97 protein-coding genes and 2 tRNA genes (2 of these 99 cut by a window edge) are annotated in these 113,171 nt (G+C 73.2%); 36 read left to right on the top strand and 63 right to left on the bottom strand.

The genetic code is table 11. From position 1 onward, the window contains the following. Positions 1–136, bottom strand: the beginning of a protein-coding gene (locus tag ACQ614_RS21080; RefSeq protein WP_431680051.1) for a MarR family winged helix-turn-helix transcriptional regulator. Its footprint begins 377 nt before the window's first position; only the first 136 of its 513 coding nucleotides appear in the window; it begins with the start codon at positions 134–136; its stop codon lies beyond the left edge, outside the window. A 138-nt stretch (positions 137–274) separates the two neighbouring features. Between ACQ614_RS21080 and ACQ614_RS21075 the strand changes: the two genes are divergently transcribed. The 4 genes from ACQ614_RS21075 (at position 275) to ACQ614_RS21060 (ending at position 3,762) form a co-directional block, all read left to right on the top strand. Then, positions 275–1,525 (top strand): MFS transporter, encoded by a 1,251-nt coding sequence (locus tag ACQ614_RS21075; RefSeq protein ID WP_431680050.1) that lies wholly within the window; start codon positions 275–277, stop codon positions 1,523–1,525. 72 nt (positions 1,526–1,597) lie between these two features. Beyond that, positions 1,598–2,008 carry a GlcG/HbpS family heme-binding protein gene (locus ACQ614_RS21070; protein ID WP_431680049.1) on the top strand — a complete coding sequence of 137 codons (411 nt, stop codon included), beginning with the start codon at positions 1,598–1,600 and terminating at the stop codon, positions 2,006–2,008. 129 nt (positions 2,009–2,137) lie between these two features. Then, entirely contained in the window at positions 2,138–2,647 is a 510-nt protein-coding gene (locus ACQ614_RS21065) for a DUF4240 domain-containing protein (protein ID WP_431680048.1), read from the top strand. 128 nt (positions 2,648–2,775) lie between these two features. Beyond that, a complete protein-coding gene (locus ACQ614_RS21060; RefSeq protein WP_431680047.1) occupies positions 2,776–3,762 on the top strand; it encodes an aldo/keto reductase in 987 nt (328 codons plus the stop codon). Between the two features lie 143 nt (positions 3,763–3,905). On the opposite strand, the gene ACQ614_RS21055 is transcribed toward ACQ614_RS21060, so the two are convergent. From ACQ614_RS21055 to ACQ614_RS21020, 8 genes are all read right to left on the bottom strand, one after another. Beyond that, positions 3,906–3,979, bottom strand: a tRNA-Ala gene (locus tag ACQ614_RS21055). Between the two features lie 99 nt (positions 3,980–4,078). After that, positions 4,079–5,182 carry a divisome protein SepX/GlpR gene (gene sepX, locus ACQ614_RS21050; RefSeq protein WP_431680046.1) on the bottom strand — a complete coding sequence of 368 codons (1,104 nt, stop codon included), beginning with the start codon at positions 5,180–5,182 and terminating at the stop codon, positions 4,079–4,081. Between the two features lie 151 nt (positions 5,183–5,333). Next, positions 5,334–5,960, bottom strand: coding sequence for a GNAT family N-acetyltransferase (locus ACQ614_RS21045; protein ID WP_431683980.1), 627 nt, complete (start codon positions 5,958–5,960; stop codon positions 5,334–5,336). Further along, positions 5,957–6,472 (bottom strand): MogA/MoaB family molybdenum cofactor biosynthesis protein, encoded by a 516-nt coding sequence (locus tag ACQ614_RS21040; protein ID WP_431680045.1) that lies wholly within the window; start codon positions 6,470–6,472, stop codon positions 5,957–5,959. The genes ACQ614_RS21045 and ACQ614_RS21040 overlap by 4 nt, the downstream gene beginning before the upstream one ends. Beyond that, on the bottom strand, positions 6,469–6,906 hold the full coding sequence (gene moaC, locus ACQ614_RS21035) for a cyclic pyranopterin monophosphate synthase MoaC (protein ID WP_431683979.1): 438 nt from the start codon (positions 6,904–6,906) through the stop codon (positions 6,469–6,471). The genes ACQ614_RS21040 and moaC overlap by 4 nt, the downstream gene beginning before the upstream one ends. A gap of 115 nt (positions 6,907–7,021) precedes the next feature. Continuing rightward, complete coding sequence (glp, locus tag ACQ614_RS21030; protein WP_431683978.1) at positions 7,022–8,272, bottom strand: molybdotransferase-like divisome protein Glp; 1,251 nt, start codon at positions 8,270–8,272, stop codon at positions 7,022–7,024. 95 nt (positions 8,273–8,367) lie between these two features. Beyond that, entirely contained in the window at positions 8,368–9,288 is a 921-nt protein-coding gene (galU, locus tag ACQ614_RS21025) for a UTP--glucose-1-phosphate uridylyltransferase GalU (protein WP_363496802.1), read from the bottom strand. 56 nt (positions 9,289–9,344) lie between these two features. Further along, a complete protein-coding gene (locus ACQ614_RS21020; protein ID WP_431680044.1) occupies positions 9,345–10,301 on the bottom strand; it encodes a GGDEF domain-containing protein in 957 nt (318 codons plus the stop codon). A gap of 74 nt (positions 10,302–10,375) precedes the next feature. Here ACQ614_RS21020 and ACQ614_RS21015 point away from each other — a divergent pair, with 74 nt between their 5' ends. Continuing rightward, on the top strand, positions 10,376–10,963 hold the full coding sequence (locus tag ACQ614_RS21015) for a 5-formyltetrahydrofolate cyclo-ligase (protein WP_431683977.1): 588 nt from the start codon (positions 10,376–10,378) through the stop codon (positions 10,961–10,963). Between the two features lie 19 nt (positions 10,964–10,982). On the opposite strand, the gene ACQ614_RS21010 is transcribed toward ACQ614_RS21015, so the two are convergent. Next, positions 10,983–13,796, bottom strand: a complete 2,814-nt coding sequence (locus ACQ614_RS21010; protein ID WP_431680043.1) for a penicillin acylase family protein — start codon at positions 13,794–13,796, stop codon at positions 10,983–10,985. Between the two features lie 221 nt (positions 13,797–14,017). Here ACQ614_RS21010 and ACQ614_RS21005 point away from each other — a divergent pair, with 221 nt between their 5' ends. From ACQ614_RS21005 to mscL, 5 genes are all read left to right on the top strand, one after another. Further along, complete coding sequence (locus ACQ614_RS21005; protein ID WP_431680042.1) at positions 14,018–15,502, top strand: potassium/proton antiporter; 1,485 nt, start codon at positions 14,018–14,020, stop codon at positions 15,500–15,502. 314 nt (positions 15,503–15,816) lie between these two features. After that, positions 15,817–17,172 carry an MFS transporter gene (locus tag ACQ614_RS21000; RefSeq protein ID WP_431680041.1) on the top strand — a complete coding sequence of 452 codons (1,356 nt, stop codon included), beginning with the start codon at positions 15,817–15,819 and terminating at the stop codon, positions 17,170–17,172. Positions 17,173–17,304: 132 nt separating this feature from the next. Next, complete coding sequence (locus ACQ614_RS20995; protein WP_363496791.1) at positions 17,305–17,598, top strand: FmdB family zinc ribbon protein; 294 nt, start codon at positions 17,305–17,307, stop codon at positions 17,596–17,598. Positions 17,599–17,885: 287 nt separating this feature from the next. Next, on the top strand, positions 17,886–18,182 hold the full coding sequence (locus ACQ614_RS20990) for a hypothetical protein (protein WP_431680040.1): 297 nt from the start codon (positions 17,886–17,888) through the stop codon (positions 18,180–18,182). A gap of 71 nt (positions 18,183–18,253) precedes the next feature. After that, positions 18,254–18,670, top strand: coding sequence for a large conductance mechanosensitive channel protein MscL (gene mscL / locus ACQ614_RS20985; protein WP_431680039.1), 417 nt, complete (start codon positions 18,254–18,256; stop codon positions 18,668–18,670). Between the two features lie 70 nt (positions 18,671–18,740). On the opposite strand, the gene ACQ614_RS20980 is transcribed toward mscL, so the two are convergent. Together ACQ614_RS20980 and ACQ614_RS20975 are read right to left on the bottom strand one after the other, a co-directional pair. After that, positions 18,741–19,013, bottom strand: coding sequence for a hypothetical protein (locus ACQ614_RS20980; protein ID WP_431680038.1), 273 nt, complete (start codon positions 19,011–19,013; stop codon positions 18,741–18,743). Positions 19,014–19,143: 130 nt separating this feature from the next. Further along, a complete protein-coding gene (locus tag ACQ614_RS20975) occupies positions 19,144–20,115 on the bottom strand; it encodes a sigma-70 family RNA polymerase sigma factor (RefSeq protein WP_431680037.1) in 972 nt (323 codons plus the stop codon). Positions 20,116–20,516: 401 nt separating this feature from the next. On the opposite strand from ACQ614_RS20975, the gene ACQ614_RS20970 reads away from it, so the two are divergent. The 3 genes from ACQ614_RS20970 (at position 20,517) to ACQ614_RS20960 (ending at position 27,385) form a co-directional block, all read left to right on the top strand. Beyond that, entirely contained in the window at positions 20,517–21,458 is a 942-nt protein-coding gene (locus tag ACQ614_RS20970; protein WP_431680036.1) for a phosphatase PAP2 family protein, read from the top strand. Positions 21,459–21,759: 301 nt separating this feature from the next. After that, positions 21,760–23,769, top strand: coding sequence for a murein biosynthesis integral membrane protein MurJ (murJ, locus tag ACQ614_RS20965; RefSeq protein ID WP_431680035.1), 2,010 nt, complete (start codon positions 21,760–21,762; stop codon positions 23,767–23,769). Between the two features lie 250 nt (positions 23,770–24,019). After that, positions 24,020–27,385 (top strand): N-acetylmuramoyl-L-alanine amidase, encoded by a 3,366-nt coding sequence (locus ACQ614_RS20960; protein WP_431680034.1) that lies wholly within the window; start codon positions 24,020–24,022, stop codon positions 27,383–27,385. 78 nt (positions 27,386–27,463) lie between these two features. On the opposite strand, the gene ACQ614_RS20955 is transcribed toward ACQ614_RS20960, so the two are convergent. Then, complete coding sequence (locus ACQ614_RS20955; protein ID WP_431680033.1) at positions 27,464–29,779, bottom strand: hypothetical protein; 2,316 nt, start codon at positions 29,777–29,779, stop codon at positions 27,464–27,466. A gap of 505 nt (positions 29,780–30,284) precedes the next feature. After that, positions 30,285–30,357 (bottom strand) — tRNA-Arg (locus ACQ614_RS20950). 378 nt (positions 30,358–30,735) lie between these two features. Between ACQ614_RS20950 and ACQ614_RS20945 the strand changes: the two genes are divergently transcribed. Together ACQ614_RS20945 and ACQ614_RS20940 are read left to right on the top strand one after the other, a co-directional pair. Further along, positions 30,736–31,506, top strand: a complete 771-nt coding sequence (locus ACQ614_RS20945; RefSeq protein ID WP_431680032.1) for a polyprenol monophosphomannose synthase — start codon at positions 30,736–30,738, stop codon at positions 31,504–31,506. An 89-nt stretch (positions 31,507–31,595) separates the two neighbouring features. Then, entirely contained in the window at positions 31,596–32,630 is a 1,035-nt protein-coding gene (locus ACQ614_RS20940; protein ID WP_431680031.1) for a YhjD/YihY/BrkB family envelope integrity protein, read from the top strand. A gap of 108 nt (positions 32,631–32,738) precedes the next feature. Here ACQ614_RS20940 and ACQ614_RS20935 read toward each other — a convergent pair whose 3' ends face one another. Continuing rightward, entirely contained in the window at positions 32,739–35,462 is a 2,724-nt protein-coding gene (locus ACQ614_RS20935; protein ID WP_431680030.1) for a D-alanyl-D-alanine carboxypeptidase family protein, read from the bottom strand. A gap of 322 nt (positions 35,463–35,784) precedes the next feature. On the opposite strand from ACQ614_RS20935, the gene ACQ614_RS20930 reads away from it, so the two are divergent. The 3 genes from ACQ614_RS20930 (at position 35,785) to ACQ614_RS20920 (ending at position 37,949) form a co-directional block, all read left to right on the top strand. Beyond that, entirely contained in the window at positions 35,785–36,528 is a 744-nt protein-coding gene (locus tag ACQ614_RS20930; protein WP_431680029.1) for a GOLPH3/VPS74 family protein, read from the top strand. A gap of 351 nt (positions 36,529–36,879) precedes the next feature. Beyond that, on the top strand, positions 36,880–37,740 hold the full coding sequence (locus tag ACQ614_RS20925; RefSeq protein ID WP_431680028.1) for a helix-turn-helix domain-containing protein: 861 nt from the start codon (positions 36,880–36,882) through the stop codon (positions 37,738–37,740). Beyond that, entirely contained in the window at positions 37,740–37,949 is a 210-nt protein-coding gene (locus ACQ614_RS20920) for a DUF397 domain-containing protein (protein ID WP_363488851.1), read from the top strand. The genes ACQ614_RS20925 and ACQ614_RS20920 overlap by 1 nt, the downstream gene beginning before the upstream one ends. Positions 37,950–37,988: 39 nt before the next feature. Here the strand turns inward: ACQ614_RS20920 and ACQ614_RS20915 are convergent, their stop codons facing one another. Further along, on the bottom strand, positions 37,989–39,086 hold the full coding sequence (locus tag ACQ614_RS20915) for an ADP-ribosylglycohydrolase family protein (RefSeq protein ID WP_431680027.1): 1,098 nt from the start codon (positions 39,084–39,086) through the stop codon (positions 37,989–37,991). 138 nt (positions 39,087–39,224) lie between these two features. Further along, positions 39,225–41,798: a bifunctional FO biosynthesis protein CofGH gene (locus ACQ614_RS20910; protein WP_431680026.1), complete on the bottom strand. Its 2,574-nt coding sequence runs from the start codon at positions 41,796–41,798 to the stop codon at positions 39,225–39,227. A 177-nt stretch (positions 41,799–41,975) separates the two neighbouring features. Between ACQ614_RS20910 and ACQ614_RS20905 the strand changes: the two genes are divergently transcribed. The 3 genes from ACQ614_RS20905 (at position 41,976) to ACQ614_RS20895 (ending at position 45,226) form a co-directional block, all read left to right on the top strand. Further along, entirely contained in the window at positions 41,976–43,163 is a 1,188-nt protein-coding gene (locus ACQ614_RS20905) for a LolA family protein (protein WP_431680025.1), read from the top strand. A gap of 265 nt (positions 43,164–43,428) precedes the next feature. Continuing rightward, entirely contained in the window at positions 43,429–44,355 is a 927-nt protein-coding gene (locus ACQ614_RS20900; RefSeq protein ID WP_431680024.1) for an ABC transporter ATP-binding protein, read from the top strand. After that, entirely contained in the window at positions 44,342–45,226 is an 885-nt protein-coding gene (locus tag ACQ614_RS20895) for an ABC transporter permease (protein WP_431680023.1), read from the top strand. Before ACQ614_RS20900 ends, ACQ614_RS20895 begins: the two co-directional genes overlap by 14 nt. A gap of 36 nt (positions 45,227–45,262) precedes the next feature. On the opposite strand, the gene ACQ614_RS20890 is transcribed toward ACQ614_RS20895, so the two are convergent. From ACQ614_RS20890 to ACQ614_RS20880, 3 genes are all read right to left on the bottom strand, one after another. Next, the gene (locus tag ACQ614_RS20890) at positions 45,263–45,703 is read right to left on the bottom strand and encodes a hypothetical protein (RefSeq protein ID WP_363488839.1); all 441 of its coding nucleotides are present in this window, start codon (positions 45,701–45,703) and stop codon (positions 45,263–45,265) included. Positions 45,704–45,879: 176 nt separating this feature from the next. Beyond that, entirely contained in the window at positions 45,880–46,884 is a 1,005-nt protein-coding gene (rarD, locus tag ACQ614_RS20885; RefSeq protein WP_431680022.1) for an EamA family transporter RarD, read from the bottom strand. Positions 46,885–46,988: 104 nt separating this feature from the next. Continuing rightward, positions 46,989–47,759 (bottom strand): TetR/AcrR family transcriptional regulator C-terminal domain-containing protein, encoded by a 771-nt coding sequence (locus ACQ614_RS20880; protein ID WP_431680021.1) that lies wholly within the window; start codon positions 47,757–47,759, stop codon positions 46,989–46,991. A gap of 69 nt (positions 47,760–47,828) precedes the next feature. Here ACQ614_RS20880 and ACQ614_RS20875 point away from each other — a divergent pair, with 69 nt between their 5' ends. Further along, complete coding sequence (locus tag ACQ614_RS20875) at positions 47,829–48,437, top strand: DUF5701 family protein (protein ID WP_431680020.1); 609 nt, start codon at positions 47,829–47,831, stop codon at positions 48,435–48,437. Positions 48,438–48,515: 78 nt separating this feature from the next. Here ACQ614_RS20875 and ACQ614_RS20870 read toward each other — a convergent pair whose 3' ends face one another. The 18 genes from ACQ614_RS20870 to ACQ614_RS20785 all read right to left on the bottom strand — a co-directional run bounded on the left by ACQ614_RS20870 (position 48,516) and on the right by ACQ614_RS20785 (position 69,539). Next, positions 48,516–49,559: a 2-oxoacid:ferredoxin oxidoreductase subunit beta gene (locus ACQ614_RS20870; protein ID WP_431680019.1), complete on the bottom strand. Its 1,044-nt coding sequence runs from the start codon at positions 49,557–49,559 to the stop codon at positions 48,516–48,518. Continuing rightward, positions 49,556–51,526 (bottom strand): 2-oxoacid:acceptor oxidoreductase subunit alpha, encoded by a 1,971-nt coding sequence (locus ACQ614_RS20865; RefSeq protein WP_431680018.1) that lies wholly within the window; start codon positions 51,524–51,526, stop codon positions 49,556–49,558. Before ACQ614_RS20865 ends, ACQ614_RS20870 begins: the two co-directional genes overlap by 4 nt. Positions 51,527–51,700: 174 nt before the next feature. Next, positions 51,701–52,360, bottom strand: coding sequence for a LuxR C-terminal-related transcriptional regulator (locus ACQ614_RS20860; RefSeq protein ID WP_431683976.1), 660 nt, complete (start codon positions 52,358–52,360; stop codon positions 51,701–51,703). Positions 52,361–52,409: 49 nt separating this feature from the next. Beyond that, on the bottom strand, positions 52,410–53,423 hold the full coding sequence (locus ACQ614_RS20855) for a polyprenyl synthetase family protein (RefSeq protein WP_431680017.1): 1,014 nt from the start codon (positions 53,421–53,423) through the stop codon (positions 52,410–52,412). A 246-nt stretch (positions 53,424–53,669) separates the two neighbouring features. Then, positions 53,670–55,307, bottom strand: a complete 1,638-nt coding sequence (gene nuoN / locus ACQ614_RS20850; RefSeq protein WP_431680016.1) for an NADH-quinone oxidoreductase subunit NuoN — start codon at positions 55,305–55,307, stop codon at positions 53,670–53,672. After that, positions 55,304–56,920 (bottom strand): NADH-quinone oxidoreductase subunit M, encoded by a 1,617-nt coding sequence (locus tag ACQ614_RS20845; RefSeq protein WP_431680015.1) that lies wholly within the window; start codon positions 56,918–56,920, stop codon positions 55,304–55,306. Before ACQ614_RS20845 ends, nuoN begins: the two co-directional genes overlap by 4 nt. Positions 56,921–56,966: 46 nt before the next feature. Further along, the gene (gene nuoL / locus ACQ614_RS20840) at positions 56,967–58,865 is read right to left on the bottom strand and encodes an NADH-quinone oxidoreductase subunit L (protein WP_431680014.1); all 1,899 of its coding nucleotides are present in this window, start codon (positions 58,863–58,865) and stop codon (positions 56,967–56,969) included. A 14-nt stretch (positions 58,866–58,879) separates the two neighbouring features. Next, positions 58,880–59,179 (bottom strand): NADH-quinone oxidoreductase subunit NuoK, encoded by a 300-nt coding sequence (gene nuoK / locus ACQ614_RS20835; protein ID WP_030268988.1) that lies wholly within the window; start codon positions 59,177–59,179, stop codon positions 58,880–58,882. Beyond that, positions 59,176–60,033, bottom strand: coding sequence for an NADH-quinone oxidoreductase subunit J (locus ACQ614_RS20830; protein ID WP_431680013.1), 858 nt, complete (start codon positions 60,031–60,033; stop codon positions 59,176–59,178). Before ACQ614_RS20830 ends, nuoK begins: the two co-directional genes overlap by 4 nt. Continuing rightward, complete coding sequence (gene nuoI / locus ACQ614_RS20825; protein ID WP_431680012.1) at positions 60,030–60,632, bottom strand: NADH-quinone oxidoreductase subunit NuoI; 603 nt, start codon at positions 60,630–60,632, stop codon at positions 60,030–60,032. The genes ACQ614_RS20830 and nuoI overlap by 4 nt, the downstream gene beginning before the upstream one ends. Before the next feature lie 6 nt (positions 60,633–60,638). Further along, positions 60,639–61,985: an NADH-quinone oxidoreductase subunit NuoH gene (gene nuoH, locus ACQ614_RS20820; RefSeq protein WP_431680011.1), complete on the bottom strand. Its 1,347-nt coding sequence runs from the start codon at positions 61,983–61,985 to the stop codon at positions 60,639–60,641. After that, entirely contained in the window at positions 61,985–64,444 is a 2,460-nt protein-coding gene (locus tag ACQ614_RS20815; protein ID WP_431680010.1) for an NADH-quinone oxidoreductase subunit G, read from the bottom strand. The genes nuoH and ACQ614_RS20815 overlap by 1 nt, the downstream gene beginning before the upstream one ends. Then, on the bottom strand, positions 64,441–65,799 hold the full coding sequence (nuoF, locus tag ACQ614_RS20810; protein ID WP_431680009.1) for an NADH-quinone oxidoreductase subunit NuoF: 1,359 nt from the start codon (positions 65,797–65,799) through the stop codon (positions 64,441–64,443). Before nuoF ends, ACQ614_RS20815 begins: the two co-directional genes overlap by 4 nt. Then, complete coding sequence (gene nuoE, locus ACQ614_RS20805; RefSeq protein WP_431680008.1) at positions 65,799–66,539, bottom strand: NADH-quinone oxidoreductase subunit NuoE; 741 nt, start codon at positions 66,537–66,539, stop codon at positions 65,799–65,801. Before nuoE ends, nuoF begins: the two co-directional genes overlap by 1 nt. Further along, complete coding sequence (locus ACQ614_RS20800; protein ID WP_431680007.1) at positions 66,536–67,864, bottom strand: NADH-quinone oxidoreductase subunit D; 1,329 nt, start codon at positions 67,862–67,864, stop codon at positions 66,536–66,538. The genes nuoE and ACQ614_RS20800 overlap by 4 nt, the downstream gene beginning before the upstream one ends. Next, positions 67,864–68,568 (bottom strand): NADH-quinone oxidoreductase subunit C, encoded by a 705-nt coding sequence (locus ACQ614_RS20795; RefSeq protein WP_431680006.1) that lies wholly within the window; start codon positions 68,566–68,568, stop codon positions 67,864–67,866. The genes ACQ614_RS20800 and ACQ614_RS20795 overlap by 1 nt, the downstream gene beginning before the upstream one ends. Beyond that, positions 68,565–69,119, bottom strand: coding sequence for a NuoB/complex I 20 kDa subunit family protein (locus ACQ614_RS20790; protein WP_431680005.1), 555 nt, complete (start codon positions 69,117–69,119; stop codon positions 68,565–68,567). The genes ACQ614_RS20795 and ACQ614_RS20790 overlap by 4 nt, the downstream gene beginning before the upstream one ends. Positions 69,120–69,179: 60 nt before the next feature. Beyond that, complete coding sequence (locus ACQ614_RS20785) at positions 69,180–69,539, bottom strand: NADH-quinone oxidoreductase subunit A (protein WP_014137597.1); 360 nt, start codon at positions 69,537–69,539, stop codon at positions 69,180–69,182. 516 nt (positions 69,540–70,055) lie between these two features. Between ACQ614_RS20785 and ACQ614_RS20780 the strand changes: the two genes are divergently transcribed. After that, positions 70,056–70,775 carry a DUF2278 family protein gene (locus ACQ614_RS20780; RefSeq protein WP_431680004.1) on the top strand — a complete coding sequence of 240 codons (720 nt, stop codon included), beginning with the start codon at positions 70,056–70,058 and terminating at the stop codon, positions 70,773–70,775. Positions 70,776–70,849: 74 nt separating this feature from the next. Beyond that, positions 70,850–71,179: a MazG-like family protein gene (locus tag ACQ614_RS20775; protein WP_431680003.1), complete on the top strand. Its 330-nt coding sequence runs from the start codon at positions 70,850–70,852 to the stop codon at positions 71,177–71,179. A 21-nt stretch (positions 71,180–71,200) separates the two neighbouring features. On the opposite strand, the gene ACQ614_RS20770 is transcribed toward ACQ614_RS20775, so the two are convergent. The 8 genes from ACQ614_RS20770 to ACQ614_RS20735 form a co-directional block, all read right to left on the bottom strand. Then, complete coding sequence (locus ACQ614_RS20770) at positions 71,201–71,749, bottom strand: FHA domain-containing protein (RefSeq protein WP_431680002.1); 549 nt, start codon at positions 71,747–71,749, stop codon at positions 71,201–71,203. 59 nt (positions 71,750–71,808) lie between these two features. Then, positions 71,809–73,089 carry a geranylgeranyl reductase family protein gene (locus ACQ614_RS20765; RefSeq protein WP_431683975.1) on the bottom strand — a complete coding sequence of 427 codons (1,281 nt, stop codon included), beginning with the start codon at positions 73,087–73,089 and terminating at the stop codon, positions 71,809–71,811. Positions 73,090–73,256: 167 nt separating this feature from the next. Further along, positions 73,257–73,949, bottom strand: a complete 693-nt coding sequence (locus ACQ614_RS20760) for a demethylmenaquinone methyltransferase (protein WP_363488798.1) — start codon at positions 73,947–73,949, stop codon at positions 73,257–73,259. 149 nt (positions 73,950–74,098) lie between these two features. Then, positions 74,099–74,671 carry a hypothetical protein gene (locus ACQ614_RS20755; RefSeq protein ID WP_431680001.1) on the bottom strand — a complete coding sequence of 191 codons (573 nt, stop codon included), beginning with the start codon at positions 74,669–74,671 and terminating at the stop codon, positions 74,099–74,101. 205 nt (positions 74,672–74,876) lie between these two features. After that, on the bottom strand, positions 74,877–75,485 hold the full coding sequence (locus tag ACQ614_RS20750; protein WP_431680000.1) for a hypothetical protein: 609 nt from the start codon (positions 75,483–75,485) through the stop codon (positions 74,877–74,879). 10 nt (positions 75,486–75,495) lie between these two features. Then, positions 75,496–76,710 (bottom strand): cyclic dehypoxanthinyl futalosine synthase, encoded by a 1,215-nt coding sequence (gene mqnC, locus ACQ614_RS20745; RefSeq protein ID WP_431679999.1) that lies wholly within the window; start codon positions 76,708–76,710, stop codon positions 75,496–75,498. 119 nt (positions 76,711–76,829) lie between these two features. Continuing rightward, positions 76,830–78,455 carry a serine/threonine-protein kinase gene (locus ACQ614_RS20740; RefSeq protein WP_431679998.1) on the bottom strand — a complete coding sequence of 542 codons (1,626 nt, stop codon included), beginning with the start codon at positions 78,453–78,455 and terminating at the stop codon, positions 76,830–76,832. Between the two features lie 67 nt (positions 78,456–78,522). Further along, entirely contained in the window at positions 78,523–79,407 is an 885-nt protein-coding gene (locus tag ACQ614_RS20735) for a menaquinone biosynthetic enzyme MqnA/MqnD family protein (RefSeq protein WP_431679997.1), read from the bottom strand. Between the two features lie 350 nt (positions 79,408–79,757). On the opposite strand from ACQ614_RS20735, the gene ACQ614_RS20730 reads away from it, so the two are divergent. The 3 genes from ACQ614_RS20730 to ACQ614_RS20720 all read left to right on the top strand — a co-directional run bounded on the left by ACQ614_RS20730 (position 79,758) and on the right by ACQ614_RS20720 (position 82,569). Continuing rightward, on the top strand, positions 79,758–79,961 hold the full coding sequence (locus ACQ614_RS20730) for a cold-shock protein (protein ID WP_095873528.1): 204 nt from the start codon (positions 79,758–79,760) through the stop codon (positions 79,959–79,961). Between the two features lie 209 nt (positions 79,962–80,170). Continuing rightward, on the top strand, positions 80,171–81,214 hold the full coding sequence (locus ACQ614_RS20725; protein WP_431679996.1) for a bile acid:sodium symporter family protein: 1,044 nt from the start codon (positions 80,171–80,173) through the stop codon (positions 81,212–81,214). 152 nt (positions 81,215–81,366) lie between these two features. Further along, positions 81,367–82,569 carry a L,D-transpeptidase gene (locus ACQ614_RS20720; protein ID WP_431679995.1) on the top strand — a complete coding sequence of 401 codons (1,203 nt, stop codon included), beginning with the start codon at positions 81,367–81,369 and terminating at the stop codon, positions 82,567–82,569. A 108-nt stretch (positions 82,570–82,677) separates the two neighbouring features. On the opposite strand, the gene ACQ614_RS20715 is transcribed toward ACQ614_RS20720, so the two are convergent. From ACQ614_RS20715 to ACQ614_RS20705, 3 genes are all read right to left on the bottom strand, one after another. Next, positions 82,678–84,735, bottom strand: coding sequence for a glycosyl hydrolase family 28-related protein (locus tag ACQ614_RS20715; RefSeq protein ID WP_431679994.1), 2,058 nt, complete (start codon positions 84,733–84,735; stop codon positions 82,678–82,680). A gap of 203 nt (positions 84,736–84,938) precedes the next feature. Continuing rightward, positions 84,939–86,258, bottom strand: a complete 1,320-nt coding sequence (locus ACQ614_RS20710) for a dicarboxylate/amino acid:cation symporter (protein ID WP_431679993.1) — start codon at positions 86,256–86,258, stop codon at positions 84,939–84,941. Between the two features lie 92 nt (positions 86,259–86,350). Next, on the bottom strand, positions 86,351–86,488 hold the full coding sequence (locus ACQ614_RS20705) for a hypothetical protein (protein WP_431679992.1): 138 nt from the start codon (positions 86,486–86,488) through the stop codon (positions 86,351–86,353). A 137-nt stretch (positions 86,489–86,625) separates the two neighbouring features. On the opposite strand from ACQ614_RS20705, the gene ACQ614_RS20700 reads away from it, so the two are divergent. Next, a complete protein-coding gene (locus ACQ614_RS20700; RefSeq protein ID WP_431679991.1) occupies positions 86,626–87,837 on the top strand; it encodes an MFS transporter in 1,212 nt (403 codons plus the stop codon). Between the two features lie 58 nt (positions 87,838–87,895). Here the strand turns inward: ACQ614_RS20700 and ACQ614_RS20695 are convergent, their stop codons facing one another. From ACQ614_RS20695 to ACQ614_RS20675, 5 genes are all read right to left on the bottom strand, one after another. Then, positions 87,896–88,894: a LacI family DNA-binding transcriptional regulator gene (locus tag ACQ614_RS20695; RefSeq protein WP_431679990.1), complete on the bottom strand. Its 999-nt coding sequence runs from the start codon at positions 88,892–88,894 to the stop codon at positions 87,896–87,898. Between the two features lie 2 nt (positions 88,895–88,896). Next, positions 88,897–89,229, bottom strand: a complete 333-nt coding sequence (locus ACQ614_RS20690) for a DUF4229 domain-containing protein (protein WP_431679989.1) — start codon at positions 89,227–89,229, stop codon at positions 88,897–88,899. A gap of 177 nt (positions 89,230–89,406) precedes the next feature. Further along, positions 89,407–89,934, bottom strand: a complete 528-nt coding sequence (locus ACQ614_RS20685; RefSeq protein WP_431679988.1) for an N-acetyltransferase family protein — start codon at positions 89,932–89,934, stop codon at positions 89,407–89,409. A gap of 110 nt (positions 89,935–90,044) precedes the next feature. Then, the gene (locus ACQ614_RS20680) at positions 90,045–91,352 is read right to left on the bottom strand and encodes an MFS transporter (protein ID WP_431679987.1); all 1,308 of its coding nucleotides are present in this window, start codon (positions 91,350–91,352) and stop codon (positions 90,045–90,047) included. 96 nt (positions 91,353–91,448) lie between these two features. Further along, positions 91,449–92,723: an MFS transporter gene (locus ACQ614_RS20675; protein ID WP_431679986.1), complete on the bottom strand. Its 1,275-nt coding sequence runs from the start codon at positions 92,721–92,723 to the stop codon at positions 91,449–91,451. An 86-nt stretch (positions 92,724–92,809) separates the two neighbouring features. Here ACQ614_RS20675 and ACQ614_RS20670 point away from each other — a divergent pair, with 86 nt between their 5' ends. Next, positions 92,810–93,883 carry a GlxA family transcriptional regulator gene (locus tag ACQ614_RS20670; protein ID WP_431679985.1) on the top strand — a complete coding sequence of 358 codons (1,074 nt, stop codon included), beginning with the start codon at positions 92,810–92,812 and terminating at the stop codon, positions 93,881–93,883. 354 nt (positions 93,884–94,237) lie between these two features. Here ACQ614_RS20670 and ACQ614_RS20665 read toward each other — a convergent pair whose 3' ends face one another. Then, positions 94,238–94,711 carry an ATP-binding protein gene (locus ACQ614_RS20665; protein ID WP_431679984.1) on the bottom strand — a complete coding sequence of 158 codons (474 nt, stop codon included), beginning with the start codon at positions 94,709–94,711 and terminating at the stop codon, positions 94,238–94,240. A 574-nt stretch (positions 94,712–95,285) separates the two neighbouring features. Between ACQ614_RS20665 and ACQ614_RS20660 the strand changes: the two genes are divergently transcribed. Both ACQ614_RS20660 and ACQ614_RS20655 read left to right on the top strand, forming a co-directional pair. Then, positions 95,286–95,825: a sigma factor gene (locus ACQ614_RS20660; protein ID WP_431679983.1), complete on the top strand. Its 540-nt coding sequence runs from the start codon at positions 95,286–95,288 to the stop codon at positions 95,823–95,825. Further along, on the top strand, positions 95,822–96,940 hold the full coding sequence (locus tag ACQ614_RS20655) for an MDMPI N domain containing protein (RefSeq protein WP_431679982.1): 1,119 nt from the start codon (positions 95,822–95,824) through the stop codon (positions 96,938–96,940). The genes ACQ614_RS20660 and ACQ614_RS20655 overlap by 4 nt, the downstream gene beginning before the upstream one ends. A 57-nt stretch (positions 96,941–96,997) precedes the next feature. On the opposite strand, the gene purU is transcribed toward ACQ614_RS20655, so the two are convergent. Together purU and ACQ614_RS20645 are read right to left on the bottom strand one after the other, a co-directional pair. After that, positions 96,998–97,864, bottom strand: a complete 867-nt coding sequence (purU, locus tag ACQ614_RS20650) for a formyltetrahydrofolate deformylase (RefSeq protein WP_431679981.1) — start codon at positions 97,862–97,864, stop codon at positions 96,998–97,000. A 106-nt stretch (positions 97,865–97,970) separates the two neighbouring features. After that, on the bottom strand, positions 97,971–98,489 hold the full coding sequence (locus ACQ614_RS20645; RefSeq protein WP_363488754.1) for an SCO4402 family protein: 519 nt from the start codon (positions 98,487–98,489) through the stop codon (positions 97,971–97,973). A gap of 172 nt (positions 98,490–98,661) precedes the next feature. Between ACQ614_RS20645 and ACQ614_RS20640 the strand changes: the two genes are divergently transcribed. Beyond that, a complete protein-coding gene (locus tag ACQ614_RS20640) occupies positions 98,662–99,978 on the top strand; it encodes an ABC transporter substrate-binding protein (protein WP_431679980.1) in 1,317 nt (438 codons plus the stop codon). A 69-nt stretch (positions 99,979–100,047) separates the two neighbouring features. On the opposite strand, the gene ACQ614_RS20635 is transcribed toward ACQ614_RS20640, so the two are convergent. After that, positions 100,048–101,175 carry a hypothetical protein gene (locus tag ACQ614_RS20635; RefSeq protein ID WP_431679979.1) on the bottom strand — a complete coding sequence of 376 codons (1,128 nt, stop codon included), beginning with the start codon at positions 101,173–101,175 and terminating at the stop codon, positions 100,048–100,050. 263 nt (positions 101,176–101,438) lie between these two features. Further along, complete coding sequence (locus tag ACQ614_RS20630; protein WP_363488748.1) at positions 101,439–102,815, bottom strand: transcriptional regulator; 1,377 nt, start codon at positions 102,813–102,815, stop codon at positions 101,439–101,441. Positions 102,816–103,127: 312 nt separating this feature from the next. Between ACQ614_RS20630 and ACQ614_RS20625 the strand changes: the two genes are divergently transcribed. Then, on the top strand, positions 103,128–103,829 hold the full coding sequence (locus tag ACQ614_RS20625; RefSeq protein WP_431679978.1) for a bifunctional DNA primase/polymerase: 702 nt from the start codon (positions 103,128–103,130) through the stop codon (positions 103,827–103,829). Positions 103,830–104,323: 494 nt separating this feature from the next. Here the strand turns inward: ACQ614_RS20625 and ACQ614_RS20620 are convergent, their stop codons facing one another. Beyond that, positions 104,324–105,013, bottom strand: coding sequence for a metal-dependent transcriptional regulator (locus ACQ614_RS20620; RefSeq protein WP_431679977.1), 690 nt, complete (start codon positions 105,011–105,013; stop codon positions 104,324–104,326). A 197-nt stretch (positions 105,014–105,210) separates the two neighbouring features. On the opposite strand from ACQ614_RS20620, the gene ACQ614_RS20615 reads away from it, so the two are divergent. From ACQ614_RS20615 to ACQ614_RS20605, 3 genes are all read left to right on the top strand, one after another. Next, the gene (locus ACQ614_RS20615; RefSeq protein WP_431679976.1) at positions 105,211–105,960 is read left to right on the top strand and encodes a sugar isomerase domain-containing protein; all 750 of its coding nucleotides are present in this window, start codon (positions 105,211–105,213) and stop codon (positions 105,958–105,960) included. 178 nt (positions 105,961–106,138) lie between these two features. Continuing rightward, positions 106,139–107,110, top strand: a complete 972-nt coding sequence (locus ACQ614_RS20610; RefSeq protein WP_431679975.1) for a DUF4231 domain-containing protein — start codon at positions 106,139–106,141, stop codon at positions 107,108–107,110. Between the two features lie 14 nt (positions 107,111–107,124). Beyond that, the gene (locus ACQ614_RS20605; protein ID WP_431679974.1) at positions 107,125–107,991 is read left to right on the top strand and encodes an alpha/beta hydrolase; all 867 of its coding nucleotides are present in this window, start codon (positions 107,125–107,127) and stop codon (positions 107,989–107,991) included. On the opposite strand, the gene ACQ614_RS20600 is transcribed toward ACQ614_RS20605, so the two are convergent. The 3 genes from ACQ614_RS20600 to ACQ614_RS20590 form a co-directional block, all read right to left on the bottom strand. Next, positions 107,951–108,949, bottom strand: coding sequence for a 2-hydroxyacid dehydrogenase (locus ACQ614_RS20600; protein ID WP_431679973.1), 999 nt, complete (start codon positions 108,947–108,949; stop codon positions 107,951–107,953). The two genes, ACQ614_RS20605 and ACQ614_RS20600, sit on opposite strands and share 41 nt — an antisense overlap. A gap of 67 nt (positions 108,950–109,016) precedes the next feature. Beyond that, positions 109,017–113,030 carry an FxSxx-COOH system tetratricopeptide repeat protein gene (gene fxsT, locus ACQ614_RS20595; protein WP_431679972.1) on the bottom strand — a complete coding sequence of 1,338 codons (4,014 nt, stop codon included), beginning with the start codon at positions 113,028–113,030 and terminating at the stop codon, positions 109,017–109,019. Continuing rightward, positions 113,027–113,171, bottom strand: partial view of a TIR-like protein FxsC gene (locus ACQ614_RS20590; RefSeq protein WP_431679971.1) — the final stretch only. It continues 1,148 nt past the right edge of the window; only the last 145 of its 1,293 coding nucleotides appear in the window; the start codon falls outside the window, past its right edge; the stop codon is at positions 113,027–113,029. The genes fxsT and ACQ614_RS20590 overlap by 4 nt, the downstream gene beginning before the upstream one ends.

Here is a 113,171-nt window from a genome sequence, read left to right as displayed (position 1 = left end):
CGTCGAGGACGGAGAACTCGCGCACGCTCAGGCCGTGCTCCGCCTGGAGGGCGCGCTCGATGTGCGCCTCGATCCGGCCGTGCAGGGCGGAGAGGGCGCACCAGCCGTGGGCCAGGCCCGGTTCGGGTCGCGTCATGGGGGACCACTGCTCCCTTCGCTGCGGTGTCCCCCCAGGATAGACCGGTTCCGCAATATCCCGCGTTTGCAACTATCAGCGTCTGCAATTAATGTCGGAGCCTGTAAGCCCTGCACGCAAACTTTGGGAAGGCCCTTCATGCCTCTCGCACTCCTGGCGCTGGCCATCGGCGCCTTCGGCATCGGCACCACGGAATTCGTGATCATGGGGCTGCTGCCGCAGGTGGCCGGGGACTTCGGCGTCTCCGTCCCCACCGCCGGCCTGCTCACCACCGGCTACGCCCTCGGCGTCGTCGTCGGCGCCCCGCTGCTCGCCGTCCTCGGCACCCGGATCACCCGCAAGCGGATGCTGATGCTGCTGATGGGGCTGTTCATCGCCGGCAACCTGCTGACCGCCCTCGCCCCCGCCTTCGGCCTGGTCCTCGCCGGGCGGATCACCGCCTCGCTCGCCCACGGCGCGTTCTTCGGCATCGGCTCGATCGTCGCGGCCGACCTGGTGGCGCCGCAGCGCAAGGCCGGCGCGATCGCCATGATGTTCACCGGCCTGACCGTGGCCAACGTGATCGGCGTCCCGCTCGGCACCCTGGTCGGCCAGCAGATCGGCTGGCGGGTCACCTTCCTGCTGGTCGCCGTACTCGGCGTGGCCGGACTGGCCGGCATCGCCGCGCTCGTCCCGGCCGACCACCGCTCGGGCTCCGGCTCGGGCAGCGGCGGCGGGCTGCGGCGCGAGCTGGCCGCCTTCCGCAACGTCCAGGTCGTACTGGCCATGCTGATGACCGTGCTCGGCTTCGGCGGCGTCTTCGCCGCGATCACCTACATCGCGCCGATGATGACCGAGGCCGCCGGCTACGCGGAGTCCTCCGTCACCTGGCTGCTCGTCCTCTTCGGGCTCGGGATGGTGGCCGGCAACCTGGTCGGCGGCCGGTACGCGGACCGGCGGCTGATGCCGATGCTGTTCACCACGCTCGGCGCACTCGCCGTCGTCCTCGCGCTGTTCTCCTTCACCGCCCACGACAAGGTGCTGGCCGCCGTCACCGTGCCGCTGATCGGGGCGCTCGGCTTCGCCACCGTCCCGCCGCTGCAGAAGCGCGTCCTCGACCAGACCGGCGACGCCCCGACCCTCGCCTCCGCCGTGAACATCGGCGCCTTCAACCTCGGCAACGCCCTCGCCGCCTGGCTCGGCGGCGCCGTCCTGACGGCCGGCCTCGGCGCCACCGCCCCCAACTGGGTCGGCGCCCTGATGGCCGCCGCCGCCCTCGCCCTGGCCCTCCTCTCGGCCGCGCTGGAGCGCCGACCGGCCCGTGGGGCCGCTGCCGCCGTCTCCACCCCGGCCTCCGCCTCCGCCTCCGCCTCTGCCTCTGCCCAGCAGCGCGTCCCCGTCAGCCACTGACCGACCCGCCCGCACCGACCACCTGCACGACCGACCGAACCGCGCCCCCGACCAGCACCACCGGAGCACTTCATGAGCCCCCTCACCACCGCCGACGCCGACCTCCTGATCTCCGCCGCCCACCGCGCCGCCGAGGCGCAGGGCGTCCGGATCTCCGCGACCGTCCTGGACGCCGGAGGCCACCTGCTGGCCTTCCGCCGCGACGACCGGGCCGTCCTGATCGCCGGCGAGACCAGCACCCGCAAGGCCTACACGGCGCTGCAGCTGGACACGCCCACGGCCGACCTGGTCGACGCCGTCAAGCCGGGCGCCCCCTTCCACACCCTGCCGACCGCCCTCGACCGCCCGCTGCTGTTCATCGCCGGCGGCATCCCGCTGCACCGCGACGGCCGGCTGGTCGGTGCGCTCGGCATCGGCGGCGGCGCACCCGGGCAGGACCACGGCTTCGCCGTCTCGGCCGCGGCCGAGTCCCGGCTCGCCTGACCATCCCTCAGGGGTGCCGCCGGTCGACGGCGGCACCCCTGAGGCGTGCGCGGCCGGATGTCGGTCCCCTCGGCAACACTGCCGGGCAGCGCGGTGCCCCCGCCCGCGCGGAGAGAGGACCACCGCACCATGACCGCACAGCCCGAACCCGCCGCCCTGCCCTGGGACCGTTTCTGGGAGTTGATCGACACCCTCGGCGGCCCGGCCGGGACATCCCGCTGCGCGGACCTGGAGGACGGCTGCGAGCGGCTCACCGGGCTGCTGGCCGCGGAGCCGGTGGAGGTGATCACCGGCTTCGGCGAGCGGCTCGCCGAGGCCCTGTACCGGCTCGACCTGGAGCAGCTCGGCACCATGCCGGTGCACGGCATGTCCCTCCCCGACGGCAGCCCCTTCCCGCAGTCGGACGACGGCTTCCTCTACTCCCGCGCCGCGGTGGTGGCTGCCGGACGTGCGACGTACACCGCCGTCCTCGCCCGCCCGGAGCTCTTCGCCCCGTTCACCGATGCCCATGCCGAGTGCCTGCTGTACGTGCACGAGGAGGCGTACGAAGAGGCCACCGGCACCGAATGGGACATCGACACCCGCTACGACTACGAGTCGTGCTCCAACGAGGAGGGCTGGCCGGGGCTCGCCCGCTGAGGCCCGTTCGGCAACCGGCACCCGGTGACACCGGGCCAGTGGTCCGGACCAGTTGACTTCGAGTGCACTCCAGCACCCAAACTGCTGACCGCGGACCGCAGTTGGCGGACCGCGGGAGGAGAACTGGCATGCAGTACCGCACGATCGGCACCGACCCGAAGACCAGCCGCGAGGTCAGTGTGCTCAGCCTCGGGGCCATGCTGATGGGAACGCTGACCGACGAGGCCACCTCGTTCGCCGTACTGGACCGCTACGTCGAGGCCGGCGGCACCTTCATCGACACCTCCAACAACTACGCCTACTGGATCGACGGCAGCCAGGGCGGCGCGAGCGAGGAACTCATCGGCCGCTGGCGCCGCAGCCGGGGCATCACCGACGAGGTGGTGATCGCCACCAAGCTCGGCGCCAGACCGCTCGCCCCCGGCACCGGTTACGTGGAGAACGGTGAGGGCCTGTCGGCCGGGACGATCCGGGAGCAGTCCGAGCGGAGCCGGCAGCGGCTCGGTGTCGAGAAGCTCGACCTGCTGTACGCGCACATCGAGGACACCGGGGTGCCGCTGGCCGAGACGGTCGAGGCCTTCGGCGCACTGGTGAACGAGGGGACGGTGGGACTGCTGGGCGTCAGCAACCACTGGACCTGGCGGGTCGAGCGGGCCCGCAACCTCGCGGCGGCGGCCGGACTGCCCGGGTACGAGGTGCTCCAGTACAGCCACAGCTACTTCCGCCGCCGGGCCGACCTGCCGGGCGCGCTCACCGCGGACGGCGACCAGGGCGTGGTCGCGGGCGACCTGCTCGCCTACGTGCGGGAGAACCCCTCGCTCGCCCTGGTGGCGTACTCGCCGCTGCTCGGCGGCGGCTACGTCCGGACGGACAAGCCGCTCGGCCCGGCCTTCGACCACGCGGGCACCCGTGCCCGGCGGGCCGTGCTGGCCGAGGTGGCCGCCGAGACCGGAGCCACCGTCAACCAGGTGGTGCTGGCCTGGCTGATCGGCGGCGAGATCCCGGTCGTCCCGCTGGTCGGCGCCTCCTCGGTGGCCCAACTGGACGAGAGCCTGGCCGCCGTCGACCTCACCCTGACAGCCGACCAGCGGGCCCGGCTCGACGCCGCCCACTGACAGACCGCCCCGTCCGCCCGAGGAAGCCCGGCCGGCGCACCGCCGCCGAAGCGCCCGTGCTTCCGGAGCAGTTGCTGCACTTCTTGCCGCACGAACACTCAAAGGCCCTCCCGGACAATCCCGGAAGGGCCTTTGACATTGGGTGGAGCTGAGGGGATTCGAACCCCTGACCCCCTCGATGCGAACGAGGTGCGCTACCGGACTGCGCCACAGCCCCAACGAGAAAGAACTCTATCACCTCTGCGGACCGGCTCGTGACCAGCGCCGCGAGGCGCGGCGCCCCGCCGTCCGCAGGGGCGGAGGCGGGGCGCCGGGGTCATTCGTTGGCGGCTCGGGCCCTCGGGGCGCAGTCCGCCTCCGGCGGGGGTGCGGCCGCCTCGGCGTACTGGTCGAACAGCGGGGTGCGCCGGGCCTCGGCCGGGCGGCCGGAGTCGCGGACCCCGGGTGCGGCGAGGTCGAGGCCGCGGGTGACCCGGGGGGCGACCGGCGCGGTGACGTAGGTCGGCAGCGGGACGGGCACCGGTTTCCAGGAGTCGGCGCCGGCCGGGCCGCGCTCCCGCATGCCGTCGACCCACTCCTCGTGGTCGGTGGCCTCGGCGACGGCGGTGGCCGGCGAGGCGGCGGGCGCGCCGTGCGCCGGGGCGTCGCCGGCCAGCCGCAGGTGCGGGCGGCCGGGCCCGTCGGCGGCGGGCGCCGCCTCGTGCACCGCGGCCGGGCGGGCCGGCTCCGGCTCGGCGACGGGCTCCGGCTCGCGCTCCCGCTCGCGGGCGCGCAACCGTTCGGCGGCCTGGGCGGCACGGACGCGGTCCAGCTTCACCTCGTAGCGCTGGCGCTCCAGGCGGCGGAGGTGGCCGATGTAGAGGGTGAGCAGGGCGGCGGGGAGTGCGGGCACCCAGATGAAGGCGATGCCGGCGACGGCCGCGACCACTGCGCCCAGGGCGAAGGCCAGGAAGAGCGCGGTGACCATGCGGCGGCGGCGGGCGAGCAGCCGGGCGCGGCGCTCCGGGGTGGGGCGGTGCACGGGGCGGTCGGCGTGCGCGTCGACGCCCGGGGCCTGCGCCTCCGGGAGGCGCGGGCCGTCGGCGGCCTGCGGCTCCGCCGGACGGGCGGCGGTGGGATCGGCCGACGGCCCGTCGGACACCTCCGGCGCCCCGGACGGTTCGGACATGCCGGAGGCCGGCGCGTCGTCGGCACCGGTGGTGCCGTCCGCGCCGGTCCCGCCGTCGGCGGAGTCGTCGGAGAGGGACCTCGATGCACGCCGCTCCAGCGCCGACCGGCCGGCCAGCAGGCGGATCGCGGTACTGAAGCGTTCCGTCGGACGCGACTCGTTGAGCTCGTCCTGCCTGCGGAGCCACATCGGCACCAGATAGGCGGCCCAGGCTCCCACGATGACCGCGTAGATAAGGCCGCTACTGCTCACGATTCACACGGTACGGGGGCATGCTGAGGCCTGGCAGCAATTTGGCGCGGCGTGTCGTGTGATCAAGCTGATTCTCCGACTATTTTGCCGGTGTTTGCCACCACTCGACCCGCGGCCCGATGCCATATCGATATCTATTTCGAACAAATATTCAATTAGTTCTCGGAGGTGCACTCCTGACGGAACGCCAGCGCGCCAGCATGCCCTCCGGCACCTCCTCCGCGGTCAGCGCGTACACCAGGTGGTCGCGCCAGTCGCCGTCGATGTGGAGATAGCGGGGGCGCATTCCCTCCTCGCGGAAGCCGAGTTTCTCGACGACCCGGCGGCTCGGCCGGTTCTCCGGCCGAATGCACACCTCGATGCGGTGCAGTCCGAGCGTGCGGAAACAGTGGTCGACGGCGAGGGCGACGGCGGTCGGCATGATGCCGTGGCCGGCGACCTCCTCGTCGATCCAGTAGCCGACATTGGCGGAGCACATCGAGCCCCAGGTGATGCCGCCGACGGTGAGCTGGCCGACCAGCCGGCCCCGGAACAGCACCACGAAGGGCAGCATCCGCCCCGCCGAGGCCTCGCCGCGCAGGTAGCGGACCATCTGCCGGTAGCTCGGCCGGGCGACCCCGCCACGGCCGGCCTGCGGCGGGGGCACGGTCGCCTCCCAGCGCCGCAGCCAGTCCCGGTTGCGGCGGCTGACCTCCTGCCAGGCCCGCTGGTCGCGGGCCCGGATCGGGCGCAGCACCACGTCGCCCTCGGTCAGCTCGACCGGCCAGCCGGCGCTCAGCTCTCGCTCCGCGCGGTGGCGTCGGGCCGCGGGTGGTCGCCGCCGCGGAGCTGGTCGACGGCGTGCGCGAGGAGCGGCTCCAGGACGGCCAGGCCGTCCCTGACGCCGCCGGTGGAGCCCGGGAGGTTGACGATCAGGGTCCGTCCGGCAAGGCCGGCGAGGCCGCGGGAGAGCGCCGCGGTGGGCACCTTGTCCCGGCCCTGGGCGCGGATCGCCTCGGCGATGCCGGGGATCTGCCGGTCGATCACCCGGGCGGTGGCCTCCGGGGTGAGGTCCATCGGGGAGATGCCGGTGCCGCCGGTGGTGAGGACGACGTCGTAGCCGGCCGCGACGGCCTCGCGGAGCGCCGCCTCGACGGGGTCGCCGTCCGGCACCACGCGCGGGCCGTCGGCGGTGAAGCCCATCCGGCGCAGCCCCTCGACGAGCAGCGGGCCGCCCTTGTCCTCGTACACGCCGGCCGAGGCGCGGTTGGAGACGGTGACGGCGAGCGCGCGCCCGGCGGGGGCGGTCACCGGGCGTCCTCGCGGGCCCAGTCGCCGCTCTTGCCGCCGGTCTTGGTGAGCACCCGGACGTCCTGGATCGCGGCGGCCTTGTCGACCGCCTTGACCATGTCGATGACGGTCAGTCCGGCGACGGCGACGGCGGTGAGCGCCTCCATCTCGACGCCGGTGCGGTCGGCGGTCCGCACCGTGGCGGTGATCTCGACGGCGTCGTCGGTGACGGCCAGGTCCACCTTGACGCCGGAGATGGCGATCGGGTGGCAGAGCGGGATCAGCTCCGGGGTCTTCTTGGCGCCCATGATCCCGGCGATCCGGGCGACGGCGAGGGCGTCCCCCTTGGGCACGCCCTCGCCGCGGAGCAGTGCGACCACCTTGGGGGCGACGGTGACCCGTCCGGCGGCGACCGCGGTGCGGACGGTGGTGGCCTTCTCGGAGACGTCGACCATGCGGGCGGCGCCGGTGTCGTCGACGTGCGTGAGGCGGTCGCCGGGTGGTGTCTCGGTCACGGGGTGCTCCAGTGGCGCGGGTCGAATACCGCGCTACCGTACAACCCCTGCGGCGTCAGTCCGTGAGAAGGACCACGTCCACGCCGCTGCCGGCCGGCAGGACGGTGGTGTCCTCGGGGACGGTGATCAGGCAGTCGGCCAGTGCGAGGGCGCCGACCAGGTGCGATCCCGCGCCGCCGACCGGGGTGACGGTGCCGTCCGCGCCGTACCGGCCGCGCAGGAACTGCCGCCGCCCGGCGGGTGACGCGAGGTCCGCGGTGCAGACCGCCCGGACGACGGTGCGGTGCACGTCGGGGGCGCCGAGCATGGTGCGGATCAGCGGCCGGACGAACAGCTCGAAGGAGATGTAGGCGCTGACCGGGTTGCCGGGCAGGGCGAGCAGCGGGACGCCGTCCTTGCCGATCCGGCCGAAGCCCTGCGGCTTGCCGGGCTGCATGCGCAGCCGCCGGAAGTCGACGCCGCCGAGGTCCTCCCCGCCGTGCAGCGGCTGCAGGGCCTCCTTGACCACGTCGTACGCGCCGACGCTGACGCCGCCGCTGGTGACGATCAGGTCGGCGCGGCCGAGCTGCTCCTGGAGCACCCGGCGGAGCACGGCCGGGTCGTCGGGGACGCCGCCGATCCGGGTCACCTCGGCACCGGCGGCGCGGGCGGCCGCGGTGAGGGTGAAGCTGTTGGAGTCGGAGATCCGGCCGGGGCCGATCGGCTCGCCGGGCTGGACGAGTTCGCTGCCGGTGGAGAGCACGGCGACGCGCGGGCGGGGGTGGACGGCGGCGGTGCCGCGGCCGATCGCGGCGAGCAGGCCGACCTGGGTGGGGCCGAGCAGGGTGCCGGCGGTGAGCACGGTGGTGCCGGCGGAGATGTCGCTGCCGCGGCGCCGGATGTGGGCGCCGGGGGCGACCGGGCGGAGCAGTTCGACCCGCTCGTCGGCGACGGGCGCGGTCATGGCGTCGGCCGGGGTTCCGGTGCCGGTGCCGCCGTCGGTCCACTCGACCGGGGCGACCGCGTCGGCACCGGGCGGCACGGGCGCACCGGTCATGATGCGGGCCGCCCGGCCCGGGCCGACCTCGGGGAGCTCGCCGGCGCTGGCCGCGATGTCGCCGACCACGGCGAGCACGGCCGGGGCACCGTCGGAGGCGCGCACGGCGTAGCCGTCCATCGAGCTGTTGTCGAAGGGCGGCAGGTCGACGGCGGCGGTGACGTCGGTGGCGAGCCGGCAGCCCTGGGCGTCGAGCAGGTCGAGCTCGACGGGCGGCAGGGGTGCGATCCCGGTGAGGACGTCGGCGAGGTGCTCGTCGACGCTCCACATCCTGGGCGGTGCCGGGGCCCCGGCGTCCTCGCAGCAGGGGTCGTTGCTGCCGTGCGCGGGGCCCGCGGTCATCGCCTCACTCGCTTCCTGGTGGGTCAGCCGTTCATCTCGGTGGCGACGAACTGCCGGAGGAAGTCCCGGAACTCGGGGCCGAGGTCCTCGCGCTCGCACGCCAGTCGGACGATAGCGCGAAGGTAGTCGGCGCGGTCGCCGGTGTCGTAGCGGCGGCCCTTGAAGAGCACGCCGTGGACGGGGCCGCCGTCGGCCTCGCCGCGGCCGGCCAGCTCGCGCAGCGCGTCGGTCAGCTGGATCTCGCCGCCGCGGCCGGGCGGGGTCTTGCTGAGCACCTCGAAGACCGTGGGGTCGAGGATGTAGCGGCCGATCACCGCGTAGTTGGACGGGGCGTCCGCGGTGTCGGGCTTCTCGACCAGGTCGGTGATCCGGAAGACGTCGTCGCCGAGGCCGTTCGGCTTGACGGCGGCGCAGCCGTAGAGGTGGATCTGCGAGGGGTCGACCTCCATGAGGGCGACGACGGAGCCGCCGAGCTCCTGCTGGACCTCGATCATGCGGGAGAGCAGCGGGTCGCGCGGGTCGATCAGGTCGTCGCCGAGGAGGACGGCGAAGGGCTGGCCGGCGACGTGCTGCTCGGCGACGAGGACGGCGTGGCCGAGGCCCTTGGGGTCGCCCTGGCGGACGTAGTGCATGTTGGCGAGCTGGACGGACTCCTGGACGCGGCGGAGCCGGTCGTGGTCGCCCTTGCGGGCGAGCAGCTCCTCGAGCTCGTAGGCGCGGTCGAAGTGGTCCTCCAGGGCCCGCTTGTTGCGGCCCGTCACCATCAGTATGTCGGACAGGCCGGCTGCTGCGGCCTCCTCGACGACGTACTGGATCGCCGGCTTGTCGACGACCGGCAGCATCTCCTTGGGTGTCGCCTTGGTCGCGGGCAGGAAGCGTGTCCCCAGGCCGGCAGCGGGAACGACGGCCTTGGTGACTGGGGTGCGGGCGTGCGTCTTCGTCATGCGTCGACCTTACTGAGGCGTTTCAGCGCCCTCTGAGAGCGCGGTGAGTCGGGTCTTTAAACCCCGTCCCGAGCAGCGGCCGTGGCGGCAGCGGCCGCAGCGGTGCGGGCCTGGCCGACGGAGGTGAAGGTGACCTCCTCGCCGGCACAAGCGGACACATTACCCGGGATTTCCGCGGCCCCTGCGAGGCCCTCCGCCCTCCTCCTGGACCACGCGGCGGCGGCCGGGGCCGCGGTGGCCGCGGGCACCGTCGGCACGCTCTCGACCGGGGCGCCGCGCCAGCAGTCGCCGCCGGCCCGCCGGGCCTCGGCCAGGGCCCGGTCGGCGGCGCGCAGCAGCAGGGCGGCGTGCGAGCCGTCGCGGGGCAGGACGGCGATGCCGACGGAGGCGGTGAGGCCGTTCCCGCGGGCGGTCGCGGTTGCCGTGGTCGGGTCGCCCGACCGGGTGCCGGCCCCGCGGGCGGTGCCGTTCGCGGACCAGTCCAGCAGCCGGTGCCGGCGGACCGTCCAGCAGAGCCGCTCGGCGACCTGGACGGCCCCCTCGGCGCCGGTGTCGGGCAGCAGCACCAGGAACTCCTCGCCGCCGTAGCGGCCGAGGGTGTCGGAGCGGCGGATCTCGACGGCGAGCCGCTGGGCGAGGTCGCGCAGCACGGCACCGGCCCGGCTGCGGCCGTGCTCGGCGACGACCGCGTCGAAGCCCGCGATCTCCAGCATCAGCAGGGCGAGCGGGCGGCGTTCGTCGGCGGCCTCGGCCCGGCGGGCGCGCTCGATCTCCTTGTCCAGGGTGATCTGCAGGTGGCGGTAGTTCCACACACCGGTGAGCGGGTCGCAGGAGGCGGTGCGCTGGAGTTCGTCCCGCTCCCTGCGGAGCTCGGCCACCCGGCCCTGCAGGGCCGCCTCGCGCTCGGCGGCCGCGGCGGCGCTGCGGCGCAGGCGCAGGCCGAGCAGGCCGGCGCTGGCCAGGGCGGGGGCGCTCAGCCCGGCGAGGGCCTGGACCAGGAGCGGAGTGGACATGTGGGGCCTTCCGCATGTCAGGCTCTGGGCACCGATCGGTGCCGAGCTGTGGGGAACCCTTGACTGCCAATCCATTGCACAACGACAAGGCCGCTTTGAGGTCACGCCTGCTGGCAGGACGCCGTGAGCTGTCACCCACTCGGCGGGCATCGGCGGCGGAAGGGCTGGCCGTGCGGGCCGCCGGGCTGGCCGAGCCGGGGTGGACGGTGGCGGCGTACGTGTCGGTCGGCGGCGAGCCGGGCACCGGGCCGCTGCTGGACGCGCTGGCGGCCCGGGGGGTGCAGGTGCTGCTGCCGGTGCTGCTGCCGGACAACGACCTGGACTGGGCACGGTACGAGGGGCGCCGGGCGCTGGCCCCGGCCTCCCGGGGGCTGCTGGAGCCGACCGGCCCGCGGCTGGGGCCGGACGCGGTGTGCGGGGCGCGGCTGGTGCTGCTGCCCGGCCTGGCGGTGGACCGCCGGGGCGTGCGGCTGGGCCGCGGCGGCGGCAGCTACGACCGGGTGCTGGCCCGGCTGGCGGCGGCCGGGGCGCGGCCGCTGCTGGCGACGCTGCTGTACGAGGAGGAGCTGCTGGAGCAGGTGCCGGGCGAGGAGCACGACCTGCCGGTGGACGCGGTGGTGACGCCGTCCGGCGTGCACCGTTTCCGCGGGGGCGCCGGCTGAGGGGCGCCCCCGCGGCGGGTCAGCCGCTGGTGAGCGTCATGGTGTGCTCGGTGGCCTTGGTGACGGCGTCCGCGGAGTAGGCCCAGGGCAGCAGGTCGCCCTTGGCCCACAGCTCGGTCTGGTCGTTGTAGTTGCTGTGGAAGGCGTGACCGGAGGCGCCGCCGACGTTGATCCAGCGGGAGGCGTCGAAGTCGCTGAGGTCCACGACCATCCGCATCGAGGGGATCCAGTCGACCTGGTACCCGGCGGCGGCGTTCCAGCCGGCGGCGTTCACCGCGGCGCTGCCGCCGGAGAGGCGGTAGGGGCCGCGGTTGAGCAGCCGGTGCACGAAGCCGGAGGCGATCGAGGAGTCGTCGCTGCCGAGCGTGTTCTCCTTGAGCGTCAGGGTGTGCAGGCGGCCCCAGCTCCAGGTGGAGATGGACTTGCCGAGGTAGGCGGTGAGGTCCTGGCGGGCGTTCTTCATCGCCTGGGCGAGCAGGTTGTTCAGGCCGCGCTGCGGCAGGTGGTCGGAGTCGATGTAGTTCCACCACTTGCTGTCGGGCTGCGCGAGCTGGGTGCGCACGACCTCCGTCCAGCGGTCGCCGCCGTCCGGCTGGGCCTGGTCGGGCTTGCGGGTGCCGCACTCGGTGACGGGCTTCACCTCGCCGTTGACCGCGTCGTCGGGCAGCGTCGAGTTGGACTTCTGACGGACCAGCAGGCAGTCGCCCTCGGCGCGCAGCGAGGCCGGGAGCTTCTGGCCGAAGGCGAGGGTGAGCAGGGCCCGCCAGACGCCGTTGTAGTAGGCGGCGGCCGCGGAGTCGGCGTCCTGGTGGTAGTTCCAGTCCTTGAGCAGGTCCTGGGCCTCGCGGACGTACGGGTCGCTGATCTTCACCTTGAGCAGCAGCGGCACGAGGGTCTTGGCCATCACGCTGGTGTTGTCCAGCTGCATGGCCTGCATGTCGTCCGGGGAGATCTTGCCGCCGTTCTTGAGCTTGCCCTCGATCTGGTCGGTGACCTCCTTGGCGCGGGTGCCGTACTCCCAGTCGGTGGTGAGGGTGTACGGGTAGCCGCTGCCGGCCACGGCCTGGTTGGCGGTGACGATGTAGCCGGCGGCCGGGTTGAGGCTGTAGGGCAGCGACTTGAAGGGGATCGGCTCCTTCTTCCAGTCGTAGGCCGAGTCCCAGCCCGGGGCCGGGTAGCGGCCGTCGCCCTTGCCGCGGACGGGGATGACGCCCGGGGTCTGGTAGCCGATGTTGCCCTTGGTGTCGGCGTAGATCAGGTTCTGGGCGGGGACGGCGAAGTCGGCGGCGGCCTTCTGGAAGTCCTTCCAGTCGGCGGCGCGGTCGAGCTCGAAGACGGCGTCCATGGTCCTGCCCGGGGTGAGGGCCGTCCACTGCAGGGCGACGCCGTAGCCGCTGGCGCGGTCCGGGGCGGCGTTGCCGGCCGGGGCGTAGGTGCCGACGTTCTGCTGCTCGGAGGACTGGTCGGAGATCAGCGGGCCGTTGACCGTGGTACGGACGGTGATGGTGCGGTCCTCGCCGCCGGCGACCTTGATGGTCTCCTTGCGGGTCTGGAACTTCACCTCCTTGCCGTCGCGCAGGTAGGTGTCCGGGCCGGTGACCTTCTCCAGGTAGAGGTCGGTGACGTCGGCGCCGAGGTTGGTGAAGCCCCAGGCGATGTCCTTGTTGTGGCCGATGACCACGCCGGGGGTGCCGGCGAAGGTGAAGCCGGCGACGTCGAAGCCGCACTTGGGGCCGACGGTGCGGCAGTGCAGGCCCATCTGGTACCAGACGGACGGCATGCCCGGGCCGAGGTGCGGGTCGTTGGCGAGCAGCGGCTTGCCGGTGGTGGTGTGGCTGCCGGAGACGACCCAGGAGTTGGAGCCGATGCCCTGGCCGTCCGGACCGAGCAGCAGCGGCAGGGAGGCGCTCTTGTCGGCGATGCCCTTGAGCGCGGCCTGGGTGGCGGTGCGGCTCTGGGTGGTGCCGGCGGCGCTGTTGCTGCCGCTTCCGGTGGTGCCGTTACTGCCGGCCGTGCCGTTGCCGCCGTTGCCGGCGGTGCCGGTGGCGCCCGTCGTGGTGGCGCCCGCGGAGGCGGTGTCGCCGGCCGGACGGTAGGTGCCGTCGGCGGCGAGGCTGCCGGCCTTGACGATGGTGCCGTTGCGGTCGAACGGGTACGTCGGGTAGAGCTGCTCGATCTCCTCCTGCTGGAAGTTCTGGGCCAGCAGCGAGCGGTCGACCTCCTCGGTGAGGTTGCCGGAGAGGTTCCAGGCCATCGCCTTGAGCCAGGCCACCGAGTCGACCGGGGTCCACTTCTCCGGCTTGTATCCGCTGGTCACCGCGCCGAGCAGGGCGTACTCGAGGGAGGCGCCGGCCCCGCCGGGGTGCTCGGCGAGCCAGGCGTTCACGCCGTCCGCGTAGGCCTGCAGGTACTTCTTGGTCTCGGCGGACAGGACGGTGTCGTACTCCTGCTGCGCGACCTGGCGCCAGCCCATGGTGCGCAGGAAGGCGTCCTTCTCGACCTGGCCGGAACCGAACATTTCGGACAGCCGGCCGGCGGTGATGTGCCGTCGGACGTCCATCTCCCAGAAGCGGTCCTGGGCCTGCACGTAGCCCTGGGCGCGGAAGAGGTCCTCGGAGGTGTCCGCGTAGAGCTGCGGCACGCCCTTGTCGTCGCGCTTCACGTCGACCGGGGCGGCCATGCCGGAGACCCGGACGGTGCCGGCCAGCTCCGGGAAGGACGCCCGCACGGTGTGGACCGCCCAGTATCCGCCCCCGCCCAGCCCGGCGATCAGCACCACGGCCAGCACGATCACGATCAGACGGGCGCGCCGGAACTTCTTCGAGCGGGGCATCTGGGTCCTTGACTGGGGGTCGTGGCGGCGGTGACAGCTCACCACATTAGGTCGGCTCAGGTGGCGGACGTGCACCGGGGACGCCCACGGTTGGAACAGAGGGGACGATACCCCGGCCGGGCGACCGGAAGGGAAGGCCGAGGGGCCTCAGTCAAAGATCAAGTAAAATGTTAGACTGAGTAACGACTCATCAGCCCCTCCTGCCGCCGAGGTGCCCCTGCGTGACCGTCGACCGCCTGAACGCGTTCCTGCTCGAGTTCTCCGCGATCCTCCTGGTCGCGGTGGTCGCCGTGCGCATCTCCACCCGCTCCGGGCTGCCCAGCCTGCTGATCTACCTGGGCATCGGCGTCGCCCTCGGCCACAACGGCCTCGGCCTGGTCTTCGACAACGTCGCCCTCGCCCAGGTCCTGGGCTACGCGGCGCTGGTGGTCATCCTGGCGGAGGGCGGCCTGAAGACCAGCTGGCGGGCGATCAGACCGGTCATGCCCGCCGCCACCGTCCTGGCCACGGTCGGCGTGGCCGTCAGCGTCTTCGTGACCGCCGCCGGCGCCCACTGGCTGGTCGGCCTGGACTGGCGCACCGCCCTGCTGCTCGGCGCGATCGTCTCCTCCACCGACGCCGCCGCGGTCTTCTCGGTGCTGCGGATGGTGCCGCTGCCGCGCCGGCTCACCGGCCTGCTGGAGGCGGAGTCCGGTCTGAACGACGCGCCGGTGGTCATCCTGGTCGTCGCCTTCGCCACCGCCGGCCCGACCGACCCCTGGTACGTGCTGGTCGGCACCATCATCGGCGAGCTCGCCGTCGGCGCCGCGGTCGGCTACGCGGTCGGCCGGCTCGGCGCCTTCGGCATCAAGCACGTCGCCCTGCCGTCCTCCGGCCTCTACCCGATCGCCGTGATGGCGCTGACCGTGCTGGCCTACGCGGGGGGCTCGCTGCTGCACGGCTCCGGCTTCCTCGCCGTCTACACCGCCGCGGTGATCCTCGGGAACTCCAAGCTCCCGCACGGCCCGGCCGTCCGCGGTTTCGCGGACGGTCTCGCTTGGATCGGGCAGATCGGCATGTTCGTCCTGCTCGGCCTGCTGGTGACCCCCAGTGAGATGGGCTCGGCGCTCGTCCCGGCCCTGGTCAGCGGCGCGGTCCTGGTCTTCCTCGCCCGCCCGGCCTCCGTCCTGCTCTCGCTCACGCCCTTCCGGCTGCCCTGGCGGGAGCAGGCGCTGCTCAGCTGGGCCGGCCTGCGCGGCGCGGTGCCCATCGTGCTCGCCACCATCCCGATGGTGGCGGCCGCGCCCCGGGCGCAGGAGGTCTTCAACATCGTCTTCGTGCTGGTCGTGGTGTTCACCCTGGTCCAGGGGCCGACCCTGCCGATGGTGGCCCGCGGGCTGAGGATCGGCGAGGGCGACCTCGGCCAGGACCTCGGCATCGAGTCCGCGCCGCTGGAGAAGCTGCACGGACACCTGCTGTCGGTCTCGCTCTCGCCCGAGTCGAAGATGTCCGGCGTCGAGATCGGCGAGCTGCGGCTGCCCAAGGGCGCGGCGGTCACCCTGGTCGTCCGGGAGGGCAGCAGCTTCGTGCCCGAGCGCACCACCATCCTGCGGGCCGGCGACGAGCTGCTGGTGGTCACCACCGAGGAGGTCGGCGAGGCCGCCGAGCGGCGGCTGCGCGCGGTGGACCAGGGCGGCAAACTCGCGGGCTGGCTGCGCGGACGGTGAGCCCGGGGGCTGACCACCGGCGCGCGGAGTGTGAGATGCCTTGCATCGCCAGCCTGCACAGGCCCCGCTGCCATATAATCGATTGATACGGAAGATCTACACCTAGAAAACCCGCAACATCTGCCTGATGCAGAGTTGGCGCGACCGCTCGGCGGCCGCGGTCCGCAGCACACAGCCTGACGCCGGCGAGCGCACCACCCCACAGCCGGCCGGACCCGGTATCTACCCCGGTCGACGCGCGAGAGGACGACTCTCGGCGCCGTCGGGGCCCACCCGTTCCCCGGCGCGCTACCAGGCAGCAGGAAGGACCGACCGTGACGGCCCGCCGAACGGTCGAAGACCCCCTGTCCCCCGGCACGCCCGCGCCCGCCGCGCCCGCCCGGGTCGGATACGCGGCACTGCTCCGCACCCCCGGCGCCTGGACGTTCCTGGCCCCCGCCTTCGCCGCCCGACTGCCGTACGCCATGCTCAGCCTGGGCATCGTGCTGCTCGTCCTGGACACCCACGGCTCGTACGGCACGGCCGGTGCCGTCGCGGCCGTCTCCGCCGTCGCCCAGGCCGTGATCGGCCCGCAGACCGGCCGGCTCGCCGACCGCTACGGCCAGGCCGCCGTGCTGCTGCCCAGCGTCGCGGTGCACGCCCTGTCGGTGGGCGCACTGATCGCCCTGGCCCTCGGCCACGCCCCGGCGTGGGCGCTGTTCGCGGCCGCCGCCCCGGCCGGCGCCTCGGTGCCGCAGATCGGCGCCATGGTCCGGGCCCGCTGGGTCGCCCGGCTGTCGGACTCCCCGGCCACCCTGAACACGGCCTTCGCCTTCGAGTCGGTCACCGACGAGTTCACCTTCGTGGTCGGCCCGGTGCTGGCCACCGCCATCGCCACCACCGTCACCCCGTCCGCCGCGCTGATCGCCGAGGCGGCGCTGACCGTCGCCGGCGGCCTGGCCTTCGCTGCCCAGCGCGGCACCGCCCCGGCCCGCCACCCGCGCACCGCCGACGGCCGCGGCCCGTCCGCGCTGTCCTCCCCCGGCGTCCGGCTGCTGGCCGCCTCGTTCCTCGGGGTCGGCAGCGTCTTCGGCGCCATGCAGGTCTCGGTGACCGCCTTCGCCGAGTCGGTCGGCCGCGGCGGCGCCAACGGCACCGTGTACGGCATCTTCGCCGGCGGCTCGATGCTCGCCGGCGTGCTGTACGGCCTGGTCGCCTGGCGCCGGCCCGCCCGGCAGCGGATGCTCGGCTGCTACGCCCTGCTGGTCCTCGGCTGCTCGACGCTGTGGGCCATGCCCAACCTGACCGCGCTGGCCGTGGCCGGCCTCTTCTGCGGCCTCGCCATCGCGCCCACTCTGATCACCGGCTACACCCTGGTCGAGACGCTCGTCGCGGACGGCGCCAAGACCGAGGCGTTCACCTGGCTCACCGGCGCCATCGGACTCGGCCTCGCGGCCGGTTCGACCGTCGCCGGACTGCTGATCGACGCGGGCGGGCCCTCCACGGGCTTCCTGGTGCCGGTGGTCGGCGCGGGCCTCGGCCTGATCGCCCTGGTCGCGCTGCGCGGGCTTCTGGTCGCACCCGCGAAGGCCGTCGGCGGGGAGCCGCAGTCCGCGGTCACCACCGTCTTCGAACCGGCCGCGGCGGGCAGTGCGGGCACGCGGGAACTGGTCGGCGCCGGGCGGGCCTGACCGCAGGCCGGCGGCGCCTCGGCCGGGCGGCCCGGTCCATCTCACACCCGGCATCGCTGGACTGTTCCAGCGGAATGCCGCATCATGGACGATCGTTAGCACTCATCAGGCGAGAGTGCCAGGAGGAAGCAAGTGCCCACGTACCAGTACCAGTGCACCGAGTGCGGCAACGGCCTGGAGGCGGTGCAGAAGTTCACCGACGAGGCGCTGACCACGTGCCCCGACTGCCAGGGGAAGCTCCGCAAGGTCTTCTCGGCCGTGGGCGTCGTGTTCAAGGGCTCGGGCTTCTACCGCACCGACAGCCGCTCCTCCTCCAGCAGCTCGGTGGGTTCGGGGTCGTCCTCGGCCTCGTCCGGCTCCTCGACGTCCTCCGCACCGGCCGCCGCGTCCTCCGGGTCGACGGCGTCGGCTCCGGCCGCGAGCTGAGCCTTCGGCCACGTCGCACGGCAGAGCCCGGTGCCGCCGCCCCTCGGGGCCGGCGGCACCGGGCTCTCCGCATGTCCGGGCCCGGGTGCGGCCCGTCCTGCCCCTGCCGGGTGCGGCCCGTCCGGTCCCCGTTCTGCGGGCGGGACGTTCCCCCGCCCGGGTGACGGAGTTTTCCACAGGCCCGGGTTTTCCACAGGAATGGGCTGGGGAATTCCGGGGCCGTTGTGGCCGCCGCATTCTGGTTCCCGCGGGCCCGGCCGGGTCCGCGCAGGACCGACCGAAGGCGGATGACCGCTGTGACCACCCACCTGGCTTCCCCGCTCCCGCTCCCCTTCGCCGTGCCGCCCCGCCGGGAGGTGCCGGACTTCCCGCCGATCCGGCGGGGCTCCGGCGGGCGCCACCGGCTGCAGCAGGCCGTGCGGCACCGCCCGAGCGTGCTCGCGGCCGGGCTGCTCGCCGCGGCCACCGCACTCGCCGCCGGGCCGCTGCGGCCCGGCCCGCACGCCCCGGCCGCCGCGGCGACGACCGCCGCCGAGTCGGCCTCCGCGCCCCGCTGCACCGGCACCGCCCCGCCGACGGACTGAACCGGCGGCGCACCGGGCCCACCGGCGTGCCGAATTCCGATGCCGCCTGCACGCTGTGGTGTCGTTGCGGAATGAAGGGTTTCAGGGAATTCCTGCTCCGCGGAAACGTCGTCGATCTCGCGGTCGCCGTCGTGATCGGCGCGGCATTCACGAACATCATCAATGCGTTCGTGAAGGGCGTCATCAATCCGATCGTCGGCCTGTTCGGCACCAAGGACCTCGCGTCCTACCGGTCCTGCCTCAAGGGCCCCTGCCGACTGGCGCCCGACGGTACGGTCTCGTCCGGCATCTTCATCCTGTGGGGCGAGGTGCTCAGCGCCGTCGTGCAGTTCGTGATCACTGCCGCGGTGGTCTACTTCGTCTTCATTCTGCCGATGCTGCACTTCATGGCGAAGCGGAAGACCACGGATGAGGAGGTCCTGGAGGCGGAGGCGAAGGAGGTCGTCCTGCTGGCCGAGATCCGCGACGCCCTGGTGCAGCGCAACTGACCGGCCCACGGGTCCGGCGGGCGGGCCTCGCTCCGGGCAGCGGTGTTCCGGGCTGCAGCCCAGCCGGCCGCTACCCGCCGTGGTGCGGCGGCCGCTGGCTCAGGTACCAGTCGAGCCCGCGGGACGCGCCGCCCTCGCCGGGGCGCTCACCCCAGCCGCGGTCGGTGTCGTCGCTGCTCTGCCGGTCCAGCGGGTCGCCGAACACCAGCTTCGGGGCCGGCTTCGCGGGCCGGGCCGCCGTGCCCCCGCCGGTGCCCGCGTCCTTGCCGGGGCGCCCGTCCTCGGGCCGCCCGTCCCGCTCGGTGCCCCGCTCGGCGCCGCGGCCGCCGTCCTGCTCGCCCATCGTCCCGTCTCCAGTTCTCTCGTCCACCAGCCTAGGGCGTGTCCCACGGCGGGTCGGACACCGCACGGCCCCGGTCCCGGGCAGTGCCCGGGCCGGGGCCAAAGGAGTCGGCGTCCCCGATGCCGACCGGTCAGGCCGCTTCGAACCCGGCGTGATCGGCGATCTTCTTCAGCTCGGCCAGTGCGTGCTTCTCGATCTGGCGGATGCGCTCGCGGGTCAGCCCGTGCTGCTTGCCGACCTCGGTGAGCGTCCGCTCGCGGCCGTCCTCCATGCCGTAGCGGGAGCGGATGATCGAGGCCGTGCGGTCGTCGAGCCGCCCGATCAGGTCGTCGAGCTCCTCGCGGCGGAGCATCACCATGACGGCGTCCTCCGGGGAGACCGCGCCGGTGTCCTCCACCAGGTCGCCGAACTGCGTCTCGCCCTCGTCGTCGACCGACATGTTGAGGCTGACCGGGTCGCGCGCCCAGTCCAGCACGTCCTTGATCCGCTCCTCCGTGGTGTCCAGCTCGGCCGCGATCTCGGCCGGGTCGGCCTCACGGCCCAGCTCCTTGGACTTCTCGCGCTGCACCCGTCGGATGCGCCCGAGCTCCTCCACCAGGTGGACGGGCAGCCGGATGGTGCGCGACTGGTCGGCGATCGACCGGGTGATCGCCTGCCTGATCCACCACGTCGCGTACGTGGAGAACTTGAAGCCCTTGGCGTAGTCGAACTTCTCGACCGCCCGGACGAGGCCCGCATTGCCCTCCTGGATGAGGTCCAGCAGGGGCAGGCCGCTGCGCGGGTACCGGCGGGCCACCGCGACCACCAACCGGAGGTTGGACCTGATGAACACGTCCTTGGCGCGCTCCGCGTCCTCGGCTATCGCCTCCAGCTCCTCGCGCGTCACACCCTCGGGCAGGGCGCCCTCGTCCAGCAGGTGCTGGGCGTACACACCGGCCTCGATGCGCAGGGAGAGCTGGACCTCCTCGGCGGCGTCGAGCAGCGGCGTCCTGGCGATCTCGTCGAGGTACATGCCGACGAGGTCGCGGTCGGCCTCAAGGTTGGTCGGCCGGGCCGAGCGAGTCCGGTCGGCCCTGTCGCGAACGACGGCACGAGTGGCCATGCTTGCTCCCTTGCTGGATTGCCGGGTCTGGCGGCGGCGCCCGCGCGGGGCTGCGCTGCTCATACAAGTGCGGGCCTCCTGGAGGCTCACACGTAACGATCCAACGCGCAGAAATGGGACAACATTCCCAACTCACTCAGATTTTCGCGCCTCATGCAGTATCCTGCCGGATTTCACCCCGGCCGTTGGCTCTCCGTCACCGCACGCACACCGGGAGCAATCGACCGGCCTCCGCCCCGGCGCTCCCCGCAACGACCCGGCGGCATCAGGTCCAACGCCGGCAGGTGTGCCGACCCTTCCAACGAACGACACCGCCCGATCGCACCTTCTCCGCACAAAAGATGCCGAATCGCTATCCCGCCGGGTCCGCTCCGCACACCGGCGCTGGGAAGGTGACAGCCATGCACCCGTCCGCGCTTCCCGCCGTTCACCGGCCCGTCGCCCGACACGCCCTGTGGGCGCTCGGTGGCACGCTGCTGTTCGGCCTGCTGCTGGGGCTGGTGGCGAGCGGCTGGGCCCCGCTGGCACGACTGGACCAGCACTGGGTCGCGGCACTGCAGGGCTACGCCCGCCGGCACACCGCGTGGACGGCCTCGATGCAGACGCTCAGCGACATCACCGGCACGGCGACCATGCGCGTGGTGCTGCTCGGCGCGGCGGTCTGGCTGTGGGCCATCAGGGCGCGCGCCCTCGCCGCCTGGGCCGCGGCGCAGGCGCTGCTCGGCTGGGCCGCGGCGGTGGGCCTCCAGGCGGCGGTCGGCCGGGCCCGCCCGCACTTCGCGGACGCGGTGTCGCACGCCGAGGGCCCGGCCTTCCCCTCCGGGCACGCCACCGCCTCGGCACTCACCTGCGCAGCGCTCGTGGCGCTGGCCTGGCCGCTGACCGGGCGGGCGGGCCGGATCTGGGCCTGCGGCGCGGCGGCGGTCACGGTGCTCGCGGTCGGCTGGAGCCGGATCGCGCTCGGCGTGCACTGGCCGAGCGACGTCCTCGGCGGATGGCTGGCGGCGGCCGCGCTGCTGGGCTGGGTGACGGTCGCGGTGGAGCTCTGGCGTCCGGGCGCCCTGGCGCGGGACTTCCGCCGGGTGGACCGGCACACCGGGCCGCGCGTGCAGCGCGTCCTCGTCCGCGGCACGGCGCCGGACTCCACCGAGGAGGACGCCGACGAGGACGGCTCGGGCGAGGAGGGCGCCGAGGAGGAGGCCGACGGCTCCGGCAATGACCCGGACAGGGGCTCCGACGTGGACGGCGACGGGAGCCCGCGGGCCGACCGGGCCGACCGGACCCGGACCGCTCCGGGGCCCGGCGCGGTGGACATGCCCCGTGTCCACCACCGCCACAGCTGACGTGCAGTGAGAAAGGTCACACGATCGGGCGGCGACCCGGCGGTGAAGGGACACGGATGACAACCGATCACCCCGAACGGCCCGCCGCCCGTGGCGACATAACCGGACATAGCACCGCAATACACCACCCTTCGCGCCATCGCCCCTTCCGGAGCCCCGATATCCTCCGTGGACGCAGGGCTGCCACCCGGGGCACCGGACTCCCCAGGGAGTGCCGCGGTTTGGCAGACTGCTCCGGCTGGGTGCACCTGTGCGGAAGCCCCACAGCCCCACCGCCCAGGCACCGAGTGACGGGGGTCCGATGACCATGCACACCACGGGTGAGTCCCCCGACTCGTACGCGTACCCGGACCCGCCGACCATGGCGCTGCGTCCGATCCCGCCGCAGCAGCCGGAGGCCGGCGCCGCAGGCGCCGCTGCGCAGCCCGGTATCCCGCCCCAGCCCTCCGTCCCCGCCCAGCCCGGCGCCCCGGTCCACCCGGGCGTGCCGCAGCAGCCGGCCCAGCCCCCGCAGGCACCCGCCACCGTTCCGTCGCAGCGCCAGGGCGAGGCCCCGGCCGCTCCGGCGCCCTCGGCCGGCCGCAGCGGGATGATCATGGCGATCGGCACGCTCTCCTCGCGCGCCCTCGGCTTCGTCCGCAGCGCGATGATCGTCGCCGCGCTCGGCGCCGCCGGACTCGGCGACTCCTTCAACGTCGCCAACTCGCTGCCCAACGTCGTCTACATGATGCTCATGGGCGGCGTGCTGGCCTCGGTCTTCGTCCCCGAGCTGGTGCACGCCGCGCAGACCCACGAGGACGGCGGCGTCGCCTACACCGACCGGCTGCTGACCCTGTGCGGCGTCATCCTGGTCGTGCTGACCGTCGGCGCCTGGATCCTCGCGCCGACCATCGTCGACATCTACTCGAACTTCGACGGCGCGCAGCGCGACCTGACCATCGCCTTCGCCCGGTACTGCCTGCCCCAGATCTTCTTCTACGGCGTCTTCACCCTGCTCGGCCAGGTGCTCAACTCGCGCGACAGGTTCGGCGCGATGATGTGGACGCCGGTGCTGAACAACGTCGTGGCGATCGCGGTCTTCGGCCTCTACATCCTGGTCGGCAACGGCGCGGAGAAGGCCGAGCAGATGACCTCCGGCCAGACCATGCTGCTCGGCCTCGGCAGCACGCTCGGCATCGTCGTCCAGGCCGTCGGCCTGCTGCCCTCGCTGCGCTCCTCCGGCTTCCGCTGGACGCCGCGGTTCGACTGGCGCGGCGCCGGCCTCACCAAGCCGATCCGCGCCGCGACGTGGGCGCTGCTGCTCGTCGTGGTCACCCAGCTCTCGTTCGCCGTGATCAGCCGGCTGAGCACCGGCGCCGGCGTCCGCGCCGAGGACGCCGGGCTGACGATGGGCCTCGGCAACTTCGCGTACACCAACGCCTACCAGCTCTTCGTCGTCCCGCAGGGCGTCATCACCATCTCGCTGGTGACCGCGCTGCTGCCCGGCATGTCCCGCGCCGCCACCCGCGGCGATCTGACCAAGATCGGCTCCGACCTGGCCGGCATGCTGCGCTCCTCCGCCGCGATGATCGTCACCGCCACGGTGCTGTTCATCGCGCTCGCCCCGCAGATCGCCGCGATCGCCTACGAGCACGGCAAGGTCACCCCTGCCAGCTCCTGGGTCATCGCCCAGGCGCTGATCGCCTTCGCGATCGGCCTGCCCGCCTTCTGCGCCCAGTACGCCCTGGCCCGCGGCTTCTACGCGATGGGTGACGCCAAGACGCCGTTCTGGCTGACCGTCGTCTCCACGACGGTCAACTCCGGGCTGTCCGCCGTCGCCTACTGGCTGCTGGACCCGCGCTGGATCATCATCGGCATGGCCCTCGCCCAGAGCATCGCCTGCCTGGTCGGCGTCGGCATCACCGGCTGGGCCCTCAGCCGACGGCTGCGCAAGCCCGTGCCGCAGGCTGCGGCGCCGGCGGTTCCGGCCGGGCCGGACGCGACCATGGTGCTCGGCCTGCGCCGCGGCAAGCAGCGCAGCGGGCTCGACGGCGGTTCGGTCATCGCCCTGCACCTGGCCATCACGGCGGCCTGCCTGCCGGGTGCGGCGGCCGCGGTATGGATCGCGGGCCGGATCACCGACGCCGTCGGTGGCGGCCTGGTCGGCAACACGGTGGGCCTGGCAGCGGGCTCGCTGGCCGTCCTGCTCTCGCTGTTCGCCCTGGCCCGCCCGTTCGGCGCCGGCGCCGCGGTGGCCCCGCTCGCCCGCAAGCTCCGCATCCCCTACCCGGAGCCGGCCCCCGCCACGGGCAACGGCAAGCACCGCCGCTAGGAATCGTCAACGACCCCGGGCGCAGGCCGGCCGCAACTCCCCTCCACCCTGCGGTACTTCAGTGCGCCCGTGGGGCCGCTCGGGCAGCGCGGACCCCGGTGGATGGTAGGCGTCCGACCGAGTGCTACGTTCGCGTCGCCCTCCGTGCGCCAGGCGCACCGGCCGCACCCCGGCCGAGTGCCCCCGCGGCGGGCTCCACATGGGTCCGGCCCCCACGGCCGGTCGGGTACGGGAAGGTCCGCAGACTCCGTTGACTGCAGAACACAGAGCCGAGCGCGGCCCCGCCGGGGCCGCGCACCGCCGCAAGCACAAGCTGCGAATACCGCTGGCGATCACCGCGGCGGTCGTCGCCTCCGCCACCGGTTTCGCGCTCTTCGCAGGGGCCGACACGACGCCCGCCGCGGCCACTCCCGGTGCGGACGCACTGCAGCGCCAGTTCGCCGCCGCAGCATCCGAGTTCAAGGTGCCGGAGAGCATCCTGCTGGCGCTCTCCTACCAGCAGAGCCGCTGGGAGTCGCACCACGGCGAGCCGAGCACCACCGGCAACTACAACGTGATGGGTCTGACCCAGGTCGACCCGGCGGCGGTCGCCAAGGCCATCGACGCCGGTCCCGGCCCCGAGGTGGACGGCCGCGGCGACGACGCCCCCGTCCGCAAGGACGCGCCTCCGGTGCAGGTCGAGGACGGCCCGGAGCTGCACACGCTGGACAAGGCCGCCAAGCTGATCGACAAGCCGGCGGACAAGCTGAAGACCGACCCGGCGCAGAGCATCCGCGGTGCCGCGGCCCTGCTGGTGAAGTACCAGAAGGAGGCCGGCAAGCCGCTGTCGAACGACCCGGCCGCCTGGTTCACCGCGGTGTCCCGGTTCAGCGAGTCCCCGGCCGGGGAGGGCGGCGACGACTTCGCCGACCGCGTGCTCGGCACCGTCCGCGCCGGTGCGAGCCGCGTGACCGCCGACGGCCAGCTGGTGACGCTCGCCGCGGCCCCGGCCGTCACCGCGGGCGACTCGGCGGCGCTGCGGCTGAGCTCCGCCGACAAGCAGACCTCCGTCCCGGTCGCTCCCCCGGTGCCGAAGCGCCCCTCGGGCAAGCCGGCCAAGCCGGGCAAGACCACCACGCAGGGCACCAAGACCGGGTCCGGCACGTCGGGCACCGCGTCCCGCGCCGCCACCACGGGTGCGCGCACCGCCCTGCAGGCGTCGTACAGCGGTGTGCAGACCTCGGGCGTGCCGGCCACCGGCGCGCTGACCGCGGACGCGCCCGGCCCGGTCGAGTGCCCCACCGGCCTCGGCTGCGACTTCAGGGCCGCCGCGTACGCGCCGAGGACCGCGACCTCCGGTCCGGACGACTACGGCAACTACACGGTCGCGAACCGGCCGACCGACGGCCAGCGGATCGACTACATCGTCATCCACGACACCGAGGGCGGCTTCGACAGCTCCGTCCGGCTGTTCCAGAACCCGGCCGCCCAGGCCAGCGCGCACTACATCGTGCGGTCCTCCGACGGCCACGTCTCCCAGCTGGTGAACACCAAGAACGTCGCGTGGCAGGCCGGCAACAAGACCGTCAACATGCACAGCATCGGCATCGAGCACGAGGGCTACGCCTTCCCGGCGAACAACGCGACCTGGTACTCGGAGCAGCTGTACCAGTCCTCCGCCTCGCTGACCCGCTACCTGGCCGACCGCTTCGGCGTCCCGCTGGACCGCCAGCACATCATCGGCCACGACGACGTCCCCGGCCCGCGCCAGCAGGACATCGCCGGCATGCACTGGGACCCGGGCACGTTCTGGGACTGGAACCACTACATGGACCTGGTCGGCGCCCCGGTCCGGGCCAGCACCGGCGGTCCGATCCTGGTCGGCGGCAAGGTCACCATCGCCCCTGCCTTCGACTCCACCAACACGCCTCCGGTGGACGGCACCGCCGCCCGCCCGGAGAACTTCGTCTACCTGCGCACCTCCCCGAGCGCGAGCGCCCCGCTGATCGGCGGCGGCACCACCCAGGCCGCCAACTGGAAGGCCAAGGCGGTCGCCGGGACGAGCTACGTGGTCGCGGACCAGCAGGGCGACTGGACGGCCGTCTGGTACGGCAGCGTGAAGGGCTGGTTCTACAACCCGAACGGCCAGAGCGCCGCCGCCGACAACCGCACCGGCCAGACCGTGCTCGTCCCCAAGGCCGGCCGGGCCTCCATCCCGGTGTACGGGCGCTCCTACCCCGAGCGCGCCGCCTACCAGCCGTACCCGGCCATCGACGCGGTCTACGACTCGGCCAACCTCGCGCCGGCCGCCTACACGGCGACGATCCCGGCCGGGCAGGCGTACGTCGCGGGCGGCGACCAGCCGGTGTACGGCGACTACTACTACGCGCAGAACATCAACGGTGACGCACCGAACGACCGCACCCTGGTCGTCGGCAACGACACCTACTACCCGATCCGGTACAATCACCGGCTCGCGTTCCTGAAGTCGACCGACGTGGACGCGGTCACCGCGGCCACCCCCGCGCCGAGCGGCTACGCCCCGGTGACGCCGACCCGCCTGCTCGACACCCGGTACGGCACCGGCGCCCCCAAGGCGAAGGTCGGCCCGGGCGGCACCGTCGGGCTCCAGGTCACCGGCGGCGCCACCGGCGTCCCGGCGAACGCCACCGCGGTGATCCTCAACGTGACGGCGGTCGCGCCGAGCGCCGGCAGCTTCGTCACGGTGTACCCGGACGGCCAGCCGCGGCCGATCGCGTCCAACCTCAACTTCACCGCCGGGCAGACGATCCCCAACCTCGTGGTGGTGCCGGTCGTCAACGGCCGGGTGAACCTGTACAACCAGTACGGCAGCGTCGACCTGCTGGCCGACGTGGCCGGCTACTACGCTCCGGACGGCAGCGCGAAGCTCACCACGATGACGCCGACCCGCCTGCTCGACACCCGGTACGGCACCGGCGCCCCGCAGGGCCGGGTCGGCCCGGCGGGCACGCTCACCCTGGACCTGGCCGGCGTCCCGGCGGACGCCACCGGTGTGGTGCTCAACGTGACGGCGACCGGCCCCACCGCCGACAGCTTCGTCACCGTGTACCCGCACGGCAGCACGCTGCCCGTGGTGTCCAACCTGAACTTCCGGGCCGGGCAGACGATCCCGAACCAGGTCATCGTGCCGATATCCGACGGCAAGGTGAACCTGTACAACAAGGCGGGCAGCGTCGACCTGATCGCCGACATCACCGGCTACTACTCGCCGGCCGGCACCGCGAAGTTCACCAGCGCCGGCCCGAGCCGCCTGCTGGACACCCGCTACGGGACGGGCACCCCCACCGGCAAGCCCACCCGCCTGGGCCCCGACGGCACGCTGACCCTCACGGTCTCCGGCCGCGCCGGTCTGCCGACCACCGGGGTGACCGCGGTCGTCCTGAACGTCACCGCCGTGCAGCCGACGGCGGGCGGCTTCGTGACCGTCTTCCCGGCGGGCACCGAGCGCCCCGGCGTCTCCAACCTCAACTTCATCGCGGGCCAGGTGATCCCCAACCTGGTCGTCGTCCCGGTGAAGGACGGCAAGGTGTCGTTCTACAACCGGTACGGCAACGTCGACCTGGTCGCCGACATCACCGGCTACTACACCGGCTGACGCGGCGGACCGGACAGTACAAAGGCCGTGGCCCGGCCCCCGTTACGGGGGCCGGGCCACGGCCTTTGTACTGTCCGGTCAGTGGTCGTAGTAGCCGTTCACGTCGGCGATCACGTCCACGTTCGCCCAGCTGCCGTTGAAGAACTCCACCTGGCCGGCGTCGTCGGTCGCCACCACCGCGGCGTTCGGGACGGTCTGGTCCTTGACCCAGTTCAGGTTGGAGACCACGGGCCGCGCGGTGCCGTTGGGGTAGGCGGTCAGGAAGCCCGCCGCCACCGTGTTGGTGACGGTGAGGTTCATCGAGACCGCGGTGCCGTGCTCGATCGCCCGCAGGTGCAGCGTCTGGTTGCCGCCGATGGGAGCGGCCGGCTGCCACTCGCCCACGCCGGAGGCGAACCAGGGCTTGCGGGTGTCGATCACCCGGCTGGGCGCCAGCGCGTGGAACATGTCGCCGCCGGAGGCCGTGTAGTAGCCGGCCAGGTCGGCGATCACCTCGGCCGTGCCACCGCCGCCGCCGCTGAACAGCGAGACCTTCCCGTCCTTCACCGGCACGGTGACCAGGTTGGGAACGGTCTGGCCCGCCGTCCAGTTGAGGCTGGATGCGGTCGGGCGGTCGTCGCCGTGCGGGTAGACCGTGAGGTAACCGCGGTCGGTGGGCTTGGTGACGGTGACGTTGAGCGTCACCGCGCGGACGTCGGCGGGAAGGCCGGGAACGGCCAGGTCCAGCGTCTGGTTGGCCGCCAGCGGAGCCTTCGGGGCACCCGTCGCGTAGCGGGTGTCCAGGATGCGGCTCGGGCTCTTCGGGGTGAAGCCGGCACCCTCGGTGGAGAAGTAGCCGAACAGGTCGGCGACGACGTGCACGGTGCCGCCGCTGCCGTTGTAGAAGGCGGCCTTGCCGTCCCTGACCTGAACGGTCACCAGGTTCGCGGCCGTCAGGCCCGGCGTCCAGTTGAGGCTGGAGGCGGTCGGACGGCCGTCGCCGTGCGGGTAGACCGTCAGGAAGCCGCGGTCGGACGGCTCGGTGACGGTGACGTTCAGGGTCACCGCGGTGACGCCGTTCGCCGGGACGCCGTGCACACCGGTGACCGGGAGCTCCACCGTGGCGCCGGGCGCGACGGCCGTCGCGGTGCCGACACCGACCGCCTTGCGGGTGTCGAGCAGCCGGACGGGGCCGGTCGGGGTGTACCGGGTGCCGAAGTTGACCATCTCGACGGCACCGCGGTCGCGGCGGCCGGAGCCGGTGCCGGTGTCGTCGACCCACGGGTCGTCGGTGACCGCGGAGCCGACCCAGTCGGTCGCCTGCACGCCGGGCGCCGAGTCGTCCGCCGAGTCGATGAGCGCCGACTTCAGCTGGCCCGAGTCGCCGACCCAGCCCTGCATCTCGACGTTCCCGATGACGTCCCGCTCGCCCTGGCCGGAGGCCGCGGCGAAGGCCTGGACGTCGTCGTAGGAGGTGCCCTTCCAGTCGTAGGCGGGGCTGCCGTCCTGGGAGTCGTAGGCGTTGTAGGCGATCTTGGTGCCCTGCACGGCCTCGGCGGCCACCCGCAGGCCGACGAACGTGGGAGCGTCCTTGCAGAGGCCGTTGAGGTGGTTGTCCGCATCGGCTGTCGACAGCACGTTGTTCTCGACGACCGCGCCGGTGGACGCGCCGGTGAGCTGCAGCGCGTCACTACAGCCGCCGGAGAACGTGTTGCCCACGACCACGGTGCCGGGAGCGCCGTCCACGGTGACAGCCGGGCTCCGGCTCGACCTGGCGTAGTTGGTGGAGATGACGACGTCCTTGGCGCCGGGTTCCACCGCGACCAGGCCGTTGCGGCCGGGACCGTAGTTGTGGACGAGCGTGACGCCGGACGGGGCGCCGGAGAGCCGGACGGCCGGCTTGCCCGGGATCGATCCGCCGTCGAGCCCGTTGCCGGAGAAGGCGATGTCCGACCCGCCGTTCACCTGGACGGCGCCATGGTCGCCGGAGAGCGACATGTCCTTGAACCGGATGTGCTGGACACCCGAGAGCGTGAAGGCGTGCGGCACCCTGGAGAAGTCGCCGACCCTCGTCTGGTCCTGGTAGTACGTATTGGCACCCCCGGCCCCGACGAAGGTGATGGGAGCCTCGGCCGTACCCGACCGCGTCAGCGTGACGTGCTCCGGGTACTCGCCCTTGGCGATGCTCACGGTCTGGCCCGGCTGGACCTTCACAGCGGCCGCGGCGACGGTGCAGAAGGGCTGGGCGGCGGTGCCCTGGCCCGCGTTCGAGCAGTGCGCCCCGGACGCGTTGTTCACGTAGAGGGTGCCGGCAGCGGCCGAGGCACCCGTGGCGCCGATTGCCGGGAGTCCGGCCGCGCCGATGATGGCGGCGCCCGTCAGGACGCCGAGTCGAGTTCTGATGATGCCCCCCATGGGCTCAAGAAAGAGTGGGAGCAAGCCCGGAGCGCTGGAACACCCGCTCGAACGGACCGCGTGCGGATCATGCCACACCTCCCTGACGCCCCACCACGAGATATCACACACACCATCCGCTCCCCGCACGGCCCCTCCGCCGACGAAGCGCCGCCGGCCACTCCTCCTGCTCGTCTCCCTCGCGCACCGCCCGATCCGGCACGACTGTGGCACGGCCGTGGCACGGACAACGTCAGTGAGAACCGATGCCCCCGGGAGGCTGCTCCTGCCATGCCTGAGCCGGCCCGGCGGCCCGGCGGCCGGCGATGGCCGCGGCGAGCGCCAGCAGCGCTTCGACCTGTGCGACCTGCGCCCGGATTTCGCAGGAGGCCAACTTCCCGAACCTCATCGGCGCGATGAGATCACTGGCGGCCTGGGCGTGCCCCTGACAGCACGAAGGGCCAGCTTCCGAGGATCTTCCTCGTGAGCTGGCCCTTCTGACGTTCTGCGCCGCGGTCCGGCGACGTGCCCCAGGCAGGATTCGAACCTGCGACACCGGCTTTAGGAGAGCCGTGCTCTATCCCCTGAGCTACTGAGGCGGGGGTCTGCCGAAGTGCCTGCGCAGTGGCGGGCGGTGTTCGGCCGACGGCAGACAGACTAGCGGATCCGGCGCCGGGCGATCGTGTACGGGAAGTGGCGCGGGCTCGCGGAGCACGGTGCTGCGGAGAAGGGGTGTGCCTGCGGCAGGAGCTGCGGCGGTGACGGGAGCCGCGTCCAAGTCGTTACCATCGGCACGGGCGACGATCCGCACGAAGGGCTCCCGGCCGCGCCGGCCCGGGCCCTGCGGCGGCGTTCGTCCCGGCCGAGGCCCGGTGCGTCCCCGGGCCGACCGTGCTGCCGCCGGGGCGCCGCGAGGTGTCCGGGGCGGTGGCCGCGTCGGGCCAGAGCGGCCCGGCGCCGATGCGAAAGGCTGTGCCGTGACTGCCGCTGAGGAGACCACCTTCGCCGATCTGGGCGAGGTGCTGGTGATCATCCCGACCTACAACGAGGCCGAGAACATCGAGCGGATCGTCTCCCGGGTCCGCACCGCGGTCCCCGGGGCCCACGTCCTGGTCGCCGACGACAACAGCCCGGACGGCACCGGCGAGATCGCCGACAAGCTCGCCGCCGCCGACGCCCGCGTCCGCGTCCTGCACCGCAGGGGCAAGGAGGGCCTGGGCGCCGCCTACCTGGCCGGCTTCCGCTGGGGCATCGACCACGGCTACGACGTCCTCGTCGAGATGGACGCCGACGGCTCCCACCAGCCCGAGGAGCTGCCCCGCCTGCTCATCGCGCTGCGCGGCGCCGACCTCGTCCTCGGCTCCCGCTGGGTCCCCGGCGGCAAGGTCGTCAACTGGCCCAAGTCCCGCCTGCTGCTCTCCCGCGGCGGCTCCACCTACTCCCGCCTGATGCTCGGCGTCCCGATCCGCGACGTCACCGGCGGCTACCGCGCCTTCCGCAAGGAGACCCTGCTCGGCCTCGGCATGGACGAGGTCGCCTCGGCCGGCTACTGCTTCCAGGTCGACCTCGCCTGGCGCACCGTCAAGGCCGGCTTCAAGGTCGCCGAGGTCCCGATCACCTTCGTCGAGCGCGAGCACGGCGCCTCCAAGATGAGCCGCAGCATCGTCGTCGAGGCCCTCTGGCGGGTCACCGCCTGGGGCGTCACCGCCCGCCTCGACAAGATCACCAGCCGGAGCGGCAGGAGGTAGCCGCCCGCCGCGCGCGGGTGCGGGGCGCCACCGGCGGGGCGAGCATGGGGCTGGGTCTCGCACGGTGCACGCTCGCGGAGGGAGCCGGTGTGGCAGGTTCGCAGCAGCCGGGGATGCGGGCCAGGGCGGCCGGACTGGCCCGCTCGGTCAAGGCCGTGCCCGACCGCATGCCGCTGATCCGGCGGGCGCTGCACCAGATCGTCCGGGTCAACCTGCTGGACTGCGCCACCCGTCTGGCCGCACAGGCCTTCCTCAGTGCGCTGCCCGCGCTGATGGTGGTGGCGGTGTTCGCCCCGGCCGCGGTCAGGGAGGGCGTGGTCTCCTCGCTGCGCGATCAGCTCGGCCTGAAAGGCGCGGCGCAGCAACAGGTGGCGGCGTTCATGACGACCGGGCACGACGACGAGGTGTCGCAGAGCTTCGGAGCGGCGGGCGTGATCATCACCCTGCTGTCCGCGACCACGCTGAGCCGGGCCGTGCAGCGGGTCTGCGAGCGCTGCTGGGAGCTGCCGCGGGCACCTGGCCGGATCACCGCCTGGCGGTGGCTGCTGTGGCTGCTGGTGTGGCTGGTGGTCCTGGTGTTCCAGCACGCCCTGCACGACGGCTTCGGCGCGGGCCTGTGGCTGGGCATCCCGTTGACCTTCCTGCTGGACACCGTGCTCTGGTGGTGGACCCAGCACCTGCTGCTGGCCGGACGGATCCCCTGGCGTCCGCTGCTGCCGGGCGCGCTGCTCTGCGGCGTGGCCGTGGTGGGCGTGAACGCGGCCGCCGCGGTGTACCTGCCCCGGGCGGTGACCCAGAGCGTGAGCCGGTTCGGCCCGTACGGGGTGGTCTTCACGCTGCTGTCCTGGCTGATCGTGATGTTCACCGCGGTGACCTTCGCGATCGCGCTGGGGCGGGTGCTGACGCAGGAGCCCTCGGTCGCGCAGCTGCTCGGCACACCGCTGCCCGCCGCGGAGGGAGAGGCCGCAGCAGGAACGGCCCCGGCGGGTACGGCAGGACGACCCGGGGAGGATGCCCGGCCGGACGAGGACGGCGGTCCGCCGACCGCATCGGGCGGTCCTGGCCCGCCGGACGAGGCGTCCGGGGAGCCGCCGGGCCGGGTCGGAGGTCCGGCCGCCGGGTGACCGGACGGCCGCCTCGGACGGCGGTCCGGAGCACGGAGAGGGCCCCGCCGTTCCCGCCCGGAGGGGCTGGGAGCAGCGGGGCCCGGTGTCCGGCGCCGTGGCGGCCCGTCAGAGGATGCGGGTCAGCCTCGACAGGATGGACGGCGGTGCGAGGTCGCGCTCGAGGGTGACCGGCACCTCGATCCGACCGGCGCCCTCGCCTGCGGAGAGGGTGCCGACCTGGGTGCCGGCCTTCACGGTGTGGCCGAGCTTGATCGCGTCCAGGTTCAGCGTGGCGGTGATGCCGGACCAGCCCGCGACGGTGAGGTCCTTGGCGGCGACGATCGGCACCGTGCCGCCGAGGCCGTCCTCGACCTGGCCGACGACCTGGCCCTGCTTGGCGAGGGTCTGGCCGTTCAGGCCCTTCTGCACCGACTTGATGATCTTCAGGCTGGGCGCCTGGGCGACCTTGGCGAGGTCCACGCCGGCCACCGCCGGCTGGCGGAGGGTGACGCCGATGATGGTCCGCTTGGTGCCGCCGATCTCCTTGACCGCGGCCCACATCAGCGCGGACTGGGCGGCGGTGGAGGAGCCGGTCTTCACACCGATGACGCTGCCGCGCTCGGTGAACACCAGGTCGTTGGTGTTGGGGATGCGGACGCCGTTGTACCGCATCTCGGGCTCGGCGACGATCTGCCGGAACACCTCGTCCTGCATCGCCTGCTCGGCGAGCTTGAGCTGGTCGGCCGCGGTGCTCTTGGTGTCGTCGTTGTAACCGGCCGGGTCGGCGTAGGTGGTGTCGGCCATGCCGAGCCTGGCGGCCTCGGCGTTCATCTTCGCGACGAACGCCTCCTCCGAGCCGGCGTCCCAACGGGCCAGCAGACGGGCCACGTTGTTGGCCGACGGCAGCATCAGCAGCTCCAGCGCCTGGTACAGGCTGAGCTCCTTGCCCTCGACCAGCTGGGCGCGCGACTGGTCCTTGTCGGTGGACTCCTGGGCGGCCGCCTTGTCGACCACGATGTTCGGCCCGCTCTCACCCTTCTTCAGGGGGTGCGCCTTGAGGATCAGGTAGGCGTTCATCACCTTGGTGACGCTGGCGATGGACACCGGCTTCTGCTCGCCGGAGGTGCCGACCGGGCCTACCCCGATCACGGCGGCGGCGGACTGGCCCTTGGCCGGCCAGTCCACGGCCAGCTGCTCGCCCTGGAAGGTGAAGGAGGCGGGCAGGCCGAGCTTGGTCTCCGGGTCGGGGAGCGGGCGCAGCAGCTGGACGACGACCACGATGCCGAGCACGAAGGCGAGGAACAGCGTCCAGATCGCGGTCCGCTTGGCGGCGCGGCGCACCGGGCTGGCGGGGCGGGCGCTGAGGGTGGCGAGCACCTCCATCGCCTCGATGGTGTTCTCCGGCAGCGGGGCCGGGGGCGGCACCGGCAACGGGTCCGGCACGGGCAGTGGGGCCGGTGGAGCCGGCACGGGCTGCGGGCGCGGTGCGGGCCGGGGCTCCGGCTCGGGGCCGGGCTCCGGCTCCGGGTGCGGCTCGGGGGCCGGAGAGGGCTCCGGGGGCGGCTCGGGAACGCTGCCGCTGACCGGCTTGCGGGTGTCCTTCAGCGCGGCGCCGGCGACCTCGCGGCTGTCCCGCATGGCGAGGCGCGGGTCGGCGCCCGCGGGCTTAGCGGGGGCCTTGTCGGCGTCCTCGGCCGGGGAGGCGGCGGGAGCAGCGGGGGTACGGGCCTCGGGAGGCAGGCGCAGTGCGCGGGTGGCGTTGTCGACGGGGAGGCGCAGGGCCTTGGTGGCGTTGTCGACGGGTGCGCCGTCGGTGGCGGCCTCCGCGGGACCGTCGGCGGCGCCGGGGGCGTCCTTGCCGGCCTTGCCTCCCTTGTCGTCCTCGGCCTTCGCCGGCTTCTCCTCGACGGGCGCGGCCTTCGCAGGCTCGGCCTTCGCGGACGGAGCCTCGGCGGACGCGGCCTTCGCCGGCGCGGCCTTGGTGGCCTCGGCGGGCAGGCGCAGCATGGTGGTGGCGTCGCCGACGGGCGGCTCGGGGGTGGCGGCGCGCGATGCGGCGGCCCCGGATGCGGTGGCACCGGAGGCGGTGGCACCGGAAGCCTTGCGGAGCACCTCGGCGGGCACGCGCAGCATGGTGGTGGCGTCGCTCGGCGGCTCTGCGGCGGCCTCGACGGCCTCGGTGGCGGGTGCCGCCTTGTCCGCGGTCTCGGCCTCTGCCTCGACGGCGGTTGCGGCCCCGGCGGGCGACTCGGCGACGGACGGCCCGTCGGCCTTCGCATCGACCGCCTTCGCGTCGTCGGCCTTCGCATCGACCGCCTTCGCGTCGTCGGCCTTCGCGTCGACCGCCTTCGCGTCGTCGGCCTTCGCATCGACCGCCTTGGCGTCGGCCTTCGACTCCGAGGCGGCGGGCTTGCGGGCCTCCGGCGGGAGCCGCAGCGCAGTGGTGGCGTTGTCGACGGGGAGGCGCAGCGCCGTGGTGGCGTGGTCCGTGGTCCGGACCCGGAGGTGGACGGTGGAGCCGGCCGGGCCCTGCACGGCTGCGGCGGCGGCCTCGTCGAGCCCGCCGTCCTCGTCGTCGTCCTCCGTGTCGTCTTCGTCGTCCTCGGCCTCGGCGCCGTCCGAGTCGCCGTCCGCGTCGGCGTCGCGCCCGCCGTTCCCGGCGGTGTTCTCGGCCGGGTCGGCGTCGGTGCGGTCCCCGGGCTCACCGGTCTCCGGCCCGTCGGCCTCGGGGCGGGCCGCCTTGGGCCCGGCGCCGTCCTCGGGTGCGGCGGTGCGGTCGGACGCAGTGTCCTCCGTCGCCGAACGCTCGGCCGCCCCGTCGCGCCGCCCTGTGTCGGGGGACTCGCCCACTGACCCTCTCCTCCTCGTCCGCCCGGCGGACCGGCTGCCCGCCCGGGCCGGCGGGCCGTGGGCCGCGCCGATCCTTCATTTTTTCCTACGGGTTCTCGTCCCGTCGGGATGTCTGTACAGTCTCCGCCACCGGTGGCGCGACCGCTGCGCACACCCCGCCCGACCGGCCGTTTTTCTCCCCGTCCGGGCCCGTCCCCGGCTCAGACGCCGCGCCGGGGGCACCGGTTCCAGCCTGCCGTGCCAAGGTCACGATTCGGAGGCGTACTCGACAAGCCTGTGTGAGAGGCGTCACGCTGTCTGTCATCCACGCGGGGAGGCTTGGATGGGCAGGAGCCGCAGAACTATTCCTGAGGAGCTGTTGCTGCTCGCACTGGACCCGACCACGGGCACCACTGCGCAGCCGCAGACCCTCGACCTCGGACTCGCCGGGGCACAGCTGGTCGAGCTGTCCCTGGCCGGACGGATAGCCCCGGACGGAGACCGGATCGCCGTGGTACTCGCACGGCCGACCGGTGATCCGACCCTCGACCACGCACTGGAGCTGCTGCGACGGCGCGGCAGTGCGGTGCGGGCCGCGCACTGGATCGGCGGGCCCCGACTGGGCCTGAGGCAGACGTACCTGGCGCACCTGGAGCGGTGCGGCATGGTGACGGCGGTGCCGGGCCAGGTGTGCGGGGTGCTTCCGACGACGCGTTACCAGGCGTCGGACGACTGCACCAATTCCGCGATCAAGCAGCGCCTGGACACGGCGATCCGGACGGGTGTGCCGCCGGACCCGCGGACGGCCGCGCTGGCGGCACTGGCGCACGCGGTGGGTCTGGGCAAGCACCTGTACCCGGGCAACGAGGGCCGGTCGTCCCGGTCCCGGCTGCGCGACCTCATCCGCTACGACCCGCTGGGCGGGATGGTGGCGCACGCGGTGATGGACGTGCAGAACGGCCTGCCGGCCCAGCAGAACCGCTCGGGTGCTCCGGCGGCGGGCGCCCGCCCGGCCGCGGGGCGGCCCGCGGCGGCGAGGCCGGCGGTGAACGGACGCCCGGTCGCCACCCGGGTGGGCGCGCGTTGATCGGCGCGCGCCGTTAGCAAGGACATCAGGGGCGGCCCGCCCGGCAGGACCACTGCCGGGCGGGCCGCCCCTTTGCGTCGGCCTCCGGCCGGCGTTCCCGGCGTCCGGACGGGGTAGGAGGCGGACATCCCGCGCGCCGGGCTTGTACCGCGCGGGTCGACCAAGTGCAAGGCATGCCATCCCGATTGCACACTTTTCCGATGATCTGTTCTAGTCCGCTGGGAGGATTCCCCCGCACGGAGCAGAGACAAGATGGCATGCTCTCCACGTCAGGGGGGGTTGGTACCAATTTCCACACTGTTCCGAGGTGCAGCGCTGCCGTCTGTGCCAGAGGTCCGGCCGGAGGTCGATGTGTCCGCCAGCGTCAATCCCACCGTGCGCCGACGCCGGCTCGGTGCCGAACTCCGCCGTCTGCGCGAGCTCAAGGGCATGACCGCCGAAGAGGTGGCGGGCCGCCTGATGGTGTCCCAGTCGAAGATCAGCCGGCTGGAGAACGGCCGGCGCAGCATCAGCCAACGGGATGTCAGGGACCTCTGCGACGTGTACGAGGTGGGCGACGAGCGGGTCCGCGCCGGGCTGATGGAGATGGCCCGCGAGTCCCGCCAGCGCGGCTGGTGGCACGAGTTCGGCGACATTCCGTACAGCGTCTACATCGGCCTGGAGGCGGAGGCCTCCTCGATCCGCGCCTACGAGTCCTCCTTCGTCCCCGGTCTGCTGCAGACCCGGGACTACGCGGAGGCGGTGGTGGAGGGGACGTTCCCGGACTACGACGTCCAGGCGGTCAAGCGCCGGGTCGAGGTCCGGATGAAGCGCCAGCTGCGGATAAACGGCGATGCGGAGGACCGGCTCGGCAGCCTCTGGGTGGTGATAGACGAGGCGGTGCTGCGGCGCGAGGTGGGCAGCAAGGCGGTGATGGCGGACCAGCTCTGCCAGCTCCTGACGCTCAGCGAGCGGCCCAACATCAATCTGCAGGTGATCCCGTTCAGCCACGGGGCCCATCCGGGCATGAGCGGGACATTCTCCCTGATGGAGTTCCCGGAGTCTGCCGATTCGACGGTTGTCTACTTCGAAGGAGTGACGAGCGATCTTTACCTGGAGAAGGAAGCCGACGTGCGCCGCTATACCAATCTGTACGACCACCTGCGGGCCGCGGCGCTCAGTGTCGCGGACAGTCGGTCACTGATGCACACCATTGCAGAGGGGTTCAGGTAATGACCACCACGTCCACGACCAATCTGACCTGGCGCAAGAGCAGCCACAGCGGCGGCAACGGCGCCTGTGTGGAGATCGCCGTCCCGGACACCCGATCGATCGCGGTACGCGATTCCAAGGATCCGGAGGGCCCCCGGCTGCAGTTCTCGAACGCGGCCTGGGCCGCCTTCACCTCCGCCGTCGCGGCGGGCGCCTTCGGCGAGGTCTGACGGCGCCGCAGCGCCGCCACCACGCGCTACCCGGTGGGCTCAGCCGACCGGGTAGCGCTCCGTCCAGCCGGGCGTGCCGTGCAGCTCGGGCCCGTGCATCAGTTCCAGCGCGAAGTCGTCCGCCAGCTCCAGGATCGTGCCGCGCCCTTCCAGCTCCGCCACCAGATCGGCGGGCAGCGCCGTCTCCCCGTGCAGCACGCCCAGCAGGTTCCCGCAGATCGAGCCGGTGGAGTCGCTGTCCCCGGAGTGGTTGACGGCCAGCAGCAGACCGGCCTTCACGTCCTGGGCGACCAGGGCGCAGTAGACGCCGATGGCCAGGGCCTCCTCGGCCACCCAGCCCTCCCCCAGTGCCTCGACCCGCTCGGCCGAGGGCTCGCCCGCCCGCACCGCGTCCAGCGCGGCCCGCAGCGCGGTGGTGGTCTCCTCGTGCGAGGGCCGCTCGGAGAGCAGCGCCAGGGCCAGGTGCACGCCCTCCTCCAGGGTGCCGCCGCGGGCCACCGCGTGGACGATCACCGCGAACGCGCCGGCCGCCAGGTAGCCGGTCGGGTGGCCGTGCGTCAGGACGGAGCACTCCACGGCGAGCTGGAAGACCAGGGCCGGGTCCCACGCCGTCAGGAGCCCGAAGGGCGCCGCCCGCATCACCGTCCCGCAGCCCTTGGAGTGCGGGTTGCGGGGCGCGTCCACCGTGCCGAGCCGTTCCGCGTCCGGGCCGGACAGGCCGGTCAGGCAGGCCTGGCCGGGCGCCCGCTGCGCGTACAGCCACTCCTGGCGGCCGAGCCAGCCGAGGTCGGCGCGGCGCTCGTCCGGGCCCCAGTCGTGCTGGGTGGCGTGCCAGCGCAGGTAGGCGCGGTGCACGTCGGTGGGCGGGTGCCAGCTGCCGGCGTCCCGGCTGATGTGGGCCCGGATCAGCCCGTCCAGGGTGAACAGGCTCATCTGGGTGTCGTCGGTGACCGCGCCGCGCCGCCCGTACGCGGGGACGTAGCCGGTCACGCCGAGCGCGCCGTGCGCGGCCCGGATCTTCTCCAGCGAGTCGAACTCGACCCCGGCCCCGAGGGCGTCGCCCACCGCCCCGCCGAGCAGGCAGCCCCGGACCCGGCTGCGGTAGTCCTGCTGCTGGGCACGTGACCACAACGGCATCACGGGTCGTCGCCTTTCGTCCGGGGGCGGGCCAGGAGCCTGCACTGTATTCGAAGAACCGAACGGATCGGTGCCGGGGTCGAACACCTCCTCCCCGCACGCACCCGCCCCCGCATCCGGCCGCAGGCCGGCCCGGGGTCAGTCCAGCACCGGGAGGAGGACCGGCAGGTGCCCGTCGGAGGCCAGCGCCGCGGCCCGCCGCTCCGCCGGGACCTCCCCGTAGGTGGTGGTCCGCTGGCGCACCGGCCGCCCGGCGGCCGCCGCGATCGCCTCCAGCTCCCGCACGGACTTGTAGCTGCCCCAGGAGGAGCCGGCCATCCGGGAGATGGTCTCCTCCATCAGCGTCCCGCCGAGGTCGTTGGCGCCGGAGCGGAGCATCTCCGCCGCGCCGTCCGCACCCAGCTTCACCCACGAGGTCTGGATGTTGGGGATGTGCGGGTGCAGCAGCAGCCGCGCCATCGCCACCACCGCCCGGTTGTCCCGCGCGGTCGGGCCGGGCCTGGCCACGCCCGCCAGGTACACCGGGGCGTTGGTGTGCACGAAGGGCAGGGTGACGAACTCGGTGAACCCTCCGGTCTCCTGCTGGATGCGGGCCAGCAGCCGCAGGTGGCCGAGCCAGTGCCGGGGGGTGTCCACGTGCCCGTACATCATGGTGGAGGACGAGCGGATGCCCAGCCCGTGCGCGGCGGTGACCACCTCCACCCAGGTGGCCGCCGGCAGCTTGCCCTTCGTCAGCACCCACCGGACCTCGTCGTCGAGGATCTCCGCCGCGGTGCCCGGGATGGTGTCCAGCCCGGCCTCCTGCGCCTTCGCCAGCCAGTCGCGCACGGACAGCCCGGTGCGGGTCGCCCCGTTGACCACCTCCATCGGGGAGAAGGCGTGCACGTGGATACCCGGCACCCGCTCCTTCACGGCCCGTGCGATGTCGAAGTACGCGGTGCCCGGCAGGTCGGGGTGGATGCCGCCCTGCATGCACACCTCGGTCGCGCCGACCTCCCAGGCCTGCGCGGCCCGCTCGGCGACCTGCTCCAGCGACAGCGTGTACGCGTCCGCGTCGGTGCGCCGCTGCGCGAAGGCGCAGAACCGGCAGCCGGTGTAGCAGACGTTGGTGAAGTTGATGTTCCGGGTGACGCAGTAGGTCACGGTGTCGCCGACGGTGTCGCGGCGCACCGCGTCGGCGATGCCGCAGAGTGCGTCCAGCGCCGGGCCGTCCGCCCCGAACAGGGCGAGGGCCTGATCGTCGGTCAGCCGGGTGGGGTCGTCGGCGGCGACCGCGAGGGCCGCCCGGACGTCCGAGGGCAGCCGCTCGGGAGCGCCCGCGGCGACCTTCTCCCGCAGCACCTGCCAGTCGCCGTAGACGTCCTCGAAGTCCGCCCGGCGGTCGCCGGTGCGGCCCTCGGTGTCGATCTCGCGGTGCAGTTCGGTGCGGCCGGAGCCGGTCTGCGGCTCCTCGGGCTCCTGCCAGGGGAGGCCGGCCGGGAGGGCGTCCTCGCGGGCCAGCCCGGTCTCCGGGTCGGCCAGCGCGGTGACGTGCGGCAGCACCCGCGGGTCCAGCCAGGGCTCGCCGCGGCGCACATACTCCGGGTAGACCGTCAGCCGCTCGCGCAGGGTGAAGCCGGCGGCGGCCGTGCGGGCGGCGAGCTCCTCGATGTGCGGCCAGGGGCGCTCGGGGTTGACGTGGTCCGGGGTGAGCGGCGAGACCCCGCCCCAGTCGTCGATGCCGGCGCCGATCAGCAGCGCGAACTCGCCGTCGACCAGGTTCGGCGGCGCCTGGAGGCGCGCCGAGGGGCCGAGCACCAGCCGGGCCACCGCGACGGCCGCGGCCAGCTCCTCCAGTTCGGCGTCCGGCATGCCCCGCATCGCCGTGTCCGGCTTGGCGCGGAAGTTCTGCACGATGACCTCCTGCACCCCGCGGAACTCCCGAGCCACCCGGCGGATCGCGAACAGCGACTCGGCGCGCTCGCGCAGCGATTCGCCGATCCCGATCAGCACGCCGGTGGTGAAGGGCACCGAGGAGCGGCCGGCGTCCTCCAGGACCCGCAGCCGCACCCGCGGCTCCTTGTCCGGCGAGCCGTGGTGCGGGCCGGACGGGTCCGACCAGAGCCGTTCCGCGGTGGTCTCCAGCATCATCCCCATGGAGGGGGCGACCGGCTTCAGCCGCTGGAAGTCCGTCCAGGACAGCACTCCCGGGTTGAGGTGCGGCAGCAGACCGGTCTCCTCCAGCACACGCACGGCCATCGCCCGGACGTAGGCGAGGGTGTCGTCGTACCCGTGGGCGTCCAGCCACTCGCGGGCCTCGGGCCAGCGGTCCTCCGGCCGGTCCCCCAGGGTGAACAGCGCCTCCTTGCAGCCCATGGCCGCGCCCTTGCGGGCGATGTCCAGCACTTCGTCCGGGGAGAGGAACATGCCCTCGCCGGCACGGCGGAGCCTGCCCGGCACGGTCACGAAGGTGCAGTAGTGGCAGCGGTCCCGGCACAGCCGGGTGAGCGGAACGAACACCTTCTTCGAGTAGGTGATCACGCCGGGGCGGCCCGCCTCCGCCAGGCCGGCGTCCCTGACCCGGGCCGCCGACCCGCACAGGTCCGCGAGGTCGGTGCCCCGGGCGTGGAGCAGGACCTCCGCCTCGCCGACGTCCAGCGCGACGCCCTCGCGTGCCCGCCGCAGCGCGCGGCGCATCGAGGAAACGGTCGGCAGGGTGCGGGATGCGTCCATGCGCCGACGATACGCGACCGGGTTCCGCCATCGGGATGACACGACCCTGAGAGCGCCTCAGGGTCGGGTGCGACGACGGTCGGAGGCGGATCCAGCTCTGTGGAGCGATGCCCCAAGGGCCTTCGGCGTCTCTAATGGAGAGGGCAAGCAGTTGACGACTCGGAGGGGTTGAGGGAGATGGCGGAGCAGGAGCAGCAGGCACCGTACCGGTCGGGCCGCCGGACGCTGGTGCGGGTGGCGGTGCCGGTCGCGGTGGTCGCGGCGGTGGCCGCGGGCGTCGGGCTGGTGCCGGCGCTGGCCAGCGACTCCGGGCCGAGCCTGCCGTCGGTGACGGCGGAGCAGCTGGTGGCGAAGGTGCTGGGGTCGGACACCCAGGCGCTGTCGGGCACGGTGCAGGTGAAGGCCGACCTGGGGGTGCCGTCGCAGCTGCTGGGCGCTGCGGGCGGGGTCGGTTCGGGCGGCACCGGCGGTGCCGAGCCGCAGGCGAAGCTGGCGCAGCTGCTCGGGGGGCAGCACACCCTGCAGGTCGCGGTGGACGGTCCGGACCGGCAGCGGATCGGCCTGGTGGAGAACCTCGCCGGGTACGAGCTGGTGCACAACGGCCGGGACGTGTGGGCGTGGGACAGCTCCTCCAACGAGGCCGTGCACCTGACGGCCCCGCAGGGCGGCGCGGAGAAGAAGGCGGGTCTGCCGTCGGCGGCGGCCGCGGTGACGCCGCAGGAGGCGGCCAAGCAGTTCCTGGCGTTCGCGTCGGGCAGCACCACGGTGGCGGTGGACGGCACCACGACGGTGGCCGGGCGGGACGCGTACCGGCTGACCCTCACGCCGAAGGGGCACGGGTCGACGATCGCGCGGGTGCGGATCGCGGTGGACGCCGAGCGCGGCGTGCCGCTGTCGGTGCAGGCGACGGCGGTGTCCGGCGGTCCGGTGCTGGACGTGCACTACAGCAAGGTGTCCTTCGACCGGCCGGCCGCCTCGGCCTTCTCCTTCACCCCGCCGAAGGGCGCGAAGGTGACCGAGCACAAGGCCGACGAGAAGGCCGCGGCGAAGGCCGAGGAGCACGGTGCGGCGGCCGGTCGGCCGTCCGCCGGGGACCGGCCGGACGTGCAGGTGACGGGCGAGGGCTGGACGACCGTGGTGTCGACCCGGCTGCCCTCCGGCGAGGTGCCGGCCCAGGGCGGCAAGCACGGCGGGAAGAGCGAGCCGCAGAGCGCGCTGTCCATGGTGAAGGCGTTCGGCAAGCCGGTCGGCGGCGGCACCCTGATCGGCACCAAGGTGCTGAACGTGCTGGTGACGGACGACGGTCGGGTGTTCGCCGGCGCGGTGACGCTGCCCGTGCTGCAGTCTGCGGCCGGGGTGAAGTAGTGACCGGCGCTCCTTCCGGGGGGGCGGGGGGCCGGGCCGTCACGGGCCCGGCCCCCGCTGCCGCTTCCGACGACGTGATCCGCACCGGCGGGCTGACCAAGCGGTTCGGCGGCCGGGCGGCGGTGGACGGGCTGGACCTGGCGGTGCCGCGGGGCAGCGTGTTCGGCTTCCTCGGCCCGAACGGGTCCGGCAAGACGACGACGATCCGGAGCGGGCGGGGGGCCGGGCCGTCACGGGCCCGGCCCCCGCTGCCGCTTCCGACGACGTGATCCGCACCGGCGGGCTGACCAAGCGGTTCGGCGGCCGGGCGGCGGTGGACGGGCTGGACCTGGCGGTGCCGCGGGGCAGCGTGTTCGGCTTCCTCGGCCCGAACGGGTCCGGCAAGACGACGACGATCCGGATGCTGATGGGCCTGATCGCTCCCACCGCGGGGACGGCGACGGTGCTGGGGGCGCCGATGCCGCAGTCGGTGGGCGCGGTGCTGCCTCGGGTGGGGGCGCTGATCGAGGGCCCGGCGCTGTACGGGTTCCTGTCCGGACGGGCCAATCTGGCGCGGTTCGACGCGGCCGATCCGACGGCCGATCCGCGGACGCGGGACCGGCGGGTGGCGGCGGCGCTGGAGCGGGTCGGCCTGTCGGCCGCGGCCGGCAAGAAAGCCCGGGCGTACTCGCTGGGGATGAAGCAGCGGCTGGGGCTGGCGGCGGCGCTGCTGCAGCCGCGCGAGCTGCTGGTGCTGGACGAGCCGATCAACGGCCTGGACCCGCAGGGCATGCGGGAGATCCGGGCGCTGGTGCGGGAGCTGGCGGCGGAGGGCACGACGGTGTTCCTGTCCTCGCACCTGCTGGACGAGATCGAGCAGGTCTGCACGCACGCGGCGGTGATGTCTCGGGGCCGGCTGGTGGTGCAGGGCACGGTGGCCGAGCTGGCGGCGCGGGCGCAGGGCCGCCTGGTGGTCCGTACGGCGGACGCGGAGGAGGCGGCCCGGGTGCTGAAGGAGCACGGGGTGGCGGACCTCCGGGTCGGTGCCGGGGAGGTGGACGGCCTGCCGCCGGACGGTGAGGACGGGCTGCCCGCGCTGTGTGCGGCGCTGGTCGGGGCCGGGGTGCGGGTGCGCGGCTTCGCGGTGGAGCGGGGCACGCTGGAGGACGCCTTCGTGGCGCTGACCGGGGAGGGCTTCGATGTCGCGGGCTGAGGCGGTGCGGCCGGGCGCACCGGCGGCGGGTGCCCGCCGGGCGGGTGCGGCCGGGTACGCGGCGCTGTTCACCAGTGAGCTGGCGCTGACGTTCCGGCGGGCGCGGACGGTGGTGCTGCTGGGCATCCTGGCGGCGCTGCCGGTGCTGATCGGCACCGTCGTGCGGGTGGAGACCGGCGGGCGGGACGGCGGTGGCGGGGGGCCCGCGTTCATCGCCCAGGTGACGCAGAACGGGCTTTTCCTGGTCTTTACCGCCTTGGCCGTCACTTTGCCGGTGTTCCTGCCGATGACGGTGGGCGTGGTGGCGGGGGACTCCATCGCGGGCGAGGCGTCGATGGGGACGCTGCGCTACCTGCTGGTGGCGCCGGCCGGGCGGGCGCGGCTGCTGGCGGCGAAGTTCTCCGCGGCGCTGGTGTACTGCCTGGTGGCCACGGGGGTGGTGGCGGTGTCGGCGCTGGCGACGGGGGCGGCGCTGTTCCCGCTGGGCGAGGTGACGCTGCTGTCGGGGGACTCGATCGGGGTCGGCGAGGCGCTGCTGCGGGCGGTGCTGGTGGCCGGGGTGGTCGCGCTGTCGCTGGCCGGGCTGGTGGCGATCGGCCTGTTCGTGTCGACGCTGACGGGCAGCGGGATCGCGGCGATGGCGGCGACCGTGGTGCTGGTGATCACGGTGCAGATCCTGGACAGCTTCCCGCAGCTGCACGCGGTGCAGCCGTTCCTGTTCACGCACCAGTGGCTGAGCTTCTCGGACCTGCTGCGCGACCCGATGCACTGGGACAACGTGCTGGAGAACCTGGGGCTGCAGGCGGTGTACGTCGCCGTGTTCGGCTCGGCGGCGTGGGCGCGCTTCACCAGCCGGGACATCACGGTCTGAGCGGGCCGGGCCGGGGCTCCCCCGGCCCGGGCCCCGTCAGCGGACGGGGAGGATGCGCGAGGCGGCGGCGGCGCAGGCCAGCAGCGGCAGCTGCGCGGGGGCGATCAGGAAGAGCGGGGACCACTCCGGGCAGACCAGGCGGACGCCGGCGGTGAGCCCGTACAGCCGGGCCCGGTGGGAGCCCTTCAGCTCCACCCGGTCGAGCCGGTAGGGCCCGTCGAGGGTTATCGCCGGGCGGCCGTGGCGCTGCCACTCGATGCGCACTGCGCCGCCGGCGGGGGCGCCGGTGAGCAGGAGTTCGCCGGTCTCGGCGGCGTCGAGTTCGCGCCGGACGGCGGGCAGGCGGAGGGCCGCACCGCGGGCGAGGAGGTCGTCGGCGGCGTCGCGCAGCGTCTGGGCCGCGCGGCCGGGACTCTCGGCGACACGGCGGAACGGCCGGGCGAGCTGCCCTGTGAGATGACCCGTGAGGTGAACCATCACAACCCTCCTGTGGCCGTGCGGCGCCCCCTCAGGACGGGGTTTCCGTCGGCCGGCGGCGGTGGCACCCCGGACGTTAGCAGTCCGAGACCTTGGTTGAGGAGATCCGGCGGGGACTTCTTCACAGCAGGAGTGCCGGTGCGAACGGCCTGCGCGCGGAGCGCGTTCGGACGGTTTCAGCGGGTGACGGCGGAGGGGGCCGGAGCGTCCTCGGGGGCGGTCGCGGCCGGCTGCCCGGTGGCGGCAGCGGCCGCCGCGGCGAGCGCGGTGCGGTCGGACCGGACCCGGCGCAGCGCGTCGAAGGTGAGCACCGCGAGGGCGGCCCAGACGAGTGCGAAGCCGGCCCAGCGGGCGGGCGGCATGGACTCGTGGAAGACGGTGATGCCGATGAGGAACTGGAAGACCGGGGCGAGGTACTGGAGCAGGCCGAGGGTGGTGAGCGGGACGCGGACGGCGGCGGCGCCGAAGCAGAGCAGCGGAATCGCGGTGATGACGCCGCTGAGCACCAGCAGGCCGGAGTGGGCCCAGGCGGAGCCGGAGCCGGCGGCGTGGCCGAAGCTGCCCTCGCCGCGGATCTGCAGGCTGATCAGGAAGCCCAGGGCGAAGGGGAACATGGCGGCGCTCTCGAGTGCGAAGCTCTCCTGTCCGCCGAGGGCGACCTTCTTCTTCAGCAGGCCGTAGGTGGCGAAGCTGAGGGCGAGGGTGAGGGCGATCCAGGGCAGTCGGCCGTAGCCGACGGTGAGGACGGCGACGGCGGCGGCGCCTATGCCGACGGCGACCCACTGGGCGCGGCGCAGCCGCTCGCGGAGCAGCAGGACGCCGAAGGCGATGGTGACGAGCGGGTTGATGAAGTAGCCGAGGCTGGTCTCGACGACGTGGCCGGAGTTGACGCCCCAGATGTAGACGCCCCAGTTGACGGAGATGACGGCGGCGGCGAGGGCGACCAGGGCGAGGCGGCGGGGCTGGGAGAGCAGCGGGCGGATCCAGGCCCAGCGGCGCTGCACGAGGAGCATCAGGGCGACGGCGACGAGGGACCAGACCATGCGGTTGGCGAGGATGTCGGCGGCGTCGGCGGGTTCGAGCAGCGGCCAGAAGAGCGGGAAGAGGCCCCACATGCCGTAGGCGGCGGCGCCGTACCAGAAGCCGCGGCCGGTGTCGTGCTCGTCGTTGGTGCCGGCCATGCCGCCCTGCCTTCCGCGCGCTGCTGTCGGGTCGACGGTAGCGGCGGAACCTCCGGTTGTCACGCCCGTATCCACCGTTTGGTCATGACAGCTGCCGGTCGGTCTTATGTATCGGATTCCGGGCGGAGCGCGGCCAGTCCGTCCAGCACCCGCTGCAGCCCGAAGGCGTACGCATGGGCCGAACTGGAGGCGCCCCCGTAGGCCTCGCCGACCGCGGAGCCGACCCGGGCGGCGGTCGGGAAGCGCTCCGGGTCGAAGACCTTGGCCAGCAGGTCGGCGTTGCCCTCCCACCACTGGGCGTCGCTCATGGCGCTCTCCTGTTCGGCGGCCCGCTCGTCGGCGGCGGTACGGGCGCAGCCGTGCACGAAGGCCAGCAGGAAGGCGAGGGCGGCGTCGGTCTCGACGTCGCCGAGGCCGAGGCCCTCGGCGGCGCGCAGCTCGTACTCGTACTTGGCCATCAGCCCGGGGCCGAGCGGGGGGCGGCCGGTGGCGACGTCCGCGACCCAGGGGTGGGCGGCGTACAGGGCGGCGTTGTCGTCGGCGACGGCGGCCAGGCGGACCCGCCAGCCGCCGCCCTCGGGGGTGCGGCGGGGCATGGCGGTGTAGACGGTGTCGAGCATCAGATCGAGCAGTTCGGCCTTGCCCGGCACGTAGGTGTAGAGCGCCATCGGCGAGAGGCCGAGTTCCTGGGCGACCCGGCGCATGGTGACGGCGGCGGTGCCCTCGGCGTCGGCCAGGGCGATCGCGGCGGCGGCGATCTCCGGGGCGGTCCTGGCCTGGCGGGGGCCGCGCCGGCCAGGCCCGACGGTGGGCTCCCCCCAGAGCAGCGCGAGGGTCCGCGCCGGGTCGCCTGCACTGCTGCGGTCGGTCGCCATGGCCGGAATTCTCCCATCCCCATTCTCCGTACTGTGTATACTGTACGCAGTACGGAGAATAGGAGGCGCATGACCGAGTTCGACCGACAGCTGCAGCGGCTGATCGACCTGGGCTACCCCGCCCTGGCCGGACTGCCGGAGGGCGACTTCACCGACCTGCTCGCCCCGCTCCGGGAGGCCGCCGGGCCCGGCGGACCGCCCGACGGCGGCCGGGTGCCGTACGTGCTCGTGGTGACCCGCGACCTGGTGCCGATCGAGCAGGCGGTGCCGCTCACCGCGCTGGCCGGGCGGAGCCGTCCGGGGATCGTGGACCGGCTCTACCCGGAGGGCGACCTCGCCCGCTTCACGCCGACCGTGGAACTGCCCGCGGGCCGCGCCTACCTGCTGCTCGACGTCGACCGCGGCGAGGAGTTCTGCGGCGCCGTGCCGCGCGACGCCATGGCCGTGGTCGCCGGACGGGGCCGCACCCTGCTGACCGTCGAGGAGGGCGTCGCCGTGGTCACCCAGTACCCGGAGCTGCTGGCCACCAACAAGTGCTTCTCGCTCGGCGCCTCGCGCTGCGGCGACAGGCGGGTGCCCGCGCTGTGGATCAGCAAGGGCGCGCCCAAGCTCGGCTGGTGCTGGGAGGGCAACCCGCACACCTGGCTCGGCATGGCCTCGGCCGGCGGCCGGGCCTGACCGCACGGCACGACGGGGGCGGACAGCACGACGGGCCCCGGGGTCGTGCACCCCGGGGCCCGTCGTGCCGACGTGGGATCAGACCACCGTCCAGGTGTCCTTGCCGGTGAGCAGGTCGGCGAGGTCGCCGGGGCCGCGGTCGGCCCTGGCCTTCTCCAGTTGATCGGCCATCATGGTGTCGTAGACCGGCCGCCGGACCGATCTGAGCACGCCGATCGGGGTGTGGTGCAGGGTGTCGGCGTCGGCGAGGCGGGTCAGCGCGAAGGCGGTGGCGGGGCCGGCGGCGTGCGCGTCGTGGACGAGCACCGCGGCCTCGTTCTCCGGTGTGACCGCGTCGACGAACAGTTCGCCGTCCGGGCCGCGGAAGACGCCCTGGTCGGCGCCGAAGCGGATCGGCCGGCCGTGTTCGAGGCGGATCAGCGCCTCGTCGCGGGTGCCGGGCTCCTTGAGCACCTCGAAGGCGCCGTCGTTGAAGATGTTGCAGTTCTGGTAGATCTCCACCAGCGCGGTGCCCTCGTGCTCGGCGGCCGCCCGCAGCACGGACTGCAGGTGCTGGCGGTCGGAGTCGATGGCGCGGGCGACGAAGGTGGCCTCGGCGCCGATCGCCAGCGACAGCGGGTTGAACGGCGCGTCCAGGGAGCCCATCGGGGTGGACTTGGTGATCTTCCCGACCTCGCTGGTGGGCGAGTACTGGCCCTTGGTGAGGCCGTAGATCCGGTTGTTGAACAGCAGGATCTTCAGGTTGACGTTGCGCCGCAGGGCGTGGATCAGGTGGTTGCCGCCGATGGAGAGCGCGTCGCCGTCGCCGGTGACCACCCAGACGCTGAGATCGCGCCGGGAGGTGGCGAGGCCGGTGGCGATCGCCGGGGCGCGGCCGTGGATGGAGTGCATCCCGTAGGTGTTCATGTAGTACGGGAAGCGCGAGGAGCAGCCGATGCCGGAGACGAAGACGGTGTTCTCCCGGCGGATGCCGAGCTCGGGCATGAAGGCCTGGACGGCGGCGAGGATCGCGTAGTCACCGCAGCCGGGGCACCAGCGGACCTCCTGGTCGGTCTTGAACTCCTTGGCGCTCTGCGGGCCGTCGGCCTTGGGCACCAGGTCGAGCAGGCGGAACTCGGTCATCGCTGGTCCTCCGCATCGAGGGTGCCGATCGCCGCGTGCAGCACGTCGGCCAGCTGGGCGGCCTTGAAGGGCAGCCCGCGGACCTGGTTGTAGGACTGGGCGTCGACGAGGTACTTGGCCCGCAGCAGCAGGGCGAGCTGGCCGAGGTTCATCTCCGGGACGATGACCTTCTCGTAGCCGTGCAGCACCGCGCCGAGGTTGGCCGGGAAGGGGTTGATGTGGCGCAGGTGCGCCTGGGCGACGTGCCCGCCGTCGGCGCGGACCCTGCGCACGGCGGCGGTGATCGGGCCGTAGGTGGAGCCCCAGCCGAGGACGAGGACGCGGGCCCGGCCCGAGGGGTCGTCGACGGTGACCGGGGGCACGTCGATGCCGTCGATCTTGGCCTGCCGGGTGCGGACCATGAAGTCGTGGTTGGCGGGATCGTAGGAGATGTTGCCGGTGCCGTCCTGCTTCTCGATGCCGCCGATCCGGTGCTCCAGGCCGGGGGTGCCGGGCACCGCCCACGGGCGGGCGAGGGTGCGCGCGTCCCGCTTGTACGGCCAGAAGACGCGGCTGCCGTCCTCCAGCTCGTGGTTCGGCCCGGTGGCGAAGTCGACGGTCAGGTCGGGCAGTTCGTCGACGGCGGGGATGCGCCACGGCTCGGAGCCGTTGGCCAGGTAGCCGTCGGAGAGCAGCATGACGGGGGTGCGGTAGGTCAGCGCGATGCGGGCCGCCTCCAGGGCGGCGGTGAAGCACTCGGCGGGGGTGGCCGGGGCGACGACCGGCACCGGGGCCTCGCCGTTGCGGCCGAACATGGCCTGCAGCAGGTCGGCCTGCTCGGTCTTGGTGGGCAGGCCGGTGGACGGGCCGCCGCGCTGGATGTCCACGACCAGCAGCGGCAGTTCGAGCGAGACGGCCAGGCCGATGGTCTCCGACTTGAGGGCGACGCCGGGGCCGGAGGTGGTGGTGACGCCGAGCGCGCCGCCGAAGGCCGCGCCGAGGGCGGCACCGATGCCCGCGATCTCGTCCTCGGCCTGGAAGGTGCGCACGTCGAAGTTCTTGTGCCGGGACAGCTCGTGCAGGATGTCCGAGGCGGGGGTGATCGGGTACGAGCCGAGGAACAGCGGCAGTCCGGCGCGCTCGGCGGCGGCGATCAGGCCGTAGGAGAGCGCCAGGTTGCCGGAGATGTTGCGGTAGGTGCCGGACGGCAGGGCGGCCGGGGCGATCTCGTAGGAGACCGCGAAGTCCTCGGTGGTCTCGCCGAAGTTCCAGCCGGCCCGGAAGGCCAGGATGTTGGCCTCGGCGATGTCCGGCTTCTTGGCGAACTTCTGCCGCAGGAACGCCTCGGTGCCGCCGGTCGGCCGGTGGTACATCCAGGAGAGCAGGCCGAGCGCGAACATGTTCTTGGCACGTTCGGCGTCCTTGCGGGCCAGGCCGCTCTCCTTGAGCGCCTCCAGGGTGAGCGTGGTCAGCGGCACCTTGTGCAGCCGGAAGGCGTCCAGCGAGCCGTCGGCCAGCGGGTCGGCCGCGTAGCCGACCTTGGCCAGGGCGCGCTTGGTGAACTCGTCGGTGTTGACGATGATCTCCGCGCCGCGCGGCACGTCCGGCAGGTTGGCCTTGAGCGCGGCCGGGTTCATCGCCACCAGGACGTTCGGCGCGTCGCCGGGGGTCAGGATGTCGTGGTCGGCGAAGTGCAGCTGGAAGCTGGACACGCCCGGCAGGGTGCCGGCGGGTGCCCGGATCTCGGCCGGGAAGTTCGGGAGGGTGGAGAGGTCGTTGCCGAACGACGCCGTCTCCGAGGTGAAGCGGTCACCGGTGAGCTGCATGCCGTCACCGGAGTCGCCGGCGAACCGGATGATCACCCGGTCCAGCCGGCGGGTGGGCTTGACGGGCCGCCCCTGCCTGGCCGACGGAGGCGCCGAGCCGGCCCGGCCCTCGCCCCCGTCCGAGCCGTCCACTGCCTCTGACTGATCGACCTGACTGGTCACTGCCGCGGACCTCCTCGTGGCGCCAGCCGCGGGCGTGAGCCGTGTGCCCCGTCCGCCTGGTGCACCTATCGCATCCTAAGACGGCCGGGGATCACTCGACCGTAACTCGGGCAGGTGGAATCGCTCGATGCGCCATCTTCGATCGACGGACGACCACGGCCTGCACCCGGGCGGTCAGGAGTTGAGGTAGGTGAGCACGGCGAGCACCCGGCGGTGGTCCTCGGGGCTCTGGCCCAGGCCCAGCTTGAGGAAGATGTTGCTGACGTGCTTCTCCACCGCACCGTCCGACACGACCAGCTGGCGGGCGATCGCCGCATTGGTGCGGCCCTCGGCCATCAGCCCCAGCACCTCGCGCTCGCGCGGCGTGAGGCCCTCCAGGACGTCTCCGCGGCGGCTGCGGCTGAGCAGCTGCTGCACCACCTCGGGGTCGAGCGCGGTGCCGCCGCCGGCGACCCGGACGACGGCGTCGGCGAACTCGCGGACGTCCGCGACCCGGTCCTTGAGCAGGTAGCCGACACCGCGGGTGGAGCCCGCCAGCAGCTCGCCGGCGTACCGCTCCTCGACGAACTGCGACAGCACCAGCACACCCAGCTCCGGGTACAGGCCGCGCAGCGCCACACAGGCGCGCACGCCCTCGTCGGTGTGGGTGGGGGGCATCCGGACGTCCGCCACGACCACGTCGGGCAGGGCGCCGGCCGCGGCCAGCTCCTGGACGGTCCTGAGCAGCGCGTCGCCGTCGCCGACCCCGGCGACCACCTCGAGGCCGCGGTCGGCCAGCAGGCGGGTCAGGCCCTCCCGCAGGAGGACGGAGTCCTCGGCGATCACGACGCGCAGCATGAAGAGCCCCCTTCGGCGAAGGGCCGCCCCCGTGACCGGCCCGGTCTCACATGGTACGGATCGCGACGGCGTCGCAGAGCCCCTGCAGGGCCGCCTTGGCCGGGCACTCCGGCAGCGGGTCGAGCAGGGCGCGGGCCTCCTCGGCGTACCGCAGGGTCTCCCGGCGGGCCCGCTCCAGCGCCGGGTGGCGGCGCAGCAGGCGCAGCGCCTCGGCGTGCAGCTCGTCGTCCTCGGAGAGGTCGCCGTCGAGGAGCTCGCGCAGCCGCAGGTCGGCGGGGTCGTCCTCGTCCACCGGGGTCTGCCGCAGGAGCAGCACGGGCAGCGTGGGGACGCCCTCGCGCAGGTCGGTGCCGGGGGTCTTGCCGGACTCGTGGCTGTCGCTGGCGATGTCCAGGACGTCGTCGGCGAGCTGGAAGGCGGTGCCCATCCGCTCGCCGTACTGGGTGAGGATGTCGATGATCCACGGCTCGGCGCCGGCCGTCATGGCGCCGAAGCGGCCGGAGACGGCGATCAGCGAGCCGGTCTTGCCGGCGATGACGTCCAGGTAGTGCTGGAGCGGGTCGTCGCCGGGGCGGGGGCCGGCGGTCTCCAGGATCTGGCCGGTGACGAGGCGCTCGAAGGCGTCGGCCTGGATGCGGACGGCCTCCGGGCCGAGGTCGGCGAGGACCTGGGAGGCGCGGGAGAAGAGGAAGTCGCCGGTGAGGATGGCGACCGAGTTGTCCCAGCGGGAGTTGGCGCTGGGGGCGCCGCGGCGGACGGGGGCCTCGTCCATGACGTCGTCGTGGTACAGCGTGGCGAGGTGGGTGAGCTCGACGACGACGGCGGCCGGCACCACGCCGGGCGCGTACGGGTCGCCGAACTGGGCGGCGAGCATGACCAGCAGCGGGCGGAAGCGCTTGCCGCCGGCCTCGATCAGGTGGCTGGCCGTGACGGTGATGAACGGAACCTCGCTCTTCACCGCCTCGCCGAGCGCCGCTTCCACGGCGTCCATCCCGGCCTGGACGTCACGGGTCAGATCGCGGTCCTGCACGGTCAGCCCGAAGGGCCCCACGACGGTCACGCAGACCACTCCTGTCCCTGGTCGATCCCAGCGGCCTGGTCCCCCCGGTCGCCGCCTCTGCGCGTACGGCTGCACGCATTAGGCAGCGTATCCGGTCACGAGTGGATCACTGCACGGGCATGGGCCCCAACCAGCGCGTCGGGCACCGTACGGCGCTGTCCCGGCGGGCGGGCGGCACTGTCCGGGGACCGGGAAAAGGGCACCGGCCCCCGCCGGACGGCGGGGGCCGGTGTGCAGGGCGCGGCGCTAGCGGACGAAGAGCGAGGCCTTCGACGCCAGGTCGAGGAAGTACTGCGGCAGCAGGCCGAGGCCGAGGGTGACCAGCACGCCGACGCCGATGGCGGTGGCGGTGAGCGGGCTGGGGACGGCCACGGACGGGCCGTGCGGCTGCGGGTCGGAGAAGAACATCAGCACGATGACGCGGATGTAGAAGAACGCCGCGACGGCCGAGCTGAGCACGCCGACGATCACCAGCGGCATGGCACCGCCGGCCGCCGCGGCCTGGAAGACCGCGAACTTGCCGGTGAAGCCGCTGGTCAGCGGGATCCCGGCGAAGGCCAGCAGGAAGAGTGCGAAGACCGCGGCGACCAGCGGGGAGCGCCGGCCGAGGCCGGCCCAGCTGGAGAGGTGGGTGGCCTCCCCCTTCGAGTCGCGCACCAGGGTGACCACGGCGAAGGCGCCGAGGGTCACGAAGGAGTAGGCGAGCAGGTAGAAGAGGACGGCGCCCAGGCCCTGTCGGTTGGTGGCGATCACACCGGTGAGGATGAAGCCCGCGTGGGCGATCGAGGAGTACGCGAGCAGCCGCTTCACGTCCTGCTGGGTGACGGCGAGGATCGCGCCGACCACCATGGTGAGGATGGCGACGCCCCACATGACCGGCCGCCAGTCCCACTTGAGGCCGGGGAAGGCCACGTAGAAGAGGCGGAGGAAGGCGCCGAAGGCGGCGGTCTTGGTGGCCGCGGCCATGAAGCCGGTGACCGGGGTCGGGGCGCCCTGGTAGACGTCCGGGGTCCAGGCGTGGAAGGGGACGGCGCCGACCTTGAAGAGCAGGCCGACGGCGAGCATGGCCAGGCCGATCAGCAGCAGCGCGTCGTTCTGGGTGGTGACGGTGAGCGCCGGGGTGACCGGGGCGACGCCGGAGACCACGTCGGCGATGTCGCCGAGCTGGACGCTGCCCGCGTAGCCGTACAGCAGCGCGGTGCCGAACAGGAAGAACGCCGAGGCGAAGGCGCCGAGCAGGAAGTACTTGACCGCCGCCTCCTGGGAGAGCAGCCGGCGGCGCCGGGCGAGCCCGCAGAGCAGGTAGAGCGGCAGGGAGAGGACCTCCAGCGCCACGAACATGGTCAGCAGGTCGTTGGCGGCGGGGAAGAGCAGCATGCCGCCGACGGCGAACAGGGTGAGCGGGAAGACCTCGGTGGTGGTGAAGCCGGCCCGGGTGGCGTCGCGCTCCTGCTCGCCGCCGGGGACGGCGGCGCCCTGCGCGGTGAACGCGTCGACGCCGTGCCCGTTGAGCCGCGGCTCCAGCCGGCGCTCGGCGTAGGTGAGGACGGCGAGGACGGCGGTCAGCAGGATGACGCCCTGCAGGAACAGCGCGGGGCCGTCGATGGCGACCGCGCCCATGGCGAGCAGGCCGGCCTGAGTGGTGGCGTGGCCCTGCGCGGCGAGGACGACGACCGCGGCGAAGGCCCCGCCGAGGCCGAGCAGCGAGATGCCGATCTGGGTGGCGTAGCGGGCCCGGCGCGGCAGGAAGGCCTCGACGAGGATGCCCGCGATCGCGGCGCCGAAGACGATCAGCATCGGGGAGAGCTGGCCGTACTCGATGTGCGGGGCGGGAATGCTCGCGCTGTTGCCGCCCGCGGCGGCGAGCCACTGGGTGGGGCTCATTCGTGCTCACCTCCGGTGGTGGCGGCGACCGGGTGGGCCGGTGCCGGGTCGGTCCGGTGGACCTGGGAGAGCGTGGCGTCCACGGCCGGGTTCACCATGTCGGTGAGCGGCTTGGGGTACACGCCGAGCAGCAGGGTGAGCGCCACCAGGGGTGTCACCACGACGAGTTCGCGGACCTTGAGGTCGGGCATGCCCTCCATGCGGGGCTTGACCGGGCCGGTCATGGTGCGCTGGTAGAGCAGCAGGGCGTACAGCGCGGCGAGCACGATGCCGAAGGTGGCGGCGATGCCGATCGCCGGGTACCGGCTGAACGTGCCGACCAGCACCAGGAACTCGCTGACGAAGGGCGCCATGCCGGGCAGCGACAGGGTGGCCAGGCCGCCGATCAGGAAGGTGCCGGCGAGCACCGGGGCGACCTTCTGCACGCCGCCGTAGTCGGCGATCAGGCGGGAGCCGCGGCGGGAGATCAGGAAGCCCGCGACGAGCATCCACGCGGCGGTGGAGATGCCGTGGTTGACCATGTAGAGGGTGGCTCCGGTCTGGCCCTGGCTGGTCAGCGCGAAGATGCCCATGATGATGAAGCCGAAGTGCGAGATGGAGGCGTAGGCCACCAGCCGCTTGATGTCCTTCTGGCCGATCGCCACCAGCGCGCCGTAGACGATGCCGATCAGCGAGAGCACGAGGATCGCCGGGGCGAAGTCCTTGGAGGCGTCCGGGAAGAGGCCGAGGCAGTACCGCAGCATCGCGAAGGTGCCGACCTTGTCGACGACCGCGGTGATGAGGACGGCCGTTCCGGCGGTGGACTCGCCCATCGCGTTGGGCAGCCAGGTGTGCAGCGGCCAGAGCGGGGCCTTCACCGCGAAGGCGAAGAAGAAGCCGAGGAAGAGCGCCTTCTCCACGGACGGGTCGATCGCCAGCTTGCCGTCGGCGATCGCGTTGGTGAGCGTCGGCAGGTCGAAGGTGGCGAGGTCCTGGTCGGCGGCGGTGACGTACAGCCCGATCACCGCGGCCAGCATGACCAGGCCGCCGAGCAGGTTGTACAGCAGGAACTTCACCGCGGCGTAGGAGCGCTGCTTCCCGGCGTCGGGGCCGCCGGCCCGGTCGCCGAAGCCGCCGATCAGGAAGTACATCGGGATCAGCATGGCTTCGAAGAAGACGTAGAAGACGAAGACGTCGGTGGCCAGGAAGGACACCAGCACCATCGCCTCGACCGCCAGGATCAGGGCGAAGAAGCCCTGGGTGCGGCGCTTGGCCTCGAAGCTGCCCTCGGGTGCGGGGGCGGGGTCGGAGTCATGCCAGGAGGCGAGCATCACCAGCGGCACCAGCACCGCGGTGAGCAGGACCAGCACGGCGCCGATGCCGTCGACGCCGAGCGAGAAGGAGATGCCGAAGGAGCGGATCCAGCTGTAGGACTCGGTCAGCTGGTAGCGGGGGCCGCCCGGTTCGAACCGGGCGGCGACGGCGGCGGTCAGCGCGAGGGTGGCCGTGGAGACGGCCAGCGCGACGGCCTTGGTGGTGCGCCGGCGGGCCTCGCTGTTGCCGGCCGGCAGGGCGGCGGTGACCACCGCGCCCGCGGCGGGCACGGCGCAGGTCGCGGTCAGCAGGTAGCTCATGGCCGGCCTCCCCGCGGAGCCTCAGCAGTCATCTTGTGACCTTCCATCAGACCGACCTCATCAGCAGGGTGGTGGCGACCAGGACGAGCGTGCCGCCGAACATGGAGAGCGCGTACGTGCGGACGAAGCCGGTCTGCACCCTCCGCAGGCGGGCGGAGATGCCGCCGATGGTGGCGGCGAGGCCGTTGACGAAGCCGTCCAGGCCGCGGATGTCGAACCAGACCAGCGTCGCGGCGAGCGCGGAGCCGGGGCGGACGAGCACGGCGTGGTTGAAGTCGTCCTGCAGCAGGTCGCGGCGGGCGGCCCGGGTGAGCGGGGAGCCCACCGGCGGGGTGACCGGGATGCGGCTGCGGCCGTACATGGCGTAGGCGAGGCCGACGCCGGCCAGCATGCAGACGGTGGTGAGCCCGGTGACGACGGCCGCCGGGATCGGCGGGTGGCCCTCCTCGAAGCCGGTGACCGGCTCCAGCCACTTCAGGAAGGCGTCGCCGTAGGTGAACAGCGCGCCCGCGCAGACCGAGCCGACCGCGAGCACGACCATCGGCAGCGTCATGACCTTGGCCGACTCGTGCGGGTGCGGCTCCTCGCCGGTCTCCGGGTCGGGCTGCCAGCGCTTCTCGCCGAAGAAGGTCATCATCATCACGCGGGTCATGTAGAACGCGGTGACGGCCGCGCCGACCAGGGCGCACAGGCCGAGGACCCAGCCCTCGGTGCCGCCCTTGGAGAACGCCGCCTCGATGATCTTGTCCTTGGAGAAGAAGCCGGACAGGCCGGGGAAGCCGATGATGGCGAGGTAGCCGAGGCCGAAGGTGGCGAAGGTGACCGGCATGTACTTGCGCAGGCCGCCGTAGTGCCGCATGTTCACCTCGTCGTTCATGCCGTGCATGACCGATCCGGCGCCGAGGAAGAGCCCGGCCTTGAAGAAGCCGTGGGTCACCAGGTGCATGATCGCGAAGACGTAGCCGATCGGGCCGAGGCCCGCGGCCAGCACCATGTAGCCGATCTGCGACATGGTCGAGCCGGCCAGTGCCTTCTTGATGTCGTCCTTGGCACAACCGACGATCGCACCGAAGAGCAGGGTGACCGCGCCGACGACCGTCACCACGAGCTGGGCGTCGGGCGCCAGGTTGAAGATGTCCGCCGAGCGCACGATCAGGTAGACGCCGGCGGTCACCATGGTCGCCGCGTGGATCAGTGCGGAGACCGGGGTCGGGCCCTCCATGGCGTCGCCGAGCCAGGACTGCAGCGGCACCTGGGCGGACTTGCCGCAGGCGGCGAGCAGCAGCATCAGCGCGATCGCGGTGAGCTTGCCCTCGCTCGCGTCGTCGGCCGCCCCGAAGACCGGGCCGAAGGTGAAGGAGCCGAACTCGACGAACATCAGCATGATCGCGATCGACAGGCCGAGGTCGCCGACCCGGTTGACGATGAACGCCTTCTTGGCGGCCGTCGCCGCGCTCGGCTTGTGCTGCCAGAAGCCGATCAGCAGGTACGAGGCGAGGCCCACGCCCTCCCAGCCGACGTACAGCAGCAGGTAGTTGTCGGCCAGCACCAGCAGCAGCATGGCGGCCAGGAACAGGTTGAGGTAGCCGAAGAAGCGGCGGCGGCGCTCGTCGTGGGCCATGTAGCCCACCGAGTAGATGTGGATCAGCGTGCCGACGCCGGTGATCAGCAGGACGAAGGTCATGGACAACTGGTCGAGCTGGAAGGCGACATCGGCCTGGAAGCCGTTCACCGGGATCCAGCTGTACAGGAATTCGACGACCGGCCGCTCCTCCGTGGGCCGGCCGAGCATCTGGGAGAAGAGGACGAGGCCGAGGCCGAAGGAGGCGGCGGCGGCCAGGGTGCCGAGCCAGTGGCCGAACCGGTCGAGCGCGCGCCCGCCGAGCAGCAGCAGGGCGGCGCCGGCCAGCGGGACCGCGACCAGCAGCGGAATGAGTGAGTTCACCGAGGGCCCTCCGCCTACAGCTTCATCAGGTTGCTGTCGTCGACCGAGGCGGTGTGCCTGGTCCGGAAGATGCTCACGATGATGGCGAGGCCGACCACGACCTCGGCCGCCGCGACCACCATGGTGAAGAACGCGATGATCTGGCCGTCCAGGTTGCCGTGCATCCGGGAGAAGGTCACCAGCGCCAGGTTCGAGGCGTTGAGCATCAGCTCGACGCACATGAACAGCACGATCGCGTTCCGCCGGATCAGCACACCGGACGCGCCGATGGTGAACAACAGGGCCGAGAGGTAGAGGTAGTTGACCGGGTTCACGCCTCGTCCTCCTTCTTCTTCTCCTTCGTCGGCACCGTCTCCAGCGCGGCGCGCTGCTCGGGCGTCGCCGGGCGGGCGGAGGACGGGCGGCCCAGCCACTCGGCGGTGGAATCCTCCAGCTCCGCCATCCGCTGCAGCATCTCCTGGCTGACGTCGCGGATCTGGCCGCGCTCGCGCAGGGTGCCCATCACCGAGTCCTCGGCGACGGTGCCGTCGGGCAGCAGGCCGGGGACGTCGACGGCGTTGTGCCGGGCGTAGACGCCGGGCGCGGGCATCGGCGGCACCTGCAGGTTGTCCTTGACCCGCTGGGAGGCCAGCTCGCGCTGGGTCTTCGGCTTCTGCACGTACTCGCGGTGGGTCAGCACCATGGCGCCGATCGCCGCGGTGATCAGCAGTGCGCCGGTGACCTCGAAGGCCCAGACGTACTTGGTGAAGATCAGCCGGGCCAGGCCCGGCACGTTGCCCTCGGCGTTGGCCGCCGACAGGCCGGTGAAGTCCCGCAGCTTGGCGTTGGCCAGGCCCGCGATCAGCAGCACGCCGAAGCCGAGCCCGCAGAGCACCGCGGCGAACCGCTGGCCCTTGAGCTGCTCCTTCAGCGAGTCCGCGCTGGTGACGCCGACCAGCATGACCACGAACAGGAAGAGCATCATGATCGCGCCGGTGTAGACGACGATCTGCACCACGCCCAGGAACACCGCGCCCTGGGCCATGTAGCAGACCGCGAGCGCCAGCATCGTCGCCGCCAGGCAGAGCGCGCTGTGCACCGCCTTCTTCATCAGCAGCATGCCGAGCGCACCGCCGACGGCGATCACCGCGAGGACCCAGAACTGGACGGCCTCTCCGGTGGAGGTCATGGCTGCACCTCCTTCTCGTCCTGGTGCCGCTCCTGCTGCACGGTGCCGGGCGCGGCCTGGGTGATCTCGCCCCGGTAGTAGGCCTGTTCGTCGGCCCCGGGGTAGATGGCGTGCGGGCTGTCGACCATGCCCTCGGTGAGGCCGACCAGCAGCTGCTCCTTGGTGAAGATCAGGTCGGCCCGGGTGGAGTCGGCGAGCTCGTACTCGTTGGTCATGGTGAGCGCGCGGGTCGGGCAGGCCTCGATGCAGAGCCCGCAGAGGATGCAGCGGGCGTAGTTGATCTGGTAGACCGCGCCGTACCGCTCGCCGGGCGAGTAGCGCTCGTCGTCCCGGTTGTCGGCGCCCTCGACGTAGATGGCGTCGGCCGGGCAGGCCCAGGCGCACAGCTCGCAGCCGACGCACTTCTCCAGGCCGTCCGGGTGCCGGTTCAGCTGGTGGCGGCCGTGGAAGCGCGGCGCGGTGGGCTTCTTCTGCTCCGGGTACTGCTCGGTGAGCCGCTTCTTGAACATGGCCCGGAAGGTCACGCCGAAGCCGGCGGCCGGGCCGAGGATCGACGGCCGGGCTGTCGTGTCGTGCCCCGAGGTGTCGTCGGACGGCATGTCGGCTCAGCTCCCTTCGGTGTGGTCGGCCCCGTTGAGGGCGTCCTGGAGTTGCGGGGCGCGGCGCCGACGGCGCGGCACCGGCGGGAGTTCCTGGCCGGGCAGCGGCGGCACCGGATAGCCGCCGGCCATGGGGTCGAACGCGGCGGGCGGGGCGGGCTTCGCCTCGGCGGGCTTCTTCCGCAGCAGGTCCCAGACCAGGGCGAGCAGGAGGACGGCGGCGATCGGTGCGCCGACCCATAGCACCACCTGGGCGAAGTCGTAGCCCTCGTTGCGCAGGGCCCGGACGCTGGCCACCATCACCAGCCAGACCAGCGAGACGGGGATGAGGATCTTCCAGCCGAGCTTCATGAACTGGTCGTAGCGCAGCCGGGGCAGCGTTCCGCGGAGCCAGATGAAGAAGAACAGCAGCAGCTGGATCTTGATGATGATCCAGAGCATCGGCCACCAGCCGTGGTTGGCGCCCTCCCAGAACGCGGAGATCGGCCAGGGGGCGCGCCAGCCGCCCAGGAAGAGGGTGGAGGCGACGGCCGAGACGGTCACCATGTTGACGTACTCGGCGAGCATGAACATCGCGAACTTCAGCGAGGAGTACTCGGTGTTGAAGCCGCCGACCAGCTCGCCCTCGGCCTCCGGGAGGTCGAACGGCGCCCGGTTGGTCTCGCCGACCATCGCGATGATGTAGACGATGAACGAGACCGGCAGCAGCACCGCGAACCAGGTCGGCTGCTGGGAGGCGACGATCTCCGAGGTGGACATCGAGCCCGAGTAGATGAAGACCGCGGCGAAGGACAGGCCCATCGCGATCTCGTAGCTGATCATCTGGGCGGAGGAGCGGATGCCGCCGAGCAGCGGGTACGTCGATCCGGAGGACCAGCCGGCCAGCACGATGCCGTAGATGCCGACGGAGGCGGTCGCCAGGATGTAGAGCACGGCGATCGGCAGGTCGGTGAGCTGCAGCGGGGTGCGGGTGCCGAAGATCGACACCTGGTCGTCGGCCGGGCCGAAGGGGATCACCGCGAAGGCCATGAACGCCGGGATGGCGCTGACGATCGGCGCGAGGATGTAGACCACCTTGTCGGCCCCGGTGACGACCAGGTCCTCCTTGAGGGCCAGCTTGATGCCGTCGGCGAGCGACTGCAGCATGCCCCAGGGGCCGTGCCGGTTGGGGCCGATGCGCAGCTGCATCCAGGCGACGACCTTGCGCTCCCAGACGATGGCGATCAGCACCGTGAGGACGAGGAAGGCGAAGACGAAGACCGCCTTGAGCAGCACCAGCCACCAGGGGTCGCGGCCGAAGAAGGCGAGCGTGTCGTAGGCGGCGAGCAGCTGGGGGGCAGCGAGGTTGTGCATCACGCCTCCTGAGCCGGTGCGATGGTGACCAGGTGGCCGACGGTGGTGCCGAGGGCGCGCTGGGCGCCGCCCGGGGTGGAGTTGAGGGGCAGCCAGACGGTGCGGTCGGGCATGTCCTGGGTGATCTCCAGCGGCAGCACCACGGAGCCGGCCGGGCCGGTGACCCGCAGTGCGGCGGTGGCGCCGATCTCGGCGGCGGTGACCGGGGAGATCCGGGCGACGACCGGGTGCCTGGTGCCGGCGAGGTGCTCGTCGCCGGTCTGGAGGGTGCCGTTGTCGAGGAGCATCCGGTGGCCGGCGAGGACGGCCTGGCCGGTGGCGGGACGGGGCAGCGGCGCGGGGTGCGCGGCGGGGGCGGCCGGCCGGTCGCCCGTCCACGGGGTGAAGCGGTCGAGTTCGCGGCGGGCGGCGGTGACGTCCGGCAGGCCGAGCGGGCGGTCGAGGGCGTCGGCGAGCATGTGCAGGACCCGTACGTCGGAGTGCAGGTGGCGCTGCATCAGCTGGTCGGCCTTGAGCGCGGGCTCGAACATCCGGACCCGGCCCTCCCAGTCGAGGAAGGTGCCGGCCTTCTCGGCGACCGCGGCGACCGGCAGCACCACGTCGGCGTGCGCGGTGACGGCGGAGGGCCGCAGCTCCAGCGAGACGACGAAGGCGGCGCGGGTGAGCGCCTCCTCGGCGAGTGCCGGGTCGGGCAGGTCGTCGGTGTCGACGCCGCCGACCAGCAGGGCGTCCAGGTCGCCGGCGGCGGTGGCGGCCAGGATCTGGTCGGTGTCGCGGCCGAGCCGGGACGGCAGGTCGGGCACGCCCCAGGCGGCGGCGGCCTCGGCGCGGGCGGCGAGCACGGTGACCGGGCGGCCGCCGGGCAGCAGGCCGGGCAGGGCGCCGGCCTCGACGGCGCCGCGTTCGCCGGCGCGCCGCGGGACCCAGGCGAGTGCGGCGCCGGTGGCGTGGGCGAGCCGCAGGGCGGCGGTGAGGCCGCCTGCGACGGCGGCGAGCCGTTCGCCGACCAGGATCACCGAGCCGGGCGAGCGCAGCGCGTCGGCGGCGCGGCCGGCGTCGTCGGCGAGCACCTCGTCGCCGGCGAGGGCGGCGAGCCACTCGGCCTCGGTGCCGGGGGCGGCGGGCAGCAGGGCGCCGCGGAGCTTGGTGAGGCCGCGGGTGGCGTGCGAGGCGATCGCGTAGATGCGCTGGCCGTTGCCGCGGACGGCCTTGCGGAGCCGCAGGAAGACGATCGGCGACTCCTCCTCGGGCTCGAGGCCGGCGAGCAGGACGGCCGGGGCGTTCTCCAGTTGCTCGTAGGTGGTGCCGGTGCCGTCGAGGTCGGTGCCGCGGCCGGCGACGGCGGCGGCCAGGAAGTCCGCCTCCTCGCTGCTGTGCCGGCGGGCCCGGAAGTCGACGTCGTTGGTGCCGAGCACCAGGCGGGCGAACTTGCCGTAGGCGTAGGCGTCCTCGACGGTGACCCGGCCGCCGGCGAGTACGCCGGTGCGGGCGCCGCGCAGGCCCTCGGCGGCCCTGGCGAGGGCCTCGGGCCAGGAGGCGGGGGCGAGTTCGCCGTCCTCGCCGCGGACCAGCGGGGTGGCGAGGCGGTCGCGCAGCTGGGCGTAGCGGAAGGCGAAGCGGCCCTTGTCGCAGCTCCATTCCTCGTTGACCTGCGGGTCGTCGCCGGCGAGGCGGCGCATGACCTTCCCGCGGCGGTGGTCGGTGCGCAGCGAGCAGCCGGAGGAGCAGTGTTCGCAGACGCTGGGTGAGGAGACCAGGTCGAAGGGGCGGGAGCGGAAGCGGTAGGCGGCGGAGGTGAGGGCGCCGACCGGGCAGATCTGGATGGTGTTGCCGGAGAAGTAGGAGTGGAAGTCGTCGCCCTCGCCGGTGCCGACCTGCTGGAGGGCGCCGCGTTCGACGAGGTCGATGAAGGGGTCTCCGGCGATCTGCTGGGAGAAGCGGGTGCAGCGGGCGCACAGCACGCAGCGTTCGCGGTCGAGCAGGACCTGGGTGGAGATCGGGACGGGCTTGGGGTAGGTGCGCTTGACGCCGTCGAAGCGGGTGTCGGCGTCACCGGTGGACATGGCCTGGTTCTGCAGGGGGCATTCGCCGCCCTTGTCGCAGACCGGGCAGTCCAGCGGGTGGTTGATGAGCAGCAGTTCCATGACGCCGCGCTGGGCCTTCTCGGCGACCGGGGAGCTCAGCTGGGTGCGGACGACCATGCCCTCGGCGACGGGGATCGTGCAGGAGGCGACCGGCTTGCGCTGGCCCTCGATCTCGACGATGCACTGGCGGCAGGCGCCGGCCGGGTCGAGCAGCGGGTGGTCGCAGAACCGCGGGATCTGGGTGCCGATCTGCTCGGCGGCACGGATGACCAGGGTGCCCTTGGGGACCTGGACCTCGACGCCGTCGATGGTGAGCGTGACGAGGTCGGTGGATCCCGCGGCGGAGCCGCTGTTCGTCGGAGTGGTGACGGTCACGCGTGCACCTCCCTCTCGGTGGCGGACTCGTTGGCGTGGGGCCGCCCGGCCCAGACGGTGGAGGCGGCGGGGTCGAGCGGGCAGCGCCGCTCGGTGAGGTGCTGCTCGTACTCCTCGCGGAAGTACTGGAGCGAGGAGACGATGGGGCTGGCCGCGCCGTCGCCGAGGGCGCAGAAGGACTTGCCGTTGATGTTGTCGGCGATGTCGAGGAGCTTCTCCAGGTCGCCGGTCTCGCCCTGGCCGGCCTCGATCCGCTTGAGGAGCTGGACGAGCCAGTAGGTGCCCTCGCGGCAGGGGGTGCACTTGCCGCAGGACTCGTGGGCGTAGAACTCCGTCCAGCGGGTGACGGCGCGGACGACGCAGGTGGTCTCGTCGAAGACCTGGAGGGCCTTGGTGCCGAGCATGGAGCCGGCGGCGCCGACGCCCTCGTAGTCGAGCGGGACGTCGAGGTGCTGGTCGGTGAACATCGGGGTGGAGGAGCCGCCCGGGGTCCAGAACTTGAGGTGGTGGCCGGCCCGGATGCCGCCGCTGATCTCCAGCAGCTGGCGCAGGGTGATGCCGAGCGGGGCCTCGTACTGGCCGGGGTTGGTGACGTGGCCGGACAGCGAGTAGAGGGTGAAGCCGGGGGACTTCTCGGTGCCGAGGCTCTTGAACCAGTCCTTGCCGCGGCTGAGGATCGGCGGCACGGAGGCGATCGACTCGACGTTGTTGACGACGGTCGGGCAGGCGTAGAGGCCGGCGATGGCGGGGAACGGCGGGCGGAGCCTGGGCTGGCCGCGGCGGCCCTCCAGGGAGTCGAGGAGGGCGGTCTCCTCGCCGCAGATGTAGGCGCCGGCGCCGGCGTGGACGGTGATGTCCAGGTCGATGCCGGAGCCGAGGATGTCCTTGCCGAGGTAGCCGGCCTCGTAGGCCTCGGCGACGGCGGCCTGCAGCCGGCGCAGCACCGGGACGACCTCGCCGCGCAGGTAGACGAACGCGTGGTTGCAGCGGATCGCGTAGGACGCGATGACCATGCCCTCGATGAGGGAGTGCGGGTTGGCGAAGAGCAGCGGGATGTCCTTGCAGGTGCCCGGCTCGGACTCGTCGGCGTTGACCACCAGGTAGTGCGGCTTGCCGTCGTTCTGCGGGATGAACTGCCACTTCATGCCGGTGGGGAAGCCCGCGCCGCCGCGGCCGCGCAGGCCTGCGTCCTTGACGAGGGCGATGACCTCGTCGGGCGGCATGGCGAGGGCGCTGCGCAGGCCGGCGTAGCCGTCGTGGCGCAGGTAGGTCTCCAGCGTCCAGGGGCGTTCGTCGTCCCAGCTGGCGGAGAGGACCGGCGAGAGGAGCTTCTCGGCCGGTTCGGCGGAGGTCATCACGCTTCGGTCCCTTCGTGCCGGGGGGCGACCACCTTGGTGCCGGGGGTGCCGGGGAGGGCCTCGCCCTTGGCGAGCTTGAGGCCCGCGAGGGAGGGGGTGCCGCCGGCGCCGGACTCGTCGACGGCGCCGGGGCGCTCGTCGGGGAAGCCGGCGAGGATGCGGGCGGTCTCCTTGAAGGAGCAGAGCTTGGCGCCGCGGGTGGGGCGGACCTCCCGGCCGGCGCGCAGGTCGTCGACGAGCTGCCTGGCGCTCTCGGGGGTCTGGTTGTCGAAGAACTCCCAGTTGACCATCACCACGGGGGCGTAGTCGCAGGCGGCGTTGCACTCGATGTGCTCGATGGAGATCGCGCCGTCGTCGGTGGTCTGGTTGTTCTCGATGCCGAGGTGCTGCTTGAGCTCGTCGAAGATCTGGTCGCCGCCGAGGACGGCGCACAGGGTGTTGGTGCAGACGCCGACGTGGTAGTCGCCGGCGGGCCGGCGCCGGTACATGGTGTAGAAGGTGGCGACGGCGGTGACCTCGGCGGTGGTGAGGTCGAGCTGTTCGGCGCAGAAGCGGATGCCGGTCGGGGTGACGCAGCCCTCCTCGGCCTGGACGAGGTGGAGCAGCGGGAGCAGGGCGGAGCGGGCGACCGGGTAGCGGCCGATGAGTTCGCGGGCGTCGGCGGCGAGCCGCTCGTGGACGTCCTGCGGGTACGGCTTGGCCGGCAGTGCCGGGAGCCCGAGTTCGACGTTGGTCACCGGTCCACGCCTCCCATCACCGGGTCGATCCCGGCCACTGCGACGATGACGTCGGCGACCTGGCCGCCCTCGCACATCGCCGCCATCGTCTGCAGGTTGGTGAACGAGGGGTCGCGGAAGTGGACCCGGTAGGGCCGGGTGCCGCCGTCGCTGACCACGTGCACCCCGAGTTCGCCCTTGGCCGATTCGACGGCCGCGTAGGCCTGGCCGACGGGCACCCGGAAGCCCTCGGTGACCAGCTTGAAGTGGTGGATCAGGGCCTCCATGGAGGTGCCCATGATCTTCCGGATGTGGTCGAGGGAGTTGCCCATGCCGTCGGGGCCGACGGCGAGTTGGGCGGGCCAGGCGATCTTCTTGTCGCCGACCATGACCGGGCCGGGCTTCAGCCGGTCGAGGCACTGCTCGACGATCCGCAGGGACTGCTTCATCTCGTCCAGGCGGATCAGGAAGCGGCCGTAGGAGTCGGCGGTGTCGGCGGTGGAGACCTCGAAGTCGTAGTTCTCGTAGCCGCAGTACGGGTCGGTCTTGCGCAGGTCGTGCGGCAGGCCGGTGGCGCGCAGGATCGGGCCGGTGGCGCCGAGGGCGAGGCAGCCGGCGAGGTCGAGGTGGCCGACGTCGACCAGGCGGGCCTTGAACACCGGGTTGGTGGTGGCGAGTTTGTCGTACTCGTGCATCCGGGAGCGGAACAGCTGGACCGCTTCGCGGATCTTGTCGACGGCGCCGGGCGGGAGGTCCTGGGCGAGGCCGCCGGGGCGGACGTAGGCGTGGTTCATCCGCAGGCCGGTGACCAGCTCGAAGACGTCCAGGATGAGTTCGCGGTCGCGGAAACCGTAGATCATCAGCGTGGTGGAGCCGATCTCCATGCCGCCGGTGGCGAGCGCCACGAGGTGCGAGGAGATGCGGTTGAGCTCCATCATGAGAACGCGGATGACGGTGGCCCGCTCGGGGACGTCCGCGGTGATGCCGAGGAGCTTCTCGACGGCCAGGCAGTAGGCGGTCTCGTTGAACAGCGGCGTCAGGTAGTCCATGCGGGTCACGAAGGTGGTGCCCTGGACCCAGGTCCTGAACTCCATGTTCTTCTCGATGCCGGTGTGGAGGTAGCCGATGCCGCAGCGGGCCTCCTTCACCGTCTCGCCGTCGATCTCCAGGATGAGCCGGAGCACGCCGTGGGTGGACGGGTGCTGGGGGCCCATGTTGACGATGATCCGCTCGTCGTCGGCGCGGGCGACGGCGTCGACGACCTCGCCCCAGTCGCCGCCGGTGACGGTGAAGACCCGTCCCTCGGTGGTCTCGCGGGAGCCCGCCTCTTCGTAGTGAGTGGTCATCAGCTGTACGACCTCCGCTGGTCGGGCGCCGGGATCTGGGCGCCCTTGTACTCGACGGGGATGCCGCCGAGCGGGTAGTCCTTGCGCTGCGGGTGGCCCAGCCAGTCGTCCGGCATCATGATCCGGGTGAGGGCGGGGTGGCCGTCGAAGACCAGGCCGAAGAAGTCGTAGGTCTCGCGCTCGTGCCAGTCGTTGGTCGGGTAGACGCTGACGACGGACGGGATGTGCGGGTCGGTGTCCGGGGCGGTGACCTCCAGCCGGATCAGCCGGGTGTGGGTGATCGACCGCAGGTGGTAGACGGCGTGCAGCTCGCGGCCCTTGTCGGCCGGGTAGTGGACGCCGCTCACGCCGAGGCAGAGCTCGAAGCGCAGCGCCGGGTCGTCGCGCAGGGTGCGGACGGTCTGCAGGAGGTGCTCGCGGGCGACGTGGAAGGTGAGTTCGCCGCGGTCGACGACGGTCTTCTCGATCACGTCGGCGACGTCGAGGCCCTGCTCCTCGAGGGCGCCCTCGAGTTCGTCGGCCACCTCGTCGAACCAGCCGCCGTAGGGGCGGGTGCTGGCCGGGGGCAGGGCGACGGGGCGGGTGAGGCCGCCGAAGCCGGAGGTGTCGCCGGTGTCCTGGGCGCCGAACATGCCCTGGCGCTTGCCGATCACCTCGACGGGGATCTCCTTGCGGGTGGCGGGGAGGCCGTTCTGCTCGCTCATCGCAGCAGCCCCCGCATCTCGCTGACCGGGGTGGCGTGCAGGGCGACCTGCTCGGCCTGCTCCTCGGCACGGCGGCGGTTCACGCCGAGCTTCTCGTGCTGGATCTTCTCGTGCAGCTTGAGGATCGCGTCCATCAGCATCTCCGGGCGGGGCGGACAGCCCGGCAGGTAGATGTCGACGGGGACGATGTGGTCCACGCCCTGGACGATCGCGTAGTTGTTGAACATGCCGCCGGAGGAGGCGCACACGCCCATCGAGATGACCCACTTCGGGTTGGCCATCTGGTCGTAGACCTGCCGCAGGACCGGGGCCATCTTCTGGCTGACCCGGCCGGCCACGATCATCAGGTCGGCCTGCCGCGGGGAGCCGCGGAACACCTCCATGCCGAACCGGGCCAGGTCGTAGCGGCCGGCGCCGGTCGTCATCATCTCGATCGCGCAGCAGGCCAGGCCGAAGGTGGCGGGGAAGAGCGACGCCTTCCGCACCCACCCAGCGGCGGTCTCCACGCTGGTGAGCAGAAAGCCGCTCGGCAGCTTCTCCTCGATACCCATCAGATCCCTCTCAATGCCCTCAAGTCCGGTGGCTTGTCCGCCCGTTCACAAAGTCAGCGGTCAGTCCCACTCCAGACCGCCGCGGCGCCAGACGTAGGCGTACGCAACAAAGACGGTGGCGATGAACAGGAGCATCTCGACCAGCCCGAAGATCCCCAGGGCGTCGAAGCTGACCGCCCACGGGTAGAGGAAGACGATCTCGATGTCGAAGACGATGAAGAGCATCGCCGTCAGGTAGTACTTGATCGGGAACCGCCCGCCGCCCACCGGCTGCGGGGTCGGCTCGATACCGCACTCGTACGCCTCCAACTTGGCCCGGTTGTAGCGCTTCGGGCCGGTGAGCGAGGCCATCACGACGGAACCGACCGCGAACGCCGCCGCGATGGCACCGAGTACGAGGATCGGCGCGTAGGCATTCATAGCCCCCGCTCCCTCCGTCCAGTCGTCCTTGACTGCAGATAGGAACTGCCGGGTCACGCTGGGGTGATCCGGTGATCCGGACCATGAGATCAACTCCATGTGAGGCAGTTCACAAAGCCAGGATCGAGCGCATCCTATGCCCGTCGGCTTGTGATCTGCGACACGCGGTTCTGAACGATCTTTGTGATCTGCGCCACCTGACAAACGATCACCAAGGTGATCAAGCCACGCCTTAACCACCCGATGAAGGCAAATGGTCACAAACAGTCGCATTCACTTCTGAAGCGACTGGTCAGAGCCTTGTGCCTATATCAATCATGCTGCGGCCATCGCAAATTTCGGAGCACTCCATCAGGCGTGATATAGGTCCTCACCCGCCCGGGTGCGACGCCGTTGCAGCCGATTGACCTTTCCTTCACAAGCTCACGAACACGGCTCCCGGGGCCGGCCGCCTCCCGGGCCGCCGCACCCGTTCAGCGGCCGGCCGCCCACCGGGCGGGCCGCGAACCTTGATCCATGCCCCTCCCCCTCTACGGCGTGGCCATCGGCACCTTCCAGGCCTTCACCAGGGACCCTTCGCACGACTTCGGCCACTGGTACCACGGCCATCCGACCCTGGCGACGCCCGAAGGCCCGTACCGCGCGGCCCTGGACGTGGACTCGCCGAGCGACAACGGCGTCGCCCACCGGGTGGTGGACGGCCTGACCACCGCCGACATCGCCGCCGTCCGCGCACTGGCCGACGGCTTCCACCCGCTGGCCTCCACCCCGGCCTCCGGGCCGCTCGACTACGTCCGCAGCCCGGTGCTGCAGGACGTCACCTGGCTCGCCCCGCTCGCCGCCCTGGTCCGCCGGCTGCGGCTGCTGCTGAAGCGCCCCGCGGTGGGCGCCGCCGCCTTCGGCCCTGGCCTCGCCGACCGGCTGGCCGACCTGCTGCCGGTGCGGGCCTTCCCCCGGGTCGGCAGCAACGGCGACAACGCCCTCGACGTCCTCCGGCCGCACCTGCAGGCCGCGAGCCGGATCTACGTCTTCGGCCGGCGCTTCGACACCGGCCCCGGCGTCCACGACGTCCACCGGAACCAGGGCGACCCGTACGGCAGCCAGTGGTGGGACGACAACGGGCCCTGGCAGGACGGCGCGGTGGTCTGCGAGCACCCCACCGGGTCGGTGCTGGTCAGGCAGATCAAGTTCGACACCCAGGTCCTCACCACCGACGAGGACGGCCACCCCCGCTGACGCCCTGCCGGACCCCGGCCCCGCTCCCGTACGGTGGAGGCCCGCCCGTCCGACGCCGCACAGGAGCCGCCACCGTGGAGACCCGCAGCTGGGAGAGCATCGACCGCCTGGTGGGCTGGCTGGACGGCGCGAGCAGCCTGCCCTCCGGGGAGGAGCGGCTGCTGCGCGTCCTCAAGCTGTCCGAGGAGGTCGGCGAGGTCGGACAGGCGGTGATAGGGGCGCTCGGGCAGAACCCGCGCAAGGGCGTCACCCACAGCTGGGAGGACGTCCAGGCCGAACTGTGCGACGTGGTGGTCAGTGCCCTGGTCGCCCTGCGCACCCTCACCCCGGACGCCCGGGCCGTCTTCGAGGACCGCCTCGCCCGCATCGAGGCCCGCTCCCTGGCCGCCCACCGGGAACGCTGACGGGTTGCCCGGTGCCTTCGGCTACTGGCTGCCGCCGAGGCGGAAGGACGTGCGGCCGAAGCCGACCTGGTCGCCCGGGCGGACCCGTACCGGGCCGGTCACCCGGCGGCCGTTGACGAACGTGCCGTTGGCCGAGCCGAGGTCGTACAGCACCCAGCCGCCGTCCTGGTAGCGCAGCTCCGCATGGGTGCGGGAGACGGTGGAGTCCGACAGCCGCAGGCCGCTGCCGTGGTTGCGGCCGATCCGCAGCGGCTCGGGGCCCGGCTGCGGCAGGCCGAGTTCGGGCAGCTGCTGGTTGCGCCAGGTGCGCCGCAGCCGGACGTGGAAGGCGGAGACCCCGCCGACGGCGCGCAGCACGAAGCGGCCGACCGGTCCGCCGCCCGGCAGACCGGCGAGCGCCTCGTCGATCTCGGCGCGGGTACGGGCGACGAGGACGAGCTCCATCCGCCGCATGAAGGTGTCGTGGGACAGCCGTCCGTTGCCGACCCCGTCGCGCAGCACTCCGAGCGCCCGCTCGCGGTCGGCCTCGGACGGCCGGGCCACCTCTGCCCCGAACTCTGCTGACGCCATGGAAGGGATTGTCCGGCCAGCCGAACTTCCCTGTCCAGCGGCGCCGTGCGGACGGGCCGTCAGGCCCTCGGCGCGACCTTGGCGAGGCCGTTGATGATGCGGTCCATCGCGTCGCCGCCCTGCGGGTCGGTGAGGTTGGCGAGCAGCTTGAGCAGGAACTTCATCAGGATCGGGTGGGTGAGGCCGCGTTCGGCCGCGGTCTGCATGATCTTCGGGTTGCCGAGCAGCTTCACGAAGGCGCGGCCCATCGAGTAGTAGCCGCCGTAGACGTCCTTGAGGATCTGCGGGTAGCGCTGCAGGGCGCGCTCCCGACCGGCGTCGGTGACCCGGGCCAGCGCCTGGACGATGACTCCGGCGGCGATCTGGCCGGACTCCATGGCGTAGGCGATGCCCTCGCCGTTGAACGGGTTGACCATGCCGGCGGCGTCGCCGACCAGCAGCAGGCCCCGGGTGTAGTGCGGCTGCCGGTTGAAGGCCATCGGCAGGGCAGCACCGCGGATCGGGTCGGTCATGTTCTCCGGGGTGTAGCCCCACTCCTCGGGCATGCTGGCACACCAGCTCTTCAGCACCTCGCGCCAGTTGAGGTCGCCGAAGGCGGGCGAGGAGTCGAGGATGCCGAGGCCGACGTTGCTGGTGCCGTCGCCCATGCCGAAGATCCAGCCGTAGCCGGGCAGCAGCTTGCGCTGGCCGTGCCGGGTGTCCCAGAGCTCCAGCCAGGACTCCAGGTAGTCGTCGTCGTGCCGCGGCGAGGTGAAGTACGTGCGGTAGGCGACGCCCATCGGGCGGTCCTCCCTGCGGTGCAGGCCCATCGCGACCGACAGCCGGGTGGAGTTGCCGTCGGCGGCGACGACCAGCGGGGCGCGGAAGACGACCGGCCGCTTCTCGTCGCCGAGCTTCGCGGTGACACCGGTGATCCGGCCGCTGCGCTCGTCCAGCACGGGCCCGGTGACGTTGCAGTTCTCGTACAGCCGGGCGCCGGCCTTGGAGGCCTGACGGGCCAGCAGCTCGTCGAAGTCGGCGCGCTTGCGGACGAGGCCGTAGTCCGGGAAGGCGGACAGCTCGGGCCAGTCGAGCTCCAGGCGGACGCCGCCGCCGATGATCCGCAGGCCCTTGTTGTGCAGCCAGCCGTTCTCGGTGGAGACGTCGATGCCCATGTCGACCAGCTGCTTGGTGGCGCGCGGGGTCAGGCCGTCGCCGCAGACCTTCTCCCGGGGGAACTCGGTCTTCTCCAGCAGCAGGACGTCCAGGCCGGCCTGCGCCAGGTAGTACGCGGTGGTGGAACCCGCGGGGCCGGCGCCGACCACGATGACGTCAGCGGTGCTCTCGACGGGGCCGCTCAGGTCGATGGCGGTCTCGGACACAGGGGCACACTCCTGCACTGGAACGGCGGACGGCTGGGCCGGGCTGGCCCCGACTGAGTCTAGGGCGTGTCTCGTGGATCGGGCCGGACCAGGGTGCCGGGGCACGCGGGCCCGGCCCGATCCACAAGACGCGCCCCCGTCAGGGCTTATGCGCGGAAACCGCGGTGCAGCGCCACGATGCCGCCGGTGAGGTTGCGCCAGGCGACCTTCGCCCAGCCGGCCTGCTGCAGCTTGGCGGCGAGTTCGGGCTGGTCCGGCCAGGAGCGGATCGACTCGGCGAGGTAGACGTACGCGTCGGGGTTGCTGCTGACCGCGGTGGCGACCGGCGGCAGGGCGCGCATCAGGTACTCGGTGTAGACCGTGCGGAACGGCGTCCAGGTCGGGGTGGAGAACTCGCAGATGACGATCTTTCCGCCGGGCTTGGTGACACGGTGCATCTCGCGCAGCGCGGCGTCGGTGTCCTGCACGTTGCGCAGGGCGAAGGAGATCGTGACGGCGTCGAAGGTGGCGTCGGCGAAGGGCAGCTTCGTCGCGTCGCCGGCGGTCATCGCCAGCTCGGGGTGGCGCTGCTTGCCCTCGGCGAGCATGCCGGTGGAGAAGTCGCAGGGCACGACCTTGGCGCCGGCCTCGGCGAAGGGCAGCGAGGAGGTGCCGGTGCCCGCGCCCAGGTCGAGGACGAGCTGGCCCGGCTCGGCCGCGACCGCGTCGGCGACCGCCCGCCGCCAGGCGCGCGCCTGGCCGAGGGAGAGCACGTCGTTGGTGCGGTCGTACTTGGCCGCGACGTCGTCGAACATGGCGGCGACTTCGTGGGGCTGCTTGTCCAGAGAGGCTCGGGTCACGCCCCCATTGTTCACCCTGGGTCGGACGCTGCGGGACACGGGTGCACCTCGGGGTGGCGCGGCCCGCCCGCAGCCGGATGCTTCGCGGCAGAACCGCCGGGCGCATCGGGTGCCCCCGCGCGCCCCTGGGCGGCTGCCCGGGTGCCCTTCTAGGACTGCCTGCGGCGGCCGCCCCTGCGGCGGCGGCGGGAGCGCTTGCCGTGGGTGAGGGCGGGCATGCCCTCGGCGGCCAGCACCATGGTGGTCCGCACCCCGCCGTGCCCGGTGCGGGCGGGCCGGGTGCGGCGGTCGCGCAGGATGCGGGCCAGGCACAGGCCGAGGAAGAGCAGGGCGATCGGGACGCTGGTGCGGGCGAGGGTGATGCCGACCGGCTGCGGGTAGCGGTTGCCGCAGACCCGGACGGCGCCCGGGTCGTCGGCGGCGTGCTCCAGGCAGACGGTGTCGCCGAGCCCGGCGCCCTCGGGCAGCCACAGGTCGGCGGCGGTGAGGCGGCGGCCCTCGGCGGTGTAGCCGACCTCGCTGTAGGAGCCGCTGCCGCCGGGGAGCTGGGTGACGGTGCCCTGGACGCGGACGGGGTTGGCGGTGATCCGGTCCGCCTGGTCGGCCTGGCGCCAGCCGAGCAGGCACATGCCGAGGGCGAGCACGGCGCTCAGCACCGCCCCGAGGTACCAGCCGCGGCCGAGCCGGGGGGCTGGCTGGCGGGGGGCGGTGGCGGGTCGCATCGGTCCTTGTCCTGGCGGCCGGGGCCCGGTCGGGGCCCGGTGGTGAGGGACGCACCCCGGGGCCGTCCCGAGCAGCCGTCCCTGAGTGGCTGTCCGGGATCGTAGCCGCTGGCGGTGCCTCAGGTCACGGCAGGATGTGTGCGGTTTGTACGACCTTTTGCGGCGTCAGCCGGGGAGAGTGCGCCCGGCGGCCGGCGAGGGGCCGTCAGCGGCCGCGGTAGAGCAGCCGTCCGCCGAGCACGGTGGCCAGGCAGCAGCCCGCGCCGGCCTGCTCCAGGGCGGCCCGCGAGGCGGCGTCGAAGACCGCGAAGTCGGCCGGGCCGCCGGCCCGCAGCGGGCGGTGCACGGCCCGGGCGAGGCGGCGCCCGGCCAGCGGGTCGAGGCCGCCCTCGGCGCCGTCGCCGGGCACGGCCGTGAGCCCGGAGCGGGCCACCGCCGTCCGCACGGCCGGGTGTTCGAACGGGCCGGCGACGGCGGTCGTGCCGTGGCCGAGCATCCGCTGCAGGCCGCGCCGGGCGGAGCCGCCGAGTGCGTCCTCGGGCACCTCGACGGCCAGCGGCCGGTCGCCGAGCTCCTCGCGCGGGTCGGGGTGGTAGAGCCGCTCCAGCAGCCACGCCCCGTACGGGTTGAGCAGGCCGGGCACCAGCAGCCCCGGCCATTCCCGCAGGCGGGCGGAGGTGCCGGGCCGCTCGGCGTACGGGCCGAGCCAGGCGACCCGGGCACCGTCGACGAGCACCGCGCCGTCGGGTACGGCCTGCGCCGCCGGGTCGGCCGGGTCGGCGAGGAGCAGCGCGGCGCGGTGCAGCGTCAGCATCGGTGCGCGGTCAGTTCGCCGAGAGGATCTTCAGCTCCGGGTGGGCGGTGCCGCCCTCGATGGCGGTGGAGGCGATGTGCGAGGCGATCCGCGGGTCGACCGGGTCGTTCGCCGGGTCGTCGAGGACGCGCAGGTGCTCGTAGGTGGTGGAGCGCTGTGCGGGGGTGCGGCCGGCGGCCCGGATCAGGTGGATCAGCTCGGTGAGGTTGGAGCGGTGCTTGGCGCCGGCCGCGGAGACGACGTTCTCCTCCAGCATCACGGAGCCCAGGTCGTCGGCGCCGTAGTGCAGCGACAGCTGGCCGGCCTCCTTGCCGGTGGTCAGCCAGGAGCCCTGGATGTGGGCGACGTTGTCGAGGAACAGGCGGGCGACGGCGATCATCCGCAGGTACTCGAAGACGGTGGCCTGGGTCCGGCCCTTCAGGTGGTTGTTCTGCGGCTGGTAGGTGTACGGGATGAAGGCCCGGAAGCCGCCGGTGCGGTCCTGCACGTCGCGGATCATCCGCAGGTGCTCGATGCGCTCGGCGTTGGTCTCGCCGGTGCCCATCAGCATGGTGGAGGTGGACTCGACGCCGAGGCCGTGCGCGACCTCCATGATCTCCAGCCAGCGCTCGCCGGACTCCTTGAGCGGGGCGATCGCCTTGCGAGGCCGCTCGGGCAGCAGCTCGGCGCCGGCGCCGGCGAAGGAGTCCAGGCCCGCCCGGTGGATGCGGGTGATGGCCTCCTCGACGGTGACCCCGGAGATCCGGGCCATGTGCTCGACCTCGGAGGCGCCCAGCGAGTGGATCACCAGCTGCGGGAACTCCGCCTTGATCGCGGAGAACGCGCGCTCGTAGTACTCCACGCCGTAGTCCGGGTGGTGGCCGCCCTGGAACATGATCTGGGTGCCGCCCAGCTCGACCGTCTCGGCGCAGCGGCGGAGGATCTCGTCGAGGTCGCGGGACCAGCCCTTGTCGCTCTTGGGCGGCACGTAGAACGCGCAGAACTTGCACGCCGTCACACAGACGTTGGTGTAGTTGATGTTCCGCTCGATGATGTACGTGGCGATGTGCTCGACGCCCGCGTAGCGGCGGCGGCGCACCGCGTCGGCGGCCGAGCCGAGAGCGTGCAGCGGCGCGGAGCGGTACAGCTCCAGCGCCTCCTCGGGGGTGATCCGGCCGCCGGCGGCCGCACGGTCGAGGACGGCCTGCAGGTCGGCGGCGGGGGAGTCGAGGGTCTGCTCGGACACCTGGCGGGCCTACTTTCTTTCCAACGGCGGGGCCGGTGGGCGGCGGGGCGCCCCCGGACGGGCGGAGCACCCGGACGGCAGGACCGAACCAGCCTACGCCAGGGCTTTTCGCCGCCCCGTCACCCCTGCTTGGCGAGATCCCCGGAGGGGTCCATGCCGAGTGCTGCGCCGCTCACCTCCATGTGCAGCAGCCGGTTCCCGGCCGGGTTGTAGGTCTGCTTCTCGGGCTGGCCGGTGCACTTGGGGTCGGTGCCGACCGGGCGCTCCTGGAGTTCGATCCGGTCGGCGGAGGCGGTGAGCAGGGTGAGCTCCCCGCGGCAGACGGTGTCGCTGAAGGCCGAGGCGTTGCTGGTACGCCCGACGACCTGGCCGACCCGGCCCGCGGTGAACTCCACCCGGAAGGTGCTGGGCAGGCCGCCGACCCGGGTGGTGATGGTGCCCTGCCAGCTGCCGAGGTAGCCGGCCGGGAGGGTGTCGGTCGATCCGGCGCTGCTCGGTGCCGTACCGGTCGGCCCGCCGCTGCCCGGCCCGCTGCCGCCTGAGGAGCCGGGGGCCGAGGCCCAGCCGGACGGGAGGGTGGTTCTGGCGTCCTGGCTGCTCCCCCGGTCGTCGGACTGGCGCAGCACCTGCCACAGTCCGCCGCCGGCGGCGAGGACGGCCAGCACGGCGAGCGGCACCGCCCAGCGGGCGCGGGACCGGGTGCGGCGCGGAGCGGGCCGGTCGAGCTCGGTCGGGGTGCGGTCGTGCGGCATCGGCGGGGCGGCCGCGGGTGCGGGCGTACCGGCCGGGGTGCCTGCGGGTGGTGGCGGGGCGGTCGGGTGCGGCGGGGCGGCGGCTTCGGCGTCCGGGCCGTGGGCCTCCAGGTCGAGGAGTTCGACGGCGGTGCGGGCCACGGCGGCGGAGACGGCGGGCGGCAGCCAGTCGCCGCCCGCGGGGACGGCCCCGGGGGCGAGCAGGGCCCGCAGCTCGGCCGGGGTGGGCCGGTCGGCGGCGTGCTTGGCGAGGCAGGCACGGACGGCGTCGTGCAGCGGGCCGGTGATCCCGTCGAGGGCGGGCTCCTCGTGGAGCACCCGGTAGAGCAGGACGGCGGCGCTGACGCCCTCGCCGAAGGGGGCGGTGCCGGTGGCGGCGAAGGCGAGGACGGCGCCGAGCGAGAAGACGTCCCCGGCGGGCCCGGCCGGTTCGCCGGAAGCCTGCTCGGGCGAGAGGTAGCCGGGCGAGCCGACGACGTAGCCGGAGCGGGTGAGGGCGGTGGCGGCGTCCAGGGCGCGGGCGATGCCGAAGTCGATCAGGCGCGGCCCGTCGAGGGCGAGCAGCACGTTGGAGGGTTTGACGTCCCGGTGCACGAGGCCGAGGCCGTGCACCTGCTCCAGGGCCTCGGCGAGCGCCGAGCCGAGGGTGTGGACGGCGGGGACGGGCAGCGGGCCGTGCCGCCGGACGGCGGCGTCGAGCGAGGGCCCGGCGACGTAGCCGCTGGCCACCCAGGGCTGGTCGCCCTCGGTGTCGGCGTCCAGCACGGGGGCCGTCCAGCGGCCGCCGACCAGGCGCGCGGCGGCGACCTCCTGGCGGAACCGGGCCCGGAACTCGGGGTCGTCGGCGAGTTCGCCGCGCACCACCTTGACCGCGACCGTCCGGCCGCCGGCGGTGCGGCCGAGGTAGACGCGGCCCATGCCGCCTGCGCCGAGCCGGCGCAGCAGCCGGTACGCGCCGACCCGTGCCGGGTCCGCCCCGCTCAGTGGTTCCATCGCCCCCGCCTCCCGTACGGCCGTGCTCCCCGCCGGACAGTACCAACCGGGGGCTCCTGGGGTGGTGTTACCCGGCGGCGGGCACGGACTCCAGGAGGCTCACCGCCACGTCGGGGGCGAAGCCGCTGTCGTGCGCCACCCGGCGGGCGAACTCGGCGATCCCGGCGAGCTGGCGGTCGCCGAGCGAGTAGTCCAGGGCCTCGGTGAAGTAGCGCTCCAGCAGCGGGGCGTCGAAGGACTCCCAGCGGGCGGCCTGCTCGGCGACCTTGGCGGCCTCGGTGAGCGAGAGGTCGCGGGACTCCAGGAACGCGCGGTGCACGGCGGCGACGGTGCCGGGCTGCTGCTCGGCGTAGGAGCGGCGGGCGGCCCAGACGGCGAAGACGAAGGGCAGGCCCGTCCACTCCTTCCACATCGCGCCGAGGTCGTGGACGGCGAGGCCCTGGAGGGGGGCCTGCTCCAGGGAGGCGCGCAGGGCGGGGTCGCCGATCAGCACGGCGGCGTCGGCGCGGGCCAGCATGGCGTCCAGGTCGGGCGCGCAGGAGAAGTACTCGGGCCGCACCCCCTCGCGCTCCTCCAGCAGCAGCCGGGCGAGCCGGACGGAGGTGCGGCTGGTGGAGCCGAGGGCGACCGGGCGGCCGTCCAGGTCGGCGAGCGGCACCTTGCTGACGATCACACAGGACATCACCGGGCCGTCGCTGCCGACGGCGATGTCGGGGAGGACGACGAGCCCGTCGGCGTGCCGGAGGTACTCGACGCAGGTGATCGGGCCGATGTCGAGGCGGCCGCCGACGAGGTGGTCGCTGAGCTTCTCGGGGGTGTCCCGGGTGAGGTCGAGGTCGAGGAGGCTGCCGGTCCGTGCGAGGCCCCAGTAGAGGGGCAAACAGTTGAGGAACTGAATATGTCCGACCCGGGGCCTTACCGCCACGGAGCTGCTCTCATCCCGACCGGTCACCGCGTGCTCCCTCTGATGTTCGTACTCTCCCCGCAGCGTATGCCTGCCGTCTTCAGGTCCTGACACCAGGCGGGCGACACACCGGCGCGCCTTTCGGTCACCCCTGGTCGGGGCCGCGCCCGCGTGCTAACGTCTCTTCCAGTTGCAGTTTGATTCCCCTTGCAGTACTTGAAGCCTGCGGAGCATGTAACCGCGGGCTTTTCGTAGTTTTTCAGCAGTTTCAGCGCAATTGAGCATTGATTGAGCACTGTGCGAAAAACTCCGGAGCTTTCCGGAGGCAGGGCGATCAGCGCAGCGGACCGGAGGTCACACGGTGTGGCCTCCAATACGTCCCTCGCAAGGAGAACGGCATGGCTCAGGGAACCGTCAAGTGGTTCAACGCTGAGAAGGGCTTCGGCTTCATCGCCCAGGAGGGCGGCGGCCCCGACGTCTTCGTCCACTACTCCGCCATCAACTCGAGCGGCTTCCGCTCGCTGGAGGAGAACCAGGCGGTCACCTTCGACGTCACCCAGGGCCCGAAGGGCCCGCAGGCGGAGAACGTCACCGCTGTCTGACGATCCTCTGATGATGATCTGATCGCTCAGGACCTCCGGGTCCGCCGGCGGCCACCGGCCGCCTCACGAGCACGAAGAGCAGTACCAAGGGGGCCCGCCACGGCTGTGGTGGGCCCCCTGCCTCTTTCCGCCGCGATTCCCGCGCGCCCCTCGCCGGCTCCGCACGCCCCTGCCCGCCTCCGCGCACCCGCCCCGGCATGATCGACGGTATGCCCCGCCCGTCCAGGCTCCGCACCGCAGCCCGCCGCGCCGACCGGGCCCTGCACCGGATCGGCATCGACGGCTACATCCTGCTGCTGCTCGCCACCGTCGGCCTGGCCACCGTGCTGCCCGCCCGCGGGCACTCCGCCGACGCGGTCGCCGACGCCGTACGGGTCGCCGTCGGCCTGCTCTTCTTCCTCTACGGCGCCCGGCTCTCCCCGCAGGAGGCGCTGGCCGGCGCCCGGAACCGGCGGCTGCACCTGCTGATCCTGGGGTGCACCTTCGTCCTCTTCCCGCTGCTCGGCGAGGCCGCCCGGCTGCTGCCCGAGCAGGTGCTGCCCGCCCGGCTGTACATCGGTGTGCTCTTCCTCACCCTGCTGCCGTCCACCGTGCAGTCCTCGATCGCCTTCACCTCGATGGCGGGCGGCAACGTCGCCGCGGCGGTCTGCGCCGCCACCTTCTCCAGCCTGGCCGGCATCGTGCTGACCCCGCTGCTCGCGGCCTGGCTGCTGCCCGGCGGGTCCGGAGTGACGGTCGACGCGGGCCAGGTGGCGGACATCGTCCTGCAGCTGCTGGTGCCCTTCCTGCTCGGCCAGCTGCTGCACCGGTGGATCGGCCCCTGGCTCGGCCGGCACCGCGCGGTCACGCTGGCCGTGGACCGCGGATCGATCCTGCTGATCGTCTACGCGGCGTTCGGCGCAGGGGTCCGCGACGGGATCTGGCACCGGGTGACCGCCGGTCAGCTGCTGTGGCTGGCCGCACTGTGCCTCGTCCTGCTCGGCGTGGTGCTGGCGGTCAGCGGCGCGGCCGCACGGCGCCTCGGCCTCGACCGGGCGGACCGGATCACCGCCCGGTTCTGCGGATCGAAGAAGTCGCTGGCCAACGGGCTGCCGCTGGCGACCGTCCTCTTCCCGCCGGCAGCGGTGGGCATCGCCGTCCTGCCGCTGATGATCTTCCACCAGCTCCAGCTGATGGTGTGTACGGTGCTCGCCCAGCGCTGGGGCCGCCGCACCGCGGACGCATCACGGGGGAACGCCCCGTCGGAGGAGTGACGTACGCTCGTCGGCGGACGGCCTTCGCTCGATCGGGTGATCCTCAGGACGCGGGGCGGGCACGTTGTCGATTCGTGACCGGACGATTCGCACCCGAGGCGAAACTGCCGGGCCCTCCCGCGCGTCTAACGGGGGGAATACGGCGAAGGGGTATGGCAGTGAAGCGGGCGGCAGGCAGGGTTGTGGCGGCTGCGGTGCTCGGTGGCGCGCTGGTGCTGACCACCGCGTGCAGCAGCAGCGGGGGCGGGAGCTCGTCGACGGGCTCCGGCAAGCAGGAGGAGCAGAAGAAGTCCCAGGCGGTCGTAAGCATCGAACCCGCCAACGGCGCCACCAAGGTGAAGCCGTCCGGTGCGCTGAAGGTCGCGGTGGCCAACGGCAAGCTCACCGCGGTCAAGGTGACCGGCAAGGACGGCAAGGAGGTGCCCGGCACCCTCACCGCCGACGGCCTCGGCTGGACGCCCTCGCAGAACCTCGCGGTCTCCACCGAGTACAAGGTCAGCGCCCAGGCCGCCGACGCCTCCGGCGTGGCGACCACCGCGGAGAGCACCTTCACCACCCTGACGCCCACCAAGGGCGCGAGCCCGTACGACAACATCGCCGACGGGCAGACCTACGGCGTCGGCATGATCGTCTCGCTGAGCTTCAAGAAGGCGGTCGAGAACAAGGCCGCCGTCGAGAAGGCCGTCACCTTCGAGACCTCCGACGGCACCGTGCTCAAGCCGCACTGGTTCGGCAGCAACCGGGTCGACTTCCGTCCCGAGCAGTTCTGGAAGCCGCAGACCAAGGTCACCGTGCACTACAAGCTGAAGAGCGTCGAGGTGGCCAAGGACGTCTACGGCGAGGTCGACAGCGACCAGACCTTCACCATCGGACGCTCCCGGGTCAGCGTCGCGGACGCCGCCAGCCACCAGATGGTGGTCAAGGAGGACGGCAAGCCCGACGCCACCATCCCGATCAGCGCCGGCGCCACCTCGCCCGCCTCGCAGAACACCTTCAACGGCACCATGGTGGTCATGGCGAAGGAGGGGACGACCGTCATGGACTCCTCCACCGTGGTCAACCACGAGGGCCCGGCCTACAAGGTCGAGATGCCGCACGCCCTGCGCCTCACCCCGACCGGCACCTACGTGCACGGCAAGTACGCCCCGGGCGTCTTCGGCCGCACCAACACCAGCCACGGCTGCATCGGTCTGGAGGACACCTCCGGCAAGGACGGTTCGGACGGCTCGTCGGCCGGCCGCTTCTACGCGGCCGCCATCGTCGGCGACCCGGTCACCGTGCAGAACTCGGTCGGCCAGCAGGTCCGCCCGGACAACGGCATGAGCGGCTGGAACATCTCCTGGGACAAGTGGTGACGCACTGACGAACGCGCCGTCGGGGCGCCCGTCCGGAGGGGGGATCCGGACGGGCGCCCCGACGGCTTTTCAGCAACGGCGCTTTTCAGCAACGGCGCCCGGGTGCCGTCACCAGGCGGACGGCGCCGGCGGGGCCACCACCGGCGGGCGGTCGTCGCAGGTGATGGTGTTGGGCAGCTCCCACGGGGCCAGCCAGGCGCCGGTGGTGCCGCCGCCGTCGTTGCCGCCGAGGTCGGTGAGCGAGAACTCCGAGCCGGCCGGCGTGAAGTGGAAGGTGCCGCAGTTGTTGACGCCGACCGCGCCGACGTTGCGGGCGTCCACGTTCTCGAAGTCGGCCGAGCCGGCCGCGCGGGCGCTGAACACCGAGGTGCCGGTGCCGTCGACCCTGATGTCCTTGAAGTGCAGGCCGGTCACCTCGTACAGGTCCTTCACCGGCCAGTCGGCCACCACCATCGCCGCGTTGTAGGTGTTGTCGAGGAAGTCGTCCCCGGTCACCCGGATGTCCGCGGCGATGTCCTTCTCCAGCGCGAAGAACCAGATGGCGCCGAGGCCGATGTTCCAGTTCAGCTCGTAGGTGCCGGAGCGCACCGTGGTGTTGTCGGTGATCCACAGGTGCCCGGCGAGCGGCTCGGCGCCGAAGCGGGAGCCGACGTGGATCGCGCTGCCCTCCCGGACGGGGTCGGCGATCAGGTTGCCGGAGACGGTGTTGTCGCTGCCGCCGTAGATCGCGATGCCGTTGGCCAGCACCGGCGACTGCACGGTGTTGTGGTCGAAGGTGTTGCGGGCGTCCGCGGTCCTCTCCGACCACATGGCGAGGCCGTCGTCGCCGGTGTTGCGGACCAGGTTGTGCGAGACCACCGAGTCGGTGACGCCGGTGTGGAAGTTCAGGCCGTCGGCGATCTGATCGGTGATCACGTTGCGGGTGACCCTGAGGTTCTTCATCGGGCCGTCGAACCAGAGGCCCACCTTGGTGTGGTGGATGTACAGGCCCTCGATCGTGGAGTCGCTCATCGCGCCGCCGACGCCGTTCACCTGGTCGGTGTCGATCCGCTCGCGGACGTCGCCCTCGATCGCGAAGCCGGACAGGTGGACGTTGCGGCTGCCGCCCGCGGCGGCGTCCTTGCCGTAGAAGCCCACGCCGGTGTGCACCGAGCCTCCCGGCGCCGGGGTGGCGAGGTCGACCTGGTGGCCCCTGACGATCGTGTACCAGCTGCCGGCGCCCTCGATCGTCACGTCGTCGACCACGATGTGGCGGTTCACCTGGAAGGTGCCCGGCGGGAGGTGGACCGGCAGGTGGACACGGCGGGCGAAGGCGATCGCCCGGTCGATCGCGTCCGCGGAGTCGCGGCGGCCGGTCGGGTCGGCGCCGAAGGCGAGCACGTTCACGGCGGCGGGGTTCACGTGCGGGGCGGCCACGAGCTGCGAGTCGAGCAGGTCGATCACCGTCCACGCGGCCCTGCTGCCCGCCGGGACGGTCAGCCGGACGGTGTCGCCCGCCTTGTAGGTGCGGCCGAGCAGCAGGCGCTGCTCGTCGTAGAAGTGCGTGGGCCGGAACGGCTTGGAGATCTCCGGGGCGGGGGTGGTGACGGCCGGCACGCAGGAGCACTCGGTGATCCACCAGTCGGGGTGGAGCAGCCCGGCCTTCGGGTCGTTGCTGAACGGGTACTGGTTGTACAGCCAGGAGTACTGCGAGGTCAGCGTCATGGTGCTGCGGTTGCGGCCGTTCACCGTGACGTCCAGCGGCGCGGTGATGCCGCCGCCGTCGGGCGCGTCCGGGATGCTGTAGCGCACGGTGATCGCATTGGCCGCGGCGGGCAGCGTGAACTCCACGTACTGGCCGGGCACCAGCTTCACCGCGGAGCGGCCGGACGCCTCCGAGGGCAGGGTGTACGCGGTGCGGTCCGGGCCGATCACCGTGCCGGTGCTCCGGGCGTTCTCCGCCTCCTGCTCGGCCGTGCCGAGGTCGGCGCCGCGGCCCGCGACGAGGGACGGCGCGAGGCCGGCCCGCGTCACCACCGCCGCCGCGCCGCCGGCCCTGCCGTCGTCGGCGGCGGCCGGGCCCGCGTAGCCGACGGTGGCCGCGGTCACCGCCGCAAGCACCGCCGCCGCCCGTCGCGGCGGCGTGCCGACCCGGCGCGCTGCGGCTCCTGTGATGCTCCGTGACATCGCTTGCTCGATTCTCTCGGGGAGGTGGCACCAGGTGGCTCGCCGCGGAGCGTAGGGCCCGTGCATCTCACCCCACAAGAGTTGTGCAAGATATTTTCGCTGTTCTGTTGATTTGATGCAGTGATGGTCATCCATTCTTGCAGTCATCAGATGCGCCAGGGCCCCTCCCCAGGGTCGGGGAGGGGCCCTGGTCGAACGGGACGTCAGGCCGCAGCGGCCTCGGGGGCCGAGGCCTGCGCGGGCACCGGAGCGGTGGCGGGCTCGGCGAGCAGATCACCCGTCGGCCGGTTGTACGCGACCAGGTCGAGCGTCTTCTCCCGCGCCGAGACCAGGACCGGCACGACCGCCTGTCCCGCCACATTGGTGGCGGTGCGGATCATGTCCAGGATCGGGTCGATCGCGAGCAGCAGGCCGACGCCCTCCAGCGGGAGGCCGACGGTGGACAGGGTGAGCGTCAGCATGACGATCGCACCGGTGAGGCCGGCGGTGGCGGCCGAGCCGATCACCGAGACGAAGGCGATCAGCAGGTAGTCGCCGATGCCGAGGTGGATGCCGTACACCTGGGCGACGAAGATCGCGGCCAGCGAGGGGTAGATCGCGGCGCAGCCGTCCATCTTCGTCGTCGCCCCGAACGGAACGGCGAAAGACGCATACTCACCGGGCACGCCGAGGCGCTCGGTGACGCGGCGGGTGACCGGCAGGGTGCCGACGGAGGAGCGGGAGACGAAGGCCAGCTGGATGGCGGGCCAGGCGCCGCGGAAGAAGTGCAGCGGGTTGAGGCCGGCGGCGAAGCGCAGCAGCAGCGGGTACACGCCGAACAGGACGATCGCGCAGCCGATGTAGACGTCGGCGGTCAGGGTGGCGAAGGGGGTGAGCAGGTCCCAGCCGTACTTGGCGACGGACTTGCCGATCAGGCCGAGGGTGCCGAGCGGGGCCAGCCTGATGACCCACCAGAGGGCGGTCTGGGTGAGGTCGAGGACGGACTCGCTGAGCCGGCGGACGGGTTCGGCCTTCTCGCCGATCTTCAGCACGGCGGCGCCGGTGACGACGCCGAGGAAGACGATCTGCAGGACGTTGACCTCGACGAAGGCCGTCGCGATGTTGGTCGGGACGATGCCGGTCAGGAAGTCGACCCAGCTGCCGGCCTCCTCGGGCGCCTTGAGGCCCTCGGTGGAGAGGCCGGCGCCGCGGCCGGGGTCGGTGAGCAGGCCGAGCCCGAGGCCGACGGCCACCGCGATCAGCGAGGTGGCGAGGAACCAGAGCAGGGTGCGGACGGCCAGCCGGGCGGCGTTGGCGACGTTCCGCAGATTGGCGACGCTGACGACGATGGCGGTGAAGACCAGCGGCGGCACGGCCAGCTTGAGCAGCTGGACGAAGGTCTTGCCGACGGTGTCGAGGGTGGTGGTGAGCCAGGCGACGTCGCCGGCGCGGGCGATCCAGCCGAGCAGCAGGCCGAGCACGAGGCCGGCGGCGATCTGGGCCCAGAAGGGGACGCGGCGGATTCTGGTCAGGAGACCGGGCATGGGGATGCGACTCCGGGTCGGGTGGCAGACGGGGGAGGTCGGACACGGCGGCACGCGCGGGGCCCTTCCGGGCGGGGGCCGCGGAGGGACCGTCAGGAGAGGCGTGCCGCCCCGGTACAGCCGCAGGCGCGGCAGGCGCGGGGGCCGGCCACGGCTCGGGGCATGCAGGCGCGGCGGGGGGCGAGCGGGGTGCTCGTCCCGGCCTGGAGCGCGGCGCCTGCGATGGTCATGGCCGGAACGTTAGCAGTAAACATTTGAGATGTTCAAAGTATTGGTTTGAGCTATGGCCACGAACCAGCCAGTGGCCGCAGCGGCCGCAGCCGGTGCAGATTGACCGGCCGGGCTGGTTATACGTATAACTTCAGGCATGGGCTATCTCGCGCTGCTCCGCGCCCCGCACGTCACCAGGCTCCTCCTCGGCACCCTGCTCGGCCGGCTCCCGGCCGGCATGACCGGCCTGGTGATCGCCCTCGCCCTGCGCGAGGCCGGTGCGCCCTACAGCCGGATCGGCCTCGCCACCGCCGCCTACGCCGTCGCCGCCGCGGTCGGCGGCCCGGTGCTCGGACGGATCGTCGACCGCACCGGCCAGCCCCGCGTCCTGCTCACCACCGCCCTGGTCGCCGGCCTCGGCTACGCCCTGCTCGCGCTCGCCCCCGGCTCCGCGGTCGCCGCACCGGCCGGCGCGGCCCTCGCCGGCCTCGCCATGCCACCGCTCGAACCCTGCCTGCGCGCCCTGTGGCCCTCCGTCGTCGAGGAGGAGCAGCTCGACACCGCCTACGCCTTCGACTCCGCCTCGCAGCAGATCCTCTACGTCGCCGGCCCGCTCGCCGTCGCCGGGATCGCCGCCGGCTTCGGCCCGTCCACAGCCCTGTGGACGGCCGCCGCACTCGGCCTGCTCGGCTCCCTCGTCGTCGCCACCGCCGCACCCGCCCGGGCCTGGCGCGCACCCGCCCGCGAGGCGTCCGCCGGGCTCCTCGGTCCGCTGCGCTCCCCCGGCCTGGTCCTGCTGCTCGTCGGCCTGGCCGGCGCCGGCTGGACGGTCGGTGCCCAGAGCGTGCTGTTCATCGCGTACGCGGAGCAGCACCCCGGCGCACTGCCCGGCGGGGCCGGGCTGATGCTGGCGCTCGCGGCGCTCGGCGGGCTGCTCGGCGCCCTCGGCTACGGTGCGGTCCGCTGGCGCAGCACCACCGCGACCCGCACCTGGGTGATCGCCCTGCTGATGGCCGCCTCCTACCTGCCGCTGCTGGCGCTCCCGGGCCCGTACGCCATGGCGGGGCTGTCCCTGCTGTCGGGGATCGGGCTGGCCCCGCTGCTCGCGGCCGCCTTCGTCCTGATCGCCGAGCTGGCGCCGACCGGCACGGTGACCGAGGCCTTCGCCTGGCTGATCACGCTGTTCGCGACGGGCAATGCGGCGGGGTACGCGGTGTCCGGGGCCCTGGTGGAGGGGTCGCTGTTCCGGGTGGCGGTGTGTGCGGCGGCCGGCATCGGGGTGGGCGGGCTGCTGCTGTTCGGCTGCCGCCGCTGGTTCCGCCCCGCCACCCCGGCCGACGCCCCGGCCCGAACGGTCCTGGCGGCCTGAACCCGGGCACTCGTGCAGGTCGCCCAGGGATGCACCGGCAGGGCACCCCGGCTTTCGGTCAGGCCGGGCGGGTCGATGAGCGGACGACCAGGGTGGTGGGGAGGGCGGGGACGGGGGTGACCGGGTCTCCGTCGAGGAGGGCGGCGAGGGCCCGGACTCCGGTGCGGCCGAGTTCCTCGCCGGGGAGGTCGACGGTGGTGAGCGGCGGGGCGAGCAGGCCGGCCACCGGGATGTTGTCGATGCCGATCACGGAGACGTCGTCGGGGATGCGCAGGCCGAGTTCGGCCGCGGCCTGGTAGAGGCCGGAGGCGACCACGTCGTCGTCGCAGATCACGGCGGCGGGCCGGTCGGGCCGGCCGAGCAGGGTGCGGGCGGCCTCGCGGGCGGCCTCGGCGCCCTCGTTGAGGCTGACGCCGACCTCGATCACCTCCAGCGCGGCGGTGGCGGCCTCGAAGCCGGCCTGCCGGGTGCGGAAGGTGTGGGCGGAGAGGGTGGACCGCAGGTGGCCGATCCTGCGGTGGCCGGCCGAGGCCAGGTGCTCGACGGCGGCGCGCATGCCGTCGGCGACGTCGAGTTCGACGGTGGGGCGGCCGGGGTTGCGGGCCGGGTCGGCGTCCAGGAAGACCGCCGGGGTGTCGGCGGGGAGGTCGCCGAGCTGGCTGTCGTCCGGGGAGCAGATCAGCAGGCCGTCGAAGCGGCCGGCGGTGGCGGCCTCGGCCAGGGTGGCGCCGTCCCAGCCGGAGGAGACCACGACGGCGAGGCCGCGCCGGTGCGCCTCCTCGTGCACGCCGGAGAGCACCCGGCCGAAGAACGGGCCGAGCAGGTTGGGGACGGCGAGCATCACCGTGCCGCTGCGGCCGAGCCGAAGCTGCCGGCCGGCGGCCTGCGGCTGGTAGCCGAGGGTTCGGGCGGCCTCGCGGACGCGCTCGCGGGTGGCTTCCGAGACGCGGTGGCCGCGGGCGCCGGAGAAGACCAGCGAGACGGTGGCCTGCGAGACGCCGGCCAGCCGGGCCACGTCGCGCCCGGTGGGGCGGCGCGGCGGCGCGGGGTCGGCCAAGGTCAGTCCTGGCGGGCGGCGGAGCGGGCGGCGTCGACGGCCGCGTCCTCCTCGGCGTTCTGCTCGGCGATCCGCCGGGCGGTGCGCTCGCGCAGGCCGCCGACCTTGCCGGCGATCTGCTCGGACATCGCGTCGCGCTGCTTGCTGAGCACCACGTAGCTGATCGGGGCGGAGACCAGCATGGCGATCAGGACGAGGAAGACGACGCCGCTGCCGCCGGCGACCGGGATGACGCCGAAGTGCCCGAGCATCAGCGAGAGCAGCAGGCAGCCGAGGAAGATACTCGCCCGCAGGGAGGTGTAGCGGAGCGTGGCGTGCGACTTGCGGCTGCTCACGGGTGGCGTCCTTCTCGGCCGGGGGTACGACGGGCGGCGCGGGGGCGGGGCCGCCGCGGGGCGGCCGTCTCCTGGTGCCGGTCTCCCAGTGAAGCATGCCGGACGGCCGCGCCCGCACGGGGCCGGGGCGTGCCTGCCGGTCGGGTCGGCGGGGCGCCCCGGTGGGCGGGGGTGCGCCTACCGGAGGTCGAGCCACATGACGACGTCGTCGCGGTCGTCGCCGGGGCCGACGCGGATCGCGCCGGGCACCCGGCCGACCTCGTTCCAGCCGGAGCGGCCGTAGAACTTCTCCAGCCCGAGGCCGCCGCGGAGGGTGAGCTTGAGGCCGGCCAGGTCCCAGCCGCGGGCGATGCGCTCGGCCTCGGCGAGCAGTTCCGCGCCGTGGCCGCGGCCCTGCAGGCCGGGGTCGACCATGACCCGCTGGAGCAGCCGCCAGTGCTCCATGAGCTCGAAGCGCTGCGAGACGAAGACGAGGAGGGCGGCCAGCCGGCCGGTGTCCGGGTCGCGGCCGATCAGCAGGCGGTCCGGGCCGCCGGGGCCGAGGCCGGCGAACTGCTTCTCGGCGGTGGGCCGGACCTGCTCCGCGGTGACCGGGGGGACGAAGCCGACCGCGCCGCCCGCATTGCTGACGTCCGTCCAGAGCCCGACGATCTCGGCGCGCAGTTCCGGGGTGAGTTCGGGGTCCAGCGTGAAGGACAGTGTCATAGCCGATGAGGCTATCCGGTCCTTACGGCAGCTGCCCGTTCCGTGTCACGGACCGGACACCGGCGGCTCCGGCGGCCTCCCGTCGCCGCCGGACCGGCCCGCCCCGGTGTTCAGGCGGCCGCCGGCACGGCCGCGCGCTTCGGCGCGCCGCCGCGCAGGGCGAGGCAGAGGAGAACGGCGATCGCGCAGAGCCCGCCGGCGGCGTACCAGGCGAGGTCGTAGTCGCCGAAGCGGTCGCGGACGAGGCCGGCCAGGCCGGCCACCACGGCGGCGCCGATCTGGTGCGCGGCGAGCACCCAGCCGAAGACGATCGGGGCGTCCTCGCCGAAGTGGCGGCGGCAGAGGGCGACGGTGGGCGGGACGGTGGCGACCCAGTCCAGGCCGTAGAAGATCACGAAGGCGAGGATCGGCGGCTGCAGCGAGTGGCCGAACAGCTGCGGCAGGAAGAGCAGCGACAGCCCGCGCAGGCCGTAGTAGACGACCAGCAGGCGGCGGGAGTCGAAGCGGTCGGTGAACCAGCCGCTGGCGATGGTGCCCGCGACGTCGAACACGCCGACCAGGGCGAGCAGGCTCGCGCCGGTGGTGACCGGCATCCCGTGGTCGTGCGCGGCCGGGATGAAGTGGGTGCCCACCAGGCCGGCGGTGGTGGCGCCGCAGATCGCGAAGGAGCCGGCCAGCAGCCAGAACGCGCGGCTCCGGGCGGCGTCCCGCAGCACCCGCAGCGAGCGGGCGAGCGCGCTGCCGTCGGTGACCGGGGCGGGCGGCGCCTCGGTGGCGCCGTACGGGAGGAGGCCCAGGTCGGCGGGGCGCTCGCGCATCAGCAGCAGGACGGGGACGGCGACCGCGGTGGACGACAGCGAGACCACGACGACCGCGGTCCGCCAGCCGTGGTTCTCGACCAGGGCGGCGAGCAGCGGCATGAAGACCAGGTTGCCGGCCGCGCCCGCGGCGGTGAGGACGCCGGTGACCAGGCCCTGCCTGGCCTGGAACCAGCGGCCGGTGACGGTGGTGGCGAAGGCGCCGGCCATGGAGCCGCTGCCGAGGCCGGCCAGGACGCCCCAGCAGAGGATGAGCTGCCAGCTCTCGGTCATCAGGACGGTGAGCCCGGCGCCGGTGGAGATGGCGAGCAGGGCGCCGACCACGACGAGGCGGATGCCGAAGCGGTCCATCAGCGCGGCGGCGAACGGCGCGGTGAGCCCGTAGAGGGTGAGGTTGACCGAGACGGCGCTGCCGATGGTGGCGTGCGACCAGCCGAACTCGCCGTTCAGGGCGTCCATCATCAGGCCGGGGGTGGAGCGGAACCCGGCGGAGCCGAGCAGGACGAGCAGGGAGACACCGGCCACCACCCAGGCGTAGTGCAGGCGGGGGGTGCGGTTGTCCGTCGGGGGTGCGGGTCTGCGGGTGGTCAGTTCGGTCACCGGACGAGTGTCCCGGGCGGGGCGGCCGCGAACGAGTGGCCTGACTGCCAGCTTTCGTCAGGATCGGGCCAAACGGTCCGGCCGCCCGGCCCGCGGTCAGCGGCCGGCCACCTGCCGCAGGTCGCGGATCGGGCGGACGAGCAGGAGCGTGGCCACCACCAGCACCGCGACCGCGGCTCCGGCGAGGAGCACCGCCCTCGGGCCGAAGGCCTCGGAGGCCGGCCCGGCCAGGGCGGAGCCGACCGGCGCCATGCAGACCGATCCGGCCACCTCGTAGGCGTGGATCCGGTTGAGCACCTCGGCCGGCACCTGGGTCTGCACGTTGGTGGCCCACATGACGCCCCAGAAGGTGACGCCGACACCGGTGACGAGGAAGCAGGCGGCGAGCACCGGGAGGGGCAGGCCGAGGGCGATGCCGAGCGGGGTGAGCGGGAAGGCCAGCATGGCCAGCGCCCCGCCGCGCAGCGGGTGCCGGGGCCTGATCCGGATGCCGAGCAGTCCGCCGAGCACGGTGCCGGCCCCGAAGACGGCGTTGAGCACGCCGTACGCGGTGGAGCCGTGCTCGGGGACGAGCAGGCCGGCGGCGACCGGCAGCAGCGGGCCGAAGCTGAGGGCGCTGTAGAAGAACCAGATCACGATGACGCCCCACATCCAGGTGCGGGAGCGGAACTCGTGCCAGCCCTCGACCAGGTTGCGCCAGAGGCTGTTGCCGGGCGGCGGCGCGGGGGCCGGGCCGAGCCGCAGGGCGAGCAGGCAGCAGGCGCTCAGTGCGTACGCGCAGGCGGCGAGCACCATGACCCAGCCGGTGGCGGCCGCGCCCGCCAGCAGTCCGGCGACGGCCGGGCCGAGCAGGGCGGTGAGCGCCTCGGAGGTGCGCAGGACGCCGTTGGCGCCGTGCACGTCGCGGGCGGTGAGCGGCACGGTGGAGGCGGCGCCGGGCTGGAACATGGCGGCGGCCGTGCCGGCCAGGGCGAGCAGTGCGTACAGCTGCCAGAGCCGGTCGACGCCGGTGAAGAACAGCCAGGCCATCAGCACCCGGGTGGCCAGGTTCACCAGGTCCGCGGTGATCATCAGCCGGCGGGCGGTGAAGCGGTCCGCGAGGACGCCGCCGACCAGCACCAGGCCGGCGAAGGGGGCCATCAGGAAGGCCATGGCGTAGCCGACGCTGCCGAGCGGGTGACCGGCGCCGATCAGGCCGGCTGCGACGGCGACCGGGAGCATGGCGTCGCTGAGCAGGCCGGAGCTGCGGGCGGTGAAGTAGAGCCGGAAGTTGCGGGTCCAGATGGCCGGGCCGGCGGTCGGCGGGGCGGGTGCGGCGCAGGGGGCGGCCGGGGCGCCGGCGGGCGCGGGCGGGGGTGTCGGTTCGGGCACAGCAGCAGTTTTGGTCCAGACCACTTCCGCAGGCCAGGGGTTTACGGGTCACAATGTGGCACCGCCCCGCGCGAAGGGAGACCAGGATGGCAGAGGCCCCGCGGCAGCACCGGGTCGCGGTGCTGGCCCTGGACCGGGTGATCGCCTTCGAACTGGCCATCCCCGCACGGATCTTCGAGTCGGCGAAGGGCCCGGACGGCGTCCCGCTCTACCGGGTGGCCACCTGCACCGTGGACGGCGGGCCGGTCGCCACCAGCACGGACTTCCGGATCGCGGTCGACCACGGCCCCGAACTCCTCGCCGAGGCCGACACCGTGGTGATCCCGGCGCAGCAGGACGGCCCCGGCGACGTGGTCGACGGGGTCCTCGACCCGCGGATCGCCGCCGCCCTGGCGCTGGTCCGCCCCGGCACCCGGCTGGTGTCGATCTGCACCGGCGCCTTCGTGCTCGCCGCGGCCGGCCTGCTGGACGGCCGCCCGGCGACCACGCACTGGGCGTACACCGAGCGCTTCGCCCGGATGTTCCCGCAGGTGCGGCTGGACCCGGACGTGCTCTTCACCGACGACGGCGACGTGCTGACCTCCGGCGGGGTCGCCGCGGGCGTCGACGTCTGCCTGCACCTGGTCCGCCGCGACCACGGCAGCGCGGTCGCCAACGCGGTGGCCCGGGCCTGCCTGGTGCCGCCGTGGCGGGAGGGCGGGCAGAAGCAGTACGTCGGCGTGCCCGGCCCGGACCTGCTGCAGGGCGCGGGCACCGCCGCCGTCCGCGGCTGGGCGCTGGAGCACCTGGACCGCCCGCTGCCGCTGGGCGAGCTGGCCGCCCGGGCCGGCATGAGCGTGCGGACCTTCACCCGGCGCTTCCGCGAGGAGACCGGGAGCAGCCCGGGCGAGTGGCTGGCGGTGCAGCGCACCGAGCTGGCCCGGCAGCTGCTGGAGGAGACGGACCTGCCGGTCGAGGAGGTGGCCCGGCGGGCCGGGTTCGGCACGGCGGCCTCGCTGCGGCTGCGGCTGCGCGGCCGGCTGGACGTGGCGCCGAGCGCCTACCGGCGGACCTTCCGCAGTACGGCGCCGGTGCGGCGCCGCTCGCCGGACGGTGCCCCGCCGCGCACGCCCCGAGCACGGCACGCCGGAACACCGTCCGAGCGGACGCACGAGCCCTGAACCCGCGCGTCTGCGCTCCGCACTCGCCGAGGAGGCCTGCGGGCGGTCGGCAGCCGGTCCCCCTGATGTGCTGGCACCACCCGGGCGTCCCTCGGCGTCCCCTCGCGACGGAGCTGCACCCAAGCGTGATCAGTCGGATACGTCACGTCAATGGCTTGTCGTAAATTCGGCAAGGTTGCGGCGCATCGGCCGGGGCCGGAAGCACGCCCGGTCCGGCACGGACGACCGCCGCGCTCCCGCGCGCCGGGGGGCCGCCGGCCGGGCGGGGGCACCCGTGCTGTGCGGGAGCGGGTGCAGGGGCGCGGTCCGGCGCGGAGCCGTGCGGCGCGGCCGCGGGTGTGCCGCGGTGCGCGGTCAGAGCTGCCAGACGAGTTCGTTGAGGACGGGTGCCTCGGCCGGGAGGGCGGCCTGCGCGGCGGGGTCGATCTCGCACCAGACCCGCTTGCCGGAGCCCTCCGGGTACCAGCCCCAGCGCGCGCAGAGCAGCTCGACGAGCTCCAGGCCGCGGCCGCTGGTCGCGTCCCGGCCGGCGTGGCGCGGGGCGGGCGCGGTGCGGCTGGCGTCGGCGACCTCGACCCGTACCGGCGATGAGGCCGCGTCAGGCGACGCGGCATCGGGCACCGGCATGGTGAGTCTCAGCACGGCCGGACAGCCCGTGTGCACCACCGCGTTGGTGACGAGTTCCGAGACGACCAGCACGAGGGTCTCGGCGATGGGCGCGTCCGGGTCGAGCCCGTGGCCCTGAAGCCTGGTCCGTACCCAGCGGCGTGCCCTGCCGACCTCCGCCGGGTCCGCCTGGACCGCCAGCTGCACCTGAAGTACCTGCACCGCTCCACCACCCGCACTCGGTATTCGGCCACCCACACCCTGCCGCCCGGCCCGGGCGGCAGCGCCTTCATCACACCGGTCGGCCGGCCGCGCTCGGCCGGTCTGCCTGGTCGGATTACCCATGGCTTCGACACGAATACGCCTCAGGATGATTCGACCGGAGGGTCGCAGCAAGCGCTTCGGGCATATTCCAGCGATCGGGGGACAGCTCGGTGCATACTGTCCCGCTCACCCTGACGAGCGTCGTACGCGCCGATGATCGTCCGGCCGGGTCGGGGCCTGTGCACGAGCACAACGACGGTACCCCCACCACGGCCGAACGGGGCGCCCGCCACGAGCGAACCACCCTTCCCACATCTGTCCGAACCCGTCGTCGCCGCCGGGGTGGCAGCAGGATCTGACGGGGTGAAACTTCCCGCCCTCTCATTTCCGCATTTCACCCGGCCGGTCCGCGCTCTTGGATACCGTGGTGGCAGGCATGGCCCGCCGGCCGTCCGCCGCAGGGAGAACGCGTCGGCGACACGCCGGGGAGAGCCGGGAGGGACACCCTCGTGAGCAGAGAGGGCGGCACCGCATGAGCAGCTGCGACGAACGACTCGTGCTCCGCCTCGTCCGCGGCGAGGAGACGGCCCTCGGCGAGCTGTACGACCGGTTCGCGCCGCTCGTGCACGGCCTCGCGCTGCGCGTCCTGGACGACGAGGACGCCGCCGAGCAGCTCACCCGCGACGTCTTCGCCCGGGTCTGGACGGACCCGGGCGCCTGGCACCCCGAGCAGGGCACCCTGCGGTCCTGGCTGGGCACGCTCACCCACCGCTGCGCGGTGCAGCAGCTCCGCGCCGCCTGCGGCGACGAGCGGGAGGTCGCCGCCCGTTCCGCCGCCGCCCGCGCCCACCACGCCGTCGCCTCGCTGCCCGACCCGCTGCGCGAGACCATCGCCCCCGGCCACCACGACGGCCGGACCTACCGCGACACCGCCCGCCGACTGGGCATCAGCGACCAGGCGGCCAAACACCGGATGCGGCTCGGCCTGCAGCTCGTCGCCGGGGAGCTCGCCGCCGCCCGCGAGGGCTGCCGCCCGGAGCCCGTCCCGGCGGCCGGACGGCCGGGGCCGTGACGGCGCCCGGGCGGCACGAGGCACTGCGCTCCCTGCTGGGGGCGTGGGCGCTCGGTGCCTGCCCGCGGCACGAGGCCGCCGAGGTGGCCCGGGACCTGGCCGACTGTCCGGAGTGCGCCGAGGAGGCCGCCCGGCTGAGCGGCGCCGCCGCCGAACTCACCCCGGACGACCCGCTCGACCTGTCCTCCGCGCTCCGCCGCCAGGTCCTCGACTGGTGCCTGACCCGCCGTCCGGCCCGGCTGCCGATACCGGCCTGGGCCGGCCCGTACGCGGCGGAGAGCGCCAAACTGGACGCCCTGATGCGCGACCTCGGCCCCGCCGAGTGGCAGGAGGTCGCCGAGCTGCCCTGGCACGGCGGGGTGCAGCGCTGGCGGCCCGCCGAGGTGCTCTGCCACCTCACCGCGGTCGACGGCTACCTCGCCCGCTCGGTCGGCCTGCCCGACCCGCTCGGCGGCGCCCGACCGCCACTGGTCGGCCGCCGGCCGCCGGTGCCCCGGGTGCCGGAGCAGGGCGGCCCGTCCGGCGTCCTGGGCCGCACCTGGGCACTCATCACCGCGGCCGGCGGGGAGGACCCGGAGCAGGTGCGCCGGCGCTGGCGCCGGCAGAGCCACGGCCTGCTGCAGGCCGCCTCGGTGCACGGCGGCGACGGCGGCGTCCCGGTCGACTACGGGTTCGCCGTGCTGCCGCTGCGCGACGCCTTCCTGGACCGCGCCTTCGAGTGCTGGATCCACGGCGACGACATCGCCCGCGCCGTGGACTACCCGTACCCGCCGCCGGCCCCGGCGCACCTGCGGCGGCTCATCGACCTCGGCGCCCGGATACTGCCGCAGCTGCTGGCGGCCCGCCACCGGGCACAGCCGGCCGCCGCCGCGGCCGTACCGGGGCGGGCGCTGCGGCTGGTGATCGACGGTCCGGCGGCCGGGGAGTGGCTGATCCCGTTGGACGGGGCGGGTGAGGGCGCCGAGCCGGTCGCCGAAATGGCCCTCGACGGGCTGGAGTTCTGCTACCTGGCGGCGGCCCACCGCGACCCGGACCGCATCCCGGTCGGCGAGGAGGGCGACCGGGAGGCCATCCGGCAGGTGCTGCACGCGCTGCCGCTGCTGTCCCGGCCCTGAGTGCGGGGCCGCCCGGGCTGCCCGGGGGTGCCGCCCCGGGTGCCGCCCGGTGCTGCGTCAGGCGAAGACGACGGTGCGGCTGCCGTTGAGCAGGACGCGGCGCTCGCTGTGCCACTTGACCGCGCGGGCCAGCGCCTGGCACTCGACGTCCCGGCCGAGGGCGACCAGCTGCTCGGGGGTCACGTCGTGGGTCACCCGGGCCACCTCCTGCTCGATGATCGGGCCCTCGTCGAGGTCGGCGGTCACGTAGTGCGCGGTGGCGCCGATGAGTTTCACGCCGCGGGCGTGCGCCTGGTGGTACGGCTTGGCGCCCTTGAAGCTCGGCAGGAAGGAGTGGTGGATGTTGATCACCCGGCCGGACAGCTCCTTGCAGAGGTCGTCCGAGAGCACCTGCATGTAGCGGGCGAGCACGACCAGGTCGACCTGCTCCTCGGTGACCAGCTCCAGCAGCCGGCGCTCGGCGTCGGCCTTGGTCTCCCGGGTGACCGGGATGTGGTGGAACGGGATGCCGTAGGACTCGGTGAGCGCGCGGAAGTCGGTGTGGTTGGAGACCACCGCGGCGATCTCCACCGGCAGGGCGCCGATCCGGGTGCGGAACAGCAGGTCGTTCAGGCAGTGGCCGAACTTCGACACCATGAGCACGACACGCATCCGCTCGGCGGTCGAGTGCAGGTGCCAGTCCATGTGGAACGAGGCCCCGACGGCGGCGAAGCTGGCCCGCAGCTTCTCCGCGGTGACCGGCCCGGGCGCGGAGAAGTGCACGCGCATGAAGAACAGCCCGCTGTCGGCGTCACCGAACTGCTGGCTGTCGATGATGTTGCAGCCGGTCATGAAGAGGTAGCTGGAGACCGCGTGCACGATGCCCTGCTTGTCCGGACAGGACAGCGTGAGGACGTACTGGGCGTCGGCCCTCTGCTCTTCCACGTTCGGCTTCCTCCACTCGTTCACGCCAGGACGGCCAAGCGTGTCACATTCCGGACGGCCCGTGCGCCGCTGACCGGACTGCGGGACGCCGCCCGGACGCCCCGGGTCAGGCCGCCCGGGTCATGATCCGCAGCACCTCCAGGCTGCGCGGCGGGGTGTCCGGGTCCTCGCCGTCGTTGACGGCCAGCAGGACGTGCGCCTCGCGGGCGGCGGCGACCGCCTCGGGCCAGAGCTGGTGGCCGAGGTAGGCGGCGGCGGGGGCGTCCGCGCCGACCTGGTGCAGCACCCGGAGGACGCGGAGCACGGCGGCGTCCACAGCCGCGGCCTCGGCGGCGTCGCGGACGACCGTGCCGATGTACTTCTCGGCGGACCAGCGGTCGAGCCAGCTGTCCTCGACGAGGCGGTAGACGGCGTCGGTGACGTCGCCGTACCCGTCCAGGCCGGCCAGCCAGGCGTGCTGCTGGAAGGTCGGGTCGGAGAGCATGTGCAGCGCCGAGCGGATGCGGGCGCGCCAGCGCCACCAGGGCAGATCGTTGAGCGGCATGCGGCCCATCGTGCTGGAGCGACGGCCGCCGCGAGAAGAGCTGTTGGCGGACCGATACGAAGAATCTGTGCTGTCGGACATCGTCCTTCGATCGTACGTTCCCCGACGAGTTGCGCTCTACACGCGTCACCCCCCGGAGTTCCGCCTGCGTTGGCTTTCCGTTCGCCTTTCGTCCCTCTCGCCTTGCCCGGTCAGGTCAAGGCTTGTTTTCGGCCGATCGCAGCGGCCGTGAGGACCCGGGGAGGGAGTCATCATGAGGCGGAACGGATCGCCCGACGACCATCAGCCGACCGGTCGGCGGATCGCCGGCCCCAGTCGGGGAGCGCGTCGCAGAGCGGGCGTCCTGGCCGCCGCGGCGGCCCTCGTTCCCGCCCTGCTCGCCACCTCCGCCTGCGGCGGTCCGGCGGACGCCGCCTCCGCCTCCGCCGACCTGACCGTGATGACCTGGGCGCCGGCCGGCACCGGCTCCGCCGACCGGCCCGGCATGACCGCGCTGGCCGAGGCGGTCGGCCGCGAGATCAACGCCAAGGGCGGCCTGCACGGCCGCAAGCTGCGGGTGCTGACCTGCAACGAGCACAACACCTCGGAGGGCGTCACCGCCTGCGCCCGGCAGGCCGTGGACGCGCACGCGATCGCCGTGGTCGGCTCCTACAGCCAGTACGGCTCCGGCTTCGTCGCCATGCTGGAGCAGGCCGGCATCCCCTACCTGGGCGGCTACGGCCTCTCCACGCCGGAGTTCAGCAGCCCGCTGTCCTACCCGGTGGCCGGCGGCACGCCCGCCCTCATCGCCGGCAGCGGCCGGCAGCTGGTCGAGGCCGGCTGCAAGACCGTCTCGCTGATCCGCCCGGACACCCGGGCCGGCGACACCCTGGTCGGCTACCTGGACGCGGCGCTGCGGCCCGCCAACATCAGGCTGACCGACGTCAAGGCGCCCGAGCGGTCGAACGACTACACCCCGATCGCCCAGAAGGCCATCGGCGACGACCGTAACGGCAACTGCGTGACGGTCGCGCTCGGCCCCGAGCCCACCGCCAACCTGCTCGACCCGTTCCGCCGGCTCGGCCCCAAGCACACCGCGCTGGCCTCGGTGATCGGCAGCTTCCAGCAGTCCGTGGTGGACTCCACCGGCGGCGACAACGGCCCGCTCGGCGGCGCCTACGCCACCGGCTGGTTCCCCGCCGAGGCCTCGCCCGTCTGGGACGCCCTGCGCGGCACCGTCCGCAGCTACGGTGCCGGCGACACCGCCATCGACACCGCCGACCCGGGCGTGCAGACCACCTGGGTCGCGTACGAGGTGCTGCGGGCCGCGGCCGCACGGGTGGACGCGTCCAAGCCGCTCACCGCCAAGACCCTGCGGGCCGTGCTGGACAGCGGCGACCCGATCGAGACCAACGGTGCCACCCCGCCGCTGAGCTGGGGCATGACCAACATGCTCGCCAGCGCCGACTCGCCCCGGTTGGTCAACACCTCGGTCACCTTCCAGCAGGTGCAGGGCGGCCGGCTGGTGGAGCAGCACAAGGGCTTCGTCGACATCCGCTGGGTGCTCGCCGGGGGCAAGCCCACGGCGTGACACCGGGCCCTGAACGGCGCGAGGGGCGGACGGGATGCATCCCGTCCGCCCCTCGCGCCGTTCAGGGCCTCAGAGCTCGATCTTGTCCTTGGTCGGCAGGCCGGCCTGGGCGGCGATCGCGTTCCACAGCGTGGAGGCCTTCTCCTTCGCCCCGGTCGCCGTGCCGCTGGCCTCGGTGGCCGACTTCAGGTGCGGGTTGTTCTTGACCGTCGCCGGGTCGCAGCCGGCCGCGGCGTCGCCCGCCCAGGCCGCGTACTCGGTGTCCGCGTTGGCCGAGGCCTGCCAGGCCTTCTGCAGCTGCGAGGACAGCTCGGCGCCGCCGGTCAGCTTGTCCGTCTTGAGCGCGCCCAGCTTGGTCAGCAGCCCCTGCCGCTGCGCCGCGGCGTCGGTCAGGGCGGCCTGCGACTCCGGCAGCTTCTCGCACTTGCCGACCGCGGCCACCGCACCCACCACGGCCTGGCGGCTGGCGCTGGCGGTGCCCAGCAGGTCGGAGAGGGCCTTCGCCTGCCCCTTGGCCTCCGGGCTCAGCCCGCCGGCGCCCGAGGTCGCCGGGGCGCCGCTGGAGGCCTTGGCCACCGGGGTGGCGTCGGCTCCCGAGGGGGTCTCGTCGCCGCCGCTCATCAGCACGGCGACCAGGATGCCCGCCGCCGCGCAGCCGGCGATCACACCGCCGATGATCATCTTGTTGGACGGGCGCCCGGCGGAGCCGCCGGAGCGGCCGCCCGACCCGGGAACGACCGTCGGGGCGGCCGGGAAGGACTGCCCGCCGAAGGTCTGCTGCGCGCCGTACCCGGGCTGCGGAACGGCCTGTTGCGGCTGCGCCTCGGCGGGGAAGCCGCCGCCGAAGGTCTGGCCCCCGTACGACTGCTGGCCGCCGTAGGCGTGCTGGTCCCCGTAGGCCTGCTGGCCGCCGAAGGTCTGCTGGCCGCCGTACGACTGCCCCGTGCCCTGCCCGGGCTGACCCGGCATCGGCTGACCCGGTGTCTGCTGCGGCATCCCGCCCACCGAGGGGTCGGCGGTCGGGTACGGCGGCAGGTACTGCGTCTCCGGGGCGTGCTCGGCCGGCGCGGCAGGCTGGGCAGCCTGCTGCGCGGCGCCCGGCGCCGGGCCCCAGTACTCCGGGCCGCCCTGGCCGGGCACCGGCGGCGCGGCCTGCGGCACCGGCTGCTGGGCGGGCGGTGCCTGCTGTGCGGGCACGCCCGGCTGACCCTGCTCCCCTCCGGACTCCGGCCTGAACAGATCGTCCAAGTTGAAGTCGCTGGAGGAATGGGAGTGGGAGAAGCGGCGCTGGCTCAACGCGATTCCTCACCTGTGCCGCGCGCACGCTGACGGCGGACCACAACTGCTCGACGACCTGGGTAACGCTGCATAGCACGCCCACGCTACCCCGTCACCTGCACGGGTGACTACGCAGGGAGGGCGTTCCTCACCTGCTCCTCACGAAGCGGACCTTCCCCGGCTCAGGCAGCCTCCCCCGCCAGCCTGGCCTGGAACTCCCGGACGACCCGGTGCTCGCGGTACGGCTCCAGCCGGCTCCGGAAGTCGTGGAGGTACTCCACACCGCGGTTCGACCGCAGACCGCTCAGCAGCCGCACGGCCTGGGTGCCCGTCTCGCAGGCCCGCTCCACCTCGCGCTGCTGCAACTGCGCGGTGGCCAGCAGGACGAGGTCCACGGCACGCCGGCGCACACGGCTCACGGGGTGCAGCTCCAGCGCAGTACGGGCGTACGCCTCCGCCTTCGCGCCCTGCTCCAGGTCGCGGTGGCAGTGCGCGAGCTCGTCGGCCAGGTACGCCTCGTCGAAGTGGACGATCCAGTCCGGGTCGTCCGCGGGGTTGCGGTGCGTCATCGCCTCCTGGGCCCGGGCCGCCACCGCCTCGCACGCCCTCGCGTCGCCGAGCAGCGCGTGGCCGCGCGCCTCGGCCGCGTAGAACATCGCCATCGCGGTCGGGGTGGCGACCGAGCGGGCGCCCTCCTGGGCGGCCCGGGCGAGCTGGGCGATCTCCCGCGGGTTGCCGAGGGTGGCCGCCAGGTGACTCATCGAGGCGGCCAGCACGTAGCCGCCGTAACCGCGGTCGTCGGCCGCCTGGGCCAGCCGCAGCGCCTGGATGTAGTAGCGCTGGGCGAGGCCGGGCTGCCCGGTGTCCACCGCCATGTAGCCGGCGAGCTCGGTCAGCCGGGCGACCGCGGCGAAGAGCTGACGCCCCGTCTCGTCCCGGTAGCCGCCGGAGAGCAGGTTCGACACCACGCTGTTCAGGTAGTGGACGACCACCGGGCGGACGTGGCCGCTGCCGAAGCGGTGGTCGAGCTCGACCAGCATCTGGGTGGTGGCCCGGACGGCGGCGACGTCGGTCGGGCCGACCCGGGTGGCGCCGGCGCGGGCGACGACCGGGTCCGGCGGGGTGATCAGCCAGTCCCGGCTGGGCTCGACCAGTGCGGAGGCGGCGACGGTGGCCCCGGCGAGGAAGTCCCGCCGGCCCACGTCGCTGCGCCACAGTTCGCAGACCTGCTCCAGCGCGGCGTTCAGGTTGGGGGCGAACTGCAGGCCGACCGAGGAGCTGAGGCCCTTGCCGTCAGCCATGCCGATCTCGTCCACCGTGACGCCGCGGCCCAGCTTGCGGCCGAGCGCCTCGGCGATCACGGCCGGCGCCTGGCCGCGCGGCTGCTGCCCGCGCAGCCAGCGGGCCACCGAGGTCTTGTCGTAGCGCAGGTCCAGGCCGTGCTCGGCGCCGCAGAGGTTGACCCGGCGGGCGAGGCCCGCGTTGGAGCAGCCCGCCTCCTGGATCAGCTGCTGCAAGCGCTCGTTGGGCTCTCGTGCGACGAGTGGTCTCGCGGCCATGAACTTCGCCTCCCCAACGCCCCCGGCCCTGACCGCGGGGCGACGATTCTGCTGCTGGTGCCTGCGCCGGCGGGCGGGGGCGACCTCCCCCGGCCGGGTACCCGGCGACACCAGCGGAATACCCAGGGTGACGCATCCACTCCCCACGCGCCCTGGTGAATGCCTCTGTGCGCCCCCACTGCGCCCGTTACCGCCCTCGACCGGCCGCCCGGAAACGGGGACGCCTCACCGTCGAGGGTGACATCCACGGCGTCCGGCTGACCACCCCCCGCCCGGCCGTAACCGCCTTCACGCACGGTAGTTGAGCAACACGTGGACAACACCCCAGGAGCCCGCGAGCAGGGCCTGCCCCCGCTCCTCATCGAAGCCGTCAGTTACGCGGAGGACCGCCACTGGGAGGTCGTCCCCGGCGCATCGCTGGTCGACGGCGACGGACCGGCGCACTGCTCGTGCGGCGATCTCCGGTGCGCGCTGCCCGGCGCGCACCCGACGGAGGAGGACTGGCGGCGCAGGGCCAGCGCGGGCCCGGGCGTGGTGCGGCGCTGGTGGACGGAGCGACCGGAGGCCTCGATCCTGCTCCCCACCGGCAGCTCCTTCGACGTGCTGGACGTGCCCGAGATCGCGGGCTGCCTGGCGCTGGCCCGGATGGAGCGGATGGGGCTGCAGCTCGGCCCGGTGGTGGCCGTCCCCGCGGCCCCGGGCCGGGCCGGCCTGCGGCTGCACTTCCTGGTGCTGCCCGGTGTGGCGGCCAAGCTGCCGGAGATGCTCCGCAAGCTGGGCTGGGCGCCCGGCAGGCTCGACCTGGTGGCCCGCGGCGAGGGCGACTTCATCGTGGCCCCGCCCTCCCGGGTCGGGCCGTACAGCTTCGCCCAGTGGGCGCGGCCGCCGTCCGCGATCAACCGCTGGCTGCCTGACGCCGCGGAGCTGATCAACCCGCTCGCGTACGCCTGCGGCCGGGACGCCTCCCGGCCCGTCCGGCCGCAGCCCCGGCCGGTCGCAGCGGGCCTGCGCTGACCGGAGCCTGACGGGAATTCACCCGTCCGCCGACCGCCGCCCTGCTCCTATCGGGTGAGGGCGGGACCGCGCGACACCCTCGCGCGCATCCGGCGGGCCCCGCCTCCCACCGGGGGCGGGGCCCGCCTGACGCGTGTCCGCCCTGAGGCACCGGTGTACCCGCTGCTCAGCGTGGCAAGCCCGCTCATTCGGGTGACAAGTCTCAAGGATTGGCGCGATCTGCCGAGGGGACACATTCCGTCGGGAGGACGTACGAGAACGACACGAGAGGGGGGCACGGACCGGGGGGCCGGGGAGGGCGTTCGGTCGGGGAAGCCGGACGCGGACAGGGGGGCTTCGGGGGCTGCGGCACCGTCCCGGCTCGGGGTGGCCGGTGCCGCAGCACGAAGGGGAACAGGGAGGGAACGGAGGGGAAGCGGGTGGGGAGCAGCAGGGCCCGGCGCCGGGGAGCGCCGGGCCCTGCTCGCATCGCCGTGGGTGCCCCCGTGCGGGCCCTAGGCCTGGGCGACGAAGACGTGGGCGGCGATGTCCTTGCCGAGTTCGGCGGCGTTCTCTCCGGCGCCGACCAGCACGCCGCCGGTGGCTGCGGAGACCTGCACCGTCGCGCCCGGGCGGACACCGGCCCGGCGCAGGGTGCGCATCAGTTCCTCGTCGGTCTGGATCGGCTCGCCGATGCGGCGGACGACCACGTTGGTGCCGCCGCTGCCGGCCACCGCGTCCAGGGTGAGCAGGGCTGCGTCGAAGCCCTCGCCCTCGGCCTTGGTGTCGCCGAGCTCGTCCAGGCCGGGGATGGGGTTGCCGTACGGGGACTGGGTGGGGTGGCCGAGCATGGCGAGCACCTTGCGCTCGACCGTCTCGCTCATCACGTGCTCCCAGCGACAGGCCTCCTCGTGGACCTGCTCCCACTCGAGGCCGATCACGTCGACCAGCAGGCACTCGGCGATCCGGTGCTTGCGCATGACGCGGACCGCGAGCCGGCGGCCCTCCTCGGTGAGTTCCAGGTGACGGTCGCCGGCGACGCGGAGGAGGCCGTCGCGCTCCATCCGGCCGACGGTCTGGCTGACCGTGGGGCCGCTCTGCTCCAGGCGCTCCGCGATGCGGGCGCGCATCGGCGTGATGCCCTCCTCCTCCAGCTCGAGGATGGTGCGGAGGTACATCTCCGTTGTGTCGATCAGGCCAGACATCGCCGCTGGTCTCCGTTCTTCGGTGTCCTCACCGCCAATTCTGGCGTACCGCAGTGTCAACAGGGACCGGTCGTGGTACATGCCCGGCCCTTTTCATCGCTGTTGACAGCGGACCGCCGCAGGCAGCACCGTGCAGGCCGTATCTTCCTCCATGCGCGGTCTGGACCACCCGGCCGCCCAGAGAATCGGAGATTTCGATGACCGACCTGGTCGGGCAGTACTTCGACGCCGCCGTGGCCCACCTGGAGCGGGTCCGCCGCGAGGAGGCGGCGTCGATCGAGGCGGCCGCCGAGCTGCTCGCCGGGGCGGTGGCGGACGGCCGGAGGATCTTCGCCTTCGGGGCCGGGCACTCCTCGCTGGCCGCCCAGGACGTGGTGTACCGGGCCGGCGGGCTGGTCGTGATCAACCTGCTGAACGTGCCGGGGATGACGGGGGTGAACGTGATGCCGGCGCCGCTGGGCAGTGCCCTGGAGCGGGTCTCCGGGCTGGCGACCGCGACCCTGGACCTCACCCCGGCGGCCGCCGGCGACCTGCTGTTCCTGATCTCGCTCTCCGGACGCCAGGTGATGCCGGTGGAGCTGGCGCGGCACGCCCGGGAGCGCGGGATGAACGTGGTCGGGGTGACCTCGCTGGCGTATCCGGACGCGGTGACCTCCAACCACCCGTCCGGGACCTTCCTCAAGGACAACTGCGACGTGGTGCTGGACAACAAGATCGCGGTCGGCGACGGGGAGCTGTCCTGCGCGGGTGCGGAGACCACCTTCGGCCCGGTGTCCACGATCGTGACCAGTGCGCTGATGCAGGCGGTGGTGGTCTCCGCGGTCGGCCGGCTCACCGAGCGCGGGATCACCCCGCCGCTGTTCCGCTCCGGCAACGTCGACGGCGGCACCGAGTGGAACGCCAAGGTCATGGCGGACAACCGGGAGCGGATCTACTACGCGTTCTGACCGGCCCCACCGCCCGGCCCGCGGGACTCCGGGGGCCGGGCGGCGGGCGGCCTATGTCCGAACTGCACCTGTCGGCGGGCGACGGTCCGCACCCATACTGGCCGTTCCCCAGGCGTACCGCGCCGCCGCGCGGGGCACAACACTGCTGCTGGGGTCGGAGCGACGGTGGGGGGCCGACATGACCGCGGGGCCGGCACGTTCGATCGGCTGGGTGCGCGAGGACGACCTGCTGCCCGAGCTGTTCTGGGCCGCCGACTCCTCCTCGCTGCAGGGGCAGCGCCGGGCCGTACTGCTCTCCCGCTGGGAGCTGGTGCTGCTGGTCGCCGCCGCCGCGACGGGCTCCGCGGACGGCACGGTGTGGGCCTGGGTGGCGGCCTTCGCGTACCTGTGCACCGTCCTGATGGCCGCGCTGATGACCGTCCAGAACCCGCAGGGCCTCTGGTACGAGGGTCGGGCGGTCGCGGAGTCGGTGAAGACGCTGTCGTGGAAGTACGCGGTGCGGGCCGACTCCTACCAGCCGCCGCCGAAGAAGCTGCCGGACGCCGAGCGGCTGTACGCGATCCAGCTCGACGGCATCCTGGGCGAGTTCGAGACGGACCGGGTCATCCCCCAGATGTCCCGGGTCCGTTCGGAGCTGCAGGCCTGGCGGGGGTCGGCCCGGCACCCGCAGATCACCGAGAAGATGGAGCAGCTGCGTGACCAGCCGCTGCCCGTGCGCCGCGACGTGTACCTGCGCGAGCGGGTGCAGGCGCAGCGCGAGTGGTACCAGCACAAGGCCCGGCAGTGCGCCAATGCCGGCCGGCGGGCGGGGCGGCTGGGCATCGCCCTGCCGATGCTGGGCCTGGTGCTCGCCGTACTGCGGGCGCTGGGGTACTTCAGCTACGACGCGCTGGGCACGGTCTCGGCGATAGCCGCCTCGGTCTCGGCCTGGGCGCAGCTGCGGCAGTACCGGCCACAGGCCGCCGCCTATTCGCTCGCCGCGTCCGAACTCTCCCTGGTGGAACGCCAGCTGGACCAGCTGCGGCCCGATTCCGAGGACGCCGAGGAGACCTGGGCGCGGCTCGCCCGGGACGCCGAGGACGCGATCTCGCGGGAGCACACCACCTGGCAGGCCCGCCGTGAGGTGCGCAGCCTGGACGTGCCCAACTGATCTGGAGGAACTGCGTGGTACGACGACTGGTCGAGGCCGCGGCGGGACGGTGGCTGGCCGTCGAGACCACCGGTGACCCGTACGGGAAGCCGGTGTTCCTGCTGCACGGCACGCCGGGCAGCAGAGTGGGGCCGGTGCCGCGCAGCAGCGTGCTGGCGCGGCTGGGGGTGCGGCTGATCTCCTTCGACCGGCCCGGGTACGGGGAGTCGACCCGGCGGCCGGGCCGCCGGGTCTCCTCGGCTGCCGAGGACGTGGTGGCGATCGCGGACGCCTTCGGGCTGGACGGCTTCGCGGTGCTGGGCCGCTCCGGGGGCGGGCCGCACGCGCTGGCCTGTGCGGCGCTGCTGCCGGACCGGGTGGCGCGGGTGGCCGCGCTGGTGTGCCTGGCGCCGAGGTTCGCGGAGGGTCTGGACTGGTACGGCGGGATGACCCGGTCCAACGTCCGTGAGTACACGGAGGTGGAGCGGGGCGAGGAGTTCTTCGTCGATGCGTTCCAGGCCCGCTCCAAGCTGATCAGGGACAACCCGCATGCGCTGATCGACGACCTGGTGCCGGAACTCCCGCCGACCGACCGGGCGCTGGTCACGGACATGGGGATCCGGCGGATGCTGCTGGCGACGTACCAGGAGGCGTTCCGGCACGGTGCGGACGGGTGGATCGACGATGTGCTGGCCTTCACCGCGCCCTGGGGGTTCGAGGTGTCGTCGATCCGGGTGCCGACCCGGCTGTGGCACGGTGCGGACGACCAGTTCTCGCCGGTGGACCACTCCCGCTGGCTGGCCGACCGCATCCCGGGCGCCGACCTCTACCTGGAGCCGGGGGCGGCGCACTTCGGTGCGTTCAAGGTGATGACGGAGGCGCTGAAGTGGGCGGCGGGCTGACCCCGGTGGGCGGTTCGGCGCCGGCGAGGACGGCGAGCACGTTGTCGACCGCCAGGTCGCCCATGGCCTGACGGGTGCGGACGGTGGCGCTGCCGAGGTGCGGGGCGAGCACGGCCCGTTCCTGGGCGAGCAGCGCGGCGGGGACGGCCGGCTCGTGCTCGAAGTTGTCCACGGCGGCGGCGAAGAGGTGTCCGGAGGCGAGTGCGGCGGCCAGCGCCTCCTCGTCGACGACGCCTGCGGTCATGCTGACCAGGACGGCGCCGGCGGGCATCCGGGCGATCCTCCCGGCGTCGAGCAGGTGCCGGGTGCGGGCTGTCAGCGGGGCGGTCACCACCAGGACCCGGGAGGCGGCGAGCAGTTCGTCGAGCGGCAGGTGGCGGGCGCCCTGTTCGAGGTCGGCGGGGAGCCGTTGGCGGTTGTGGTAGCTCACCGGCATGCCGAAGCCGGCGGCGCGGCGGGCGACGGCCTGTCCGATCCGGCCCATGCCGAGGATGCCGAGCGGAGTGCCGGCCAGTTCCAGGCCGAGCAGGAAGGTCGGGGCCCAGGCCCAGGGGCGGCCGGAGCGCAGCAGCCGCTCGCCCTCGCCGAGCCGTCGGGTGGCGGCCAGCAGCAGGGCCCAGGCCATGTCGGCGGTGGCCTCGGTCAGGACTCCGGGAGTGTTGGAGACGGCGACGCCGCGGGCCGCGCAGGCTGCGTGGTCGATGTTGTGGGTGCCGACGGCGTGGTTGGCGACCAGCCGCAGGGCCGGGCCGGCGGCGTCGAGGAGTTCGCCGTCGACGGTGTCGTCGAGGGTGGTGACCAGGGCGGTGCAGCCGGCCGCGGCGGCGAGCAGCTCGGCGCGGGCCATCGGCTGCTCGCTGTCGTGGTGCCGGACGTCGCAGGCGGGGTGGAGCCGGTCCACGACGCCGGGGGCGAGCCGGCGGGTGACGAGGACCTTGGGCGCGGTGGTGTCGGTCATCAGGCCCGCAGGCTACACCGGCGACGGGCCCGCCCCGGTGGTGTCCCGGGGCGGGTCGTCGGGCGGCTCAGAGCGGCTGCGGTTCCAGGTCGCGGTTGATCCGCTGCCAGCCACGGGCGGAGACGATGGTCGGGTGGTCGTCGCCGAAGAGTTCGACCAGGGCCGAGATCGACTGCCGGCGCAGTGATTCGGCCTCGTCCTGGCGCCCGGCGGCGCGCAGGGTGATGGCGAGGTTGAGCGAGCAGACGACCGCGTCGGGGTGGTCGGGGCCGTAGCGGTTCTGCAGCCCGGCGTAGGCGGCGCGCCCGAGTTCTTCGGCCCTGGTGAGCTGGTGGTCGTCGCCGTAGGCGTTGGCGAGGTTGATGGTGGCGTTGAGGGTGTAGGGGTGGTCCGGGGCGAGGGACCGGGCGAGTCCGCTGACGGCCTCGTCGTTGTGCCGGATGGCGCCCGGCAGGTCGCCGCTGCCGCGGAGGTAGATGGCGAGGTTGTTCTGGCAGACCTGGGTGAAGGGGTGCTGGTCGCCCAGCTGTCGGCGGTAGCCCTCGTAGGCGGCGGCGGCGATGTCGCGGGCGGTCTCCTTGTCGCCAGCGGCGCTGTGGTCGGCGGCGAGGTTGAGCCGGCAGGCCAGGGCCTCGGCGTTCTCCTCGCCGTACCGCTCGACGTAGCGCTCGTAGGTCTGCTCGGTGAGTCGGCGGGCCTCGCGGACCTCGCCGGCGCGGCGGAGCGAGACGGCGAGCGACTTGGCGCAGCGCAGGTTCTCCGGGGCGTCGGGCTGGAGGATCGCGTCGAGGCTCTCGGTGACCTCGCGCAGCATGTCGACGGAGCCCTTGTAGTCGCCCATCTCGCGCAGGTCGCGGGCGAGGTTGGACTTGCTGGACAGCGTGTACGGGTGGTTCGGGCCGAGGACGGCGACCCGGCGGTCGTAGGTCTCCTGGTCGAGGTCGCGGGCGAACTGGGTGTTGCCGACGAGCCGGTGGTCGATGGCGAGGTTGTTGGCGGCGGTCAGGGTGCGCGGGTTGTCGTCGCCGAACAGGTCGCGGAACTGGTTGTGGGTGTCGGTGTCGAGGATGAGCGCCTCCTGGAAGCGCCCGAGGGCGCGCAGGTCGGCGGCGAGCGAGCCGGCGGTCATCAGGGTGAAGGCGTTGTGGTCGCCGAGGAGTTCCTTCTGTCCGGCCAGGGTGGCCCGGTCGAGTTCCAGGGCCTCGGCGAACGCGCCCTGGGAGCGCAGCACGTTGGCGAGCTGGAAGTTGAGGCTCAGGATCTGCCGGCGCAGGAAGCGGCGCTCGGCCGCGTTGGTCTCCGTCACGTAGCGGGCCGCCCAGGAGTCGCCGAGGGTCCGGGCGAGGGCCATGGCGCGGTCGAGGTCGACGCGCTTCCACAGGTAGCGGACGCGGTCGATGAGCATCTCTCGGGTTTCGCGCTCGCCGCAGTCCTGGGCCCGGGAGGGCAGCAGGTGGGGCCAGATCTTCTCGAAGGCGGGCCAGTTGGCGGGGTCGTCGGTGTCGCCGAGGGCGGGCCGGGCGCTGACGAGGATGCGGTGCACGTCGTGCATGGCGTCCTCCCGCTCGGCCTCGGTCATGCCGCTGCGGACGACGGCCTGGACGAGGCGGTGCACCTGGAAGCTGTTGCTGGCGGCGTCGGTCTTGGCGAGGGCGTAGCGGCTGACGGCCTGGATGACCTTGCCGAGCATGAAGCTGTCGGTGAGGTCCTCGTCGTAGGGGGCGAGGGACCTGGTCATCTGGTCGTTGTAGAAGAGGGTGAGCGAGATCGGCTCCGGTGCGAAGAAGGCGCAGAGCTGGAGGAGTCGGACGGCCGCCGGGGACTGCTCGCGCAGCCGGGCGATGGAGACGTTCCAGGTGGCGCCGACCGGGGTGGGGTAGTCGACCGGGGTGTCGCCGGCGGCGAGTGCCTTGGTGGCCTCGGCCTGCAGTTGGGCGACGTAGGTGTCGACCGGGGTGCGGGTGGTCTCCAGCCAGGCGGCGGCGACCTCGACGGCGAGCGGCAGGTCGCCGACGGCGTCGGCGACCCGGTCGGCGTCCTGCCGGGAGAGGCCGCGCACCCGGCGGCGCAGGTGGTCGATGCTCTCGCCGCGGGTGAAGACGTCGACGCCGAGCACCCCGGCCTGGCCGGACCAGCCCTGGTTGCGCGAGGTGATGAGGATGTGGCCGGAGCCGCCGGGGAAGTAGCGGCGGACCTCGGACGGCTCGTCGGCGTTGTCGAAGATCAGCAGCCAGCGGGCGGTGGGCGTGCCGCGGCGCAGCGCCTCGCGGGCGGCCTCGGCGGCCTCGTTGACGCTCTCGCCGACGCGCAGGCCCAGCCGGTCGGCCAGTTCGGCGAGGTCGTGCACGACGGACTCGGCCTGCTCCGCGTCGATCCACCAGACCAGGTCGTAGTGCGACATGTAGCGGTGGGCGTACTCCAGGGCGACCTGGGTCTTGCCGACGCCGCCGAGGCCGTAGAGGGTCTGCGGGGTGGGCAGCACGGCGGTGGGGCCGCCGACCAGTTGTTCGCGCAGGTCGTCGAGGACCTTGGCGCGCCCGGTGAACGAGGGATTGCGCTGCGGCACCGACCAGTAGGTGGGGCGGGTGCCGGGGAAGCGCGGGCTGCCGGGGCTGCGTTCGGTGGGCACCGGATCGGTGTGGCCGACGGCGCGCAGCAGGGTGAGGGCGGCCTGGATCTCGTCGCGGCCGACGAGGTCGACGGGGTTGCGGTTGTTGAACGGCGCGGTGAGCCGGACGTCACCGACGCGGACGGGGATGACCTGGCGGCGGGTGCCGGCCGGGTCGCCGCCGACGGTGCGCTCCCACAGTGCCTGGGCCTGCGGCGAGACGAGGTAGGCGGAGGAAAGCACGGCGACCGTGCGGAAGGCCGAGTCGATGCCCTGCTCGGTGGAGGAGCGCGGGTCGGAGCCGACGCCGAGGTCGCGGGAGACGACCCGGAAGCCGGCGTCGGTGAGCACGGCGGCGATCCAGTCGGCCCAGACACGGTCCTCGGCGACGTAGCTGAGGTACAGGTCGGCGGGGGCCGTGGGCCGCCGGCGGATGAACGCGTCGAGGTTGCGGAGCCGTTCGAGTTCGTCCATCGGCGGCAGGGCGGTGACCCGGTTGCGGGTGATGGCCGCGGTGAGCCGTTCGCAGGCGGAGAGCAGTGAGGCCGGCTGGCCGGGCGCGTCGCCGAACGGGGCGAGGATCTCCTCGTACGAGTAGAACGGGCGGTAGGGGATCTCCACGGAGGCCCAGTAGTGGGCGAGTTCGGGCTCGGCGAGGCCGGAGGGCAGGCCGGAGAAGCGGATCCGGGCGTGTGCGCGGCCGGCGTCGGCCTTCTCCTTCTCGTTCTCGTCGATGCGCATGGGCACCGGCAGGATACGGATGCCGCGGTCGCCGAACCGTCCGTCGACGGTGTGTGCGATCCGGGCGGCGCCGTCGATGCTCTGGTCGCTCAGGGTGAAGCAGACGACCAGTTCGTCGGGCATCTCGACGGTGCAGATGTCCGCGGTGTCGGTGAGGCCGGTCCGGCTGTCGATCAGGACGTAGTCGTAGTGGTGCTTCATGTCCTGGCGCAGCGACTGCAGGAAGCGCTGGCCGTTGTAGCGCTCGTAGAAGTCGTCCCAGTCGATCCGGTTGGCGGAGTAGTCCCGGTTGACCTGGCCGGCCGGCACGTAGTCGAGGCCGCCGGTGCCGGGGAAGCTCCAGGAGAGCGAGATGGCGTGCGGGTGGATGCGGGCGAAGTCCTCGTGCCAGTCGAGGGCGCGCTCGACGGGGCGGCGGGCCTCGTCGTAGTAGTCCGCGAAGAGGTCCATCATGCCGGTGGTGCCGTCGACGGCGGCCTGGTCGAGGAAGGGGTGGAAGAACCGGCCGAGGCCGGGTGCCTCCAGGTCCCAGTCGACGGTGAGCACCCGGAAGCCGTTGGCGGCGAGTATCCAGGCGGTGTTGGCGAGCGCCATGGTGCGGCCGGTGCCGCCCTTGTACGAGTAGAACGTGATGATCCGGCCCTGGCGGCCCTCGTCCGTCCTCGGCTCCGCCGCGGCGTCGGGGGCCGTGTACCGATGGTGTGTGGCGGCCCGGGTCTGGCTGTCGGTCATGGCTGTCCTCCCCCTGGCGCGGCCCTTCCGGTGCCTCCGCCGTCCTCGGCGTGCTGTGCTGGCTCGGCCTGGTCCCGCAGGCTCGGTCTGCGCGGGCCCGGCGGGTGGGCGGCGGGCTCGTTGCGGCGGACGAAACCTTCG

This window comes from Kitasatospora dryopteridis (assembly GCF_050749075.1).
Lineage (GTDB): Bacteria > Actinomycetota > Actinomycetes > Streptomycetales > Streptomycetaceae > Kitasatospora.
The sequence above is the reverse complement of the archived record's forward strand: the minus strand, read 5'-3'. Positions and strand labels throughout refer to the sequence as shown.

Excerpts from the sequence above, each read along its gene's own strand:
- ACQ614_RS21075 (WP_431680050.1), top strand. The coding sequence starts at position 275 with ATGCCTCTCGCACTCCTGGCGCTGGCCATCGGCGCCTTCGGCATCGGC.
- ACQ614_RS21070 (WP_431680049.1), top strand. The coding sequence starts at position 1,598 with ATGAGCCCCCTCACCACCGCCGACGCCGACCTCCTGATCTCCGCCGCC.
- ACQ614_RS21065 (WP_431680048.1), top strand. The coding sequence starts at position 2,138 with ATGACCGCACAGCCCGAACCCGCCGCCCTGCCCTGGGACCGTTTCTGG.
- ACQ614_RS21060 (WP_431680047.1), top strand. The coding sequence starts at position 2,776 with ATGCAGTACCGCACGATCGGCACCGACCCGAAGACCAGCCGCGAGGTC.
- moaC (WP_431683979.1), bottom strand. The coding sequence starts at position 6,906 with ATGGTCGACGTCTCCGAGAAGGCCACCACCGTCCGCACCGCGGTCGCC.
- glp (WP_431683978.1), bottom strand. The coding sequence starts at position 8,272 with ATGTGGAGCGTCGACGAGCACCTCGCCGACGTCCTCACCGGGATCGCA.
- galU (WP_363496802.1), bottom strand. The coding sequence starts at position 9,288 with ATGACGAAGACGCACGCCCGCACCCCAGTCACCAAGGCCGTCGTTCCC.
- ACQ614_RS21020 (WP_431680044.1), bottom strand. The coding sequence starts at position 10,301 with ATGTCCACTCCGCTCCTGGTCCAGGCCCTCGCCGGGCTGAGCGCCCCC.
- ACQ614_RS21010 (WP_431680043.1), bottom strand. The coding sequence starts at position 13,796 with ATGCCCCGCTCGAAGAAGTTCCGGCGCGCCCGTCTGATCGTGATCGTG.
- ACQ614_RS20990 (WP_431680040.1), top strand. The coding sequence starts at position 17,886 with ATGACCGCTGTGACCACCCACCTGGCTTCCCCGCTCCCGCTCCCCTTC.
- mscL (WP_431680039.1), top strand. The coding sequence starts at position 18,254 with ATGAAGGGTTTCAGGGAATTCCTGCTCCGCGGAAACGTCGTCGATCTC.
- ACQ614_RS20980 (WP_431680038.1), bottom strand. The coding sequence starts at position 19,013 with ATGGGCGAGCAGGACGGCGGCCGCGGCGCCGAGCGGGGCACCGAGCGG.
- ACQ614_RS20975 (WP_431680037.1), bottom strand. The coding sequence starts at position 20,115 with ATGGCCACTCGTGCCGTCGTTCGCGACAGGGCCGACCGGACTCGCTCG.
- ACQ614_RS20970 (WP_431680036.1), top strand. The coding sequence starts at position 20,517 with ATGCACCCGTCCGCGCTTCCCGCCGTTCACCGGCCCGTCGCCCGACAC.
- murJ (WP_431680035.1), top strand. The coding sequence starts at position 21,760 with ATGACCATGCACACCACGGGTGAGTCCCCCGACTCGTACGCGTACCCG.
- ACQ614_RS20955 (WP_431680033.1), bottom strand. The coding sequence starts at position 29,779 with ATGGGGGGCATCATCAGAACTCGACTCGGCGTCCTGACGGGCGCCGCC.
- ACQ614_RS20930 (WP_431680029.1), top strand. The coding sequence starts at position 35,785 with ATGGGCAGGAGCCGCAGAACTATTCCTGAGGAGCTGTTGCTGCTCGCA.
- ACQ614_RS20920 (WP_363488851.1), top strand. The coding sequence starts at position 37,740 with ATGACCACCACGTCCACGACCAATCTGACCTGGCGCAAGAGCAGCCAC.
- ACQ614_RS20915 (WP_431680027.1), bottom strand. The coding sequence starts at position 39,086 with ATGCCGTTGTGGTCACGTGCCCAGCAGCAGGACTACCGCAGCCGGGTC.
- ACQ614_RS20910 (WP_431680026.1), bottom strand. The coding sequence starts at position 41,798 with ATGGACGCATCCCGCACCCTGCCGACCGTTTCCTCGATGCGCCGCGCG.
- ACQ614_RS20905 (WP_431680025.1), top strand. The coding sequence starts at position 41,976 with ATGGCGGAGCAGGAGCAGCAGGCACCGTACCGGTCGGGCCGCCGGACG.
- ACQ614_RS20895 (WP_431680023.1), top strand. The coding sequence starts at position 44,342 with ATGTCGCGGGCTGAGGCGGTGCGGCCGGGCGCACCGGCGGCGGGTGCC.
- ACQ614_RS20890 (WP_363488839.1), bottom strand. The coding sequence starts at position 45,703 with ATGGTTCACCTCACGGGTCATCTCACAGGGCAGCTCGCCCGGCCGTTC.
- rarD (WP_431680022.1), bottom strand. The coding sequence starts at position 46,884 with ATGGCCGGCACCAACGACGAGCACGACACCGGCCGCGGCTTCTGGTAC.
- ACQ614_RS20880 (WP_431680021.1), bottom strand. The coding sequence starts at position 47,759 with ATGGCGACCGACCGCAGCAGTGCAGGCGACCCGGCGCGGACCCTCGCG.
- ACQ614_RS20875 (WP_431680020.1), top strand. The coding sequence starts at position 47,829 with ATGACCGAGTTCGACCGACAGCTGCAGCGGCTGATCGACCTGGGCTAC.
- ACQ614_RS20870 (WP_431680019.1), bottom strand. The coding sequence starts at position 49,559 with ATGACCGAGTTCCGCCTGCTCGACCTGGTGCCCAAGGCCGACGGCCCG.
- nuoN (WP_431680016.1), bottom strand. The coding sequence starts at position 55,307 with ATGAGCCCCACCCAGTGGCTCGCCGCCGCGGGCGGCAACAGCGCGAGC.
- ACQ614_RS20845 (WP_431680015.1), bottom strand. The coding sequence starts at position 56,920 with ATGAGCTACCTGCTGACCGCGACCTGCGCCGTGCCCGCCGCGGGCGCG.
- ACQ614_RS20830 (WP_431680013.1), bottom strand. The coding sequence starts at position 60,033 with ATGACCTCCACCGGAGAGGCCGTCCAGTTCTGGGTCCTCGCGGTGATC.
- nuoI (WP_431680012.1), bottom strand. The coding sequence starts at position 60,632 with ATGCCGTCCGACGACACCTCGGGGCACGACACGACAGCCCGGCCGTCG.
- nuoH (WP_431680011.1), bottom strand. The coding sequence starts at position 61,985 with ATGCACAACCTCGCTGCCCCCCAGCTGCTCGCCGCCTACGACACGCTC.
- nuoF (WP_431680009.1), bottom strand. The coding sequence starts at position 65,799 with ATGACCTCCGCCGAACCGGCCGAGAAGCTCCTCTCGCCGGTCCTCTCC.
- ACQ614_RS20800 (WP_431680007.1), bottom strand. The coding sequence starts at position 67,864 with ATGACCACTCACTACGAAGAGGCGGGCTCCCGCGAGACCACCGAGGGA.
- ACQ614_RS20795 (WP_431680006.1), bottom strand. The coding sequence starts at position 68,568 with ATGAGCGAGCAGAACGGCCTCCCCGCCACCCGCAAGGAGATCCCCGTC.
- ACQ614_RS20790 (WP_431680005.1), bottom strand. The coding sequence starts at position 69,119 with ATGGGTATCGAGGAGAAGCTGCCGAGCGGCTTTCTGCTCACCAGCGTG.
- ACQ614_RS20785 (WP_014137597.1), bottom strand. The coding sequence starts at position 69,539 with ATGAATGCCTACGCGCCGATCCTCGTACTCGGTGCCATCGCGGCGGCG.
- ACQ614_RS20780 (WP_431680004.1), top strand. The coding sequence starts at position 70,056 with ATGCCCCTCCCCCTCTACGGCGTGGCCATCGGCACCTTCCAGGCCTTC.
- ACQ614_RS20770 (WP_431680002.1), bottom strand. The coding sequence starts at position 71,749 with ATGGCGTCAGCAGAGTTCGGGGCAGAGGTGGCCCGGCCGTCCGAGGCC.
- ACQ614_RS20755 (WP_431680001.1), bottom strand. The coding sequence starts at position 74,671 with ATGCGACCCGCCACCGCCCCCCGCCAGCCAGCCCCCCGGCTCGGCCGC.
- ACQ614_RS20750 (WP_431680000.1), bottom strand. The coding sequence starts at position 75,485 with ATGCTGACGCTGCACCGCGCCGCGCTGCTCCTCGCCGACCCGGCCGAC.
- ACQ614_RS20740 (WP_431679998.1), bottom strand. The coding sequence starts at position 78,455 with ATGGAACCACTGAGCGGGGCGGACCCGGCACGGGTCGGCGCGTACCGG.
- ACQ614_RS20730 (WP_095873528.1), top strand. The coding sequence starts at position 79,758 with ATGGCTCAGGGAACCGTCAAGTGGTTCAACGCTGAGAAGGGCTTCGGC.
- ACQ614_RS20725 (WP_431679996.1), top strand. The coding sequence starts at position 80,171 with ATGCCCCGCCCGTCCAGGCTCCGCACCGCAGCCCGCCGCGCCGACCGG.
- ACQ614_RS20720 (WP_431679995.1), top strand. The coding sequence starts at position 81,367 with ATGGCAGTGAAGCGGGCGGCAGGCAGGGTTGTGGCGGCTGCGGTGCTC.
- ACQ614_RS20715 (WP_431679994.1), bottom strand. The coding sequence starts at position 84,735 with ATGTCACGGAGCATCACAGGAGCCGCAGCGCGCCGGGTCGGCACGCCG.
- ACQ614_RS20710 (WP_431679993.1), bottom strand. The coding sequence starts at position 86,258 with ATGCCCGGTCTCCTGACCAGAATCCGCCGCGTCCCCTTCTGGGCCCAG.
- ACQ614_RS20705 (WP_431679992.1), bottom strand. The coding sequence starts at position 86,488 with ATGACCATCGCAGGCGCCGCGCTCCAGGCCGGGACGAGCACCCCGCTC.
- ACQ614_RS20700 (WP_431679991.1), top strand. The coding sequence starts at position 86,626 with ATGGGCTATCTCGCGCTGCTCCGCGCCCCGCACGTCACCAGGCTCCTC.
- ACQ614_RS20685 (WP_431679988.1), bottom strand. The coding sequence starts at position 89,934 with ATGACACTGTCCTTCACGCTGGACCCCGAACTCACCCCGGAACTGCGC.
- ACQ614_RS20670 (WP_431679985.1), top strand. The coding sequence starts at position 92,810 with ATGGCAGAGGCCCCGCGGCAGCACCGGGTCGCGGTGCTGGCCCTGGAC.
- ACQ614_RS20660 (WP_431679983.1), top strand. The coding sequence starts at position 95,286 with ATGAGCAGCTGCGACGAACGACTCGTGCTCCGCCTCGTCCGCGGCGAG.
- ACQ614_RS20645 (WP_363488754.1), bottom strand. The coding sequence starts at position 98,489 with ATGTCCGACAGCACAGATTCTTCGTATCGGTCCGCCAACAGCTCTTCT.
- ACQ614_RS20640 (WP_431679980.1), top strand. The coding sequence starts at position 98,662 with ATGAGGCGGAACGGATCGCCCGACGACCATCAGCCGACCGGTCGGCGG.
- ACQ614_RS20630 (WP_363488748.1), bottom strand. The coding sequence starts at position 102,815 with ATGGCCGCGAGACCACTCGTCGCACGAGAGCCCAACGAGCGCTTGCAG.
- ACQ614_RS20620 (WP_431679977.1), bottom strand. The coding sequence starts at position 105,013 with ATGTCTGGCCTGATCGACACAACGGAGATGTACCTCCGCACCATCCTC.
- ACQ614_RS20615 (WP_431679976.1), top strand. The coding sequence starts at position 105,211 with ATGACCGACCTGGTCGGGCAGTACTTCGACGCCGCCGTGGCCCACCTG.
- ACQ614_RS20610 (WP_431679975.1), top strand. The coding sequence starts at position 106,139 with ATGACCGCGGGGCCGGCACGTTCGATCGGCTGGGTGCGCGAGGACGAC.
- ACQ614_RS20600 (WP_431679973.1), bottom strand. The coding sequence starts at position 108,949 with ATGACCGACACCACCGCGCCCAAGGTCCTCGTCACCCGCCGGCTCGCC.
- fxsT (WP_431679972.1), bottom strand. The coding sequence starts at position 113,030 with ATGACCGACAGCCAGACCCGGGCCGCCACACACCATCGGTACACGGCC.